Source organism: Paenibacillus sp. FSL L8-0502 (assembly GCF_038593055.1).
Classification (GTDB): domain Bacteria; phylum Bacillota; class Bacilli; order Paenibacillales; family Paenibacillaceae; genus Paenibacillus; species Paenibacillus polymyxa_D.
Genome location: NZ_CP151958.1, coordinates 5,180,515 through 5,295,857 on the forward strand (window position 1 = coordinate 5,180,515; position 115,343 = coordinate 5,295,857).

The following is a 115,343-nucleotide window of genomic DNA, read 5'->3' on the forward strand; positions in this document are numbered from 1 at the left end:
ACCACCCGGGGGTGGATTAAACGATCAGGGCCTGCTCCAATATTCATATCAGTTGCAAGACGGAAGAACCCTCTCGGGCTCGCTTTTTTCCAATATTGTTTCCGTATCGATTTCGCTTCCCAACGTAGCCGTAACCAAGTCTGCGGGATTCACATCCGTTAGTGTTGGCGAAACGCTGACCTACAGCGTGAACGCCGTTAATAACGGAATTGACCCCATCACAAACACCGTGATTACCGATCCACTCCCCGGCAGCGTGTCATTTGTACCCGGAAGCGTAACCGTCGGTGGTTCACCTGTGAGCACAGTCGATCCAAGAAGTGGCATTCCAGTCGGTACCATTGGCGCAGGCGCATCCGTGCAGGTGTCCTATGCCGTGCTAGTCAACGCCGTTCCGTCCGTACAGCCGCTGCAAAACACAGCCAGTGTCAGCTTCACCAGCGGTGCTTTTACCGGAACATCCCAGACAAATACCGTCTCTGTGCCGGTTTATCAGCCTCGTATCAGTGTGGTCAAATCTGCAAATACAACAGCAGCTACGATAGGCGACACAATTCTGTATACATTGTTGGTCGCGAACAACGGTAACTATAATGCTTCTGTAACGCTGACAGATGTTATTCCTGCCGGTTCCACATTTATGGAGAACAGCGTAGTAATCAATGGTGTTAGTCAGCCCGGAGCCAGTCCAGCAGCAGGCATTTTCATCGGAACCGTGTCGCCGCAAAGCCCTATCACACTGACATTCCAAACCGTAGTAGCCTCTCTTCCAACACCATCTCAACTGACAGACCAGGCCACCGCCGCCATTTCCTTTACGTTGCCTGATGGGCGGGTGCGAACAGATAGCACATCGTCCAACGTGCTATCCATTCCTGTGTCTGCGCCGAATGTGTCCATTTCGAAGACTGCAAACCGTTTCACCGCCATTCCAGGTGATTCGGTATTATACACCCTGACCGTACTTAACAACGGAATCCAGACCGTGAACAATGTGGTCGTTTCCGATCCTATCCCGGCCGGCTCTCAATTCACTGCGGGTAGCGTAACGCTGAATGGCTCCACAATAGCCAGTGGAGATCCTTCTTTAGGTATCGTAATTGGGAGCATTGCCGCTGGAGGGGGAGCTACGATCACCTTCAGGGTAACGGTATCCTCTCCATTACCAAGTCCACCGCAGCTCACCAATCAATCGCGTGTCAGCTACACGAGCGGTGCTTTTTCCGGCGTGTCAGTATCTAACCCGGTGACAGTAGCCGTCAATGCTCCAGTGCTAACTGTAAGTAAAACTGCTGACCTCCTACGGGCAACAGTTGGCGATATCGTAACGTATTCCGTGGCGGTAACCAACCATGGTAACATAGCTGCTGCTGCCACATTGACAGACAATATTCCCGCAGGCTCAGCACTAGTACCGAACAGTGTGGTCGTCAGCGGTGTTCCTATTCCTGGTACCAGTCCCGAAGCAGGTCTGTCTATTGGCTCCATTGCACCTGGAGCCGTAACTCAAACAACTTTTCAGGTGGTGATTACTTCCGTGCCTTTACCTCCCCAACTCACCGACCAGGCGAATATCAGCTTTTCCTTTCAACCGCCGGATGGCCGGATTGTTAACGGCAATGTTTCGTCCAATATTGTCACAATTCCTGTATCGTCACCCAATGTGCAGGTCAGTAAAAGCACCTCGGCAACTGATGCCGTTCCTGGTGATACGATAACCTATACTATTACAGCTACCAATAGTGGCATCGAAATCATAACAGATGTTCGTGTGACCGATACCATTCCGACAGGCTCCTCTTTTGTTCCTGGCTCCGTTATCGTAAATGGAACAACGCTGCCGTCAGCTAGCCCCTTAACGGGGATTCCAATTGGCTCCATCGCTGCTGGAGCGTCAACAACCGTTACCTTTTCCGTGTCTGTCAACAGCCTGCCTGACCCACCTCAGCTGAGTGATCAGGCTACAGTTTCTTTTACCAGCGGTACACTGAACTTCACATCACTCTCCAACACCGTTGTCGTCCCTGTTTACCAGCCTATTATCAGTCTTCTTAAAACCGCAAATACGAGTCAAGCAACGGTAGGCGACACCGTAGTCTATACACTCACTGCCCAAAATACAGGTAATCTAGCAGCGACCGCCACCTTCACCGATGCCATTCCATCTAGTTCCTCCTTTATACCGAATAGCGTCACCGTGAACGGTCTGCCTGTTGCTGGAGCCAATCCCCAATCAGGGGTAATAGTCGGAAACATTGCAGCGGGGGCTTCTGTTTCTCTTACCTTTCAAGTGGTCATTAACGCTGTCCCCACTGGCCAGGGCCTGTTAAATCAAGGTTCGGCCACATTCACTTTCCAGCCACCTGACGGTCGCACATTAAACGGAAGCGTCCAATCCAATCCGGTGTTTATTCCTGTATCCAATCCAGATGTCACCGTGACCAAAACAGTCAATCAGACTTCTGTAGCCTTTGGAGACACCATTACGTACACCATTACCGCAGCAAACGGAGGCATTGAACCTGTAACAGGGACGGTCTTTATCGACCCGATAGCTGATGGCACTACTTTTATACCTAACTCCGTACAAGTCAACGGTATCACTATACCAGGAGCCAACATTGCTACAGGTGTGTCCGTAGGCACTGTTCCAGCTGGCAGCTCAGCAACGGTTACCTTCCAGGCCACAGTAACATCCTTGCCAGCATCAGGTTTGTCAACAGATCAGGCAACGGTATCCTTTAATTCCGGGGCTTTTGCAGGTCAATCCATCTCGAATCAAGTCAGCCTGCCTGTATTACAGCCGATCTTGAATGTGACCAATACCCTCAGTGCGGATCGTGCTACCGTAGGGAATACACTTGGTTTTTTCATCACTGTAACCAATACCGGCAACGCGCCTGCAGAAACGGTCGTGCTTGATCTGTTATCCAGCTCGCTTAGCCTGAATCAAAATAGCGTATTGGTCAACGGTGCGCCCATTCCCGGAGCAGACCCTATTACAGGCATTAATATCGGTTCAATCGCACCAGGCGCGACGGTAACCGTCTCATTTAGCGCCGTGGTCATATCAGTACCACCTGGCTCTATACTGACCAACCAGGCCACTGTGAACTACACGTTCCAATTGCCAGATGGACGAACATTGACTGGAAGCGGAGCAGCCCTGCCTGTATCCATTCCAATCTCGTCACCGAATGTTACAGCCACGAAGGCAGCTGAGGTGGCTGTCGCTGTCGTGGGCGATTCTGTCCCATATGTCATAACTGCGTTCAATAACGGACTCGATCCGGTTACTAGCGTAATCGTTACGGACACCATTCCTTTCGGAACCGCCTTTGTCCCGGGCAGCGTTACAATTAATGGTACTCCTGTTGTTACAGCCAACCCACAAAATGGCATTCCTGTCGGAACGCTTGGAGCTGGTGGCGGAGCCACGATTCGCTTTTTGCTTAACGTACAATCCCTGCCGACACCGGCGTCCATCACTAATGAAGCAACCGTCAGCTTTACTTCAGGTGCATTTAATGGATTTTCGGTATCCAATCCCGTTACCATCCCTGTGTATCAACCGATCGTCACTGTAACTAAAAGCGCGGGAGCGGGAAGAGCTACAGTTGGAGATACTGTAACCTATACATTCTCCGTTACGAACTCTGGAAACATCGGTGCAGATACCGTACTTAGTGATCCCATTCCGGCAGGGGCAGCTTTTATACCTAATAGTGTAGTGATCAATGGCACCGCAGCACCTGGTTCAGATCCAAGTGTTGGGATCCCATTGGGTATCATAGGTGCAGCTACGACCGTCACTCTGACCTTTCAGACAGTCATTACCTCACTGCCCGCATCAGGTACATTGGTCAATCAGGCGACCGCAGCTTACAGCTATCAACCACCAGATGGTCGTGTCCTGACTGGAAGTGCAGTATCTCCGTCCGTGACCGTCTCGGTCTCTTCGCCAGATGTGGACGTTATCAAAACAGCCTCCGCTACAGATGCTGTAGTCGGAGATACCATTACGTATACTGTCGTCGCTACGAATAACGGAATCAGTCAAGTCGTCAATGCCGTTGTATCTGATCAGCTGCCGCCCGGCACCAGCTTTGTTTCTGGCAGTGTAACCGTGAATGGCACATCTGTACCTACTGCATCACCAAGCTCAGGTATCCCTGTTGGCACCATTGCAGTAGGTGGCTCGGCAGCCGTTACATTCCAGGTCTCCGTCGTTAGTCTGCCGCAGCCGCCGCAAATAACTAATCAAGCAACCGTCAGCTTTACTTCGGGCGCGTTGACCTCGTCTTCGCAATCCGATCCGGTGACCTTGCCTGTTTATCAGCCAATCATCGGCCTGACCAAAACCGTCAATACCGTCAATACACAGATCGGATCAACATTGGTCTATACCCTGACACTCACCAATACCGGAAATATTGCCGTTATACCTGTGCTGTCGGATAACATTCCTACTGGCTCTGAGCTACTGCCTAACAGCGTAGTCGTTAATGGCATCCTTGTACCAGGAGCTTCGCCAGTTACAGGCATAACGCTCGGATCACTGGCCCCTTCAGGCAGTATTACAGTGAGCTTCCAAACCATCGTCTCGTCTCTGCCAGTTCCGCCTATATTAACCGACCAAGGGCAAGCGAATTTTACGTACTCACCACCAGATGGTAGGGTGCTGAGTGGTTCCGTCACATCCAATACAGTCAATGTTGCTGTGTCTGCACCTAATATTCAGGTGACGAAAACATCCAGTCTGGCAGCCGCTGTAGTCGGAGATACGATCAGATATACACTGAGCATCACGAATAGCGGTGTGGATTCAGTCACAGATACTGTCGTGACCGATACAATTCCTGCAGGTACCTCCTTCGTTCCGGGCAGTGTCCTCATCGACGGAGTAGCCTTCCCTAATGCCTCTCCGATTGCTGGAATTGCCATTGGAAACGTCGCACCTGGAAATACATTCGTCGTCAGTTTCCAAACGACTGTCCAGTCTTTGCCGCAACCACCCCTGCTCACAGATATTGCAGCCGTCACGTTTACTAGCGGAACGTTCACTGGCACTGCCTTTTCCGATCCACTCATCGTACCTGTGTTCCAACCGCTAATTGCAATTACTAAAGCATCCAGCACTCTTAACGCCTCCGTCGGCGATACACTGACGTACACGATTACGGCCGTAAATAGCGGCAATATTGCAGCAGCACTTACCATCAGCGATAACATCCCAGCCGGATCGACTTTCCTTGCCAACAGTGTCAGCATTGCTGGCAGTCCGCAACCTGGATTGTCCATCGAAACTGGCGTTCCCGTTGGATCCGTGTTGCCAGGCGGAACGGTATCCGTAACGTTCCAAACCGTTATCAATACTCTGCCTAATCCACAGGTACTGGTCGATCAGGCATCAGGCTCATTCACTTTCCAACCACCAGATGGCAGAACAGTATCCGGATCTGCGGTATCCAACACAGTTAGTATCTCTGTATCCTCACCAGATGTGAGCATTGTCAAAGGAACAGCAGCTACAGACGCCATTGTCGGCGATATCATCACCTATACCTTGGCCGTTTCCAACAATGGAATCAGTACCGCCAATAATATAGTGGTTTCAGATATCATTGCAGCAGGAAGCTCCTTTGTGAATGGCAGTGTTACTGTAAATGGAACCTCCTTCCCTGATGGAAATCCTGGATTTGGTATTGCCATCGGTACGCTCGCTCCAGGAGCTGTTACTACCGTTACGTTCCAGGCTCGAGTTGATTTCTTGCCCACATCGGCACAATTAACCAATCAGGCATCCGTTAGCTTTACCAGCGGGGCATTTACTGGCAGTTCAACATCTAATGTGGTAACTATTCCAGTCTTCCAGCCGATCCTGACAGCAGTCAAAACAAGCAATACTAATAATGCCACCGTCGGAGACATCATCACTTATACGATTGTCGTATCCAACACGGGTAACATTGCAGCCTCAACTACGGTAAGCGACAATATTCCAGACGGCTCTGTATTCCTTCCCAACACCGTCTCGATTAATGGCATTGCAGCTCCCGGTGCAAGCCCGGTTTCCGGCATCCCGACTCCAGCCATACCACCAGGACAATCGGCAACTGTCACTTTCCAAGTGCTGGTATCTTCCATCCCTGCAACCGTACTGCTGGTTGATCAGGCCGAGGTAGACTATCGCTTTAATGCACCAAATGGGCGAGAGGCAGGCGGTTTCCGTTTATCCAACATTGTTGAGGTTGCCGTGTCACCGCTAGACATCACATTAAGTAAAAGCGTAAGCTCACCTTTCGCCACTACTGGCGAAACCTTGACGTATGAACTCGTGATCTTCAACGAGGATACAAATACCGTGCAAGATGCCCGTTTGCTGGATATTTTGCCAGAAGACATCGAGTTTATTACAGGTTCAGTTCAGATTAATGGATCTACGGTAACAGAAAGCGATCCCGGCACCGGTATACCTTTGCCACCGTTAGAAGCGTATTCCAAGACTGTCATATCCTTTGATGTCCGTATCACAGCGACAGAACAGCCAGGACCACGTACGAATCAGGCACGCCTGTTACTCTCAAATGGTGAAGAAGCGAGTGCCGTTTTGTCCAATGCTGTCACCATTGCCTTACTTCAGCCTGTAGTGAAACTGACGAAAATAGCCAGCACGGAGAGCGTACAGCCAGGTCAAAGCATCACCTATTCCATCATTGCAGAAAATACTGGGAATATCGGTGCATTTGGCTTGTTAACGGACTCACTGCCATCGGAGCTTTCTTTTGTTTCTGGCTCTGTTTCGGTTAATGGAATCCCTCAACATGGCGTCAGTCCAGGGCAAGGCATTGCCCTAGGCACTATCGCACCAGGAGAAAAGACGACTACCCTCTTCTCCGCGCTTGTCGTTCGTGCCTCCGAGTCTGGCACACTGGTGAATCAAGCTTCGCTGGCTTACTCCTACCAGCTGCCGGACGGACGAAGCACGAATCTGGTAACTGCTTCACCTTCTGTCTCGGTTAAAGTAGCCCCTACTGCTAAAGGAGCCTTGTCAGCCGTGCTACGCACAACAGTGTCTACTGTCGCATTAGGCGATGCTGTGCCTTATCAGTTGACTCTTGTTAATGATGGAGGCTCGGTCATTACCGATGTAGTGTTAGCCGATTACGTACCGAATGGAACCATCATAAACCCGAGTAGCTTGAGAATTAGCGGTTCTCCACCTGCTTCTAGCAAGCCGGGTGAACCATTATTTATCGGCAGCTTGCAGGCAGGACAGACAATTGATGTATCCTACAGCGTGAACGTTCAGTCTCTGCCTCTCGGAGGACGTCTAAACAATAGCGTGCGGCTTCAATATGCTGGCAGTGACGGTGCTAGCGAGGTTACCAGCAATACCGTGACTATAGCTGTTTTCGATCCACAGCTTGCCGCAAGTATCTCCACGGAAAATACGGAGGCCATCGCAGGAGAAAGTCTTACCTATACGGTACTGCTCAACAACTTCGGCAACGTAACATCCGAAGTTACACTGCAAAATTTCATTCCTGCCGGGACTCTGTTGATTCCTGACAGCATACAGTTGAACGGTCAATCACTGTCGGGAGCCGATCCAACTATCGGTGTTAGCCTAGGGTATGTGGAACCAGGACAGTCATTGACATTGACTTATCAAGTGACCGTATCGGAGACGCCTCCATCTGGCTACATCGTAAATCAAGCTGCCTTTGCCTACTCGTTTACGCTACCTGGAGGAAGAGTCGTATCAGGGACATTGACTACCAAAGCCGTTACGATCCCAATTGTATCCCCACTGCTCGAATTAGTTAAAAAGGTGAACACCACAGATGCCTCTGTAGGCGACACACTCACCTTCACCATTCAGATTACTAACAAAGGGGGGATCTCTGCACAATATCCGTTGTTCACGGACCCGTTGCCGCATGGACTCATTTATGTACCCAACAGCCTAACTATCCAAGAAAAAGCACAGCCAGGTGCTAATCCCGCCGCAGGTATCACGCTCCCGGATATTGCACCAGGGGAGACGCTCACCCTTACGCTTCAGACGCAAATTCGTGAAGCACCTGCGGATGGAACATTCAGCAACCAGGCCATCATCGAATATACCTCACGTCGTAGTGGAGGAGAGACCATCCAGGAAACCTCCCAGACCAACACCGTTGGCGTGACCGTTATTGCAGCCATTCCTAAACTCACGCTTAGCTCCAGCGCTCTGCGTGTCGGCCAAGAAGATACCCTGTCTTTCACCGTCCATGTGGAAAACATCGGCAATACCCCGCTGGAAGAGCTCTTGCTCACTGCACCATTTGCAGCCGAAGATTTCATTTTGCTGCGAACGGTCACCGTGAATTCTGTGCCGCTTCCGCATCCTAACCTGCTCCAAGATATACCGTTAGGTCGGCTTGACCCAGACTACAAAGCCGTCATCGTATTCTCTTTCGACATCGAATCTGCGCTCCGTGCGTATCTGATCGCCCAAGTTATTCTGCGCTATCAATTCCGTTATCCAGACGGAAGCGTAGAGAAACAATCTGCCTCTTCCAATACCATTTTTGTGGAAATGGCTGACTTTGATGGTTCTCTAGAGTAAATGTTCTGTTGCGTTGAGCTCCTTACCACCGGGTAAGGGGCTTTTTTATGTAATTAGAAAACATAAAAAAGCCCTGGAATAAATTCCAGGGCAGTGCTAGCGCGTTATCCATTGCTAACCATCTTACCAATTATGTAGGTCGGCTATGCCGGGGATGATTATAATTTGGTTACGTTAGCGGCTTGTGGTCCACGTGCGCCTTCGACAATGTCGAACTCCACGTCTTGTCCTTCTTCAAGTGTTTTGAAGCCTTCTGTTTGAATTGCGGAAAAATGTACAAATACGTCGCCGCCGTCAGATGTTTCAATGAAACCATAACCTTTTTCTGCGTTAAACCATTTTACTTTACCTTGCATGCACTAACATTCCCTTCGTCATCAAATGAAGTGAAGCTCTCGCCCACATTTCCGACTATACCACCCAAAGTTATCCATTGTCAATTGGAATTGATAATGTTTTCATTCATAGTTATTCCAATTTTACAAAGCAATCTATTTCTATAGATTGAAATGGTATATTAAGCAAAGAGTTTACTATACAAGTATAGTAAACTCTTTGTAAATGTTTGAAACCCCTAGGGAAAAAACATTGAAAATTTTTCTTATTTCTTTTTTACTTAATTATAGTAAACTACCGTTGGCTGGGGCTCAATTCCTTTTGCATAGTAGTAATTCAAGTTACTTACAAAATCAATTACTTTCTTTGTATCCAGATCGTACACAAGAATGTCTGGATCTCCAGCCATATCAATAATATCTAGACGTCTCGGCGTAGTTCTGCCACTGGTGTCAACAAAAGAGGAACTGTGATATGGTGGATTGCCAGAACTATATGCAGATTCAAAATAGGTAAAAAGCGTGTCAGCATTTAGAACAATCAAAACAGCATTATCTGAGCTTGCATAATTTGAGGTATACTTCACAGGCGTAGTGATACTTTTAATCCGAACATCTGATACATTATGACTTCTTGAAGAATAACTGCCACCACTGGAGAAGTTGAATTCTCTTGACCATTCCAAATTCGGGTTTGCCACCGTTGTATTGGCAATTTGGGTCCCATTCACCTTAATATCTCCATTTGGATACTCAATGACCGTATATAACAAATTGTTCGAGTAAGATGTTAGCTTGGCCGTCTTACCATTAATCGGTGTATCCGCTGGCGAGGCCGCATTCATGTGGATACTATAGCTTTCACCTACCGTTCCTGTGGAAGTAACACGAAGTCCCCAGTCCCCTGCTTTTAAGTCTGTAGCAAACTTCAATTCAGAGGCCTTTCCTCCAAAACCCGTCAAACTTGCTGTTCCCGTGCTCCAATCAATCGAATACAAATCAAATCTATAATTGGGATTACTGGATTTGATCTGAGCCAGAATGCTTCTATCCGTAGGTACGTTAAAGAACCAAAAATCTGTTGGATCAGCTGTCGTTAATGAATCTTCGAAACTCATGAGGTCACCGTTCACATTAAAATTAGACATTAATGAAACACGATGATTGTTCACTTTAAGAGTCTCACCATATACAGCCTCAGTCGTGCTGGTAGGTTCCAGCGTTTGAGTCGTATTAAGCGAAAGTGACGTAGCCATATCCTTCGCCGTTGAACTTGATGAGTTAGCCTCAACTGAGGCTGGAGCTACTGACATACTACTTAAAACTAAAATGACTAATAAAATTCCAGAAAGATATTTTCCCCGTTTCATAAACATCATCCCTTCTCAGAATACTTAAAATTATTCATAGATTGAAATTAATTCCTATGGATGATGTACTAATTCTATAAAATACTTAATTATCCTTTATTCTAAGGTTTCGTCTTAGACTATCTTACATTGAATCTATGAACGAGCATTGATCAGCACCCTCGTCCAATAATACCAACTTTCCATTTTTTGAATTCTGTAACCACACTTTATATATAAATTTAATGCACTATAATTTCGACCTTGTGTTGAAACTACTAGTTGTTCAATCGGCCTACTTTCAAGAAACACCTTTAATTCTGTTAATAATTTCGTACCTATTCCATTGCTTTGATGTTTCAAATCAATTCCCAAAAGACCGATCCTTGCCTTTCTATCTATTAAATCTTCTTTAATTGTCACGAATCCAATAATTTCTTCATTTAATTTAATGACAAGACAATAGTCATCGAACGCACCCGTAATAGACTTTTTCACCCATAGTTTATATAACTCATCCACTTTCCCTTTATCAAAAAGATGTGGATAACAAGAATATCTACTATCTTTAAATAATCCAGTCATCATATTTTGTAAAATAGAAAAGTCATGCTCCGTAGCTAATACGAGAGAACTTTTACTTTGTACGTTAGTTTCAATTGTAGTCTCAAATGTCACTTTAGTATCCGCTATATGGAAATTTTCATTTTCGAGAAAATGAATGGTCGTTATATCATCAATTTTACAAAGTGCTTGTATAAAATCTAATTGATTCTTTTCTATAACGTGTTGAAAATATGAGCTTGAAACTGGGGAAGTATTAGCAATCTCCGCCATATTCATAGCAAAAAAAATAGAATCCCAATGCAAAAGCCTCAGCATCTAACCCCTCCAACTATACTGTCGAAAAAAGTCGAATATACATTCTACAATCTTATTTATGTCTGACTCTTTTATATTGAAATAGAGAGGTAATCTAATTAAACGCTCGCTCTCTCTAGTTGTATAGACATCCTCACCGGTAAAAGAACTATGCTTTAATCCTGCCTCGGAACTATGAAGCGGCACATAATGAAAAACAGCCATGATTTCATGTCTTCTCAAAAAATTTAATAGTTCGGTTCTTATTTCTAAATCTCTTACTTTAATATAAAACATATGAGCATTATGGGTAATATTAAAAGGTATACATGGTAAGTCGATTAAATTTAATTCACTCAAAGGTTGTAATAGATTAAAATATAAATTCCAGCTAACCAATCTATTTTTTGTAATCATTTCTGAGGCTTCAAGTTGTGCCATTAAAAATGCAGTGTTTAGTTCACTAGGGAGGTAGGAAGAACCTATGTCAACCCAAGTATACTTATCTACCTGGCCTCTAAAAAATTTAGATCTGTTTGTCCCTTTCTCACGTATTATTTCAGCCTTTTCCATAAATGTTTCATCATTAACTAACAAAGCGCCACCTTCCCCGCAATGTACATTCTTGGTTTCGTGAAAGCTGATACATCCTAAGTGACCAAGGGTGCCAAGTTTCCTTCCTTTATATTCACTAAGAATTCCTTGTGCTGCATCCTCTACAACTGCCAACTTGTATCTATTCGCCAACTCTAAAATTTTATCCATATCACAAGCTACTCCAGCATAATGCACTGGGACAATTGCTTTTGTTTTATTAGTGATCGCATCTTCTATAAGATCTTCATTGATATTCATAGTATCAGGTCGAATATCCACGAATACAATCTTAGCTCCTCTTAAAACAAAGGCATTGGCAGTGGATACGAATGTATAAGAAGGCATGATAATTTCATCACCCTGTTGGATATCCAAGAGAATAGCAGCCATCTCCAGAGCATGTGTGCAAGAAGTCGTTATTAATGTTTTTTTCACATCAAAAATTCTTTCAAACCAGTTTGCACATAAACGCGTAAATTCTCCATCCCCCGAAAGATGTCCACTAGAAAATGACTTTTCGACATACTCTCCTTCTTTACCTACGATTGCTGGTACATTGAAATTTATCATTATCATCTCTCATTTCAGCAAATTATGTGGTGAAGCCCATGCAGCCTAATAAAAGTGTGGTGATTTAGTCATAGACTCTATGATCTCTCTCATAACCTTTTCACTATCAAAAATTTCATTCGCCCTGTTTATAGCTATAGATCTTTCGCGTTCCCTAAACACAGGATTATCCCAATTTTTTATAAATGTCTTCACATCTTCAAAACTGTCAATATGATAGTGCTCTCCTGCTGTATGAGCAACATCTCCGAAAGCATATGTAAAAACGGGTAGCCCTTGCCGCAAAGCAATGGCAGCAGACGTACCGCCTCCAGATCGAAATGTGTTTAAATACGCGTCACACACTTCATAAACAGCGGCTAAGTCCCTTTGAACTCCGACATGGACAGATTGTTTTTCAAGAGTGACATACTGATTCGTTATCTTTTTATAATTTTCAAGTTCTCCTATAAACATAATGCGGGTATGATCATTACATCTCAATAGATCATCTAGTTCTGTTAAAAAAGAATCGTCTAGCTCCGTATCAAGGCGATTACCTACCACGGCCAATACAAAATTATCCTCAGCTAACCCCCAATACTCTCTATGCATTTTAGTCTGTGGAGGCGTATATTTATAAGTAAATACACTCTCAATAACGGATTCCCGAGACCTATTTAATTCTTCTAGCGTGTTCAAATCTGCTTGGTTTATTTTTCTGGGCAAAATTGAAAATGTGCTCTCGGAGATGGGAAGATCATAAGCCAATGGCAGAGTAATTACGGGCACAAAATTAGAGAATAGGTCGGAGCTTAGATTGGAGCCTGAGATGGATAAAACAAAGAGCGGCTTTAAATGCAATATCATTTTCATAAGTTCCATTATTTGACTGCCATTTGGCATTTCTTTTCGACATTGAAAGAATGGAACACTTAAATTTTCATACATTAGCTTGTCAGTTTGATTGTATCCCTCAACATAGTTAGATAGGACAGCTCCGAAATAAGGCGTGGCTATAGAGCGGGGCATGTCTGCGGTATTGATAAGGAAAATATTTTTTTTGAGATTATATAAAGCTTTGCAATGATCTAACGCTACTTGTGTTGGGCTATGTAACATAGAAAGCACCTGTCCGGCTACAACAACTACAAGATCTTTGTTGCGTTCTTCATAAGGAATCCATTTCGCCTCGTTTGCAATTTGACTATTAAAATACTCAAAATATTTTCGATATATCCTTCTCAGTCTATTAGTGTTTTGCTCCGTTTTCAATTTAGGAGTAGTAAAAAGAAAGCTCGTAATTTGCCAGTAAACAAAATGAAGCACATCTATCCTTACTTCTTTTTCTATATATTCAAAAATATCATCTAAAAACTTCTGATCCTTTGTACATGTGAGTAGAAATGACGTTAAATATAGTCCCCAATTCTTATAATCTGATGTCATTTGTTCGATTTCAGTTACTATCTCTTGACGACTATTTGAATTTATATTTTCAAAGTTTTCATTTAATTTGGTTAGTTCATGATCTAGTAATTTGTATACTTCCACATTCGGCAATTTATCATTTGACAGTATTTTTTCTATTTCAAGTGTTGCCTCAGAGTAGCTCATTAGTAACCTCTTTTCATTTTATAATTAGGAGTTACAGAGAAAACCGCATTTAGGCTTAAAAAGCCAGACAGTCTCTCATCTCTCTTTTCATACCCAAAAAGCAACCCAATTTCAAATAAAAAACACAAGGAACCAACATAGTAGTTCGTTCCCCATTCACATCCCACAGATCACAAATACGATGATGTCCCTAGGGGAGGCAGACGTATACAGTCTATTCTGTCCATCCAAAACTCTCTATTGTCCGAAACCCCTCCTTCTCTTGTACTGAAAGCACCAACAAATCCATTCTGTACTAGAATAGGAGTTAGTTTGTCCAACATTAACTTTTGGTTGACTCCACCACCAAAAGCAGGCGTATACCAGATCGGGTTTATACCTAAAACACTCTTCATCCAATCTTTACAAGGACCGATTTCAATATCATAAAATTCCTGTGGATCGCCATTGTAAGGAATATGATTATGAGCATGCACACCTATAGTCATTCCTGCCTGGCTCATTTCGACTATTTCTTCTGTACTTAGATAAAAATTATTTATAAATTTTTGCTTATCGGGAAACAAGGACTGAAAAATAGACTCAAGAAAGATAGTGGCTTCCGTAACAGATAATTTAAAATTAAGCATAAATTTATTGTATCTGCGAAGTTTCTTCTGTTCGTACTTATAGATTTGGCTCTCTTCTTCCACACCGCTCGTATCATATGTCCCACTCAATAATCCCCATAACTCTTCATCGGATTTGTAAGAGAGTACCGTATGTACCAAATGAACTAATGGAACGTTACCTGTGAGGTGTGGACCAGACATGACTGTGAAATATGCAGGAATCCCTTTTCTTTTCAAGATGTCAAAAGCAAACGTATATTGGTCTTTTGTACCATCATCAAACGTTAGTACACACCATGGTTCCGAATTAAATCTATCAATCTCGTCTAACGAGATAATTCGATGTGTCTTGCTAATTAAATCTAGTTGTTCTTCAAAATCATGGGGATGCATGGGAGCAATCCCATCCCATCCCTTTTTCTCACGTACATAGTGATACATCGCAGCAATATTACCCATTACTAATTCCACCCTTTAGGAAGTGGCCAAATGTTGGGACGATCCATATCTCCGTCAGTTTTAACAAGATATATGTCATTCACTTCCGTATTTTGAAGATAACCCTCATTATTCTTATTTTTCCACACAAAATTAATAGGATTAACACGATAGCGAAAAGGCTGGAACAGGCCTGCTAATCCACATTCCTTTGGCGTGTAGTCTATACTTTGTTTTCTAAAACCGATTGATTCCAGAACATGCTCTAAATGATTTGAACTTAACTGAAAATCCGCCGCAACACACCCTTGGTTTCGAGCCCATGACAAAACCCCGGATACCATCTCAATCAAGTGATGATCTGCTATTCCTTCCCAAACATCAGCATTAGCTGGGATGATTTCTATAATCCTTAACACTTTTGTGCCGTGGATACTCTCTTCTGGAGCATATACTCTATCTAGGCGTGCAACTACAATCCCTTCGGCAGTAGAATCCCCAAAAAATAAATACTTATAGCCCGCGCTATTTATATATCTCCATTCCCAAAAGGATGCGCTACGGTACTGCGAAAGTGAGAAGCGATGTTGAATACTTTTAACGTATAATCGCTCTAACTCCTCACCCGTAATATTGAGTATTGGGCTGTATGAATGTATCAATTTCCCCTCGACATCCGACAACCATTGACTAATACTTGCTTGATCAGCCGGGTCCTTTAGTAATCTTACATAACCATTCACATCGAGCGGAATGACATAACGGTTCAAATGATCTGAATAAGAATATCCCATACGCTCATACATAGGCACCACTTCAAAATTACAACCCAAGGTCAAGCACACCGAATTGTACTTTTCAGCTTCTTTCATAAGCATAATACCCAAGCCACTGTTTCTATACTTTTCTGATACAATCCACATGGCAAAACTGATACCTTTATATTGTTCTCCGTTAGAACTATACTCACCAGGAATGACACCAAGGAATCCCTCAATACAACCCTTGTCAATCAGCAGTAAACTTTCCGATAAACCATTTTCGTCAATCCGATACTGCCAATCAAACAATTCTTTATTATAGATAGCGTGCTCTTGGGACCAATTTATTCTCATAAACGCAACCAGCGACTCATAATCAGAATCTTTATATTTTACAATTTCCAATAGCTTCTTCCCTCCTTTTCAAGCGTTATATTTCTCTACATTACTCCAAACAAATTATTAATTATGAATATTATTTAAAATATGCAAAATACTTTGTACTGAATCTATATTAGCTATTTCATCAATGGGAATAGACACATTAAAATTAGCTTCAAGTTCCATCACTAAATTTAATTGATTGAGTGAATCCCAACTTTCAAAGTCGCTTTTTACCGATTCCAACGTCACCTTTTCGACAGACACATTCATAATTTTAGAAATTATCACTTGAACCAACTCAAATTTATTCAAAAAGAGCACTCCTTAAGTAAGATATGATGTGGATGAAATATCTCTCCTAGATTTAATTCATTGTTTTTAGATACATCTTTATACTTCTTTGAAATAAAGTCATAAAAGGGGTTATTCTTTTCTGTTTTTATATACGTAGCCTTAATATTATGGGGAGATAGATGCTTGATAACTAAATAAAGCATTGCTTCCTCAATCCCTTTGCCCATGACACGACAACTCATAACAAAATCATGAATTTCAGCTTGACCTCCATCATCACATGAAACAGAAATCAGACCTGTATAACCTGCATTTCCAAATTTGTCTTCCACTTCAAATAAGAATGCATGATTATTCGGCTGTTCACTCCAAGACCAAAACTCTTCGATCGTAAACCTGCGGGTTGCCATATTAAACTGATTCGTTTTATTCATTAACTGCACAGCACGTGTTAGTAAGAATTTATCTAATTTATGTGGAGTCAGCTTGATTTCAAGTGAATGCAGCCATTCTTCCAATGAATCTACGTTTAACTTTATCGACTCTCGCCTTTGCTCCTGTTTGAACCAGTCTGTTCGTTTACGATCCTCCAAAGTTATAGCAGGAGTCTCAAAACAATCCAGCCTGCTAATAAAAACAGGGTATTGAGTAACATCAATAGGTAGGTCAGGTACATATACTTCTGGAAGAGCCTGCTTGATACGATCTCTTTCAGATGGATTATCGTCTAGAAATACAACAGATTGCAGACCTAGGTTGAGCTCCTTTACAATTTCAACCACATTGGCAGCTTTGTCGTTCCAGTTGATTCGAATTGAAGAAAAATCCTTTTTTCTCAGTATCATATCTGGGTGCTGTTCTATCATTTCTAATGCTACCGATTCGCTGTTTTTACTGCAAATAGCCAGAATAATACCTCGACTACTTAATCTGTACAATTCTTGCTGAAAAAGTTTAAAGCTCTCACCAACTGGATCTATCCCTCCTAGTTTGATGTTGTCAATGCCATCGTCACCAATCACCCCACCCCAGAGCGTATTATCAAGATCACAGATAATCAACTTTTTACTTTGTCCATATAGTCCGCTAATGACTGATTTAAGCTCATTAGATACAAAGAGAAAAAAATCGCGAGAGAACGGAATTTTTCCAAGTGCATACATTTTAGCATCATAGCTCTTTTGCTGAATTGCTGCATACCAATAAGAAGAATCAAGAATAATAACATGATCATGTTTTTGTAGTCGCTCTGAAAGACGTAGATTCATTTGCATAAGCACATTACTTAATCCTACATTGTGCTTTAGTGTCATCGATTGTATCCAACGATAATGAGGTGGGAGGGACCAAGACACAACAAAAATATCTTTGCCTTTTCCCTCAGCCCCGATAATAAGCTCACAAAATTGATCGACTTCAATAAGAACATCACTAATATTAATTTCCTTATATTCCAGTAATTTATTAAATGAAGGGATTACTTTCTCCGGGCTTGTCCATAAAAGCAACATATCCTTTTTTTCCGACCATACAGAGTGATCAGAATCCATAAGAACCTGGTTTACTTGATTGTAAGGGGCCTCAGTTACCTCTAGCGTGAAATCTGCAAAAGATCCCTCTAGAAAACGAACCATTGGATTTAGATTTAAATCAGAGAGGATTAATAGTTTGTTTTTTTTCATTTTAATGTCATCCCCCATAAATCAATGCTCAAATTACTTCATAATGGCGACACTACCACATAAGTCACTTATAGGCGTGTACTTAACACCATGTTCTCTACAATACTCTCTAACCGCTTGTTTTACACCATGAAATCGAGTGCTATTGTAGTCATGGACTATAATATATCCTCCATCTGACATCTTAGGATAGAAAAATTTCAATCCTTCCAGAATTGGCTGATATAAATCCACATCGAGACTCACAAATGCAAAAGTTTCATTCACATCACTTGCTGACTCTGGAAAATAACCTTTTTTCACAATACAATTTTCTTTATACATCATTTTATTCAGAACTAAGTCCACATCAGAATTGCAAAACTCTCCTGCAATCGAGTTCGAAAAATCCCCTTTATTCTCGTTATCAATGTCCTTCTGGTCAAAACCGCTAAAGGTATCAAATAAATATAATTGACGATCAGGAAAAACCCGATTAATATACTTAGAAAATTCCCCCTTAAACACACCTAGCTCTGCTACACTTCCCTTTACTCCGCACTCATTTATTTCATCAGCGATTTGCCGTAATAGGGCCAGCCTAGTATCAAACTTCAAGCTCATAAAATAGTCAATAATTTTTCCCTTCTCAATCGACAACTCTTCAGTGAGCTGCTTGAAAACTGATTCTCCATGAATATTCGCTATAATTACATAATCGAATACAAGCTTACAAATTTCATTAGGAGCAACGACCGGTTTGGACAAAAATTTGGAACCTTGTTTAGATACATCATTGTCTGCAAATGCGATAACCTCGAATTCATCACTTAATAGATAATGAACACGAAGTCCTCCGTCCCCTGCACCAAAAATAACAACCTTTGCTTTATCAATCAAATTCTACACCTCTTCCGAAATAAGCATTATAAAGATAATGTCTGAGTAAATGCTCTTTTTATGCAAAACATAGCTGTGCTAATTGAGTTCAATATTATATTCATCGAAAAAAAGCCTTCATTTGATTAATAACAAAGCTCTGCTCATCCACCGACATATTTGTTCCAGAGGGCAAACAAACTCCACTTTCAAATAATATTTTGCTGATATCCATGCCACTTTCATGAGCAAAATACACAGCATCTTTAAAGAGTGGTTGCAGATGAAGCGGCTTCCATACTGGTCGAGATTCAATATTATCTTTTCCTAAATACCCTATTAAATCACTAACGCTTGTGCCAATAATCTCAGGATCTATTATCATTGTTGTCAACCATCGTGTAGACTTACCCAAACCCTTTTCCGGCATAAATTGTATTCCATCAATTCCTGATAGCTCATAGCTGTACTTTTCAAAAATTTCTCGTTTCTGTTGAATGCGTTCATCCAACACACGAAGCTGCCCTCTTCCTATACCAGCCAAGACATTGCTGAGACGATAATTAAAGCCTACATCCTCATGCTGATAATGTATCGCCTTTTCCCTCGCCTGAGTTGCGTAATGTCGCGCTCTACTTAGTGCTTCTAAATCATCTGAAACCAGCATACCTCCGCCGGAAGTAGTAATAATCTTATTTCCGTTAAATGAAAGGATACCGAATTTCCCAAGCGTTCCACTCATCTGATTGCCGTAAGTTGCTCCGAGTGATTCCGCAGCATCTTCTACAATTGGCACCTCGTAATAATCACATATTTTTTTCAACCGATCGTAGTCTGCACTCTGCCCATACAAATTGACTATAACTACAGCTTTAGGTTTTTTCCCCTTATCTGCATAAGTCTTGAATGCTCGCTCTAGTGCCTCAGGGGACATATTCCAACTGTCTGGTTCCGAATCGATAAAGACAGGAATTGCACCTTGATATAAGATCGGATTAGCACTGGCAACAAAGGTAAGAGAAGAACAAAAAACAATATCATCCTTCTCCACACCAAGCAATATCAAAGACAAGTGAATTGCTGCTGTTCCAGAACTTAGGGCAACTGCGCCTCCACATCCTAAGTAATTTGCCACCTCTGATTCAAAAGCGTCTACATTTTTACCTAGTGGAGCAATCCAATTCGTTTCAAAGGCCTCTGCGATATATTGTTGTTCAAGCCCGCCCATATGCGGTGAAGATAAATAAATTCTATCTCTATTGGACATTTTGTTTCATTCCTTATCCTTATAGGTTTTTTATTACTTTGGCCGGACAACCCACAGCTATGACGTTCTCTGGCAAATCGCGGATGACACATGAACCGGCACCAACGATGGTATCGCACCCTACACGAATACCAGGTATAAGACTTGTACCTATTCCGATATGAGCACAGCACCCGATCTGAACTCCACCTGCCATATGTACACCTGGGGAAATATGCACGAAGTCTTCTATTCGGCAATCATGATCTATAGTAGCCGCCGTATTAACAATGACATGCTCTCCAACAAACGCGTCAGCGTTAATTACAGTATTAGGCATGACAACCGTCCCCTCCCCAATGAATGCGCTGGGTGCGACTACAGCGCTTGGGTGAACAGCAGTACCAAATTGGACTGAAGCAACTTTTAATTGACTTACAATCTTCCTTCTGGTTGTATTATCTCCGATTGCCACAACGAACAGCGCCTCTGGATACAGAGATAATAGTTGAGCAATTTGATTACGGCCCCCCAAGATCGGCAATCCGTTCCATGCTTCTTCTTTACAATGGTCATCCAGAATACCAATGATTTCTTCACCACAGGACCGTAAAATATCCACGATAACCTTGGCATGCCCTCCTGCTCCAAAAACAATATAGCTCAAGGCCGATCCTCCTTAATAGGTAATGGTCTTTTGAATAAGCTGCTCTGACTTGGATGTTCGGTTCAATATATCTACGATGCGAGAGCTGGTGTTATCTCTACTGTAAATATTGTCGGCTGCTTTAACAATTTGTTGGAAAGGCTCAGACATTGCATACTCTATTGCAGAAGTCAATTCGAGCTCGTCAGCTGCAATATCTATTGTGTTCACAGAACGCTCTCTGCCTGTCTGACGAGTTCCAATATTAATGACTGGAACATGAAAGGAGGCTGCCTCAATAATCCCCGATGAAGAATTTCCAATTAATATTTTTGCATTTTTCAACATCGTCAGATAGTCAAGTTGCTCAAAACTGGTTATAAGATGCATCCCTTTTCTTGCAGAAAACCGATTATATACATCAACGATCGCATCAGCTCCAGCATCCGAATTGGGCATCACACAAATTACCTCATTCTCCCCAGCCAAGAGAACTTCCATCATCTTACCAAGGATGTGCATATCCGCTTCTTCCGTGGTGACAGGATGATAAGCAAACAGCACATAATCTTTATCTATATTCAGATCGTATTTACGTTTCGTCCTCTCTAGCTCAGGCAGGGAAGTGTTCATCATCGTTTCAATTCTCGGAGCACCGACTACATGAATTCTCCAAGGTTCTTCGCCAAGCCTAATTAGGCGCTCTCTGCTTCCATTTGTAGACACAAAGTGAATGTGGGCCAACTTACTAATCGCATGCCGTACAGACTCATCAATCGTGCCGGAGACTTCTCCACCATGCAAATGAACAAGCGGAATGTTCATGTGAGAGGACACAATCGCAGCTGCAAGCATTTCTCCCCGATCTCCTAATACAACAATAAAATCTGGTTCCAAAGCTTCTACGGCTTGTGTCATGCCCATGATTGCTATTCCAATAGAGCGAGACATATTAGCATGAGTAGATCCTTGCAGCAGACAGTCTACCTTAGCAGATACACGAAATCCGTCCTTTTGGATAGCGTCTAATGTATACCCATGCTGTGGAGATAAATGCATTCCTGTAACCAACAGGTGGAGCTCCAGAGCATGTTCTTCCTCAAGAGCCCGCAAAACCGGGTAATATATCCCGTAATCAGCTCGTGTTCCGGTAATCACCAATACTTTTTTCATTGCACATCATCCCATGATAACAAATAGTCTTCATGTACATCCTTTAAAAGCTGCTTACCAACCAAGTCATCAATATATTTAGGCTCTATTCCAGTGCCCGGACGCTTGATAACTAGATCTTCTAGTGTTAGCAACTGACCTGTTTTTTTGGGTGTTGCCATCACAATACTTTTTCTTGCAACGGCTCTGGTGCTTTCCTCGGAAGGCATACACCTTTTAACACCATCCCCTAGAGCCTGCTCCACATTTCGAATCGCAAGAACCATTTTTGAGAAATCAGCAGGTTCCAGTGAAGCCTTATGGTCAGGACCTGGAAGGGTTCGATCCAGTGTAAAATGTTTTTCAATAATTCTAGCTCCCAGTGCTGAAGCAGCTACAGCGATCTCAATTCCAGCCGTATGATCTGAGTAACCTGTGACCTTATTAAAAGCTGTAGATATTGTCTTCATAGCTAGCAGATTCACATCTTCTAAAGGCGCCGGATAGTCAGAAGTACAGTGTAGTAATAGTACTTCACTTTTTTTAAATGCTTGTAACGATTCTCCAATTTCATCTAAATTAGACATCCCGGTTGATAGAATAATCGGACGCCCATAGCTATCAAGCTTCTGAAGAAAGGGGATATTGTTCATATCTCCTGATCCTACCTTGAATGCGTCAATATGAATTGAATTCAGAAACTCAGCACTTTCTTCATCAAAGGGTGTGGAAAGGAAATCTATCCCTTTATCCTCACAGTACTTTTTCAAAAGAACAAAATCCTCAAAGCTCAATTCCAACTGTTTTAACATATCTAGTTGGCTTTCAGCTGAATTGGTATTTTCTGTCTGATAGTTAGCCTTCTGGGCGTACTTGGTTACCAGCTTTTCGCTTTTAAAGGTTTGGAATTTCACTGCATCGGCACCGCATAAAATCGCTTGATCAATACACTCGAATGCAAGCTCCAATGATCCGTTATGATTGACTCCTACCTCCGCGATAATATAGATGGAGTGGCTACTATTATTTGATAAGAGGTTTTTCATGTTATATTCCTCCCTCCTACTGCAAGGATTCCTTGTGATTGGATTCTCTCCAAAAAAACTCTGCCATTTTTAAATCAAACTCGTCATCTATGTCAACAGATCGTTCTTTAGGCATAATGTAGCCACAATTATTAGGACCAATCAGAGTGTCACCATTTATCAACAGATCTCTTTTCACGATATAGATGGCTCCATTTAAAGCATGTAGTTCTTTGAGATCTTGTCTCCTCAAATGCTCCCTTTCACCTTTCAGGTAGGGCGTAAGCCGTCCGTTATCCATTTCCCTTAGTAAATAGGGTTGCACTCCAGACAAAGTGACACTTTGAAGTGAATCAGCCTGATGATCTAAAAATATTTTATATGCTTCTTTAATGTCCATAGCATTTCGCAGTGGAGATGTGGGCTGTAGCAGCATAATAACATCAAAAAATTGATTTTGCGTCTGCTCATAAAATTCAACTGCATGCTTCAATACATCAATGCTTTTAGCCTCATCGGTAGCCAGTTCATCGGGCCTTATAAACGGAACAGCCGCTCCGGCTTGGCCCGACACACAAGCAATCTCTTTACTGTCCGTTGAAACTATAACTTCGTCTACACAGCCACTGTTTAGCGCGGCTTCAATGCTATATTGAATGAGCGGTTTATCATGTAACAATCTTATGTTTTTACCGGGTAAACCTTTTGATCCACCCCGCGCAGGAATAATTGCCAAACATTTGTGATTGCTCATCATACAATACCTTTTATAAAGCCCAATCCGTTCTGTTCAATAAGCTCCCGGATGGCTTTCGGGAAAATCTGTGGTGCAGTCATCGAAGAATATTCTTGGCGAATTGCCTTTTGAAAACCTTCATATTCTTGCTCTGCGGTATGAAATAACGAAGGAATGATATACATTTGTCCATTCTCCAACGCTCTTTCCGATTCCTCAAGCGTCATGAGTTCCTCATATAGCTTTTCTCCCGGCCGGATTCCGGTCTCAATGATTTCTCCACCATAAGGTTTACCAACTGCCTCTTCATACGAATCAATCAAACATTGGGCCAAATCCGTAATTTTGAGAATCGGCATTTTCAGTACAAATACTTCCCCGCCTTGCGAATAGTGGGCCGCATCTATGACCAATTGAGCGGCTTGAGGAATAGACATCATAAATCGAGTCATCTCTGCATGTGTGACCGTCACCGGTATCCCTTTAGCAATCTGATCACGGAATAGAGGAATAACAGAACCCCTGGATCCCATAACATTTCCAAAGCGGACACAAGAAAAGATGGTACGTTTGCTCCCTTTGTATAAGTTGGCGGCAGAAATCAAACGTTCGGATAGCAGCTTCGTAGCTCCCATCGTATTCGTTGGATTTACCACTTTATCTGTGCTGATGGCTACTACTTTTTCTACATTATGCTCAATAGCCGTCTCTATCAGATTTTGTACGCCAATAACATTCGTTTTTACTGCTTCCATAGGGTTATACTCGCATGCAGGCACATGTTTGAGAGCAGCAGCATGAAAAATATAATCCACATCCTCCATAGCATAACTCAGTCTTTGCTTGTCCCTAATATCACCGATCAAATAACGGATATTCGTATATTCTTTTAATTCCTGCTGCAGATCAAACTGCTTGCTCTCATCCCTGCTAAAAATCCGTAAGGCTTTAGGGTTATACGATAAAATATTACGTACAATTTCGCTTCCAATCGAACCTGTGCCGCCCGTAACCAGTACAATCTTGTTGGTAAACATAATGACCTCCGGAGTGTAAAACGATTAATTTATATATCTTTATCGATCACTGCATCGCTATCTGTTTTTTTATCTAAACGGCGAATCGATTCCGAAAACATTTCTTGGAGTATCGGGATTTGTGCTGTAATATCCTGTAACAGCTTACCTAGATGCTCATAGATTAGATCAGACTTACGAGTCAACTGATATTCTGTCACAATCACAGGGAGCACCTGATCAAAACGCGCAATTTCGATAGGCATAATGGACTCAAATATAGGTGAGAACCATTCCCTGTTGGCAATCAACCCCCACATTTGCTCTATGGATTCCACCATATTTTGAGCCTTTGCCGGTTTAGTTCGGCTAAACTCACGTATCTTATTCATAAGCTTGTTGATGGCTGCAATCTCTGTGCGTACAGCGGAAAGATCCTCACGTGTCCCTATCAGCTTATCTCTGACATCCTGGACCTTATTCATATCAACAGCAATTTTTTTTTCATTTATCAAATCGGCAATTGCATCAGGATTAACAGATTCTGATGCTAACAATTTATACATCTCTTCCATCGGTTCGTATGGGGCTCCCTCAATCACTGCACCATTGCTAGTTGAATTGATAAATTCAATCCTCGGAAGTGCCTTAATCAGATTTTCGAGTCCATCCTTCATCAGGGAGAAACTTTCGTCTGTAGTATTGTATGTCCCTTTTACATTTAGCACTTTTTTAGGCGCTTCCTGCACTTTTTTATCTGTAGTTTCGGCTGCAAAATGTTCAATTCCATCTGCGTAAAATTTGTTATTAGGGAACGACAAATCCTGACCTGCAAGTATGATCCGTTTAGCCCCTAGACATGCTGCTGCTTGAATAGCCGTTCCTGCAACTGTTTCTGTAGGGGATATAAAAAGTTCCTCTTTACTGAGTCCTAGGAAATACTGAGATACAGCATCACTTTTCATAATACTATGGATTTTCTCTGCGCTGTTCTGGTCAGAGATTTCATAATAAGATGAGGAAGTAAACAATAGAGGCTGCTCTCTCGTTTCAGAGGAAGCAAAGATTTTCTTATTGACTGAATGGCCATCCATTATTACAGCAAGGTGAGGCCGTATTCCATGCTTTATTAATGCCTGAATGCTAGAGCCTGCTGAAATAATCAGGGCGTGCGGACGTGATTTTTTCAGCCATTCGATATCTTCCTGCAAAGATGGGCCTGATGATACAACAATCACCGTTGCACCCTCAAAAGCATGAAAAATCCGTTCAATGGAAGGGGTGTATAATACATCAGATAGATGATACAGAAAATTTCTCGTCCATTCTTCTCGAAAACGATGCTCTGTATGTTTATCTATCATAAAGTTCGCACGGTACTCCTGAAATTTCCCCTTTACTTCACGTAGCATACTCATATCATCGGTTAGATACTTACGCAGCGCAATAAACACTAAATCTTCCATCATGTAACTGCTCAGCATATGAAACATCATATCGAGCTGAGAATCACCAACTGCTAGCCAGTACAAATTGGGATGCCCCAATAAAAGACTGAGGTCATAGTCCGTTACTGCCTTCCTAAACAGCTGCTCATCTGGCTCGTATACAAACAACCAGTGATTCGGGTACATTTCGAGGAGATCAACAATGCTAAGGCCTCTTTCAAAACCATATACAAAAATAACTTTCCCGTTTCCAATAGCCCCTTCAACAGCATTCAGCCAAGCGATATCCCTTTCAAAGGGCTCAGTAAACAAAGATATAGATAAGTCATCATTCGGCAAACTATTGATTTGGGTTGCAACATGAGGAAACCTCTGCCCTAGAATTGTATGGTTTATTTGTAATTGAGACAAGGTATTACCACCGTTTCGCATTAAGATTTGTTAATTAGTATATCGGATTTACTCTTAATGGAATGAACCTTTTCACAAAAATACCCCCATTCTAAACCGAATAGGGGTACGCTTCATAAAACATTTTTCACTTGCGATGATCAATAAACAAGCTGTCTACAGAATAAGCTTGCTGGTATGCATGCTGCTGCACACGAATGGCTCCGCGTTTCTCCATCCAGTAGCCAGCTTCATCCTTTAGTGCATGCATACGCTGCAAAATTACGGAATCGTTACTTAGTATGTCACGAATTTTCTGCTTATCATTTTCCGTTAACGATGGTTGATAGGGCTGCATCTGTTCTACAATGCGTTGCCTTTGATCTGTAAACTGTTCAAACTCTTCCTCACTTATATTCAGAAGGTTAGATAGCACTGCTTCTGTCCTATGTTGCAGCTCTTCAAGGAGTACTTGCATATTAGGATCTGCCATCACACACTACCAACTACACCAGGCATTTTCGCAGCTTCCAACCAAGCTTCCCGTAGGTCAGTCAAATGTTCCAGCACCTCTTGTGCCGGAGCGGCTATTTTGTGGACATTCGCCTCGATCAATTCATGCAGCATATATTCATACAATCGCAATAAGTCATGGGATATTGGATATTCAAAATTCAACGCAGATATCAACTCGTGTACAATAGCTTGCGCTTTACACAAATTATTATTTGCCTTCTCATTATCCTTATTCTCTATCCCCTCAATTCCCGCACGAAGGAAACGAATAGCCCCATCGTACAGCATAATTAGCAGTTTAGGCTTGGAAGCAGTTTGCGCTTGAGTCTGCCGGTATTTCTGATAGGGTGTATTGATCAATTATAAAACCTCCTTTATGACGACATGCCTGTAAGACTCGAAGATGTACTATTATACTTGCTGATTGCCGTTTCCATCGTAGTGAATTTTTTGTAATAGTTAGTTTCAATCATTGTTAGACGGCTAGTCATGTCACTAATTCGACGATCCAGACTCGATAATTGCTCTCCCATTGTGCTCGTAGTAAGAAATGAAGATGTTAGATCCTTACTTACTTTTGAAGTACCAGCTGTATCGGCCATTCTCTGAAGTGAGGCATTCGAAATCTTTTTAAGTTTAGCAAGAACACCATCTTGTTGTGTATATTTATTTGATAATAGGGTACTTGGGTCCTGTTTCCCGAAAAAATTCGCGACAACATCTGGATCCTTTTCAACCGCTGCACGCAACTTGTCTGCATCCAAAATAAGTTTGCCTTTAGTATCATACGTACCCGTAGTGATCCCAAGCTCAGACATCATTAAGGGCATATTCTTACCATTTGCATCAACTCTGCCGATGTCTACACCTTGAATCATAGCACTACGCATTTCAGATAATGTATCCTGCAGGATAGGATCGTTTCTAAGCATGCCACTCTTGGCCTTGGTTGTCCAGAGCTTGGCTTCATCATCACTCATAGCAGCTCTTTGTTCCGTCGTAAGCGGAGCGTATTTTTTATATCTCTCCTCACCAACCTTGCCATTGAGTGTAGCGAGAACATCATTATATGCATCGACAAAGCTTTGAATATTTTCGACAATCTTATCGGTATCTTTGGTTGCTTCGATTCTTGTCGCAGCACCACCGGCTGCCTTCAGCGTAATATCAATGCCATTAATGGTAAAATTATTTGATGACTTTTTGACTTCAAGTCCATTCACCTTTAGCACAGCATCGGTTCCGTTTGTTGAAGATAATTTAAATTCATTACTAATTTGAGAATCAATATTAAATGTTTGCGAGCCTGTGGTCTTACTAGTTAATGACAAACCAGATTTGGGATCGTACAGGGCAGTTACTCCTGTCTTGCTGTTATCATTAATTTTTTTGACAAACGACTCAATCGTTTCGTTTGCATCCACATCAATGGTGGCCCCACCAACCTGAACCGTACGAGCTACCCCATCGGCAAAGGCAAGCTCAGTACTTGCCTTTTCAGACCATGAACTGTCTGAGACAGATCTTGCGGCAGTAGCGAGATTGGTTACTGAGATATCCAATACTCCACTGGCAGACGATGAAGCCGATGCAGACAAGGCATCACTATTGCCCGATACTGTTACTTTCTGCGGATTCATTGAAGCAGTACGGCTTAATGTCGTCAGTTTATCTTGTAGAAATGAAACAATTTTAGTACTGGACTCACGATAGTTTTCTCGTTTCCATTCCATTAGCTGCTTTTGTTGAGTCAGCTTATCGAGAGGTACACGCTTAGCAGTCATCAGTTTTTTAACCATTGCATCAACATCCATGCCTGAAGCAAGCCCACTTATTCTAGTTACCATGGTTATATCCCCCTATACTTTTTTATCGATAATAATCCCTGCAATTTCCATCATTCTAGCCGCTATATCTAAAATTTTTTCGGGAGGTACCTCACGGATCAGATCGCCGGTTTCCTTATTCATCACTTTTATCATGATTGCATGTGTCTTTTCATGCACAGAGATCTCAAACATCTTCTGCGGACCTTGTATAGCATCAATTACTTTCTGTAACTCCAACACTGCTTCTTCATGTGTCGGTTGCTTCTGACCAGCACCACCTCTATTGAGGACAGCATCTTGTGCAGCAGCATAATTTGTTTTGATATCTGAAGGGGCTTCCCGTTTTATTCCTGCTGATGACTGAACCGGCAACAGATTCCCGGTGCTAGGGGGGATCATCGAGTCCATAGAATAACCTCCATTAGTAGTTTTTCACACATAAAACCGTTCTATATTTGAAAAGCCAATACATTATATATCGGTAAAAGCGTGTAATTATTTATGAAAAAACTAAAATAAAACAAAAAAAAGATCCTGCAAAAGCAGGATCTTTTTTTGTAACGGCTGTCGTTTAAAATTAACGCAGCAACGACAGTACGCCTTGTGGCGCGGAGTTTGCTTGTGACAACATGGATTGCGAAGCTTGCAGCAAGATGTTGTTTTTGGACAGAGCAACCATTTCTTTTGCCATGTCAGTATCACGAATACGGGATTCGGAAGCTGTCAGGTTTTCTACAGTTGTGCCCAAGTTGTTGGAAGTGTATTCCAGACGGTTTTGCATAGCACCAAGGTTCGCACGTTGCTTAGCAACTGCTTCAATTGCAGCTGTTGTAGCAGAAAGTTTTACATCAGATTTGAGGCCACGGAAACCAGCGGAACTGATACCTTTAATAGTAATAGTAAAGAGACTATCATCGGCTTGAATTTTCACACCTGTTCCGCCAGAAATAGCGATACCATTGAATTTAGTGTTGGAAAGAATTGCATCAATTTGTTGACCCAATTGACCAAGTTCTGCTTTGATGTTGGACTTATCGCCAGTACTGTAAGTATCATTGGATTGTTGAACGCTCAATTCTTTCATACGAGTCAGCATGGACGATACTTCGTTCATTGCACCCTCAGCTGTTTGTGCGAAAGAGATACCGTCTTGAACGTTACGTTGTGCTTGTTCCAGACCACGGATTTGACCGCGCATTTTTTCGGAAATGGAGAGACCCGCAGCATCGTCAGCTGCACGGTTGATACGCAGACCTGAAGACAATTTCTCCATGTTTTTGCTTGCTGCCGTGTTGTTCAATTGCATGTTACGGTGTGTATTTACTGCCGGTAAGTTGTGATTGATAATCATTTTAATTTCCTCCCTGAAATGGTTTAATTCCCACGTCCTTGTGGTATAAGCGTCTTCACAGGTCGGCCGCCCTGAAGAATTACCGCTCTAAAATATATATCGACCCTAAGACTAGAATTGTTTATAGCATTCCAGATTTTTTTTGAAATATTTTCTTAGAAGTCTACGACTCGGTTATTTCGATTAAAAGTCAACATCTCTATAATGATGACCTTGCCCAAATCCGAACTGTCTACACCTGACTTAAGCCATTAAACAATCACCCAGGTGATAAATGTGGAATACAAGATTATATCAAGCACTGTTTCCAGATGAATAAACGTAAAATTGAAGGCCGACACTTTACTCGTGTCGGCCTTTCTCAATGAAAGTGTACTACTATTATTGTTTAATCAGACTTTCTCTTATCCATTTCCAACATTGCATTTTGAATAGCATTCGAATCCATAACAGCAATTTGATTATTTTGCTGAATAGCATCAAAGACTTCTTTTCGGTAAATATCGATATCCTTGGGGGCAGAAATACCGATTTTCACAGTATCTCCTTCAACAGAAAGAACTGTAATGACGATATCATTCTGAATTACAATAGATTCACCCTTTTTACGTGTTAATACCAGCATTAGGACTCACCGCCTTTGCTGGACTCTATTTCATTCCACAAGGGATGCTTAATTGTATAGTTCGTATTTTGCAAAACAATTTGCTTTCCCGTCTGCTGTTCAATGTTAAAAATTAAAGGCGCAAGCAAATTAACTGTTGTTTTGGATTGATCACTGTTCCATGTACAAATACATCGTACTGATATCTGTTCCTGACTTGTAATCCCAATATCCTCTAGAGCATCATCAGATAACTCAAATTCATAATCTTCAAAGAAATCAAATGGATTTACGGTGATAAAAATAGTAGCTGGCTGTTCTACTGCACTGAAAAGACTAAATAATTCATTATGCTCCTGTAGCTGAAATTCCCGAAGTTGTTCAAATCCTGGTATTCCTTTCGGAAACACATAAAGACTAGTATTTTCATCTCGGTTCTCTTCATCTAATCTCTGTTCTGGGGTCATAAGTAACTCCTCCTATAAATAGTAACAAAAAAGCTACGGACCACTCGTCCATAGCTTCAAATCACAAATGTCAAAGATAAAAATCAGCTCATAAAGTCCATCAAAGATGGCTGCATGATCTTAGCAGATGATTTTAGGGCAGCTTCATAAATGGTTTGGGCAGATGTAGCCTGAATCATCAAACTAGCAACATCCGCATCTTCCGTTTTAGCTTGAAGTGTCGTCAAATTCAAATTTCGCTCTTCCAAACGGGATTGTATCAGTTCAACCCGATTCGTACGCGCTCCCACTTCAGACAAACTTGTCTGCATTTTAGTAAAGCGGGATTCAATACTTGTAAGTTGACTCGATATTGCTGTACTATTTCCGCTGCTTAGTGCAGAAGATATAGCATCCATGACCTTAAAAACATTATCAGCATCTGTCGATTTCCCAAAAAAATCGCTACCGGACGTATTTACCCGAAATGCGTCTTGGTCTCCAACTGCATAGCTAACAGCGGCTTGATCCGGATTAATCTGATCATAACTTGTTACCGTAGCAGATAGCTGATACGGCGCCTGATCATAATTTTGTCCATTAAAAACATACTTCCCACGAAGCTGGCTGTTACCAATATTCATCATTTGTTCTTTTAACTGATCAACTTCCAGTTTAATTGAATCCAAGCCGGATTGAGGAAGGGTTTCACTTGAAGCTTGAACTGTCAGCTCTTTAAGACGCTTCATTACATCACTGGCTTGTTGCATGGTTGTATCAGTGAAATCTAACCAGCTAACAGCTGCATCTGAGTTTGTCTTATATTGTTCATTAGAAGCCAACTCGGCTCTGTACCGTAGCGCATAAGTTACCCCTACTGGATCATCTGAAGGCTTATTCAACTTACGACCAGTCGAAATCTGATTCTCCATTTTACCCATATTATTATTATTTCGATTCAGGTTACTGAGCAGTTGCATATTAGTCATCCCTGAAGTCACTCGAATTGGCATGGCTTACTCCACCTTCTCATTATACTAGAGACCTACGCGACCTGTACCATTAATCAGCTTTTCCAACAGTTGATCAAAAGTTGTCATGAACCGGGAAGCTGCACTGTAAGCATGTTGAAACTTGATCATGTTTGACATTTCTTCATCCAGTGATACCCCGCTGACAGATTGGCGGTTCAAGTCCACTTGCTCGGTCAACAACTGTGCATTCTGCGATTGTCGCTCTGCTTCCTGAGTTTGAACACCTAATTGCCCAACAATTGCACTGAAGAAGTCATCTACAGTGGTGGTTTGCGCTTGAGTTGTATTAAAACCAAACTTTACATTTTTCAGGCTCGCCATAGACAATGCCAATGCATTGTTACCTACGGTCACCTTCTCATTGGCCGTTCCCGTTCCATCTACACGCAAAGAACTGGCAATTTTGTTTGGATCGTCTTGAATATCCTTATTCAACGTAATGTTACCTGCTGTAATAGCAGCTCCATCTTTGGAGGTAAAGAACGCCCCGCCCTTTTGTGGTGTCGTACCACTAAGTGTGTATCCCAACTGATGGAGTCCATTAATTCCTTGTACGGTTACTTTCAAATCCGCGGTCAAGGTTCTGTTGTTATTCGCATTTGAGTAAGTAACCGCTGCATTGTTGACACCTGAATTCAATACCGTCCCCTCAGGTAGAACTGTACCTGCAGGTAAAGTAATTTCAATGTTACCATTTGCCAATGTATTAGCTAACTGGTCCATCTGGGTTTTGTAATCTGCTACATATTTATCTCTGGATAAAATCATACCGTACACTTCGCCACCAGTTAACGCTCCACCTTGATATGCAGCCTCAAGGCCAGCCGCCGTAATAGCAGTTACCTCTGTGCCAGCTACAGCTATCTGTCCTGCCACCGTTACCTGATAACCGTTATCCAGTTGAGTTACCTGCACATTCGCAAGCTTGGACAACTTATCAATTGCATAATCCCGCTGATCCCGCAAGTCATTTGGATTATCCCCAAGCTGTTCTAATTTATAAATGTTGCCATTCAAATCCGCTACAGACTGCAACAACGAATTCATCTCAGATGTTTTTAATGTAACGTTATTAGTCAAATCAGAACTGAGTGCATCCAGTTGCTTACTAGCCTGGTTCATCGCATCTGTCAGAGCAAGTGTAGTCTCTTTTACAATTTTGCGATTCGTGACATCCTGGGGGTCTTGGCTCAGATCGGACCATGAATCCCAAAAATTATCCATGACCTTACGGATACCTGTATCGGAAGGCTCATTCATGATGGTCTCGAGCTTGTTCAGTGTGTCATAACGGATGTCCCATCCACCTTGAGAAGAACTTTCATTACGATACTGATCGTCGAGGAACGTCTGACGAACACGCTCAATAGCAGTGAATTCAACCCCTGTACCCATTTGACCTCGTACAACGGAACGGTTCAAACCATAGGCTTCCATAGATTCCGAGGCCTTCATACTAACCACTTGTCTGGAGTAACCAGCTGTGTTGGCATTCGAGATATTGTGTCCGGTTGTATTTAATGCAGCTGTTTGTGTGTTTAAGCTTCTTTTCGCTGTTTCTATACCATGAAATGTTGAGACCATGTTTTCCTCCTTCAATTAGGCGCGTGTATCAAATAGTCCCGCCCGTACTGATGACGTGCTCTTATCAGCTGGACGCTGATAAACCGCTTCAGATTCCGCATAATATGACATACTCTCAATAGAAAAATCAATATAGGAAAGCGCCTGTTGTATAAGCTGTTGATTCAACTCATTTAAATTTTTCAATTCTTCAAGCGTATCCGCTAGATTTTTTTGAATGTGAAGGAGGCGCTGCTTATCTTCTACATCAAACACAAGACGAGACAACTCCGTAATATTGAGATTCAACTTGGACTTAATACCACGTTCCTGCAAAAATTCATATGCTGCCTGCAGGCGTCGTTCATCCAGCTGTTCAATGTGTCTGGACATCTTCGATTCCTGATTCATGACTAGAATGAGCTGATCTACCTTATTTGATATCAGTGCTTCTTTTTTTTGAGTTCCTAATGCAATCAACTGCTCGTGAGCCTCTCTAAGCTGCTCCAGCACATCAATCAATCGCTCTAAAGGCATAATCTTTCACCTAGCTTTCGGAAGACTGCTTGAAGTAAGGTAACAGCTTCTCTGCAATTTTATCGGCATCTACACGATAGGTTCCAGAAGCTACTTGTTGCTTAAGCTCCTGGATTTTCTTAACGCGATTTGCATCACTGCTGCGGTTCAGCATTTCCATCGCTTCTGGAGAAATCGAAACCTCATCCTTGCGGCGAGACTTCTTAAGCTCCTCTTGACGCCCTGTTTCAATATTTCGTTGGTATGGATTAATAGCTCCGATGCGGTTGGTCTCGTTAATTTTCATAACTTCCACCTTCCTTAGTTATTTGATATGGTCAGAATGTATCAGACGACATAGCGTCGAACATGGTTCGTATTATGCCTCACTTCTTTATTTTGTGCATGGTTGCTAAAATAAAAAAACCGATAAGCTCTATAAAGATTATCGGCGGTATTTGAAACTTTTTGAATAGCTGAATGTGTTTTTAATTCCCCTGTACTACTTTCCACGAAGTTTATCAATCGCGCTGTAGGTACCTGAGCCCATATTATTACTTTGATCCTGATTACTACTTTCGCGTACAGCCTGATGCAGGTCTTTAGTCAGACGTGTTCGACAAGAATCGCACATATGCCCTTCACGAATCGGTATCCCGCATACCTCGCAAGGATACGTCATATTGGGCGCATTAGCAATGGAAATACGTCCCTCGCGTATAAATGTCGTGATTTGCTTTACGGATACCTCAGTAGCCTCCGAAAGCTCATGCATATGAATGCCCTTATTCTCACGTATATGTTTGACACAGCGTTCGTATTCAATTTCAATTTCTTTAATACAGTTCTGGCAGATTCCCCTGACGTTCATAATAAACAGCTTTCCACATCGAGGACAGTTATCCAAATTCATCCTCTGTAGCGCCCCTTTCCAATTTCCGATCTTTAAAATACTTTTATCCTTACATTACCTTATAATGAAGAGCCTCGTCTAGCAAATATTTCAAAAAGAGATTTTCAGATTTTACACAATTGCACATCTTATAAGTTATCATATTAAAAGTATAAGAGAGAATGACCCATCAGCAAAAGTCTCTCTACATCTATATGCATCAATATGCAATGACATAAAAATAAAGAAAGCCCATGAAAGCTAATAACTCAGTCTAGTGTCTGTGTCTATTTATCGTCAAACATTGCTCCGTACTTTAGATAGAAAATAAAATAAGCGCCATTCCAGTTATTTTCGGGAATAGCGCTTCATTATACAATTAAAATAGCTGTATGAATATGAGTAAATGTAGAAATTAATTATCAAGATGAGGGAAAAACCGGGCGAAACAATCCTCAGAAGAATTCATGTTCACCTGTGCCCCGAATGACATCAAGAAAGTCCTGTAAATCCGGGGGAACGGCGCCCATACGAATGCTCCGCACATGGAGTGTGGGTATTCATAAATCTCATGGACCTAACATCATCTCAACTTATAACCTATCTGAAATCAAGCTAGATGCACCAGTGGAAATTTGCAACCCAAAAAAACAAGCTATTTCACAAATAATTATTCAAAAAAGCATTGTTTTAATAGTGGCCTTCCCGTATACTATAGTCAAACGCTTGGTTTAAAAAACATACTTCATTATACATTTATAATGATAATTATTTATTTGTTTTTGTTTGCGGTACTTGCAGTTCTTGGCCTGCTTTAACTAGGTTGTTAATTTTAACCAGTTCTTCAACAGTTACACCGTATTTTTCAGCAATAGAAGCCAGTGTGTCGCCCTCTTGAACATTTACTGTGATTGTATTTACAGTTGCTGGTGTTTCATTTGTAGTTGTTGCTGGTTTTGTGGTTGTTGCTTGATTGTTGTTCTCAGTAGCTGGTTGAGCTGGTGTTACAGTCGCTGCATTTTCAGTAGTTTCAGTTTTAAAAAACTTAGCTTCAAATGCTTTCTGTGCTGCTTCTTGCTGCTCTCTTATGAGTTGGTCTTCCAATTGCTGAATTTCGTCATCGGAGCTGGACTTCGCCATTACTTGACCTGTTGCAAGTGGACTCAACAAAGATACTGCACCTAAACTAACTGCCAACATGCTAGATACTGCTACTTTTTTCATTACGTTTTTCATGATTTATTCTCTCCTCTTTTTAACTTTAAATTTTAATTAACTGCTTTACTACTGAGCGAGACACTCCCAATGTCCGCTCTTTAGTCATTAGCTAATCACTTATTACCAATCATGTTAGCTATCAACAGATAGAAATTGTACTCCTCTTTTCCAAAAAAATCAACCTCTAAATTGAAATATTCTGTTTTCATCCCTCACTTCCTTACTTTTTGTTTGTCTCTATATTTTTTATTATATACCTCTCTCTAGCTTGTTGTCAAATCCTGCTGATTGTACGGTTTAAAAGACTTTTTGCTCTATCATTTAACCCTTCTTTCAAGAGAATTATAACCTTTTTTTCATAGTTTCAAGCGAAATTTCATGGGGAATACCAGATATTTAGACTTATGATCTTGCTAAGGTCAGGCAAAAAATAGTCAAATGTATTCCTTGCTCTAATGCCTTTTCTCTCAAAACACGTGCACACGCCTGCAATGTGCTCCCCGTTGTATAAATATCATCAACAAGCAAAACGGTAACGGAAAGCTTATTTTCTGTAACACATTGAGATTTAGCTTTTAAAATAAAAGACTTCAGCAAATTTGTCATATTGGGGGGAACAGAAAACGCATTATTCATTGTGTTCATGCGTTCCTTTTTTGATTTAAAGCTTTGTTTGCCTGTATCTTGCGGACGAGCAAGTAAAGATAGGAAGGGGAGCTTATTCCGCTTAGCAATCTCTTCTGCCAAGATCCGAGCCTGATTGAAGCCTCGCTCTGTCAGCCTCTTCTCACTTACCGGAACATAGGTCACTACATCCACACTCCACAAAGATCGCTTGAAACGAGAATGTTTAAGACCTGCAAACTCATACCTCATCGCCTGATAGGCTCGATTCATGATCTCACCCAGCAGGGAACCATACTTTTCATTCCCGCGATATTTGAACTGCCCAATCCATTCTCTCATCATTGGTGTATAGCTGGTTGCACTCCGATTGCATACATAGTAACGTACTAATCGGTCAAGCCTTATGCAATCCGGGCAAGACGTCGGACGTCCACAATAAACACAACGAATATCGCAAACCCAAGGAATTTGAAGTGAACAAGAAGTACAAATCCCGGGGAATTCGGAAAAACGACCTGTGAGAGTGCCGCAAGCCATACATGTTTGGGACTGGCGATGGAATAACCAATTCAAAAATAGACGGGTTGTTGGAATCATCCCCATATCAGAATGCACCTTTCTTGGTAGCTTACGTACCGACATTGTTTCAGGTTTCACATTTCCAAAAAAACTTTTTTTATTTAATGCATTTAGTGCTTCGTCTCCTTCAGGTATCCTCTTTTCCGAGCCAGTTCATTCATACGTTTAATCTGTCTAACTGCTCTTTTTTGACCTCGTGTCCATTGGGGGGATGTAAAAATAACAACTCCACAAGGGTCATCCTTGGACCTGCCCGCGCGACCAGCCATTTGGACAAGAGAGGCTTCATCAAAAAGACTACTGTCCGCGTCTAATACGTACACATCACTCCATGGAACAGTTACCCCTCGCTCCAAAATAGTCGTTGTAACCAGAACACGTATTTCAGAAGCTCGAAATAAGCGTACTTTAGCGGTTCTTTCTTCATCCTGTGAGGAGGTGCCCGCAATAGGTACATCAGGCAATTGTTTAATCAGCAGCTTCACAAGTCCCTGAATATGTGAGATTCGTGTCACAAACAGGAAAACCTGTGCCCCACGTTGTATGGATACGCGTAGGCGTTGAATAAAGGATGCGGGAAGCCGACCTTTTTGCAGCCATTGTTGCACTGAAGCAGTCCCCAAACGAAATGGGACAGGTAGAGGATGACGATGAAAACGAACGGGAACCTTGGCGTGTGGCAGCAGACCGCGTGCAGCCTCTTTCTGCAAGGATTGCGGTGGTGTAGCAGACAAATAGATAAACTTTCCCTTCGGCTTACATACTGCTCGTGCAGCAAAGGCAAGCATAGGATCATTGTGATAAGGAAACGCGTCAATCTCATCAATCACAACCAAATCAAAAGCTTGACGATAACGCAATAGCTGATGTGTCGTTGCCAATGTCAACTGTCCCCTTTGCCAGCGTTCTGCGCTTCCCCCATAGAGCGTCACCATGCTCACATCGGGAAAAGCAATGGCCAAACGAGGGGCTAACTCCAGTACCACGTCGCGGCGTGGTGTTGCCACAAGTGCCGTTCCTCCGTGGTCTAGCACATATTGCAAGAGCGGAAACATCATTTCCGTCTTGCCTGCGCCCGTTACGGCCCAGAGCAAAAAACGCTCTACCTTAGTACCAGGCACCTGCTGATCAGCAGCGTTGTGCCTCGCACCTTCGCCAGGTTTCGGCGAAGACTGTCTGCTACGGGCAAGGTTGCTGCCCTGCGAAGTGGCAGCATCTGATCCCCGGCACGCAACCATGTCGCGCCGGAACAACGCCCGGAGCCCACGGCCTTCCGGGCGAAAATGTCCCCGCACTCCGCCGTGCGGTGCGGCTAAAAAGCGCAGCGCCGCTTCGGCGGCGGCACGCTGCGCTGAGCTTAGCCCCCAGCGGTCGAGTTCCGTCGCCGGGGCTATGCCTGCTGTGCACGGCAGCGCGGGTTTCGCTGCACCGCGCAGCAGCAGCGAGCATTCACGGCTGCGTCCAAGTGCGAGACATGTCTCGCAGTAGGCGCACGCCTTACGGCCGCACGATGCGCAGCTCGTGCGGTGCACTATCCCGCTGCCACAACGGTTGCAGCGGAGTTCATGCGTACGCGCGGCAGACCAGCGCGTGCGAGGTGCTGGATCGAGGCCAGTAGCAAAGCTGAGTCGGCCTTGCAGATATGCAAGTTGTGCAGCGGATCGCCAAGTACGCTCCAAACCTGGCGCTGCCTCTGCCAGTAGCGCTTCGACTTCTGGAACGAGTAACTGGCGTCCTGACAACAAATTAGCCAGTTCATTCGCTTGTCGTGTTAAACACTCCCTCTCCAATCCATCCATTCCCGTGACGAGGTCCCTTTTTTGAATAGAACGTAAAACTCCCTTTGTTTCTCGTCTCTCATCCCCACTTTCTGTGCGAGAAGTCCAACCTTGTACATGATCCCAAATGCATATATTCTCTACTCTTCCAGATAAAATTCGTTCTCCGTCAAAAGGTTCAAGAGCCAGTTCACTTTTTAGCTGTGCGATAATATAAGCCCACCACTGCCGTTTCCCCCATCGCTCCATACCTACTAATTCCTTAAATGTTTCACACAGCTTTGTTCCCCAGGACAAGGGGAGCTCATCTCCTAATAACACCCACCTTTCGACAACATTCCCCTGCCCCTCATCTGGATTCATCCACCATGTCATATCTACTCGAATATCCACAGATAATCGGAGATTCCAATTCCCCTTATACCTCACTGCATATACTGCAATTTTCACCTTCCCCTTCTCCCCCCATTCATTACTTTTTGGGTTCTTATCACCCCAGAGAACAGCAAAAAAGCACACTTCTGTGGCTAATAGCCTGAAGTGTGCTTCACATCAAGTAGATCTCAACGATATCCCTATTGTCTTGCCTATACAACTGTTTATAAACATTTATATCCGATTTTGACCACGATGTCCACAATCCCCTGTCGCTAAGGAACAAGCGGGGCGTCCGCCAACGACTTGACTGTTCTAAGATCAATAACAACCTGCTTTTCACCGCCTGACTTCGGTAAAACCGGGTTCCCCGGTGAAAAACGACTTGAAATGACTGAAACATCCATATGACTATAGCGCACTAGCCGTGTCAGAATCGGTAGCGTATCGTCCATAGATTCATCATCCAGTACCGTCACATGTAGCGGCCTCCGGTGCAGCCAGGCAAGTATGTTCAACGAACGCATCACCCATTCCACACGATCTCCGTCATTGGACGTAATCACAATATAGCGAATCGCGCGATGACCTGAAGATATCGCGCATGAATCTTCGCCATTGTGATAAGCCTGAACCGCCTGTCGTATATACATAAGATGCACGACAGCGGCCCCCACACCGTATATAAGCAATATCCAAACCAAGTGAGCCGTCACGAGGGTTCCACCTCCTCCTATAGCGACAATATATGCCGTATAACAGGAAGAGGTGTCACGGTTATGTACTGGGTTTCTGTATGAGCGGACATATCGCCCGGAGTGAAAGGCGGTACAGCATTCATATCTATTAGCAGCTGCATCGTCTAATGCATGAAAAAACTACACTTTACAGCGTAACCCATCCATATTTGATTGAGTTAATAACCGCTTGTGTACGGTCATCAACCTCCATTTTTTGCAAAATACTGCTGACATGGTTTTTGACCGTTTTCTCACTAATGAATAAATATTCACCGATCATCTTGTTGCTCTTACCTTCAGCCATCAGACGCAATACTTCAGCTTCACGACGGGTCAATGGATTATTTTCACCTGCGACAAACTTCACGCCGGCTTCCTTCGTATGACCTTCAGCCATAGCCCCTGTTTCATTCAAGTAGGTCATCCGGCGGAGTTGCTGAATGAGCTTACCTGTTACCTTCGGATGGATAAACGCATAGCCTTCATGAACCGAACGAATAGCATTAATGAGGGACTCGGCCTCCATATCCTTTAACAGATAACCATTGGCTCCCTTGCGCAACGTCTCAAATACATAGCTTTCATCATCATGAATGGATAAAATGATCACTTTGACATCTGGGAACATCTCACGCAGTTTTTCGGTTGCCTCTACACCATTTTCGATTGGCATATTAATGTCCATCAGAACAATATCCGGTTTCTCTACGTTACAGAATTCCAACACTTGAATACCATCGCCACATTCTCCGATGACCTCAATGTCGTCCTCCATATTCAAAATACGTTTAAGTCCTTCACGGAACAACTGATGATCGTCCGCTAAGAGAACTTTGATGGGTGTATTGCTAATTTCCTGATTTTCCATGTTGTTACTCCTTTCCCTTTTCCACGTTGGTTGGGATATGAATCACTATCTTGGTGCCTTGATTCTCAGCTGATTCGATCTCCATTCTCCCCTCGAGCAGTTCAACCCTTTCCCGCATACCAATCAGACCAAAATGCCCATGATCTTTGCTTTTTTGCTGAAAAAGCTCTGGCTTAAAGCCCAAACCATTATCCTGCACCACGATTTTTACAAGCTGCGCCTGATAGGTAATCTCAACAAGCACATAGGTAGGATAAGCATGCTTGGCAGCATTGGTCAAAGCTTCCTGGATCAGACGGTAAATGGCTGCTTCCATCGCGGAAGAGAGACGGTGTTCCTTGCCCCTTGTTTCAAAAAGCGATCTAATCTTCGTTTTTTCTTCAAAATCCTGCACATATTTCCGGAGCGTCGGAATAAGTCCCAGGTCATCCAGGGCCATAGGACGCAAATTGAAAATGACCTTTCGCATTTCCTCAAGACTGGAGCGAACCTGTTTCTTCAAGTCTACTATTTCGTCCTGAACCATCTTAAATTCCTGCTTGGCGATCATTCTTTCTACAATTTCCGTCCTAAGCACTAGATGCGCAAGGAGCTGCGCAGGTCCATCGTGAATTTCACGAGATATGCGTTTGCGCTCCTCTTCCTGAGCCAAAATAATTTTCAGACCAATAAACTGCCGGTTTTTAGCCGATTCGATGATCCGCGTCACTTGTCCCAATTCGCCCGACAAATATTCCAGCACGACTCCCATCTGCGAACCGATGGTTTCGGCGCGCTCGACAGAAGCCTCAACACTTTTGGCCCGCTTTTGAAGATCATCTCTTCTGGCTTTGAGATACATTTCCTTCTCGCGGAAAATCATCACATCGAGTTGAAGCTGTGTTGCCTTCTCATAAGCCTGCTTGATATCCTCTTCCGAATAGCGAACGAAGTCACGGCTGACCTCAGTCAACCGAATGCGGGACCGCCGATAGTTCATTTCCAGCTGGTCCACCTTTTCGATCGTTTCTGCTGTTTCCTTCAAGACGCTCTGGAGCTCCTGATTTAACGTGACCAGCTCGGTCCGGGCCGTGTCCAATATTTCGAACATCTGATATTTGCTGTTCTCCATCACCTGGATGGCATTTTTAATGACTCGGTCTATGATATCGGCTTGAAAGTCCACAAATGTTCTACTCCAATCCTAGCATTTCAAGTATATATCATACCATATCATGATTGAAGGGTGATGGTCTTCGTTTCTTGTTCCCATTTTACAGTCATTCCTAACTGCTCAGACACGAGTCTCAACGGGACTAAAGTCCTACCCCCTAGCACAACGGGTGCAACATCAGTACTTTGACGCTTCCCGTTCAGAACAACTTCTTTTTTCCCTACGGTCAAATCCATCAGCACACCACCGCGCATAACGGTGATCCGTTGATCGCCCGCATTCCATTTGGCTTGTCCGCCAAATGCGTCCAGCACATACTTAATCGGAACATACGTTGAACCATCGCGAGTCATCGGAGCTGCATCAATTGTTGTAGGTGTTCCGTTTACTGTCATTGATTTTTGTCCGATCGTCATTTGAGCTGTTCCCTTTTTAAGTCCTTCTGTGCCGACCGTTCCCGGTGTATTAAAAGAAATATTATCAAAAGCAACATTGCCTGTTTTAGCACGCTCGTCCTGACCTTCCGCCACATTGACCACATAAAGACGTTTCAGCTTCGCTGGATACGAAATATTCAAACCGCTCATATCTGCATTAATGGTTTTCCAACCGTTCCAGTCGATCACTTTAGCGAGATCAATATATGCTGTTTTGCCTTGGGCATCCTCTAGCTCCGCACGCAGCCAGTTCAGACTCTTATCCCCTCTGACATCAATTGAGATGGAAGTAGCCGCCTGTTCAAGCGTTTTCCCGGACGTGCCGTTCAATTGGGCGTAAGCATACATTTTACCACTGCCATTTGTCATATCGTAGTTCAGTTCCAGCACTTTGGAATTGGCATGGTCACCATCTCCTTGTACAACAGCCACTGTGCCGGTAACACCTTCCACATTCGAAGTAAAATCAACCGGATACGAAACATTTTCGAAGTTCTCCCAATTGTTTGTACTTGCTCCACCAGCAGACAAGAAGACGACAGCGCTGAAACCATCATAGCGACCGATGGCATAGCCCGTTTTCACGCCTGCATCCACCGTATTTACTGTAAGTTGATTGTCCTTAACGCTTCCCTTAAAGCCAATGAACTCCCATTTGAGCGCATCTGACGTAATGCTGACACTCTGTCCATCTTTTGTCTTTGCCGTTACCGGTACAGCGATTTTAGCTCCAGCGGTAAGCGAGCCAGTTCCACTCCCTGCGGTGAGTGATGAAATTTCATCTGCTCCAAGCACGGTGACCTTAGTTGTAGCGCTGGCTGAGCCACTGGATGCCGTTAAAGTAGCCGTTCCCGGTTGGGCCCCCTTCACAACGCCGCCGCTCACTGACACAACAGCCGGGTTGCTGGACTTCCACGTCACTTGTACTTTTGAGGTATCGAAGGGATTGTAGTAGTTGTCATAGCCTTTGAAGGAATAGCTTCCGGTCTGACCAATCAGCAGCGTTTTATTGCCCTTGATGGTGAAACCTTTGAGCGTTCCTTTAGGAGCATTGGTATATACCCCCACTCCATTTACGATACTACGTTGCTCTGTACCATATTCCGTATTGAACGTAAGTCCCGCTGTCGTATCCCCCAAATCACGAGTCACCATGGTCGTAGAACCGCCCCCATCGAGATTCATACCCTTCCAGACGCCAATATCTTTCATCAGCGTTTGCAGCTCGCTCAGGGATACACCAACGCTGTTCCCATTCTTCTCAACGGCAATGACATAAGCGTAACGCTTGTCACGGGAATATCCCAAAGCTGTACGCGCACGCGTCCCGCCTATGCTTGTTGTGCTCCGGGAAAAAGAGGTTTTCTGACCGTCATTTACTAATATGGTATGTCCACCAATCATCATCTGAAGGTTGGAAGGATCTACTTCACTCCCTGTCGATTTAACACGAAGGCGATAGCTCGTTTCTACGGTCTGTCCCACGGTCAGATGCGCTTTGGCATAATCAGCCGCTTTACCGTGAGTACGTAAAATATAGCCATCCTGCGGAACGGTCATATTCAATGTAGCATTGTCGGAGACTTGCGTAACCACACCATTTTGTACCAATACCTCGGTAGGCGTTGTCGAACTGTTTTTGGGCCGCTCAATTGCTTTCCAAGCAGATGTATAAATATACATAGCATTAGAGTGACTATAACTGCCCCCGCTCGTCTCAGGCGAATACGAAGCCTTGTTCATCCCCGCCAAAGAGAAAGACGACCCGTCTCCAGCTTTTACTGTTCCTTCAAAAGTAAACTGCTCCACCATCGGAGAACCATCTTTGGTTACAGCAAAGGCATACATGCCCGTTAAATCAGATGGAGTAGACATCAACACACCCTTGGATACTTGTCCACCGATCGGAGCTCCCTCGCTTGAGGTATTAAAATAATCCCCGTTTACACCAGCAACCGCTCCAGTCTCTTTTGCCATGCCGCCTGTGCTCTGCCGGGTCGTAAACTGTCCATTCTTCCCCGTCATGACATCCAGCTTAACGTACGGATTTTGCAAGTCTACTCGAATGATATCAGCCAGTGCTGTTCCTTTGGACCCTTTAAAACGATATTTCAATAATGTTGCACCCGAAGTAATGATCTCTTCTCCCAATTTTACAGTTGAACCAGAGGCTGCACTTGCGATTGGAGCAGACATCCAACCATTTAAGGGAATTAGAGCCCCAGTTCCAGCAACCGGACCGACCCATAATACCCCTGCCAGTGTTAACACGGCCCATCTTTTAGCGATTCCTCTGCCATTAACTTTCACTTCACTCTGTTTCTTATTACTTAAAAACATTTGGATAATAGCTCCCATCTTCAATGTATTTAAACGGTTTTGTTCCGCGCATGTACTCTATCAATAAACAAAAAAATCCTCTTATGTTAATAGACTTATTATATAGGCAAAAGTTACGAAAGTCCCGTCAACTAATTCATAAAATCTAAAACGATGAATTGACGAATGCAATATCGGCGCACTATAATACATTTGAACTTGTTAGTTCAAATAATACTGATTAGTTCACTTCTCTAATTATGACCCTATCGGAAGGATTGATAATCATGAATAAACAACGGGCCATCATCATATCTACTTTATCCCTGTGCATCGCAATGACCGGATGTTCTACAGAAAAAAAAGATGCCGCTCTAGGTTCATCTGTACAGCCAACCGTTGTGCGGACCGCAATCGTCAAATCAACGCCACTTCATACTGCCTATAACTTGTCAGGCACTCTTCAAGCCTATGAAGAACGTACACTGGCTTTTCAGAACGGAGGTATCGTCGCTAGCGCAGAAATCACTACCGGGACGGCTGTACAGAAAGGTACAACCATTGCCCGTCTAGATGACGCTGACTATAGACTGCAGGTTGCACAGGCGACAGCCTCTATTCAAGAGGCCTTGGCCGGTATAGATAACGCACAGGCTAATTTACAGGCTGCTACCTCCGCGATTCAATCCGCCGATGCCGGCATTACAGGAGCTCGCGCGAATGTTAACAAGGTCAATAAAGGCGCACGTGCTCAAGAGAAACAACAAGCGCAAGCTACTGTAGATAAGGCACAAAGCGCTTATAACAAGGCCAAGACGGATAGCGAGCGCACACAGAAGCTGTTTGAGGCAGGCGCTGCTACCGCATCAGATAATGAAAATGCTCACCTGAATGCTACCGCAGCCCTGAAAGACTTGGAACAAGCCAAGGAATCCCTGTCCCTTTTGCTGGAAGGGGCCACAGCCGAAGATCATCAATCCGCCCAAGCTTCCTTTCAAGATGCGCTTGCAGGTAAAAGCAAAGCCCTAGCGGCCAGTGAACAGGCTGTGGCTTCCCAAAAACAAGCCCATGCCCACTACGAAAAAGCCCTTGTTGCCAAGGGGCAGGCAGAACTTGCACTTTCACGCACACGTCTAATCTCTCCTGTGAACGGTGTAATCTTAGAAAAAATCGTGAATACAGGTGATTTGGTCGCGTCAGGGCAAGCCGTCTATCGCATAGGCACCATCGACCGCCTCAAAGTACTACTTCCTGTACCAGACAGTGAAATTAAGGATTGGAAAAAGGGTCAACAAGTAGAAGTGGCGCTCTATGAAGAGACCCGTCAAGGTACGGTGTCTAACGTCTATCCTTCAACCAGCACCGACACAGGAAGGGTTAACGTAGAGATTGTTATAAACAATCCACAGCGAGACTGGTTACCCGGTCAGGTCATTAAAGCTGCTCAACAGGTGACCGACAAGAATGGGATTCTCGTTCCTGCCGAAGCAGTCATTAACACGGGAAGCAAGCCTTTTATTTTCAAAGACATTCAAGGAAAAGCTGTTAAAACCCCTGTGGAGCTTGGTAATCAGGTTGTAGATAATCAGTTGCAAATCGTATCGGGACTTCGTGAAGGCGAACGTATTATCGTTAAAGGGGCAGAAAACCTGTTTGATGGAAATGCGATTCAGTCGGAGGAAGGCGGACGCCCATGATTGAGTACATCGTAAAAAAACGAAAAATTACATTGCTGTTTTTTGTCATGCTGATTTTGGTCGGAATCTTCGGCTTTTTCCAGTTACCACAGCAGGAAATGCCGGATGTCACCATACAGAATGCTATGGTAACAACAGTCTACCCTGGTGCTTCACCACAAAAAGTAGAAGAAACCGTAACTAAAGAGCTGGAGAAACGCATTAAGGAAGTTGAAGGTGTTAAAACGATTAGTTCGACTTCTGGTAACGGATTCTCCTCTATTTTAATCGAATCCAAAAACGGAGTTGATCCTCAAACGGTTTGGGATGATATGCGTAAAAAAGTGCAAGATGCACAAGCTGATCTTCCTCAAGGCGTTGAAGTACCTGTTGTAAATGACAAACTAACCAGCTCTTTTATCGGCTCCTATGCCCTGACGGCTGACTCTTCCACACCGCTGTATAAACTAAATGATTTAACAACGACTTGGAAAGATCAGCTCAATACCATTTCTGGCGTATCTAGCGTCAAATTCAATGGTCTCCCTGATCAAGAAGTACGTGTCCATATTGACAATCAGAAACTTCAGCAATACCAGCTTTCGTGGGGACAAGTGGCTCAAGCGATTCAGGCTCAAATTGATCGGGTCCCTACTGGTAATATTGAATACAACGGACGTACCTATCAACTTATTGTTCGCGAGACCGAAAAAGCTGATGAATTGAATCAGGTCCTTTTGACACGCACCAAAGAGGGTAATCCTGTTTATTTGAGAGATATCGGCATAACGGAGCTGGCCCATCCTAATACAGAATACTTTGCCTATGTAGAGGGTAAACCGGCCATTACGTTAAGTATTGGAGCAGAAACAGGCACAGACATCCCTTCTATGAGCGAAAAGGTCAATACCAAGCTCAAAGAACTGGAAAAAACACTCCCCGCAGGTGTTCACTTTCAAACTCTTTTTGCACAAAAGGATCAGGTAAGCCATATCTTTGACGACTTAAAGCGTGAAACGATTCTTGCGATTGTGGCCGTTATTCTCGTTTGTATGTTGGGGCTGAATTTGCTCACCTCTGCATTTGTTGCACTGGCCATTCCTATTTCGGTTTCGATTGCCATTATCTTTTTGCCTATGTTCGGCATCACTCTAAATCAGATTTCCGTTGTCGGTCTGATCATCGTACTCGGCATACTCGTGGATGATGCCGTAGTTGTAAATGATAATATTGAGCGTAGACTTACGGAATTAGGAGAATCGCCCTCAGTCGCAGCTGTAAAAGGTACCAAAGAGGTCATGCTTTCTATTTTGGTTGCAACTCTGGCTACCATCTCAGCTTTCGCGCCATTGTTGTTTCTTCCTGGAAATGTAGGTGCCTTTATTAAACCTATTCCTGCTATTGTCTCCCTGACCATGCTTGCCTCTATGATCATGTCGCTCACCATCATCCCTATTTTTCGAGAATGGTATGAGAAGCGCAGACAGGCTCGTCACCCTCAGGGTAAATCTAAACCAGCAGGCTTGCTCGGCCAGCAGATTCATTCTTTAAACAAGCTCTATTCACAAAAACTGATGCCTAAGGTCATTCAGCGTCCCTTGTTGACAGCCATGGTCGGACTCATGCTTGGAACAGCCGCCTATGGATTAGTTCCCTTTACCTCAGTTGAACTTTTTCCTGAGTCGGAAGATCCTCATGTTGCACTAAATGTAAAAATGCCTGTAGGCACTTCAATTGCGGAAACGGACCAGGTCGTTAAAGACCTTGCAGGCTGGGTGAAAAAGCAACCTGAAACTTCCAAGGTCGTCTACAGCACTGGAGGGACTGCCCCACAACTGTTTAGTGACATTAATAGTTCGGGTGGAAATATTAGTTATAACGAAACGGTGGGGCAGATTGCTGTCGTCGGCAAAGAAAACGTATTCGATCTCAATACGACAGTTGATGCTTGGGAACAACATGTTAAGAAATCCTACCCTGGAGTTACAGTTACGATGTATGTTCCTCGTCTCGGGATTCCAGTGGGTAAGCCCGTTTCTATTCGTATCTCAGGTCAGGATCTGAATGAACTGCAAACTCTTGCCCAAAAGGCAAAGGAGCAGATCGCGACAGTAGAGGGCACAACAGGCATCGTGGATGATATAGGAATTGAACGATATGCACTGGAGCTTGAGGTCAACAAACAAGCGATGGATCAATACCTGGTAAGTTACACAGATTTGACTCGCACCCTGCTTCTATTAAAAGAAGGAGCCCAAGTCAGTCAATTTGATACTGGAAACAGTCTGGTAGATATTAAAATGTATTTGAATCACAGCGACGAGGAGCCAAGTAAGCTTTTCCAACAATTAAGTGTAGTTAATGCAGCTGGTAAGCAAATTCCATTAAACCAGCTTGTCCAGATTAAGCCGTCATTTGCTATTCAGCAAATCAAGCATTACAATATGGAGCGGACGATTACGGTGGAAGCCGATTTGAACGGACGAACTGCAAGCGAAGCGATGGTTGATGTTGAAAGTAAGCTGGCGCAAATGAAGTTCCCAGAAGGCTACAAATGGGAGGTTGGTGGGGAAACCTCTGACCAATCGACCATATTCAAGGACTTAGGACAGCTGGCTATCGTTGTAGTCTTGCTCATTTTACTCTTGATTACTATGCAATTTTATTCTCTCTCCATTCCTATTATTATTATGACGACCGTGTACCTGGCAGCAGCCGGCGGGATTATTGGTATTTTCTTAACCGATATGCCTATCGGTTTTATGAGCATCATGGGAATCATTGCACTCGCGGGCATTGTTGTGCGGAATGGGATTGTGTTAATTGAATTTATCGAGGATGCACGACATGAAGGAATGGAATTGAAGGAAGCCGTAATACAGGCGGCCGCCGCTCGCTTCAGACCAATTTTATTGACATCCTTGGCCGCCATTGTAGGTATGATTCCGTTGGCACTATTGGGAAGCCTGCTCTTTAAGCCACTGGCGTTTACCGTCATTTTCGGTTTGTTATTCTCGACCTTGTTAACCTTGTTTGTCGTGCCGTCCTTGTATATGATCATGGCCAAATACAAGATGCGCCGTCAACTCAAAAAACAGCAGCACACAGTTATCACACCTGATCAATCTTTATGATGTATGAAGTGAGTTCGCATGCTGTCGAGTTAGTCGGTCCCTAGGGGGAAGTATGTATGGAAAGTAAAAAAAATGATATTTTACAGGCCGCCATTCGGCTGTTCTCCAGAAAAGGCTATTATTCAACATCTGTTGAAGAAATCGCTAAAGAAAGTGGGATGGCGAAGGCATCCTTCTATAAATATTTTCAGGGAAAAGAAGAACTCCCTCTAGAAATGTGTATCATTCTGGAAAATAACATTGAACAAGACATCCGGGCTCTCTACAGTAAACCTGATCTTTCTAAGCACGATAAACTGCACGGTTTTATTGTACTTTACTTGAAAAATCTCGTTGAAAACAAAGTGTATCTCATGATGGATCTTCCTGAGCCTTCCATGCTTATTTTCCAGAATGAACAACTTAATTACGCATTCGAGAATCATGAATACAAATTGTACAGATGGGTTCGCGACTGCCTGATTGATATTTTTGGACCGAGCATTGAAGATCATGCATGGGACGTGACCTTTGTACTTAAAAGCATTGTGTTTGAATATATTCGCTTCTTTGCCGATCGCATGAATGATGAAACGATTGAACATCTAACACAGTTTATTATCTTCTTATCCAGTTCCTTGGCAACCAGCCTGAACAATGCTGATTCAGCTCCACATTTGTTCTGGAGCAAGCAAGGCTGGTTACCCGAAAGTGCTCTAAGTAATCCTTTTGATCAAGGCCGTCAAATTAACAGCCTTCTCCACTCTTTGGAAGACAGTATACTGCTGTCTTCTTGGAGTTCAGAGGAGAAACAGGAGTGTCAGCAAATCTACGCTCATTTAAAGGAAGAGGCTCTGAAATCGAACCCTCAGAAAGGCCTCCTGAAAGCCCTTTTTGCGTATTTGGAGCAGTACAAGGAACTGCAAAAGGTTTGTCGTTTACTTAAAAATTTATTGGACCATGCTCCGATATCCGAGTAGTCACTCAGCATTCGGTACATCAGAACAAATTCGTACTTAACAGCGAAACACATCAAAAAAAAGACTGTTCATGCAAAGCATGAAACAGTCTTTTTGGGTTATTGCTTTTATTTTGATAACATACGAGGAATTACAGCCCCGCTTGTTCTTTTAGAATTTCAGCTTTATCTACGCTCTCCCATGGTACATCCAAATCTGTACGTCCAAAGTGACCGTAGGCAGCAGTTTGCTTATAAATTGGACGACGCAGATCCAACATGCGAATAATACCTGTTGGGCGCAGATCAAAGTTATTTCGGATCAATTCAACCAGCTTCTCATCACTCACTTTACCCGTACCGTATGTATCGACGTTAATCGAAACAGGCGTAGCTACACCGATGGCATAAGCAAGCTGAATTTCCACTTTGTCTGCCAATCCAGCTGCTACGAGGTTTTTCGCTACATAACGAGCAGCATAAGCAGCGGAACGGTCCACTTTGGTCGGATCTTTACCGGAGAATGCTCCCCCGCCGTGACGTGCATAACCACCATACGTATCCACAATAATTTTACGGCCTGTCAGACCTGCATCTCCTTGAGGACCACCGATAACAAAGCGTCCTGTCGGATTAATGTAATACTTGGTTTGCTCATCCAATAATTCGGCAGGAACAACTGGCAAAATAACCTTTTCTTTGATGTCTGCTTGAATTTGCTCCAAAGTAGTATCCTCCGCATGCTGCGTAGAAACTACAATAGCATCAATACGAACAGGTTTACCATTTTCATACTCTACCGTTACTTGGGTTTTACCGTCAGGACGAAGGTAATTCAGTGTTCCATCCTTACGCACTTCAGACAAGCGCCGTGCAATGCGGTGAGACATAGCGATAGGTAAAGGCATCAACTCCGGCGTCTCGTTCGTAGCAAAACCAAACATCAATCCTTGATCTCCAGCCCCAATGTTTTCCGTTTCTTTATCTACTTCAGCAGGATCACGGCTTTCCAAGGCAGCATTAACCCCTTGAGCGATGTCCGGCGACTGTTCATTCAAAGAAGTCAATACAGCGCAAGTATTATAGTCGAAACCGTATTTCGCACGTGTATAGCCAATTTCCTTAATCGTATTACGTACAATGGATGGAATATCCACGTACTCCGATTTGGAACTGATTTCACCAATGACGAGAACGAGACCAGTAGCTACCGATACTTCACATGCTACCCGTGCATTAGGGTCATTAGCCAGAAAGGCATCCAATACAGCATCGGATATCTGATCACAGATTTTATCCGGATGGCCTTCTGTTACAGACTCGGACGTGAACAAATGACGGCCTTTTACAGACATGAATTTCAACCTCCCACAATTAAAATACATGAGGATTTAATAAAAAAATCCTGACATGGTAATGGCATTATTCAGATACCTTCAAGCCATCAAATGGCGGGAGGTATCTTGTTACACCTGATTAATAAAAAATGAACCTTCTCCGGTAGGAAAAGGTTGCGTACAAGCCTCAAATGCCATGATATCTTATTTAAAACAAGGTGTCAATTCGTGTCACCCAATGACAACATTCGAAATTAGGGTAAATCTACATGCAAACCATTTTTGATTTACATGTAAATTACCCCAGATTTTACGCTACTATATGTTCAAAAACTGTAGAAATTATTGCAACTTACAATGTACCATATTCAGATAAGCTACGTTCAGCAGATTTTATCAGTCGCTTAGTAATTTCACCACCAACCGAACCGTTCTGTCTTGAAGTTAAATCACGCCATGCTACATTCCCGCCCCCCGCAAACTCCCCCAATTCTGCAGCAAATTCACTGTCAGCCTTAGGTTGTATATGTGTATATTGGGGATTATAAACAGGTAGCCCAAACTCAGCAGCAATTTCATACTTCAAATCATCTAACCTGGCACGACTCTCGGGAATTAATCGTCTTTGACCTCTTGACGCCATCTCGTATACACCCTCCACTAAATGTATTGTCTTTCATGGGGTTAGTGTGCAGCGATTAGGTTCAACTTAGCCAAGAACAATTTGCTATCCCAAACAGTATTTAAGAAAAAGAGCCGCCGAAAGCAGCTTAAATACAAAACAGTTTACTGAACAGAATAACCGCCTCGTACCATAACGACCAGACCAAACTTCTGACCTTCTTTTACTTGAATACCTCTTCCTTCTCTAGGAAACGATAATAAATGATTTTTTTCGACAGCCTGATTATGAACAATTTCCGTTCCAGAAGTAATATCAATAGCCCCACTGGCATCCATACTATACACAACAGCATAACCATTACGTAAAATAAATTCCGAGCCTACTTTGGCAATCAGTTTTTGACCAGGCTTTACATCAACAACCTTTAAAACCTCTGTCTGCTCTGGTGTGGAAGTTTTTCCTGCACTAGAAGTTCCTGACGCCGTTGTGTTAGAGGTAGCGTTTGTCGCTGGAGTAGGCGAACTAGTCGTTTTACTACTCGTGTTACTTGCGGGCACTCCACCTTTGATTGCCTGGGCAATTTTTTGGTCAACATAGCTTTTGGTTACGACTGGATCATCAGCTGTACCAGGTTGTCCAGAACTGGAGGCTCCGTTAACTGAATTGTTCATTAAGGAGCCTGCTACAATTCCTCCCCCAAGTAAAGCTGCAGCCAACGATACTTTATAGCGTGATTTCATGAAGTCCTCCTACAGCAGGTTATAGCAAGTATAGTTAAGTTTTAATTATTGCGCGCTTGCTCCAGTGGAACCTTGCATAGCCCAAGGCTTATTGAAAGCCACCTTCAAAGTATCAATACTTGAAACTATATCTTCCGCCTGTTGCTCAGCAGTAGTTACTTTCAAATTAGCTTCATAAACCTGAAGCTCTGTAGCCAACCCAACATCAAATTGCTTCTTAGCCATATCAGCCGCACTTCTAGCACTCACTAAGCCAGCTTGAATCTGTGAATATTGACTTTCCAATGCTTTGATATTGTTATAAATTGTTCTTACAGCTTCTTCGAGTTGTCTCTTTGTGCCTTCTGTAGCATATTGAGCTTTTTCAACATTAAGTTGTTCAGCTTCATAAGGGGTATTTCCTGGAGTATTGAAGTTGTAAAGCTTCAAGCTCAATTCAGCCAAATCCACTTTTTGCTCACTCAACCAAATAGCAGTACTGCTAGTAAGTACTTGGCTTACTTTTGTCTCTACATTATCTTTAAATTCAGAATAGACAGGCTTATCCTTCAGTTCATAACGTTGCTCTGGTTTGTAACCAATCACTTGGTTCAAAGATACATATGCACTATCTAAATCTTTTTTTGCCTTCTCTAAAGCAGCTTGATTTTGAGTCAACTGATTAGTCGCTTGCGTGACCTCATAATCACTCGACATTTGATTATCTCTTTTAATTTGTGCAACTTTAAGCTTGCGCTCTGCATCTTCAATATTCAAAGCAGCCAGCTTAACGGCATTTTGCTTTTGTAGGAGCTTGTTATAAAGATCCTTCACATTATATTCAATACTCTCTTTGGTCATATCCAAGTTTTTCTTAGCAGCCTCATAATTAAGGTTCGTTTGGGCATAACCTTTAAAAGCTTTGTCTTGCGCTTCATCACCTGCTTCTGCTGGAACAAAATTAATATCCTTGCCAGCTTCTTTCATGATTTTTCCGGCTTGATCGATATTCGTTGCTGCAGTTTTAACTGAAGTACTATCAGCTACAGCCAGTTTAACTGCATCATTATAGGTCAAAGAGTCATTATAGTAGGTATCATAAGTAACTTGGGTCACAGGAGTTGCGAGAGGCTTACTGGACAAACTATTGGTTTGGTCGTCAGTAGTACTGCCATTAGCTTGATTGGAAATGGTCACTGTTCGTGTAGCCTGTTCCCAATTTACTTTGGCGCCTAATGATTGGCTCACAAAACGTAAAGGAACGAGTACTTGACCCTTTTGAATTTGAGTAGCTGCATCAAGCTGTACAGGATTACTATTTTTATAAGCAAGTTTAGAACCAACATTTAAAGTTAACGTATCGTCATTTTTAGATGCTGTCACTTTTTTAGCTTTGCTGTCCCAATCGACTTTCGCACCCAAGCTTTCGAAAACTCCACGCAGAGGCACCAAGGTTGTATTTTGACTAACAACCGGGGACTGGGTATATTGCTGAGTTACGCCGTTAATAATAACCTTTATATCACCTGGTTGAGCTCCTGCAAGACTGGCGAACGCAGAAGAAAGAACCAGTGTGGACAGTACTGCCACTCCAAAACGTTTCATAATTTCTCTCCTTTGTCAATAAGACTAATAAAAGAAAAGGGCTCCAAAAGGAACCCTCTTCTCATCTAATTCAGTTAACTCAAAAGAGTTGCTCTTAAATTAGTTGTTGTTTTCAACAGTTACTGTTTTAGCAGTTGCATCGTAGTTAATGGATGCATCCAACGCTCTGCTCACCCAGAAGATAGGCAGTACAGTACGGTTTTTGTTAGTTACAGCTTTAACGTCCATACGAACCACAGAACCGTTAATAGTCAACAGGTTTGTGTTCAGTTTGATTTGAGCAACGCGGTCACCTTTAATCAGGGTAACTGTGGAAGTTGCTTTGTCAAACAGGATGTTTTGTGGGGATACACCCAAAGCTTCAGCTGCATAACGTACTGGCAAGTAAGTGCGTCCGTTTTCAGCATAAGCAGCTACATCAGAAGTTTTACTTTCGCCGTTCACAGTGTAGGAAGTGCTTCCCAGTGTGAAGACAGCTTTAGTTTTAGTAGCACCTGGAGCTGGAGTTCCAACAGTTGCGATTGCTACTTCAGCAGCTGCAGTGTTGTTGTCTTTCCAGTTTTGAGTGTTGTCAGTTGCGCCTTTGTATGCAGTGTAAGAAACTGCGCTACCTTTCAACTTAGCAACGATGTCGCCTTGAGCTACAGTACGGTCAACAGTCAGCTTAGGAGCCGAGATTGTGATTGTACTTGGAGTAGCAGATTCGCTGTCGATGTAGAAGCTCAGACGGCCTTTGTTGCTTTCGCCGTAAGTATCAGTAGATACGCTCTTCACTTTAACGTCACCAGCTGTAACTTTTACTTCTGGAGTAGAAGCAAAACGTACGCCTGTTGGCAATTCCAAGATTACTTCACGGCTACCGTCTTTCTTAACGAAAGCTTCTTTAGCAGCTTCAGTGATTGTGATATCGCCAACTTGTTGATCGCCCAGACCGATTGTCAGGGTTGGTTTGGAAGCAGCAGCCAGAGTAACTGCTTGTTTCACAGTAGCAACCTTAACAGTACCGCTCAGACCTTGGCTACCAGCAACATCAACGTTCAGATCGCCGGAGAAACCTGGTTGCGTTGCAACTTCAACGTTCTTCAGTTTCAAAGTACCAGCGTCAGTTGTGCTGTTTGCGCTATTGAAAGTCAATTTCAAAGTACGTTTGTCAGAGTCAGTGTAGGAAACTTCTGCTCCACCCAAACCGTTAGTGTTTTCCATAGAACCAGAGAAGTTACTTCCTGGGTTATTGCTTTCAAAAGTCGACTGCCAACGAGCACCTTCAGGCAAACGCAAAGTTACAGTACGTCCTTTTACGAAAGAGCCAGCAACAGTTTCTTTAATTGTAACATCACCAATTTTTTGCTCGTCATGACCAGCAAGGATTGTTGATGGAGTAGCAACAGAAACGCCACCACCGATTTGACCGTAGCTACCTACTACGAGGGAGCTAACATCAGTTGTTGCATTACCAGAGATACTAACAGTAACATCGCCTTCTTTAGCACTGTTTTCATCATCAACATAGAATCCTACAGGCAATTGGAAAGATGTTTGCTCACCACTTACTTTATCCAAGGACAAAGTCAAAGTATCGCCGTCAGTGGAATATTTTACGTTTTCAGGTTTGATATCAGTACCAAACAGAATAGTAGCTGCGGATTTAGGAGCAGAATCCCATTTGAAACCGCTAGGCAATTTCAACTTAATGTTGTTGTTACCCAATGAACCAGCTGTTTCTTCTTTAACTTTCAAAGTTGCAGTAAAGTTTTCTTCACTGGAAACAGTATCAGCTGCGCTCAAAGAAATTTGACCAGAAGAAACCACGTTACCAATCACTACTTCGCCACTAGTCAAACCGCTTGCGGAAGCAGCATCAATAGCAACTTTGATAGGTCCATTGCTAGGTCCAGTAACATTGATTTTACCAAAGTTCAGATAAAGATCAGCAGCATCAGCAGAGTTGCTGAAATTCAATTCAACTTTTGCAGACTTGTTAGTCAGTTTAGTAACTACAATTGCATCTGCATCTTTATATCCAGTAGATTCAAGGTTTTCAGCGTCGTCGTTATCTTTTGCATCAAGATATACACCCAAACCATAAGTAGCGTCAGTAGCAGTTCTTACGCGACTAACACCGTTTCCAGCGCCAGAAAATTCAAAACCTTTTGGCAATGTTACTGTAAACGATGCACCAGGTCTGATGGAAGCTTGGCTAATGCTAACTTTTGCTCTACCCAATTCAACATTCGTTTTTGCACTAGAACCAATACTAGGGCTATTCAGGTTTGATAAGCTAGAAGCTGCATGGATTGCAGTTGGTGCAGTCAATGCTGCGATTGGAGCTGCTACACCAGCAACCAATGTTGCTGTTGCCAGCACGTTAATCATTTTTTTATTAAACTTTGTCATAACCTTTTTTTCTCCTCCTTGAATATAACCAGAAATATTATTTTTGTCTTTTTGTCGGATCTTGTCACTCATCAGTCGTTACACCTCCTTTCCGAGCTTTATGAGAACCCTTATAAAATGATATCTGTGACAATATCACAGAAGCTTGGAATCTAGTTGAAAGAAAGCGTCCATTTATGACGTACTCCAGTATTATACAATGTGATAACAATGCAGTAAAGATTTTTTTTAGCGAATTTTGTCTTTACGCTTTTGTACCCCTTTGTTTCATACTCACCCAATTAGACGTAGCATGGGTTCAAAAAGTTGCGTCTGTTTCAAAAAAAAATTATTTTTTTTGAATTATGTATTCCGCTTTCCACAGTCATAATTATACTATTGAACCTGTTCCTCCGTCATCCTACAACTTTTACCTTATCAACCTTAAATGTACAAGGGTTATTTTCGTACATGAAATCGGCCTTTAATGGAGTATATTCGTTAAGAATTATCCATAGAATATATAAAGTACATAAAGTCTACAGATTCCCTCGAAATCTAATACTCTAATACACTTTAGGTAGTAGAAATGACGGAGTAACAGTGATTTACCGTAAATATAGCCGCGACAAATTACTTCACTACATTAATCTTCGCGCCATCCGTAAGCAGACTAACGCCCTTAACGACAACATTTTGTCCTTCAGCAAGCCCCTTGGTTACCTCAACCTGTTTGGCACTTTCCTGGCCTGTCTGTACCTCTACCCGCTTAGCCACTGTTCCTTCCACTACATAAGCATACTTTTTCCCTGCCTGCTCCGTAATGGCATCCTGCGATACCAAAATGTTTTTAGGAGCTTCTGATTTCATGTATACAGTTACAACCATCCCTGATTTTAATTCGCCAGAACCATTAGGAACTGATACCTCAACAGGGTATGCCTTCAGATCATTATCCATTACCGGATTGACAGCCGATACTTTGGCCTCAATTCGCTTATTTAACGAGTCCACGCCTACAGTCACAGATGAACCCACCTGCATCTTGAGAAGCTCAGATTCAGAAACGTTAACTTTAGCAATAATAGGATTGGTATTCGCTATTGTAGCAACCGCGGATTGTGCACTAACCATTTGCCCTTGGGTTCCTGTTACTACCGATATCGTACCGGAAATCGGAGCTTTGACCACAGTATCCACCAGTTGGCTACGTGCTGTGTCTAAACTGGACTTAGCTTGATTGACAGAAGCACGAGCTACGTCAATGCCTGTTTTCTGTTGGGCAAGTCGTAATGATTTTTGAGCATTGCTATATGTTGTTTGCGCACTTTGCTTGGACGTTTGTGCATTGTGAAGTGTGATCTGCGCATTCTCCACTGCAGTTAAAGCCCTTCTATGCGCTATTTGAGACTGCTCTAACTCAGATTGAGATAGAGCACCCGCACTAAACAACTGTTGGTTGCGGTTGAGCGTATTTTGAGCATCACGCACGGAACTCTGAGCATCGACCAGACTGGTCTGAGCTTGGGTGATAGTGTTGTCTTGCTGGACAAGCGCACTTTTGGCTTGATCCACGCTGGATTCTGCCTGCTGTACCGATTGCGCTGCACCTGACTCTGCTTGTTTTAAATTGGCCAGGGCAACCTGGTAAGACTCCTGGGATTGCTTAATCGAGTCTTGCAAGTCCTTTTGGTCTATAGTAAACAATGTGTCGCCTTTATTTACTTTTTGGCCCACTGTAAGGTTAATACTTTGAATTTTACCACTAATTTTCGGAGACACCTGAGCTGTCTCTTTGGGAGCAAAGCTTCCAATAATACCTGTTGAATCGTTAATACTACCTTTAGCCACTTTTGCTACTTGAACTGGAATGGCTTGCTGCGCCGTAGTCGTTGCGGCAGGGGCCTCTCCCCCACCGCAACCCGCTAATGCAACTGATAAAAGCAAAGTTGTAGCAATCAGAGCACTTTTTTTATTCATTATGTTTCTCCACCTCACCTTATATATGAACACTTTTTTGTAGTTTCGCTTCTTTTTTCAATTCTCTCTTCGCTTGTCTTTTTAATTTCCGATTCTTACGTTTTTGTATCATATTATCCATGATGACGTAGACTACCGGAATAAGAATCAATGTAATAACAGCTGCGAAGGATAACCCGAATACAACAACAACTGCCATCGGTGCTTGTGTTTCGTTACCCTCTCCTGTAGCGAATGCCATTGGGAGCAAAGCTAGTACAGTAGCCAGCGTGGTCATCAAAATCGGACGCAACCGCTCAGACGCTCCATGAATAATAGCTTCATCCCGATCTTGGCCTTCTTTTCGGAGCTGAATTATAAAGTCAATCATAACTATGGCATTGTTGACGACCAAACCGACGAGCATGATGTAACCCGTCAAAGCTGAAACGCTGAGGCTCGCCCCGGTTACAGCTAAACCGATAAGCACACCAATTACCGTAGGTGGAACGGAAAACATAATAACAAACGGTGTGAGCAACGATTCGAACTGTCCTGCCATAACCATATAAATGAGCACGACAGATAGCAAAATAGCTATCCCTAAGTTTATAAAAGACTCCAGCATTTGTTCATTTTGTCCACCACCCGTGTCTGCACTGTAGCCTTCTGGGAAGTGAGTACTCTTCAAAAGAGCATCTATTTTTTGATTAATAGTAAGAATATCCCCTGTTCCATCAATATCAGCTGTAATCTGCACTTGACGCGTTTGGTCTTCACGAGTAACAGTATCGGGTACAGTCCGTTTATCAATACTTACTACGGAAGACAAAGGTACATCAATACCTTGCGAAGTGGTAATCCGTAAGGCTTTAAGATTTGACAAATCATGGCGGTTTTGCTCTGGCAACGATATCTTCACATCAATCTGATCTTCACCTGTACGATAGCTTGTGGCGACTGATCCATTAAAAGAAGTATTCACTGCTGATAAAATTTGAGTTGCTGATAAGCCATATCGACTCGCAAGCTCCCGATTAACGGTAATCTCATATTCTTCGCGAACAGCACTCAAGGTACTTTTCACATTGACCGTACCCGGTATGTTTTTTACGTCCGCAACGAGATTGTCTGAAAGTTCTCTCAGGACGTCAATATCGTCACCTTTTAAGTTAATATTAACAGCCGCTCCGCTTGAAAGGCCTGTTGTAGACGCCATTGTAATCTCTGCATCCGGAATGCTATCAAATTTCTTACGAAGGCCCTCAACTACACCATCTGTTGGCTGATGTCCATCCTTCAGCGTTACGCTTAGATCCGCCGAATTAGTTGGAGCTGCCCCTGAATAACCAGAATTGCCACCAGAACCAACAGTCACTGTCATTTTATCTAGATCCGGAACTTTCAAAATTTCTTTTTCTATATCTTGAACAACCTTTTCCGTTTCTTCCAAGACCGTTCCATTAGGAAGTTTCACGTTAATTGTGAATTCCCCAGTATCGGATGCTGGGATAAATTCAGCTTTAACGAAAGGAACTAGAGCCCCAGCTGCCACAAACATTAATAAAGTAATAATTAACACAGATTTTCTATGGTTAATTCCCCACTTCAGTATACGGCGATACCCACTCTTAAATTTCTCGAAGCCAATATTAAACCACACAATAGGGTTAACACCCTTATAAGTACCTGAAGAATAAATGGATTCATCTGGCACGGTAGGTAGCCAACGTGAGCCCAGCATCGGCACAATCATAAGGGATACAAGCAAGGCTGCAATGTGAGAGAAAATAACGGTTAACGCCAACGGTTTAAATAGAACTCCCGCAATTCCGTCAACAAAAACAACTGGTAAAAATACTACGATCTGCGCAAGTGCAGATGCCATAACGGCATTACCCACCTGCTTGGAGCCATCAATAGCCCCTTGTAGCATGCTTTTCCCTTCATGTCGCTGTCTAAAAATATTCTCAATAATAACAACCGCAAAATCGACAAAGGATCCTAACCCCAGAAGCAAACCGCTCAGTGAAATAATATTAATGGTTTGTCCGGTGAAATACATCATCATAAACGTAGCTACGAAGGAAATTGGAATAACGATAGTAGCAATAATGGTAGAACGTATACTATTCAAAAATAACAGCAACACAATAGCTGCGATAATAACTCCCAATATAGCATGCTCTACTAATGAGTGTACGGAGTCACTAATGGGTTTGGATGCATCTGTTACCATCTCCAATTGAGTTCCCGGAGGCAATTCCTTCCGTATCGAATCTAAACTATCCTTTACAGAATCGGCGATTGAAAGGGTATTCCCTCCTGTAGCTTTAGTAACAGAAATATTGATACTTGGCTTTCCGTTATAGGTAGAAATGGTTGTAACATCATCCAAGGAATCTTCAACTTTCGCGATGTCCTTTAGCTTAATGCTTCCCTTCCCTACTGGAATTGGCGTTTCACCCATTTCTGAAACAGCTTTGTATTCACCTTGAACCCGAAGTTGGATTTCTGTATTGCCTCGGTACACCGAACCAGCAGAACCCGCTACGTTATTAGACGATAGCGCTTGGCTGATTTGATCTAACGTAATGCCATAGCTTTGAAGTTTGGCTTGATCTACGGTAATCTTCACAAGCCGAGCCTGCCCACCTGACATGTTGGCTGCAGCTACTCCCGCAATTCTTTCAAGCCGCGGCTCAATAATATCTTCAGCAATAGGCTTCAACTTGTTAATATCCTGGTCTCCTGTAAGAGAGAGCGTAATAACCGGCGTTGCGTTGAGATCCACCTTAAGGACACGCGGCGAATTAGCCGCCTTGGGAAGAGACCCTTTAACCCCATCAACTTTATCTCGCATGTCGAGGGTTGCTTGATTGATATCTACTCCCCAGTTAAATTGAATCATGACCATAGATGTTCCTTCTGAAGACTCGGACATGACTTTATCCACGTTCTCAATAGAAGCCAGACTTTTCTCAATAGGTTTAGTAACCAATTCCTCAACTTCTGTAGGCGTTGCATTTGGAATACTAGTCACCACTGCAGCGAATGGCAACTTCATATCCGGCATTTGCTCTACAGGAAGTCTTAACGCAAAAATACCGCCCCCGATTAACAAAGCAATAATTAACATAAATACTGTTACAGGACGGCGTATTGAAAACTGAGACATCTCATCACTCCCCACTCACTTCTCTATGTAATATTTAAGCACACACATCCACTACTACGATGAAATAAGCGTAAAGTTTCAGATAAATGCGCAAAAAAACATATAAAAAAATAATAAACACATTTTGAGATAAAAGCTTAAAAAAAAGAAATTAATTACAGACGTTTAAGCTAAATCCAAAATAAAAAACGTTGTAAGGCTAATCCAAAGTTCTTACCTCATTGATATTATGGCATAGGCCCTTAATTCCAGTCAAATAGCTGATTTATAAAAAACATCCCTCTCATGTATATGAAAGGGAATTTCCATTTCGCATGGAGGGATGTTTAATAATTTCAGGTGTTTTGTTAATTAGATTTTAGGAAGCAGCTTTTTATCAGCCATAACTTTAGCTACAATAATGGCTGCATCTCCACGCAAGGTCAGGGAAGTAGGATTAAACATATATCCTTTTTTCAGATCGCTTGCATCAACAGGTGAACCCGTAATAAAGCCTTTCTTGGCAATAGCCAACACAGATGCCTGTGCATAGTAATCAATTTTGTCCGCATCTTTAAAGGTCTTAGACAGATTCTTCATGATCTTGTCATGATCTGTTTCAAGCTTCAAATTCAATGCCTTAGCGATAATGACTGCTGCATCTTGGCGTGTGATTACATCTTCCGGCATAAAGATTCTTGGTTGCGAACCTTTGACAATACCAGCGCGTGCAGCTGTTTCAATATAACGATAATCATAGAGCGCATCTGCTGATATCGTATTTGGAATAGACACGTCGTCAAAATGCTTCGCTCCGCTGAAATTAAGCGGAATTTGCAGACCTTTGACGATCATAGACGTAAATTCGCCTCTTTTAATGTAGCTGTCAGGTCCAAAGCTATTAATTGGATCCATTGGGTTCATGACACCTTTAGCCAAAATGGCTTCGATGTAATCTCTGGCGTATTTGTGCTTAATGACATCACTATACGTTTCTCCAACTTTAGCAACTACATAGTAACCGAAACGATCAAACGGTACTTTAATGGTGTGTTTTTTCGGATCCACCACACCACCAATGTTCTGCCAGTCTTTAAGATCAGAATCAAAATAGAACACCGACATTTGTTTCCCTGCATCTTGAGCAATACTACTATCATACGTCAGCGTCAATGTAGCACGCTTGGAAGGTACTAACTCGTTAGATGGGTCACGCCAGTAGAAGTTTTTGATCTTGCTGCTGTCATTTTGCGACTTGTTAGCCAATTGATAAGGATCAGCACCATATGTCACTGGATCGTAAGCATCCGTTTTGATATCATCTGCGGTACCTGGGTCAATCCAGAATACTGGACTGGACTTGGTAAAACGACTTGGGAAATCCCGGTTGAAGTATCTACTTCCGTCTGCAATCAAGCTCCGCATATCGGACAATGCTTTTTCAGTTTCAAATTCATGACGGTCTACCACACCATCTTCGCTATTTGCTATCGCAAAGTACAAAGTATGCCCAGAGAAAACCTGGTTTTTGAATTGCTGTGGTTGATCGTAATCCCGGCGAATTAGACTCGTTCCCTTCGCAAAAGCAAGTGTAAGATTACCATCGAACACTTTGTGCGATGTTTTCATCGCTTCCATGTACTGCTCGCCAGGAATATTTGTAGGCACATATTTAACAGTAATGGTTTGTTTCAGTTTTTCTTTGCCTACTGTAACCACTACGTCAATTTTATTATCTTTGTTGGCTTTTAGACCTGTTACGATGGCTTTGTAAGTTGATGGGTAATCAACGGTACCATCATAGTCAGAATCAAATCCTTCTTGAACCGCTTTTTCCTTACCTACCATAACACTATCTGCGTTACCTGCGTTCACAACAACTTGCACAAAGTTTTGATTCACGATTCTCTTTTCAGGGAGCGGACGCAAAATATCAAAAGATGTAGATTGACCTGATACTTGCAGTCGGAAAGTAGCAAATGGTCCGCTCTTGCCGCTATTGTACAAGGTAATGTTATAAGCTACTGGTGTTCCATCTTGCGAAATAGTTTGGTTTTTCAACACAAAGCTGAAATACTTTTTGTCCGGATGGTAGTACACAAGCAGGTCTTTTAAATCTTTATTAGTAAATTTATCTGTAGTAGAACCGGAATTGTATGTTGTCTTAGCATCTTCTGCTGAGAAAAACTCGTTACTCAACGTCCAGTTGAATTCACTGTCATCCGATCCCTTAATCTCCAAAATATATTGATCTTTATTGGCAATATCACTTAACGAACCATTTACCTGATCTGCTTTACCCAAATCGGCAATACTGAAAGTACCAAATACATTGATATTTTTCAGAGATGTATTGTAGTTAGTATCATCCACTTTGGTGAAATTAGCATCTTTTGATTTCGGAGCAATTTCGCTATACTTCGGTGTATTGCTCAAGCCGCTAACTGGTGTAAAAGGGATGATTCCTTGTGTATTTGGAACAGGAATTACTGGAATATTCGTCTGTGTAAAGTTTACTTTTACCGTATTGCTGTACTCAATACCTGGCTTGTACACAAACTTGATTTCATTATTCCCGTTCGCCAAGGCATTGGCTGCGGCTGTCTCAGAGGAAGCAGCAAGCTTGAAGTCCGCTCCTGAACCATCCAAATCAACCAATACATTATTAATATACAGGAATACATTTCGGTTACTTCCAGTGTAATGAATATCTGCTGCGTTGCTCACATCAAGCAATTTACCTTTAAAGTTGCCCAGCTGAGTCAATTTATAGGTATTCAAGTTTGAGCTGGATGTATTCAACGGGATTTGTTGCCCATCATAAATCGTGTCGTATTTCATAAACGGACCCTGCAACAGATTCACCGTTGCTTTAATGAACTTAGTTGAGTCACCATTCAGATAAAAATTCAGTACATTTTGTCCTTCTTTAGGCAAAGTGTCTACATAAGCAACAATTTTCTTCACTTGCGTTGACTTACCATTGATTGTCCGAATCACATCTTGAGGCGACCCTACAATATTAACCGTTACTCCGGAAAGCTCACTAATCGAAGAAGGTGCACCATTAACAACGATAAACTCCATACCTACAGGTACAGATGCAGCATCTGTAGTCTTGTTCTTCATAGAGCTACCTGTTAATTTCATAGCTTCATCTAGGGCAGCTGCCTGATCAGACCCGCTTCCTTTAGTTCTGTTCAGCAATTGAGTATTAAAATCAGGAAGATAGTTAATATCATCAATATACGGCTGAGTACTGCTGCGCAATGTAAATTGGACAGCCGATGGAGCCGGTGGTGTACTGCTATCCGTATAAGTTATGCCCAGGGATGCTCTGGTCAAATGATCAAGTACAGCTTCCGAAGGTACAGTCACCTGAAATGGATATACTTTATAACCATTTGATGTAACTACATTTGCAGTATCAATTGTGGCATCAACCCCAGTCGCACTACCCACAGCACTACCATTGTTACTCACATCGGTAAAACGTGCATTGATTGTGGCCACTCCTGGATCGGTTGCACCGCCTGGCACCAAAACATTACCTTTTAAAACCACACCACTTGTAGACGATACGGTAAAGTCTGGTGAAGTGGTCAGATCAGCAGAAACATTTCCATCCTTGTTCAAGGTCAAATCAGAAAATTCCGGTTTACCCGTATATATCGTAATTTCACGTGTAACTGTAAGAGCCTGAGTTCCGTTATTCACTTTAATGGTCACTATATTTTTACCCGGACTCAGTACAACACTACCCGTTAGTTTATAGCCAGTGTAAGAGCTGACATTATACGTATTACTGCTTTTTGCAGACGTGAGCGTTACACTGTCAGCATTAGGAGCCGTACCTTGAATGACTACTTTCACATCATCCGTACCGCTATTGCGTGCGTCTGTCAGCACTGCCGTCTGATTCTCTAGCAACTGCTCGGTTTCACCATTCAGCGTGGCAGATAGATCATAAAGCTTGGGTCCATCCTGATACTCAATGTAAATGGAGTCCTTCATATCAGCCGAATTTTGGCTACTTTGAAATGTAATCCGGTTCAAACCAGGAAACAGTTTAATGTCTGTAACTTTAAGCGTAGAGCCACTGACCGTAATTCCGCCTTTTTGACTCTCATTTTTATTAACTACGTTAAGGTTTGTTCCATTTTTAGAGAGTTGGAATACACTATAAGATATCGTGCTTCCGTTCACTCCGTTAATCGTACCGTTAACTGTAACACGGTCAGTGTTTACCATTCTAGCCGAATCCACATCATATTTCTCACTTGGAAAAATAAAATAAGTTCCCGTCGCAGCATGAGCCGTACCTACCAGGGCCGCCGGCACCAAGCCAATGATGAGACCAACCGTCAGCAACATGGATAGCAATCGTTTCAAATCATTGTCCTCCTTTGATTCTGTCGCACCTTGGGGTACGTAATCATTCAATACTTTTTTTATCGGTAGTAAACATACAAAAAATTAGTAAATTCTCAAAAAAGGAGGGAGTTTTTTTACAGAAAACATCAAAATAGCCTTCAAACCCGCGGTATACCGCCAAGCTTGAAGGCTTACTTTTAAATTAAAATTATAATTTCGAACGCGTCTGGGAATCTGGCTTAGCCAACAACCGAATCAGTGTGTTAATAACTGGGCGTTTGGTTTTGCCAACAAGACCAATAACCTCTGCACCGATCTGTAGGAAGAACATCATAATACAAATCACGACAAAGGTAACCCAGTTCGCTTCATTAAGCGCAGCAGACGATTGAATCACGGCCAATACACCGAAAAATGCAGCAATACCGTAGATAATCAACACCGTCTGTCTGTGACTGAAACCTAGTTCGCGTAGGCAGTGATGCAAATGACCTTTATCCGGAGAGAAAATCGGTTTTTTCTGCAACTTGCGACGAATGATAGCAAAGAATGTATCTGACAATGGTACACCGATAATAATCAATGGCGTAATAAAAGATACGATAGCAATTTGCTTGAAACCAAGCATGGATAGCATGGCCAGACAGAAACCTAAAAATAATGACCCTGTATCACCCATAAATATTTTTGCAGGATGAAAGTTAAAAAATAGGAATCCGATAATACTGCCCAGCAGCACAAGACAAAGCATAGCTACCATGTAATTACCCATCAATATCGACATCACAAAAATAGTTCCAATCGCAATGCCTGAGACACCTGCAGCCAGTCCATCCAGACCGTCAATCAAATTGATGGCATTCGTTACACCTACGATCCAAAAAATCGTAAGTGGAATGGAAATCCAGCTTTCCAAAGATGAGTATGCATCCTGAAAAGGTACATTTACAAAATCTACACGAATATCAAAAGCAAACACGACCATACACGCAACGGCAATTTGAGCCAAAAATTTCAATTTTGCATTGAGATCGAAACGATCATCGAGAGCACCAATCAGTGTAATCAGCGTACCGCCAATCAGAAAGGCTGCGATAAAGTTAATATCCCGAGAGGACAGCATTCCGTCAGGCACAAAAGGTAACACCGCCAATAAGGACAACAGAAATGCCAAGAAAATCCCCAGTCCGCCAAGACGCGGCATAATTCGGGTATGTACTTTTCGGGCATTCGGTACATCGACGGCTCCAACCTTCACAGCGAATTTCTTGACGAGCGGTGTCAGTAACAGCGCAAGTCCCAGTGCCATGATGAACCCAATAATATAGATCAATAACATTTGATCATTCGACCCCCAATTTTAAAGCAATCCCTTTTCAGATGTAACCGCATTGAATTATACTCTGATCAAAAATAAATACCAAGCTTCATATTCTGGCAAATTAGCGGGTTTTGGAGGCAGATTCAAGCTATTTATCACACTTTTGTGACGTTTTCTTTTTCGCGCATCACTTTCGCGGCGAATTTCGGCAGCGCAAGCATTCTTTTGTAACGGCTTGGCTCTTTGAGGAGTCTATATAACCATTCAGCCCGTAGCTTTTGAAACAATTTAGGTGCGCGTTTGGTTCTGCCTGATATAACATCGAAGCTGCCGCCAACCCCCATCATCACCGGTACACCCAACTTTTCCTTATATTTACCAATCCAGGGTTCCTGTGTGTCCGCTCCACGTGCTACAAACAATAAATCAGGATTTGCTTCACGAATAGCTGCAATTACGGCTTCATCCTCTTTTGGTCCAAAAAAACCATCACGCTTGCCACAAACCGTAATTGCGGGATAAAGCTCATGTACCCGCTTTGCGGTCGCTTGAATCACCTCAGATGTTGATCCCAGTAAATAAACCTTCCAATGATAGTTTTCGCCAGCTGCAAGTAATTCATGTAACAAGTCAAAGCCCGCTACACGCTCAGGTACAGGATGTCCTACATAGTTTGCAGCCCACACTACGCCGGTCCCATCCGGGACAATCAGCTCCGCCTGTTTCATCACGTTCATGTACACTGGATCTTCCAATGCTGCCATTACCATTATCGGATTGGCAGTGATCACTTGATGGGGCCGGCGAGACTCCACTGCTTGAATTAATACATTTAATGTATCTTTCATATTAAGCCTTGATACCGGAACACCGAAAATCGGGACGGTAGGCACATTCGTAACCTTATCAACTGTCACTGTATCCATCATCCTTTGCGACACAAGTAATTAACGATATGCTGCGCCGGTAAGCGAGCCTCACTTTTTAACAAAGCAATGGCCGCTCCCTGGCTCTCGATCCATTGACTTCGCTGATCCAGCAACCGCATAGACTCATTAGCCAGTTTTTGTCCATCCAGTGCCTCTGTAGTGCCTACAGGCTGGCTACCGACACGGCTGAGGAAATGATCAATTTTAGGATCATAGGATATCCCCAACGGAGGCACCTGATGGGATGCTGCATAGATCAAGCTGTGTAATCGCATCCCGATCATCAAACTGCAACGACTGACTTCCAAAAGCATCTGTTGAGGATCGGTGACTTGATCACACATGCTTACAATGCTTCCCGTCCCCCTAATATCCCCCAACAAATCCATTACCATCCTTGAAGCCTGCTCGTCATCAGGCAGATGGAAAGGTAAAAAACGTAAGTGTACACGGCGCTCAGCAGCTAATTTTTTTAAGCCCTCCGCGATAGCCTTCAAATCGCGGCGTTCCTTATCCCAGTAACGTACAGATACGCCAACGATCGGGGGTTGATCCTGATCAGTCTCAGTTGCTGCTTTATGCAGCTCGGAACCTCGGGGCAATGGAAGCCCCATTACCGGATCAGGAACAACTTCGACAACCGGGTTCTTTAGTTTCATAGTATCCAGTAGTGCGGCAGACTGCTCATCTCTTACAGAAACATATTCACAGCGCTGAAACACAGAACGGATCATAGGATAAAATATCTTCCGTTGTACTGGACCAATGCCCTGAGCATATACAAACGTCGGCTTTCCAGCCCATTGGGCCAGTTTCAGAATCGCCAGATAATACGGAATACTTTTAGGGCTTGTTGCATCCTGGAGCAGACTCCCGCCGCCACTTATTAGCCCATCGCTGTTTTTAATCGCTCTACGAACTTCCCCCAAACTCATCCGCGGTACAGCTTCTACTCCGTACATTTTCTGTGTCCAAGCAGGGTCAGAAGATAGAACAACAGGCTTGACCGTGATACCCGCCTGACGGCTCTCCTCCTCTAAAGCTGTCAAAATCGACTTGAGCACCGCCTCATCCCCACTATTGTGAAAGCCGTAATAACCCGAGATGATTATCGTTTGAGCTGTGGTGACCATTTCTTCCAACACCCTTCCAGCACTTGCCACACGACAATTGCGATGATTCCCAGCACCAGACCGAAGCCCAATCCTAACAGCCCGCGACTAAGCGACAGTGCCGCTGGAGAGTGAATGTGAGCAAAGGTATCCACCATAGAGGCTTGACCAATAGCAGCTATAATCAGCAAATAGATTGCTTTGCGATATTTCAAACTCAGGAACGCTCCTGCAATAAACAGTGGGTGAGCCATCAAAAATTCCTTATTGCGTGGACGTACGCCAAACGCATTTTCAAGGAAGTTCCGGAATGCCAGCTCCGTATTCGACACTGTGCCCGCATTTCCAGTACGAGTCAAATAGTAATAACCTGCGGCTGCGATAACAGCCAGTGCGATCACCCACAATACAGTAATCGGCGTACGTAGCAGCTTGGAAATCTCCTCTCGTATAGAAACGCCACGATAAAAGAAAATATATATCGCTGCCAAGAAGATCGGCAGAATGTGAAGCAAGCTTACACCTCTGAATTGGTTCAGCACAAGGCTGTAAGCAATACTATTCAACAGAGCAATAACAAATGGTACTGCAGCCAGCGACAAAATCGCTGTCCGTACGTACAGTATAAGCGTTTGAACCAAACGCTGACCTGCAGAAAGTTCAGCCCCCTGTTCACGTTTAATTCTAATCGTGTGCACAGCAATGATCATTGCAACCGTTGGTCCGCTAATCGCCGCGAGTAGGGCTAGACCTTGCTCCATCAAGCTGGAGTTCAAAACATAAAGTCCTGCTGAACCTACCAAACCGAGTGCAAATGCCAGCAAAGTCAATGCCGGGACGAAATAGGACACCATAATGGAGAAGAATGCCAGTGCACCTAGTACGACAATCATTTTCAAATAGCGCTGAATGGACGAATCGACTACTTGGAATGGTTCAGCCTGTCCGAGTTCAAACCCCTTTTTCTCCATCCGTTGTACAGCGTTACCCGGCTTATCCAAGCTGTGGATCAGGTTATCTACCGAATCCTTCACCTTGGCTTCAGCAATACTACGGCTAGGCGCGGTATTCAGATACAACATGCGAATATTACGATCCTTGGTAGCCAGAGCAAAACGATCGGCCAACGTTTCCACATCCAGCGTTGCATCTTTATCGCTCAATGAGTATAAACGCACAACGTTATAGTGGATATCGTAAGCGAGCTTATTGAAGCCTGCTTGCGGTTTTTTTAAGTTTTCGATAGCAGCTAGGCCAATATCGTATTTGTTCAGCAATTTAGCAAATGCCGCTAAGCTATGCTCTTTCTCGTTATCGGTGAAGCCTTTGACTGAATCACCTTCAAACAAAATGCGTTTTACACCATTCTGCTGAAAAGAAGCAAGCATCTCTTCTGTCAACTCCTGGTTATAAGGAAGACTGTCGCTCATCCGTGGAACAATAAAAAATCCTTTGCTCCGAAGCTGCTTCATCGCAATCGGGTCAGGCTGCATGGGCTTGAGGTACGCATCCTCTGGAGATGTTTCCACAACTAACCCTTCCTGTCCCTGATAAGTCCAAGGTTTTACATTAATGTCCAGGCTTGTAAACGTACGTAAAATTAACGGCTTTAATGCCTCCGCATTTTCTTTGTCAGCAAAAACAATATACGTAAAATTCTCATTTGCAGGTGAAAGCCGTTTTTCCATATCGGCAACGTTCTGAGTCGTATAGGTTACGACACGGCCCGCTTTACGAAAATCATCCAACGTACTTTCATACATCGCCATGCTGTTCACACCCGCCTGCTGTAAGCGGTCAAGCTGCTCATTCAGATAGTCCTGCGGATGAGCCTGATACGAGGCTGCCTCCGTCAAATCCCGATAATCGAATACAATCTCTACTTTTTTACTCGAGGATTCTGTCTTCACACGATCGGCGATGACTGGAATGGAAGCCAGCAAGCCGACAGCCACCAAAATCCATAACCATTTTCGAGAAGCCGTATTCCAATACTGCCATTTCTGATACACCAAAGAACCTCCTTAATATTCGGGATTTTGCAAAATTCAATGCTGCCCACCTTGTCGTACTCAGCCTTTTGGTAGGTCACTCATTGAATTTTGCAAAATCCTCCGCTGCCGGAATAAGCCTATTTTCCCCAAAGCCTCTTCCAGGTTATTCTGCAATACAGAAATGACCTCCACGGCGTACTGCCCTTTGCCGTGAGAGGTCACCGATTACTATATCTTATCCAATTACCTTAACCTATTCTATTATAAAGGGATTTTTCTCAAGCGTCTACGCGAGACATAACAGCATCGACCAGGTGGCTGATTCTTTGCTCCGCGTCTGATAGCGAGGAACCGCGTACCGCAAAGTATACTTTGATTTTCGGCTCTGTTCCCGAAGGGCGCAGGCAAAACCACGAACCGTCCTCCAGTAAGAATTTGAGTACATTTTCCTGTGGAAGACCGTCCAGACCATGTGAGTAGTCCAGTACCTTATCTACCTTCACGCCTGCAATCTCTTGAGGCGCGTTGCTACGCCAATCGGTCATTTTGCCCTGAATCTGTGCCACTCCATCCTTACCCTTAAGAGTACGAGACTCCAGCTTCTCAAGGAAGTAGCCAAACTGCTCGTACAGCTCTTGTAAAACATCATAGAGCGTCTTACCTTGTGTGCTGTAATAAGCAGCAGCTTCAGCGATCAGCATAGCCGCCAAGACAGCATCCTTATCGCGAGCATAATTCCCTGCCAAATAACCATAACTCTCTTCATAGCCAAACAAGTAGGTGTACTCGCCAGTTTGATCAAACTGGTTCATTTTCTCGCCAATATACTTGAAGCCAGTTAGCGTGTTAAACACGGTTGCTCCAAAATGTTCGGCAATAACTGCACCCATTTCGCTGGTTACGATGGTTTTGATAACAGCCCCATTATTCGGAAGCTTGCCTGTTTCTTTCAGCTGATTCAACAAGTAGTAAACCATGATCGCACCAGACTGATTACCGGACAATACTACATATTCGCCATCACGGTTTTTCACAACTGCACCCATACGGTCAGCATCAGGGTCTGTTCCGATCAACAGATCTGCACCAATTTTCTCACCCAGCGCAATTGCCAGTTTAAACGCATCGCGTTCTTCTGGGTTTGGCGACTTAACAGTCGAAAATTCAGCATCTGGCAGCTCTTGCTCAGGCACAATATGCACCTGTTCAAAACCGATTTTCTCCAGTACGCGACGAACCGGTACATTTCCAGTGCCATGGAGAGGCGTAAACACAACTTTGAAATTTTTGCCTGGTCCGGCTGCAATCAGCTCACGGTTCACACTCACACTGGCTACCGTATCTACAAACGCTTCATCTTCCTCTTCTCGAAGCCAAACCAACAATCCCTGTGCCTCTGCTTCCTCACGTGTCAGACTGCGAATGTCAGCAAAAGAAGGAACCTCACGGATATAACTAATTACCTGTTCAGCCTGATCAGGAACAAGCTGACCCCCTTCATCGTTGTATACCTTGTATCCATTATACTCAGGAGGATTGTGACTGGCTGTTACAACGATCCCTCCACTGGCTCCCAAATGACGTACACTAAACGAAAGCTGTGGCGTTGGACGCAAGGAAGGGAACAATTTAGCCACGATACCATTGCCCGCCAGCACCAAAGCTGCATCCAGTGCAAACTCTGGTGAAAAATGACGCGAATCATGCGCAATGACAACCGAAGGTTTGCCTTCTTTACCAGCATGCTGTTCTAAAATATAGCGAGCCAGCCCTTGAGTCGCACGTCCAATGACGTAACGGTTCATCCGGTTACTCCCTGCTCCGATCACTCCACGCAGACCGCCTGTGCCAAATTCCAGCTCTTTGTAAAAGCGATCCTCCAGTTCCTGCTCGTTGCCTTCCAATGCGCGCAACTCCTGTTTGGTTTCTTCATCAATATAAGGGTCTTGCAGCCAGCTCTCAATGCCTTCTAATGCTTTTTTACTCAACTGCGTCATACGGAATTTCCCCTCTCCATTTTTGGTTTATCAAAACAGGATTTCTATGTACACTTGCACTCGGTTCAGACCTCGTGCTTATGTCGGCAGAGCTTTATTTATTGGGGAGGGTCAGATAGAGCAAACATAATTTCGCCCTCAGCTACTACCGTATCGCTTACTTTAGCCGTAGCTTTCCCTTTGCCAAATGCGCCTTTGGAACGAGTGATTTCCACTTCAAGCGTTAACGTATCACCAGGAACCACCTGTCCTCGGAAACGGAAACCATCCAATCCTGCCAAGAACCCGATTTTGCCACGATTGCTCTCTAGGTGCAGTAATGCGACTGCCCCAACTTGAGCCAGTGCTTCGGTAATCAACACACCAGGCATAACGGGATACCCCGGAAAATGTCCAATGAAATGAGGCTCATTCATCGTTACATTTTTAATGCCTACTGCTCTTTTCCCTTCCTCCAGCTCAATAATACGATCAACCAATAAAAATGGCGCTCGATGTGGGATAATCTCCTGAATTTGATTAACATCCAATTGCAATTTGTCCATTTACCTTAATAACTCCTCCCGCTTGCAGGTCTGACTCTGTATCAATCATGAGTTACTGCAAGCATAATATTACCCCGCCTACGCTGTATAAAAACAGCTCTTGGCGGCAACAATGTTAGATATCCTTCACCTACTGCAGAAGTGGAGGTTGAGATAAGGGGCTTTTTCCGCCGGTTATGCAACCTGAGGCGCGAAGAAGCCCTTTTGCCCGTGCTTGGTTTTACCCCGCAGTGTTATAAACTTCCCCATCATTATACAGTTATCAGATGCAAAAAGAAAATTACGCGGAAGTACCATATTGTGTGCTCCTAATATGGTGTAAAGCGGGAATTCATTTGAGCTAAAGGGAGGGACTACGGGGATGGATCATTCTTCCGATCGCTGTTAACCTCGGATTTCCCATTGTATAAGAATTCAAGGGTAAAATCCGAGGTTAAAGGCGAAGCTATCGCTTCTTCAGAACGATTCCATCCCCTCCGCCGAGTTACTTTTAGCTCAAAAGGAAAGCCTCGCTTCAATAATGCTCGCTTGTCGGGAAAGGCGGAACAAAAGTGAAGGCCTCTGCGATGGCCTTCACTGACCGCAATCCATGCGTGGGAGTTTCCTGCCATTGAAGACGAACAAAACCCTGCGCCGTTGGCACAGGGTTTTGTTCGTCTATACTCCCCACACAATGGCGGGTGGTTTATTTTAATAAGAGTGGCACTAATGGCGGGTAGCAGCGGAGCGAAAGATTTGAATCTGGAGAAGCGTGAGCGTTCGCCTTTGCAACGGGATTTTCACATCTAAAAACTTAATAATTAGGAAAATCGCGTTACAACAGCGATCATAAGATCAAATCATTCGCGGAGCGGTCTTTTCCCGCCACCCCATTCTTTTAAAGTAAACTTAAGGCGCAAAAATAAGATCAATGACATGCTGCCAGGTTCTCCATTCAAATACGCCTGACAACCCTTGCTTACCTACAATTACATATCCTGCAATTAAGCCGCCTAACAGCGATAACAGGAGCAGCAACGGAACTATGAAATAACGAGCAGTACGCCAGCGGGACTTCGTCTTTACAGGCACCGGACGGGAATCAGATTGTTCTTCTTTCATCACCAAATCCTTAAGCCCTCAGATTGTTGGCCATGTTCATCATCGTATCGCTAGAAGTTAATGCCCGTGCCGCCATTTGATACATCCGCTGAACTTGCATCATATCCGTCATTTCGCCCGCTAAATCCACATTAGATTCCTCGAGATAACCGGAACGCACAGATACGTCCGCTGGAACAGCACCTGCCACACCTGCAGCTCCGAATACATTTGCCTCTGTTACACCATTCAACAACACGAACAGGTTATCATCCCGCTGTTCCAGTCCCTCTGGACGCTGTACATCCATTAGCTTGATTCTCTGACCAACTGTCGGAATCCCAGTTCCATTAGCACGAATCAGCAATTCGCCATCCGAGTTAATAGCCACCTTGGAACCCGCTGGAGCAGTCACAGGAACATCATTGTTATCCAGCACGGAGTAGCCTTCAGCAGTGGTCAACATCATCGTCGCACTATCATTCGGATCAGGAATAAAATGAAAGCTACCATCACGGGTCCAGGCTTTTTGCCCATTTCCTTGAACTTCAAACATGGCATTACCCTGGATCGCCAGATCAGTAGGAAGTCCCGTCTCCTTGAGCGGACCTTGCTCCATATTTTTCATGATTGCGGCCGTTTTAACTCCGTAGCCCAAATTATAACCGAGCGGCATGGCCCGTCCATTTTGGAGATACGTTGAAGGCTGTTGTTTCACATTGGCCAATACATCTTCAAAGGAACCCTGTTTACTCTTATAACCAACTGTATTGACATTGGCAATATTATCGGCAATTAAATCCAAACGCTGCTGCACACTGGCCATAGATACCATTGCACCAATCATGGAGTTGTTCATCACTTACCCCCTGTTATACACGGCCTACTTCATTAACGGCCTTGTCCAAGCTTTTATCATAAAATTGAATTACCTTCTGATTCGCTTCGTACGCTCTTAACGCAGCCATCATATCCACCATTGACTGTGAAGCATCTACATTAGATACCTCCAGGTAACCTTGACGAACGGATACAGCATCATTAGCGGTCATCATCCTAGCTGTAGCACCATCAGTATCATTCAGACGGAAATTCCCATTACCCTCACGAACGAGCTGGTACGGACGATCAATGACACTAATACCGAGCGTCGTCCCCAATGTCTGGTTGGACTGGCTATCTACCAATTCGCCCCGCTCATTTACTTTAAGCTCTGAGACAGCCCCGGTCAATTGAATTGGGTTTCCATTCGTATCCAGCACCGCTGAGCCAGTCGATGAAAGCAATGCTCCCGCTCCATTTACTTGAAAATGCCCATCACGTGTATAACGAACATTCCCATTACTGTCCCGCACCGAAAAAAACGCTTCTGGACGGTAGGTGACTTCACCGTTAGCATTGATGAATTTTCCCGCCTGATCAAAAGCCATAGGTTGACCAGTAGCTGGGTCGTTCACATTAATATTGGACTGTATCGCAAAATCCGTCGCTTGTCCACTGTCCTTTAATGCTCCCTGAATGTAAGGGGAGAGGCTTTCCTCAGCAAAAACGCCAGTATTGAGCTTGCCGACCGTACGGTCCGGGTTATCAGGGTTACCACCCGTCATGGATATAAGCATTTCGGGGAAAGAACGCTGAACACTGTTCTCCTGTTTGTATCCCGTCGTATTCATATTAGCAATATTTTGCGTCACGGTGTCATGGCGTCGTTGTTGTGTCATCAATCCGGCGGCCGCAGTATATAAACCTCTCAACATGTAACGTGCACCCCAATCCTATACTCTGCTAAAATCATATGCTCGCGCGGAGGCACGAAGGCCAAAATGCTAGGCAACCTGCCTGACCGCACACGAGTCTCTTATAGTCACTATCGGCAGATTAGAACTTTTTCTTAACCACATGATCCAAATTATCTAGCATAATTCCTGTACCTTTAACAACACAATGCATCGGATCTTCGGCAACCAGTACGGGAACGCGCAGTTCTTCAGCAAGTAGCTCGTCCAATCCGCTAAGCAAGGCACCGCCACCAGTCAAAATAACACCACGGTCAATAATATCAGCTGACAGTTCCGGTGGGGTCTGCTCCAATACAAACTTGGCCGCAGCAACAATCGCTGACACAGGATCTCTAAGTGCATCCTGCACTTCATCTGCAGATATACTTAACGTTTTGGGCAATCCGGATACCATATCCCGTCCACGGATGTCCATCTCTGCACGACGTCCACTCGGATGCACAGTTCCGATAGCAATCTTGATATCTTCAGCCGTACGTTCTCCGATCAGAAGCTTGTACTTCGTTTTTACATATTTCATGATGGCTGTATCAAATTTGTCCCCTGCCATTTTAATGGAAGAAGCTGTTACGACATCCCCCATAGAGAGGACTGCAACGTCAGTCGTTCCGCCACCAATATCCACTACCATGTTGCCGCTAGGCTCAAAAATATCCATTCCTGCCCCGATGGCAGCCGCCTTTGGCTCTTCCTCCAAAAATACTTCCTTGGCCCCGCTACGTTCCGCCGCTTCACGAATCGCTTTTTGCTCCACTGAGGTAATGTTCGTTGGCGCACAAATTAGAATACGAGGGTGGCTGTACCAGCTTTTTCCCCCCACCCGATTGATAAAATATTTTAACATCGCTTCTGTTACTTCAAAATCGGCGATGACACCATCACGTAATGGACGGATGGCTATGATATTACCAGGAGTACGTCCCACCATACGGCGCGCTTCCTCTCCGACAGCCAGGACTCTTTTTGTATCGCTTTCTATCGCGACAACGGAAGGTTCGTCAAGAACAACCCCCTTCCCTTTGACGTGGATAAGCACGTTGGCCGTACCGAGGTCGATACCGATATCATTACTGAACATATTAAAAAGGCCCCCAAAGTGATATTTTAAAAAGCTAAGATTCGACAAGAAGCGGCAAATATATGTATAAACCTACGGTTACATGTCATTTTTCGTCTTGTACCATCTTTTAACATATCATACTTCAGGGGGTTGATTCAATGGCTTTGCCAGCCAATTCACTATATATTTTTAGGACTTGCCGGAAACGAGAATTTCCCTTCGTTTGCCACTCGTTTTTTTGTACTTAATTTTCGTGGCTTCTCCCCCCCGCAGATGGCGGATGGATTTATGGTATTCAAGAATGTGCTTCACCTGATCGGCAAGATCCGGGTTGATTTCAGGCAGCCGTTCGGTCAGATCTTTATGCACCGTGCTCTTGGAGACACCAAATTCCTTGGCAATCGTACGGACCGTATTCCTTGTTTCCACGATACAGCGACCGATTTTGATGGTCCGTTCCTTGATGTAATCGTGCACGCTCCCGCCTCCCTACTGTGGATAGTTTGGTACATTATATGAGGAGCGTGCCTATATATTCGCGGTTTGGCGGGAAGACATGCTTCGGAAGGCCTATTTATTTGGCAAAAGCAGCTTATGTTTACCTTATGCACAAAAACTACACAAGAAAAAAGCAGGGAATATGGATTCCCCGCTTTGCATGCAAAGCCATGACCAGATTTATTTTTTAGGAAGCAGACCTGCTGGATTCACAGGCTTGTCATCCTGATACACTTCAAAATGCAAATGTGTTTTCAAATCCTTTTCAAGCTCGTTACGACCCGCTGAAGCAATCACATCGTTTTGTTTCACTTGATCGCCTTCTTTTACTTTCAGATCACTCAAGCTTTGGTACACCGTTTTGAGATTATTATCATGCGTAATTTCTACGACATTACCTACCAGCGGATGTTGTTCCACACGAGATACTTTGCCACTCAGGGCGGCTCTTACTTCAAACGCCTGATCGTCAGTCCGGGAAAGATCAATCCCAGTGTTAGCGGTAAATGTTTTATCGTACTCTACCATAGCTGCCGCCTGCTCATCAGCGGTCGCATTCTCATCAAAGAACGGCTTTACGACCTGTACTGCGCCAGCATCTGCCACTGGCCATGCGATATTTTCCGACTGGGCAACGACTTCCACGCTTTCTGGCTGTTGTCCGTTAACATCGGTATTCATTGCACTTGTGCTTTGTACCGATGGACTAGCTGGGTCAGGTTTGAAAGACTTCTGGCTGGCATCCTGATAGACCCACACTAAAGTTAGTATAATGGCTGCTGCGGCAATGTAGGCTGCCGGGTATGCCCACCTTTTGGACAACAGCTTTTTCCACGAAGACGGCCGCGAAGCTCTTCCACCCTGAAAGGTTTTGGGTGTCTCTTCATGGTTTTGGTTCTGGTTTTTATTTTGTTCATTCATTTGCTCATCACCTCAGTAACCAGTGTTACCGGGTGCAACTCTTTTATACTTCAAAGTTTCGAAATATTTACTAACTTAGAATACGAGAGGCTTGCGCAAAAGAAATGCCAGTATAATAGTGAAGGAGTATTTGAGTGGCAGTATGACCTTCTTTGGCCATTCCATTGGCTCCCCACTGACTCATACCAACACCATGACCATAGCCATAGGTTGTTATAGCAATCCGGTCCCCTTCAGCCTTCCACGTAAACTCAGCCGAACGCAACCCCAGTTTGTTACGGATCTCAGGTCCTGTAAAGATTGAGCCACCAACTTCAATTTTCTTGATGCGATGTCCTTCTGTCTTGGAGAGTATACGAATTTCTGGCATACTTCCTCCTCCAGTAGAGGCGGCAATTGCAGTACGACTTAACCCCAATCTATCGAACACGCTTTGACGACTCAGTGTGACGGTTTCTGAATAACGCGGGGCCAACTGCTTGTCCCATGGACTTGATACGCTTCGTAAATAGGGCACTGCCTTCGCCCACACATCCTCTGAATTTTCGGTGTAGCCATTGCTAGTAGAAAAAAAAGATGCCGTAATGGGCTTGCCTTCATATACCATGATCGTATCCTTGGTGTCTCGTACGGCCTGCTGAATTTTAGCCAGCTCTGCGGATTTACCAGAATGTCCCCATTCTCTAGTAAGTTTAGCTTTGGAGATATAAGCCTGATGTTTAACAGTATCCGTCACATCTGCTCCCGCAGGGGCACCGCTAGTGTCATCAGCCAGCAAGCGCCGGGCAATGAAGGTACGCGCGGCAATAGCCTGCGCTTTCAGTGCCTCCCCCTCGAAGCTGGGCGGCATTTCGGCGGCTACTACGCCGACAATGTATTGCTCCAGCGGTAACGTCTCCGTGCGACCGGTGGACGTGACATACACACGCACGTCCGGCTCTGCCGCCACCGGCACGCTGCGCGTTGGAGCCGCGGGCACCGCTGGCATCGGCGGGACGCCCGGTAAGCGCGTGACGGGCGCCTCACCCTTTGCCGTCACGCTAGGCGCAGCCGGTGCTGCCGTGCGGCTGCTTGGCGGCACCGGCTGCGCCGTCTGGCGAGGCCACGCCATTAGCGCGGGCACAGCCATGGCAAGCACCAGCACCCCTGCCATGGCGGCGAATGGCAGCCATGGGCGGCGGCTGCCCCAGCGTGGGGCACGCCCGGTGGAAGGACGCAGGTGCGGCAGCGGGCTTGCAGCGCGTGTGTCATGGGCCGCTACTCCAGCGATAGGCAGAGCCGTATCAACGGAGTTCACAGCGGAAGGCACGGCTGTTGTACGCCGATTGGGCTTGACGCCAGTCGGCAATGTACCTCTTGCGTCCGACTGCTGTTGCATAAGCTTATTTTTCTGTAACAAGGTAGCTATAGAGCCAGTGTCTTCCTCCGCAAGTGAAGCCTGGCGATGTTCCTTAGGATGATGAATGGGTATACGGATGCGAACCTGTGAATCTTTCATAGGCTGAAACCTCCATCAAAGGGCTAAGTGTCCGGCTGGAAGTATAGATATACTCCAGCAGATATTTTCAATCATATGAAGTCGTCCACTTTGATAGAACCATTTTAAGAGAACTGAAAGAATGAAAAAGACAGGCTATAAACAATAAAAAGAACCAAGTCCTCTCGGACTTGGTTCTTCGTTGTTTAAGAATATACGTATGCAACATGAAGCTACATGCGTTAAAGCTTAGGCGAGGGAAGGCTGAATCTTCTTAAACAGATTCCCAGACGCCTCTTCCGGCATTACGCGCTCTGTACTGGGTGAATGATCCAGTTTGGACTCTTCCACGGTCACTCTGTAAATGTCCGCTCCCAATCCGGTCAGCTTCTCAGCCAAATGAACGTAACCACGATCGATGTGATGTACACCAGATACTTCCGTTGTACCTTCTGCAATGAGTCCGGTCAGAATTAACGCAGCACCTGCACGCAAATCTGTAGAGGTTACTTTCGCACCTGTCAGCTTAGCATTACCCGTTACAATGGCAGAACGGCCTTCGACCTTAATCTCCGCATTCATGAGATGAAATTCATCCACATGCATGAAACGATTTTCAAACACGGTTTCCGTAATAATGCTCGTTCCTTCAGCGGCAAGCTGAAGTGCCATCATCTGTGACTGCATATCGGTAGGAAAACCTGGATAAGGCAACGTTTTAACATCAACGGCTTTTAACGGCTTATCTGCAATGACACGAATTCCGTTCTCATCAGGTTGAATGGTTACACCCATTTCTTCCATCTTGGAAATAACCGGACCCAAATGATCGGATATTGCGCCTTCTACATATACGTTCCCGCCTGTGATCGCAGCAGCAACCATATAAGTACCTGCTTCTACCCGGTCGGGAATGACGGTATGTTTTACACCATGCAGCTTCTCAACGCCTTCAATACGAATAACGCCCGTGCCCGCACCGCGCACTTTGGCACCCATTCCATTCAGGAAATTTGCGAGATCAACAATCTCAGGTTCCTTAGCAGCATTCTCGATGGTAGTTACGCCCTCAGCAAGAGTAGCGGCCATCATAATATTCTCGGTTGCCCCTACGCTGGCTACATCTAAATAAACTTTAGCTCCACGCAGACGCCCGTTACTTTTAGCTTCAATAAAACCTTGGCCCAGGCTAATTTCCGCGCCCAATGCCTCAAAACCCTTCAAATGCTGATCAATGGGTCGCGTTCCGATTGCGCATCCGCCTGGAAGCGAGATTCTTGTGCGTCCCAAACGTGTAAGCAGCGGTCCCATAACCAAGAATGAAGCGCGCATTTTCCTAACCCACTCGTAAGGGGCTTCACAGGAAATTATCTTCCGCGCGTCAACACGAATGACCTCATCTTGGTATGTAACGCCTGCTCCTAAGGACTCCAGCACTTTGTTAATGGTCATCACATCGTCTAGAGGAGGTGCATCAATAATAACACTTTCTCCTTCTTCTCCTAGCAGAGAAGCGGCGATGATCGGCAGAACTGAGTTTTTGGCTCCGCTGACTTTGACACTCCCGGTCAATCTGTTGCCACCGCGGACGATAAATTTGCTCATCTATGGTTCCCTCCGCGCGTCATTTCTCTTTTCCATTCTGGAAAAAAAGAACATATTCCGCTATTTTCATGCCTTGCTTTTTCATTACATAAAAAAACAAGATTTTACTAATACCCTAACTGCCATCATACCACTGATTAAAACAAGTATACAAGCGTTTTTTTGTACTTGACGACCATTGTACTCTAACTGATTCAGCCAGCTATACATGTATGGTTCTTTTGTTTACCATTGTTAACAATATGACGCGATGTTATTCGACAATTCCCGCAGAGACACAGTCATAAGGTCATATAACCCGCCTACTTCATGTTAAAACAAATTCTAGAGCATCTGGCTCCAAGAGATGTAGCTCAACAGGAACCCCGAAACCAACTGTCCCAAAATAATAGCAAGAAACAAGTGCAGCAATCTGCCCTGCGGTCCTTTGGGTTGTCGGATTAACAAATCCAGCTTTAAGCTCTGTAAAGCCCACCAAGCTAATGCTATACAGATGAGCGATACGATCATAGAGATCAGCGCGGTCATACTCGCCGATTGACTTAGCTGTTCTGCCAATTGCTGTTTCCCGTTCAACCATAATTCCCCCCATCTGCGTCACAGACTTCTTTATAATACTCGGCGAACGCCTAATATGCCAGTGCTATTTCTGTTTTTAGGACATTTATTTCGACAAAATGTGATTAATCACTTCTGTTTCGTGAATTTAAAAGGTACTAAATACCTAGCAGCCAGGCAAGAAATAGGACTGTACATTTGGTCATAACAGCTAAAAAAAGAGTCCGATCACAGTGATCGAAGGAAGCAAGGTTCCTCCTCACCCTCTACCGGACATTTTCTGGCAGAAGTTATGAATTGGTCTCCTTGTCGTTCCATCCGTATACTATGCCGAACCCTTTTAAAATTCCACTTAAACTCCAATATTAATTCTTATTGGTTCTGATGCTTGTAGCATTTAGACGGTTAAGCGCCCGTTGCAGAGCTACTTCCGCCCGATGATGATCTATCTGTTCCTGCTTGCTCTGGAGCCGCAGTTCTGCCCGCTCCCTTGCCGCACGGGCACGTTCCACATCAATTTCTTCGGAACGTTCCGCGCTCTCAGCCAAAATGACCACTTTATCCTTGCGGACTTCAAGAAAGCCCCCATTGACCGCGATCACTTCGGTTTGACCACCGATTTTAATGCGTATCGGTGCAATCTTCAAGGGAGTGACCAAGGGAAGGTGTCCGGGCAAAATCCCAAGATCGCCTTCCGAGCCGCGAACACTGATGCTGTTTACCTGTTCTGTATAGACCAGGCGCTCCGGCGTCACAATCTCTAGTAAATACGTGCTCACTTGAATCCCTCCTGGAAGCTGTCCGCAGACAGCTCACTTCGTAAGGCTCGGCTAATCTTTGCCTGTATGTTTACAGCGTTTTAGCTTTTTCAACTGCTTCTTCGATGGCTCCCACAAAAAGGAAGGCCGCTTCTGGAAGGTGGTCATACTTGCCTTCCAAAATTTCTTTGAAGCTTCGTACAGTTTCTTTAACCGGCACATATTTACCTGGGAAGCCGTTAAATGTTTCGGCAACGTGGAAAGGTTGAGAAAGGAAACGCTGGATTTTACGTGCACGTGCTACCAACATTTTATCTTCTTCACTCAGCTCATCCATACCCAGGATGGCAATGATATCCTGAAGCTCATTGTAGCGGGCCAAAATTTGTTTTACCCCTTGCGCTACATTGTAATGCTCTTCACCCACAACGTCTGGAGCCAAAATCCGGGAGCTTGATGCAAGTGGATCAACCGCCGGGTAAATACCCATTTCGGAAATTTTACGTTCCAGATTCGTTGTAGCATCCAAATGGGCAAACGTTGTAGCAGGAGCCGGGTCAGTGTAGTCATCCGCAGGCACGTAGATCGCCTGAATGGAAGTAACGGAACCTTTTTTAGTAGAAGTAATCCGTTCTTGCAATTGACCCATCTCAGTAGCCAGCGTAGGCTGGTAACCTACTGCTGAAGGCATACGTCCCAACAGGGCAGAAACCTCAGAACCCGCTTGGGTAAAGCGGAAAATATTATCAATAAAGAGCAACACGTCACGGCCTTCTTGGTCACGGAAGTATTCCGCCATCGTCAGACCTGTGAGAGCTACACGCAAACGTGCACCCGGAGGCTCGTTCATTTGTCCGAACACCATCGCTGTTTTGTTGATAACGCCGGAATCTCTCATTTCATGGTACAAGTCATTTCCTTCACGTGTGCGTTCACCTACACCCGCAAATACAGAAATACCACCATGCTCCTGAGCGATATTGTTAATCAATTCTTGAATGGTTACGGTTTTACCTACACCAGCACCACCAAACAATCCGACTTTACCACCTTTGGCATAAGGAGCCAGCAAGTCGATAACTTTAATACCCGTTTCGAGCATCTCTGCTTGAGTTGTCAGCTCATCGAAAGAAGGAGCTTGACGGTGAATTGGGTTTCTAGCCGTTTCACTCATATCAGCACCATTATCAATTGGCGTTCCAAGTACGTTAAATACGCGTCCAAGAGTTGCTTCGCCGACAGGTACTGAAATAGGTGCTCCCAGATCTATGGCTTCAGCTCCACGAACCAAACCATCTGTGGAAGACATGGCAATACAACGCACACGGTTGTCACCTAGATGTTTTGAAGCTTCGAGCGTCAGGTCAATTTTGACTCCGCTCTCCAGCACAGTCCCAATATGAATGGCATTCAGGATTTCCGGAAGTTGTCCACGTTCAAACTCAACGTCGACAACCGGACCCATGATGCTCACTACGCGTCCTTTGTTCATCTTTTGGTTTCCCTCCTACAAGCTTGCACAGCCGCAAATCCGAACCACTCTGATTTGTTTTGCGCCCGCAATTTATCATAATAGTGTAGACTCTGCTATAAAACAGTCGCTATAAGCCTGATTAAGACTGAGCACTTGCTCCTGCAACGATTTCCGTAATTTCCTGGGTAATAGCCGCTTGACGAGCACGGTTATAGGTCAAGGAAAGCTCACCAATTAACTTGGAAGCATTCTTCGTAGCAGATCCCATTGCCGTCATCTTCGCTCCCAGTTCACTAGCTTTACCATCCAGCAAAGCGCCGTAAATGAGCGTTTCCGCGTAACGTGGCAGCAATACTTCCAGCACTCCTTCTGGTGAAGGCTCATACTCATAGTTAATTGAGGATGAAGCTGTAGCTGAATCCGGTGTCGCCATTGGTAACAGACGGTCAACTGTTGGAATTTGAGTCAATGCGTTGACAAAGCGGTTATAGCATAGATAAAGCTCATCAAATTCTTTAAGTTCAAAGCCTTGTACAGCCTTGCTTGCAATCGTTTTGATATCTGCAAAAGCAGGTGTATCCGACAGATCTGTTACCGATTCAGCGATAGGAAATTCACGACGTCTAAAATAATCCCGTCCTTTTCGCCCAATGATGAAAATCACAAATTCATCCTGTGAACGGTGACGTTCAGAAATCGTCTGCGTAACCTGTCGTAAAATATTGGCGTTATAACCACCAGCCAGACCACGATCAGATGTAATGATGAGATAAGCAGTCTTTTTAACCGGACGCGTTTCCAGCATTGGATGCTTGATGTTATTCGCTCCAGAAGCAATGCTACTCACAACTTCCTTAAGCTTTTCCGAGTAAGGACGAGCCGACTCCGCTTTCTCCTGAGCTTTTCTCAGCTTGGATGCAGCGACCATTTCCATCGCTTTCGTGATCTGCTTCGTACTCTGCACACTTTTAATCTGACGTTTAATCTCGCGCATACCTTTTGCCATGATTTCACCACCTTCAAGCTTTGGCAAAGCCAAAGCTAACTTCGTAAGATTCAAATCCAGCCGGGCATATGTTAAAGGGCCTGTTATTGAGGGTAAAACATGCCAAGGAAGCCAAAACCCGGAGGGCACGCTTCCTTAGAACATCTTTCATCATAAACAGGCAAATTCCAATGTATTATACCGACGTGGCGAATGATTTTTTGAATTTCTCGATAGCTGCCTTCAAAGCCGTTTCGTTATCAGCCACCAAGTCTTTCGTGTCGCGGATAGATTGAAGCACGTCCTGATGGTCAGACACCATGAAAGACAGGAAGTCTTTTTCAAAACGTTTTACATCCGCTACAGGGATATCATCAAGGAAGCCTTTTACAGCAGTATACAAGCTCACTACTTGTTGCTCTACAGCAAGCGGTTGGTTAACACCCTGTTTCAGAATTTCCATCATGCGTGCGCCGCGATCCAGACGGGCTTTTGTGGATTTATCCAAGTCGGACCCGAATTGGGAGAACGCTTGAAGCTCACGATATTGAGCAAGATCCAGACGCAGGGAACCTGCTACCTTTTTCATCGCTTTAATCTGAGCTGAACCACCTACACGAGATACGGAAATACCTACGTTGATCGCCGGACGTTGTCCTGCATAGAACAAGTCAGCTTCCAGGAAGATCTGTCCATCTGTGATGGAGATAACGTTGGTTGGAATATATGCAGAAACGTCGGAAGCCTGTGTCTCGATGAACGGCAATGCGGTAAGTGATCCGCCGCCCAACTCATCATTCAGCTTCGCTGCACGTTCCAGCAAGCGAGAGTGAAGATAGAAAACGTCACCCGGATATGCTTCACGGCCCGGTGGACGACGCAGCAACAGGGACAATTCCCGGTAAGCTGACGCTTGTTTAGTCAAGTCATCATAAACAACAAGAACATGCTCGCCTTTGTACATGAAATACTCACCCATAGCGCAGCCAGAGTAAGGAGCAATGTACAGCAATGGTGATGGCTCGGAAGCTGATGCCGTAACGACAATCGTATATTCCAGCGCACCGTGACGACGCAATGTTTCAACAACTTGAGCTACCGTGGATTGTTTTTGACCAATAGCGACATAAATACATTTCATGCCGTTACCTTTTTGGTTCAAAATTGCATCGATTGCGATAGATGTTTTACCTGTTTGACGGTCACCGATGATCAACTCACGTTGACCACGGCCAATTGGAACCATCGCATCAATAGCTTTAATCCCCGTCTGCATAGGCTCATGTACCGATTTACGGGCCATAACGCCTGGAGCCTGACTTTCAACCGGACGGAATTCTGTTGTAGCAATCGGTCCTTTACCGTCTACTGGTTGTCCCAATGGGTTAACTACACGTCCGATCATTGCTTCCCCTACAGGGACCTGCATGATCTGGCCTGTACGTTTTACTTGTCCACCTTCACGAATGTCGGAGAATTGACCCAAAATAACAACACCGACATTGCTTTCTTCCACGTTGAGCGCCAAGCCCAATACGCCAGTGTCGAATTCAACCAATTCACCGGCCATAACTTTTTCCAGTCCGTAGACGCGAGCAATACCGTCGCCGACTTCAACAACAGTGCCGACTTCAACGACCTCGATATCATTTTTATATTGTTCAATCTGACTTTTAATCAATGAACTGATTTCCTCAGGTTTGATACTCAAGTGTGTTCACCCCTATCTTCTATACTCGTCTGTTAAAGGATTTCTCGAGACGATCCAGCTTGCCGGCCAGACTGCCGTCGTACAGTGTATCGCCGATAACCACTTTTAATCCGCCCAGCAGACTCGGGTCCACTATATTTTCCACACGGATTGTTTTATGTTCACGGGCTCCGAATTCCTCGGCTACCGCTGTTTTTTCCTGATCACTTAAAGCATAAGTCGAATACACCTTTGCATGAGCAAGTCCCAGCTTGTATTCCTGAATATCGAGGTATCCGGCAAGGAGAGATTCAAACAAATCTGCTCTACTACGCTGAATCAACAGTTTGATCGTGTTAATTAGCGAGGCAGACAACTTGCCTTCAAAACTGTTAGCCAGAACTTGAAGCTTGACCGCTTCCGTAATGTTAGGAGAATTAATGAATTTACGGATTTCAGCATCCCCCGATACAGCCTCTACAAAAGCACGTAGCTCCTGCTCGGTTTCCATAATGGTCTGTTCCTGCTCTGCCACTTCAAACAAAGCTTTCGCATACCGTTTGGCTACTACCGTATCCCGGCTCATGCTTTGCCTCCTACCTCTTTAAGGTATTGGTCGACAAGCTCTCCCTGGACTTGGTCTTCCTTGATTTCCTTTTGAATCAGTTTGGAAGCAATTTGTACCGAAGCTTTACCCACTTCGCTGCGCAGTTCGGCAACCGCCTTATTACGCTCGCTTGTGATTTCACGAACAGCTTCGTCTTTCAGGCGGACAGCTTCGTCTTTAGCCTGAACAATAATTTGCTCCGCTTGTTTGTTACCTGTTTGTTTTGACTGCTCAATAATGTCGTAGGCTTCCTTACGTGCCTGCTGGAGAGCCTGCTTTTGCTCCTCAACATAAGCAGCAGCCTGTTCACGCGTCTGTGCCGCTTCATTCATTTGCTGTAATACAAGCTGGCGCCGCTTCTCCATAACGGAAAAGAGAGGTCCGAATGCATAACGCGTCAGTAACCAGTACAAGATCAAAAATGCAATGATTGTGAAAACGATACTTGTCCAATTTAAACTCAATTGAAGTCACTCCTTTCCGGTGAACGTCGGTTCTGGATCTTTCATGTTCAAACGAACAAAGAAGGCGCGGATGGCTGTGCCTTCCCCGCCAAACCTTGCTTCCATTCAATTAAGCACCTGCGTAGAAAATGAATGCCAGAACGACCCCGATGATTGGCAGGGCTTCGACCAGACCTACACCGATAAACATTACCGTTTGCAACGTTGCTTTTGCTTCAGGCTGACGAGCGATACCTTCAACTGTTTTACTTACGATCAGACCGTTACCAATACCAGCGCCCAAAGCGCCCAAACCTACTGCGATTGCAGCTGCGATATATGCCCAAACTCCCATTTTAAAAAATCCTCCTTAGTGATGTGTATTTGTGTGTTACATGTATTTGCAGTTAAGAGCGAAGCGTACTCCTGAACTTAACTTAAAACCAGAAAACGAGCTTGTCTAATGCTCTTCTTCATGCGTGTCAATAGACTGTGAAATATATACAAACGTCAGAATCGTGAAGACGAACGCTTGGATACTGCCGACAAAAATACTGAATCCTTGCCAGACCACGAGTCCCAATACGGAAGCAACCATACCTCCCACACCAAGTGCTGTCATTTTCAGCAGAACACTGATCAAAACTTCGCCGGCAAAAATATTACCGAATAGACGCATACCATGTGTCAACAGTTTTGAGAACTGCTCAATCAAGTTAATTGGCAAAAAGAATGGAAATGGCTGAACGTAATGCTTGAAGTAAGCTTTGGTATTACGGAAAATCCCCAGGAAATGAACCAGGACAAAGATCATCAAAGCCAGTCCAATGGATACCCCTGCATCTGCGGTAGGTGATTTCCACCAGCTGATGCCTACATGGGCAGCTTCTCCCGGGTGAGACGCCTGTGCTTGTTCTAATGCTTCTTTGACCGGAATGATTTCATGTCCAAATACTTGGGCACTTTGCACATTATCGAATTCGGTCACAATCCCGAACGGTAATCCCAGCATATTTCCCACGAAGATGAACATGATCAGCGTCATCCCCAAAGAGAGGAATGGCTTCCCTTTTTTCAAATCCATTGTGCTGGTAATCAGTCCTTGAACGAATTCGACGACCCATTCCATAAAATTTTGCAGCTTGCTTGGATTGTCCACAGACAAATTGCGCGTTGCAGCAAATGCCAGTCCAAATACAATCGCGCAGGTCACAATAAGCATAATAATGACGGACAAGTCAATGTTAAACCCGCCCAATTGGATAATCGGTGATTCATGCAACATGTTTTCTCACCCCTTTCTCAGTTGAGCTATCATTTTTCCTGAAGCGCGAATATGATGCCTATAATTAACAGAAGAAATTGCCCAGTCACCAGGCTTGCCATTACAGCGATCTCATGGAAGTAGGCCGGAAATTCTATCGCCAGCACCACTGCCAAAATTGAGGTCCCTAATCGAACGCCAAAGCCAATACCATACACTCTCTTCTTTCTTTCACCGGCGGCCGCACTCGCAACCTGTCGAATTTTGTAGGCCATATACAGCACATTTAGACAGCTTACTCCCGTTCCCAGAATGATTCCGTGAGCAATGTCACGATGTTGGGGCATGAAGGCGGAGACCAGGAAACACAGAGCCATAATACCAAGCGCTACGATCCATAACATTTTTTGCATACGGGTCATCTCATTCATGGTTATCCCTCAATACCTTTCCGATCACAAGGGCAATACTTAATGCGCCTACAACCAAGCCTGCGAGAACGCTTACGCCAATCCAAATTCCGGAGCCACCAAGTTTGGCATCGAGCCAATTTCCGGCATAGAAACCACCCAGTGTGCATATCGCCAAATCAATGCCGATCGCGCTCACCAATCCAATTGCCTTGAAGGCATTTCCGGTGTTATTTCGGTTGTTGTTTTGCTTGGAAGGTTTGACCACTTTTCCATGTCACCCCTGCAATTCCAGTCCATTTTACTTAAATATAAGATGCTTTGTCAATTGAGATATTTTAGCGCCCTAAAGTATAAAATCAAACGACAAAGCATCTTAAATTGCTGTATCCCTTGGTAACCGTACAGTTTAACTGTATGCTTGCCTTGTAAAGAATAATTATATCGGACGAACACCTTTTGTGAACATTGTGTGAAATTCTTCAGGACGTTCGGATTGAACGCCATAATGGTGCAAAATCGCATTGACAATTCTTACTGATGCTTTTCCATCGCCGTAAGGATTCGCTGCCTGACTCATAGAATCGTACAACGCGGAATCTGTCAAAAGTGCCTTGGTCCGATTGTACACGTTCTCTTCGTTCGTACCCACCAGTTCCAAGGTGCCCGCTTCAATTCCTTCCGGTCTTTCAGTCGTATCACGCAGCACCAGAACAGGTACTCCGAACGAAGGCGCTTCTTCCTGAAGCCCACCGGAATCCGTAAGGATCAGATGTGTATGTGGGTAAAAATTGTGCAGATCCACGACATCCAGCGGATCAATCAGCTTAATACGCGGATGGTTGCCTAAAATCTCAAATGCAGGTTCCTTCACAGCCGGACTCGGATGAACCGGATAAACAATAGCGATATCCTCAAACTCATCCGCAATTCGCTTAACCGCATTAAAAATCTGACGATGCGGTTCCCCTTGGGATTCCCGGCGATGTGCTGTCATAAGAATCAGGCGTTTGCCCTGAGCCCACTCCAGTACAGGGTGCTCGTAATCCTGGCGAACCGTATACTGAAATACGTCAGTTACTGTATTGCCTGTAACATATATTCGCGATTCAGGCTTGTTTTCCTTCCGCAAATTTCCAGCCGATAAAGAAGTAGGCGAGAAATGCAGATCAGACAGCACGCCTGTGAGCTGACGGTTCATTTCTTCAGGATATGGAGAAAGCTTGTTCCACGTTCGCAAACCCGCTTCCACATGCCCTACTTCAATCTGCTGCATAAAGGCTGCATAGCTGGCGAGGAAAGTCGTCAGTGTATCACCGTGAACCAACACGATATCGGGCTTGGCCTCACGCAATACAGGTTCCAGACCTTGAAGTACCCGCATGGAGATTTCATTCAGTGTCTGGCGATCCTTCATTACGTCCAGATCATAATCAGGGTGAATATTGAAAACTTCCAGAACCTGATCAAGCATCTGGCGATGTTGAGCTGTAACGCATACCACGGACTCGATATGCTCCGGGTGACGCTGAAGCTCCAAAATAAGAGGAGCCATCTTAATTGCTTCCGGACGCACACCAAAAATTGTCATCACTTTGATTTTGGACATTTTCTGTTGAACCCCTTTTCATAATAAATGTCCGCTTCACAGATCTTCCATTATTTAAAATAAGGACCTGTATAACGTCCATAGATTTTGCCGAACTGCCAAAGGCAGTCTACTTGGTTCCGTACAAGCGGTCTCCCGCGTCACCAAGACCCGGAATGATATATCCATGATCATCCAGACGCTCGTCCAGTGCAGCGACATAGATGTCTACATCAGGATGTGCATCCTGCACAGCTTTGACTCCTTCAGGAGCAGCAATCAGATTCATCATTTTAATTTGAGTGCAGCCTCTCTTTTTCAACACATCAATCGCCGCAATTGCAGAGCCACCCGTTGCAAGCATCGGATCAATCACGATCAATTCGCGCTCAGTTACATCTGTAGGCAGCTTCGTATAGTATTCTACGGGTTGCAGCGTCTCAGGATCGCGGAACAGTCCCACATGGCCCACCTTTGCTGCAGGCAGCAGTTTTACTACGCCATCCAGCATACCCAAGCCTGCACGCAGAATCGGAATAAGCCCCAGCATACGTCCGGAAATCACTTTACCTTCTGTCTCAGCAACCGGTGTCTGCACCGTAATGCTTTCCAGCGGGATATCCCGTGTAATTTCATAAGCCATCAATGTTGCTACTTCATCCACCAGCTCGCGGAAATCCTTGGTGTTGGTCCGCACATCGCGGATAAATGTAAGTTTGTGTTGGATCAAAGGGTGATCACAAACCACCAGTTTCGCCATAATATATTCCCTCCGGTATTATCGTCACGTTCTTTCGCACCAGCATATCGAACTATCCTGAGTCGAAAGGATCTATGTAACCTATTTGTACAAACCAAATAAGCACAGATGCAATGCGTGCCTGTAAATCCTGTTTATTATAACATTCCCTTGATTGATTTAACACCTGCCACCGTAACCTTTTGTCAAGGGAAAGATATGACATGTAAAATAATGAATAGGACCGCTTTACGTGTGACTTTCGTCACATAAAAACACAACAAAAAGGCTCTGACGGCCCTTGACCGCCAAAGCCTGAAGGCTTTATACTTCCTGCCCGAGCTATAGCCTTTGCCTCCTCATGCAGAGGTATTCTTTTATCTATACTTCAAATTGTCCCATGCCCCCTGAAATTGCTGAAGCATTTCATCCTTTGTGATAACCCCTGCAATATAGGCTTGCATACTGCTGCTTAAATCCTGATTCAGCCCCTTCGGAAAGCGTTGGAAGTTCCAACTCCATATCTTGCCTTCCCTCACATGCCGAGATATTTCTGCACCTAGATCGCCTGTCGTCTCGTCGCTGGACGTAATACTTTTGAAGGCGGGAACAAACTTAAACTCCTTGGTGATATAATGCTTGCCTGTTTCTGATGTGACCAACCAATTGAGAAATTCTTTTGCCTCCTGCTTCACAGGCGAATTTTTGTTGACCACCCAGTTCGAGGCTACTCCCACCGCGAGTCTACCTCCTGTGGAGGGATCATTGTCTATAGGCGCAGGCAGAATACCCAAATTCAAGTTAGGATTAATTCCATCTATTTGCGGTTGCGTCCAGTTCCCCTGGTGCATCATAGCAGCCTTACCTGTCGAAAACAGCGTCACTTGTGTATTGTAATCCGTCGTGAGCGGATTGCGGTTCCCATATTTTATAGTCAGGTCAAGCAACTTCACCCACTGATCGAACACCGGGTTACCGGGGATGCGAGCCGTTCCTTTGTTTAAATCCTCAACATAACTTTCCGGGTTCGGCTGTCTGGCAAACGGAATATTGATAAAATGGTTCCCCAGAACCCACCATTCCGCATACCCGCTAGCAAAAGGTATAATCCCTGCCGCTTTCAGTCGCTTGGCCGCTTCCTCCAGTTCATCTATCGTCTGAGGTAGTTTGGTTATGCCCGCTTTTTTGAACAAATCCTTGTTATAAACAAAACCAAATCCTTCTAGGTTCATAGGCTGTCCATAAATCTTACCGTTAACCGTCATCGGCTTACGAGCGAAATCGTCCAGATCCTTTACCCATGGCTGATCCGACAAATCCTCCAAGTACTCCAACCACGTATCGCGGTCCTGGTAGCCCTCATTTGTGAAAATGTCCGGCTGATCGCCTGATGCGAATTTAGCCTTCAACGAAGCACCGTAGTCCGTACCACCACCGACAGATTGGATATCCAACTTGATGCCAGGGTGCGCTTTTTCATATTCTGCCTTCAGCTTATTTAGCGGTTCCGAAATCTCTACTTTGAATTGATAAATGTGTATCGTTTTCGTTTCACTCTGTTGAGCCTTCGTATTTCCGCAACCTGCAAGTGTACATGCGAGCAGCACCATCAAGGAGATGACAAGTAACGCTGTTCTTTTCATCGGATATCCCTCCCTTCAGCCCTTGACCGCACCGGCTGCAATGCCAGAAACGATGTATTTTTGCATCACCAGAAAAAACACAACAATTGGCGTGATCCCCAACACCAGTGCTGGCAGCGCCAAGTCCCATTGCTTGGTGTACTGACCAAACAACATATAGGCTGCAATCGGAATGGTGCGCAGCTCAGGATCATTCAAAATGAGCGAAGGCAACAGATAGTCATTCCATATCCATAAGGTATTCAAAATAAGCACAGTTACGAACATAGGCAGCAGGAGTGGACAAACGATGCGAAAGAACACCCCGTACCGGGATGAACCGTCCACCCTTGCCGCCTGCTCGATCTCAATAGGTACCGTTTTAATAAAGCCATGAAAAAGAAAAACGGATAAAGGCGCCCCAAAACCCAGATAACATAGGATCAGTCCTGGTATACTATTGTTTAAGCTCAATACGTTGGACACTTCCATAAGCGGCAACATAATCGATTGAAAGGGAACTACCATTGCTGCCACAAGTAAACCGAATAAAAACCGATTAAAAGGAGTGTCATGCCGAACCATCTGGTAAGCGGCCATCGAGCTGATGAGCAGCAAAAGCGCATTACTGACGATCGTGACAATCAGTGAATTCCCCAGTGCTGTGGGAAAGTTTATTTTATTCCAGGCGTTAGCATAGTTTTCAAAACGGAAGGTTGTCGGCCACGAAGCGGAATGGGCCAAAATGTCACCAAAGGATTTAATGGAGTTTACGAGCAAAAAATAGAATGGAACCAGAAAAATTAACCCGATCACAATAAGCAATATTTCAGCAACCCATGTGCCCAAACGGTAGTTTGACGTTTTTTCCATTACATTTCGACCTCCTTTTTCTTCGTGAGACGCACCTGAATGCTGGTAATGATCGCAACGACCACGAAGAAAATCATAGCCTTGGCAGTTCCCAATCCAAGTCGATTATTTGTAAACGCTTCATTATATATGTCCAACGCTACAGACTCTGTCGACTTGAAAGGTCCCCCCTTTGTGAGAGCCAAATTCAATTCAAATACTTTAAAGGACCAGGATATCGCTAGGAACAAGCAGACGGTCACCGCTGGCATAATAAGTGGCACTACAATATGACGCAAAATCTGTCTTCGGCCCGCGCCGTCAATTTGAGCCGATTCAATCAGAGCAGACGGTACATTATTTAACGAAGATATGTAAATAACCATGAGATAACCTGCATATTGCCATACAAACACAATGACAGTTGCCCAAAAAGCAGTTGGCCCATCACCCAGCCACGGCAGTTTAAAAAAGGAAAGCCCTGTTGCCTCCCCTACCGCAGAAAAGCCGCGTACAAATATAAATTGCCAGATGAAGCCGAGCAGCAAGCCGCCAATCATATTGGGCATAAAAAATACAGTTCGCAGTGCATTACGGGTACGCAACGGTTTGGTAAGTGCATAGGCTAGGAAAAAGCCAATCAGGTTCGTCAGAATGACACCACATACGGTAAACCGAACCGTAAACCAGAACGCATTACGGAAATCTGGATCGTCCCTAAAAATATGAACGTAATTCCCTAGCCCGAGCCATCGGATATTTTCAGATACTCCATCCCAGTTCGTCATGGAATAATACAGCCCCAGCAGGAACGGAATGACCATAATCAAGACGAAAAACAACGCCATCGGTCCCACAAATACGAGCTGCTGCAATAATTGCGCGGATTTTCTTTGACTCAATGTAATCACTCCTTTGTCGTAGATATAAAGGAAAGCGCGCATAAACCTTTACTGTAATCGCTTATTACCCAAAAATGTAAGTTTCGAGTCGTTTGGAAGCAAAAAAAGGCTGTTCTCCTCCGGCTTACGGAAGGAAAACAGCCTATAATATAAAGATTATGATTGTCGATGAATTAGTATTGAGTTCCTGGATAAATCGGGAACTTATCTGTTAACTCGCCAACCGCTTGGCTTGCTTTGGACAATACAGTATCATCTTTCGGGTTTTTAAGGGTTTCAGCAATGATTTTACCGATTTTGACCATAGCCTCTTCATCCATCCCACGAGATGTTGCAGCAGGTGTACCAATACGAATCCCGCTTGTTACGAATGGACTGGTCGGATCAAAAGGAATCGCATTTTTATTGACCGTGATGCCCACGGAATCCAATACATGCTCCGCTTCTTTACCTGTGATATTCAAATTGCGCGTATCCAACAGCATCAGATGGTTATCCGTACCACCGGATACAATGTTAATCCCCTCAGCCAACAGTGTTTCAGCCAGCACCTGTGCGTTGCGGACTACATTTTGCGCATAGGTTTTGAACGATGGCTGGAGCGCTTCACCCAAAGCAACCGCTTTGGACGCGATCACATGCATCAGTGGCCCCCCTTGAGTACCAGGGAAAATAGCTTTATCAATCGCTTGCGCCCATGCTTTGCGAGTCAGAATCAGACCTCCACGCGGACCACGCAGCGTTTTGTGTGTCGTTGTTGTTACAAATTGGGCATGCGGAACTGGACTTGGGTGAATTCCCGCTGCCACGAGACCTGCGATATGTGCCATATCCACCATGAACAAAGCACCTACATCATTGGCAATGGAAGCAAAAGCTTCAAAGTCAATAGTACGCGGATATGCACTCGCGCCAGCTACAATCAGACGAGGGCGGTGCTTAAAGGCTGCCTTGCGCACTTCATCGTAGTCGATGCGGAAGTTGTCTTCGCGGACACCATAGGCAGCAAAGTTATACAACAAGCCGGAAGCGTTAACCGGACTTCCGTGTGTTAAATGGCCACCATGCGCCAGATTCATACCCAGTACAGTATCTCCAGGTTTGAGAGCTGCCAGATACACTGCCATGTTGGCTTGTGCTCCAGAGTGAGGCTGCACGTTAGCATGCTCAGCGCCGAACAGTTCTTTTGCGCGGTCACGTGCGATATCTTCAACGATATCTACATGCTCACAGCCACCATAGTAGCGTTTGTTTGGGTAACCTTCAGCATATTTATTCGTCAGCACGGAGCCCATGGCTTCCATTACTGCTTCACTGACAATGTTCTCGGATGCGATTAGCTCGATATTGTGGCGTTGTCGTTTCAGTTCAAGTCCCATTGCTTCCATCACTGCTGGGTCACTTTTACGCAGGTGTTCCATCATGATTGATTACTCCCTCTCCATAGTCAATTGTTGGGTATACAAGCTAACGCCTGCTCCTCTGTTGGGTACCTCATCCTCATTGCAAAAACGATTAGTACAAACATGCCGCCATGCCAAATGCTAATCGCAGTTTCCGCCGACTTCTTGCTCCAGACTGTACACCGCCCGTTGTCCGCCAATAAGTGGAGGACGGGTGAACGCCGCTGTCACACGTGCTTCGCCAATCCAGCGAAGGCTTGGGCGAAACGGAACAGCAATCGGTCGCAGATGCATGCCAATCAGCGTTTCGCCGATGTCTATCCCGGCATGAGCCTGCACGTTCGCCGCCAAACACGCGTCGCTCATAGAACGATAGGCGACGGTAGCCATAGAGCCTCCTGCTGTACGAACAGGAACAGCCGCAACCTCCATCAGTCCCAGTCGCTCCAGTACAGCCCGTTCAACGACCAACGCTCGGTTCAAATGCTCACAGCATTGAAACGCTACATCAAAGCCATACTGCCTGCGAACGGACTCTACTCCAGATAACAGTTGTTGAGCCACATCGAGCGCTCCCGCCGTGCCAATTCGACTTCCAGCCACTTCACTTGTGCTAACGCCGATAACCAGCAGGCGACCAGCCCTGAGACTGGCTGCTTCTGCGATTTCCCGCACAACAGAAGTGGTCTGTGCTTCTAGCGAAATCTCATGATCCAATTGTCCCACCATTGGAACCTCCTTTGGTTGAACAGCCTCTCAGAGACTAGGCACGGTCTCATGCCCCAAGTTCAACACACTCTCTCCTGATCACAATCTCACTATATTATAGCCGATGTTTCAGATTTCGAGCAGAAAAAATGGAAGAACCTTTGAAGGAATCAACCCTCAGCTAAACATCTGGCATAACTTGTATATGAAAAAAGAGCAGTCCACACCTATGTGGAATTGCTCTTTTGCCCAGGCGACCGGCCGTATATCCGATGCTCCATCGTGGTTAATCCCACTTTTGTCGCCAGTTACATCGGATTCTCATTTTTCCACCTTATCTTAACGGATTAACCGTCGAAAATCAACAGATTCCGTACAAAATAGATGAGTAAGAGCGATTTTATTCGGAAGAGGCCTTTAGCTTGTCCAGCAGCTTATGCAGCGCCGTGCGGATTTCCGCAGCTGTGACATCGTAGTCTTCTCGTGAACCGCCAAACGGATCTGAAATATCAAAGCCCGGAATCCGTTGGTGTAATTCAATCATTCGTTCACGCTCCTGCGCCGATAGCTCTTGTCCAAGTGAAGCCATCAACTGCTGTGAAGCATATAAACCGTCCAACTCCTGTACATCATTCAACACCGCATCCCGGTTCTCCACATATTCCTTAAGCGTAAATACTTTGCCCGCCGTTTGGGGAAAGCGCTGAATTACGTGCTGTTTATGTCCTTGCGTCAAGGTTAAGATCAGATGTGCCCACCCGGCAAGCCCGTCGCTCAAAGGGGTTGAAGTGATCTGATCGGATATATCGTGATCACGTAGAACCGCCTCTGCATGTCGGGATATCGGCGTGCCTTCCATCGCTGCCACTCCCGCAGAACGCACTTCCAGTTCTAGTCCATGCTCAGCAGCCAACTTACGCAGCATCCCTTCAGCCATTGGACTACGACAGGTATTCCCAGTGCATACAAATAAGATATTCTTCAACGTTTTCACCCCCCGTATGTTAAAAAATATATAAACAGAGGATTACTATAATCCTAATCCCTTACTTTAACCCTGCACTTATTTTACACTGTCTGAGCTAAAATCAAAACATAAACATAAAGCCGAATGCCAGCAAAATGGCACCGCCCACTGCTTCCCCGTAATCTCCTAGATTGCGGCTGACCTTGCGACCCAGCAGCAGGCCCAACATCGCCATTGCTCCCCCGCAAAAACCAAATGCCAGAACAGACAGCACCAGATCACTCTGGAACATCCCCAGTGACACTCCTACAGAAAATGAATCCACGCTCACCCCAAGTGCAAACAGCAAAAGACCTAAAGGCGAACGATGATCCAATACCTGTACGCCGTCCCCTTTGAAGGAATTATACACCATATGCCCGCCTAAAAGGATGAGTAGCCCCCCTGCGAAGTAGGTCGTCACATGACCTAATAAAGAACTCATATAATGGCCCGTGAAAATTCCCAGCAATGGCATCAGAATGTGAAAAAAGCCAATAACAGTGCTGATGCGCAGCACGTCTCGCAGGCGTATCCCCTTCATGCCGATCCCTACGCCCAGCGATAACGCATCCATTCCTAGCGCTACCGCCATGATCAGAATCGTTACAACCTGCCCGGCATGGGCAGAGGCTGCCAGCATACTCCATCCCTCCATTATCCGTCTGTTCTTGTACACGTTATGCGGACAAGAGGCAAATCAGTACAAGCATGCACTGAAAGTACCCAATACCGAGACGAGGAGGGAGGAAAATTTAATATAAGAGGCTCTGATTCGACAGAAGCTACAGGCGGACGATTCGGTGACCTGCCGCTTTAAGCAGGCGGTTCATAACGGCGTCTCCCAATCCTTTCGGCGGACAGGATTCCGCCAAAATGTAGGTGACGCCGTCCTCGTCGCAGCGACGCAGCACGCCGTACAGGCGTTGCGCTGCCTCATGGAGCGCGTCCAGCTTGCCCAGCGTGTAGACGCGTTCTCCGGCGTAGCCGGCGGTATGCTCGTCGAACGCGAGCACTGCCGTGCGCTCTCCGCGCGCGGAAGCCTCCGCCAGCGCAGCGCGAATCCACCCCGTCACCTCAACGGACGACGGGCCTTGTACCACGCTCAAGCGGCCTCGCGGCGCGTAGTGTGTGTACTTCATGCCCGGCGAGCGCGGCGCCGGGCTGTCGGCATCCTCCCCGGGCGTAGCGGCCAGCGCCGGGTCCAGCACGACGGCGCGAGCAACTGCAGCGAGCTGCTCAGCCGTCACGCCGCCGGGGCGCAGGATGGTGACCGTTCCGTCGTCACCCGCCTGCACCACCGTGGACTCCAGCCCCACACCTGTGGGACCTCCGTCTAAAATGCCGCCGATGCGGCCCTCCAGATCCTCCCGCACATGCTGTGCAAGGGTGGGACTGGGTCTTCCCGAACGATTGGCGCTTGGCGCAGCCAACGGACAACCCGCTTCAGCGATCAAGCGCAGCGCTATCGGATGATCTGGCATACGCACACCAACCGTGTCCAGCCCGGCCGTTACACGCGATGACAGTGCCTGCGGCACCACTGGCAATACGAGAGTCAGCGGTCCCGGCCAGAACATATTCATCAACGTCCGGGCTGTATCGTTTATTTTTGCTACCATACCCTCTAATTGATCAGCATCAGAAATATGTACTATGAGCGGGTTATCGGAAGGGCGTCCTTTGGCAGCGAATACCGCCTCCACCGCTTTTGTACTACGAGCATCGGCTCCCAGTCCGTACACGGTCTCCGTAGGAAAGGCTACCGTCTCTCCAGCTTGGAGGAGTACAGCAGCCTCGCGTATGCCTTTTTCCGCCGCGATCCGAGTCTGTTCAGCCGAAGTTTCGTCAGAAACACCCCCGTCAGTGTTGTTCACAGGAACCAAACATCTGACATCCCACCATTGGGTATGGGAAGACTTCAATGCCTGCTTCAGCTCGCAATTCCCCTGTTCGTCCAGCTTTTGCTCCGATTTTTCCTTTTGCACAAAATCTCCGCGCAAGTCTTGCATTTGATTCGATTTATCACTCATATCAGATCATCCCATATCTTATTGTCGTATACAGGCCAGTGATTTCGCTTGATCTTATAAGGCTACTTTGAAAGATCAGTTTATTTGGCCCTGCCATGTGTATATCTATCGTAAGCTCCATTATAGCATATGGGGAAACTTACACTCCTCAACGTTTAGGCAAACAAGCCACTCACCCAGCTGCACAGTCCCGCAAGTGCATCCCACAGAAAAAAACGCACTTCCGGCTCCTTGTCAGTGGCATTCGTCCGACTATCTCCATGATCCGTTTTTGCTGATACCGTTTGTGCCGCTGCCTCCCCACTGCCTGCATCAATAAAGCACAGCGGAGGAAACAGCACGCACCACCAATTTTGACCTTTTCCTTGTCCCAGCGTAACCCGAAGCGCTTCATAATTCCCTGCCGGGTAGACAAGACCACCGTACATTTTCGTCGGGAAAGGTACGCTCGCCAGTTCCACTTGATGATCATAGGCAATGCCGCGACGAGCCAGTTCCGTACCTACCAAACGGTCAATTTCAGGTAAATGAGCATCAATCAATGATCTCGCTTGGTCTAAGCTTTGCGGGTTTTCCAGCTCACCCACCCAGGCATTCATCTGCTGCACAATAGCGTCCCGTATTTCGCGTTTAACCAGCTGATCCTCCGGGCGATCCGAATTGGCCAAAATACGCAGTCGAATGGAGTCGTGTGGAATCACTTCCAGCCCTGTTGTAGTCACTCCTGATGCTAAGGTTCCTCTTGTTCCAGTGGTCATAGCAGCATCCGTTTTTTGACCTTCCCAAGACATCATTAATATCGAAATACAAAATAATATCATTGCAGCTTGCTTTACCCAACTTCTCATCTTCGTCCCCCCAAACCCAAACTCTATCATGTCTATCAGTTTGTCCGGTTTGGGAGAGTCTAAACCTATAAGTCTTGTAAAATATTCATAACCACTTTACAGATTTTCTTCAATACACCCTCGAATCATGCTACACCAAGCTTCTGACCCTCGCCGAGGAATATAAAAAAGCCCAGATTTCACAATCTGGACTCTCGCGTTGCACCGTTTCAACTCACACACAAATACCAATCAGTATCTAGCCACAATCCAACTGTACTAGGCTTTTTTCGCCTTCGTCAAGTTCAATCTGGAAGGCTGTGGCAGATCATCCTCCAGCTCTTGGCCGTGCACCTTAATGCTCATAACCAAGCCGATACTAGCCATGTTAATAAGCAACGAGGTACCACCATAACTTATGAACGGGAGCGTAATCCCCGTAAGCGGCATAATGCCCAGAAACGCACCAATATTCTCAAAAATCTGGTACAGTAACATGGACACAATCCCGACAATAATATACGGTCCGGCGCGATCCCGGCATTCCAGCGAAATCAGGATCATTCGGTGAATCAAAATAAAATATAACAATAACAGCACTGAAGAGCCTACAAAGCCAAATTCCTCCGCTACGACCACAAAAATAGAATCCGCATACGTATAAGGAACACGCCCGGACTGTACCGAGGTTCCTTGCAAAAAGCCCTTGCCCATCATCCCGCCAGAGGCTATCGCCAGCTTGGCATTTTTGGTATGATAAGACGCCTTCGCGGTTGCCTCTTCCGGTACCAACCAAGGGTCCAACCGCTCAACCCAGTGACTACGGCCAATCCCCTTCATAAAGGAATCAATCTCATCGTGAAACGAAATATAAGCTTTGATCCCGCCGCCAACGGCGACTGCAAATACGATGAATCCGATTAACGCATGGGATGCCTTCACATTACCAATCCATAGCATACCAATGACGATGACAATGTAACCAAGCGCATTACCCAAGTCATTTTGTGCCATAACCATGGCAAACGGGACAAAGCTCACCAGAGCCACTGGAAGAACATCCTGAATGAAATACAGCCTGCTCTTGCGCTTTTTGATCAGCATATAAGTCAGAAAAATGATAAGAACCAGCTTGAATACCTCGGCAGGCTGAAGATTCAAGCCACCAATTTTCAGAAAGCCCTGAGAGTTGTTAACCGTCCCACCAAAAAATCCGAGACCCAACAGGAATATTCCGCCTCCATATACGTACAGGGCTTTTTTAATGAATATCCGAAAATCGACCATCGCTAAACCCAAGATCGCCACAAAACCCAATATATAATACCCGATCATCTTTTGATAGTCGTTGCCGTGCTCTGCCAAGTTCGTAGGGCCCCTACCTGCGCTGTATACCGTTATGATACTAATCGCCATGAGCAAAACCAGAATAAAGATAACCGGACCGTCAATTTTTTTCAATTTCTGAAGCATGATTTCCCCCTGAGCCGTTTCTCGGTCATACTCCTCTTATTCTAAAGGAAAGACTCGCAAAAAGAAAATGCACCACTACTCCGAGACGCCTAGGACATGTCGTTCAATCCCTGCAAGGTCAGGAACGATTATAATATCCTTCCAATGACCTGCCTGTTCCAGCAGGCCAGCCACGTCTCTGGCCTGTCCCATCCCCAGCTCAAACCCGATTAGCCGGGGCGGAGTCTGAAGGAGTCCGAGCTGCTCCAGCATTGCCCGATACGGGCCGAGCCCGTCAGGACCACCATCTAACGCCATCCGTGGCTCGTGGTCGCGGACCTCCGGCTGTAGGCCAGCGATGTCAGCAGCCGGGATGTACGGCGGGTTGGACACGAGAATGTCCACCGTCGTTCCCGCAAATGGCGCCAGCAGATCGCCCTCGCGGAATTCTACGGCTGCGCCGTTCGCAGCAGCGTTATAAGCCGCTACTTTTAACGCGGCAGCCGAAATATCCCCTGCCGCTACGCGCCAGCTCGGTCGCTCAGCCGCCAGCGTCACGGCAATCGCACCGCTGCCCGCGCCGATGTCGAGCGCCTGAGGAGCACCGCTTGGCCACAGCCGATCGCCGTGCTGGAGTATCGCCTCGACGAGCAGTTCTGTCTCGGGGCGCGGAATCAGCACCGACGGCGAAACCGCGAACGGGCGGCCATAAAATTCCTGCCGTCCGATAATATACTGCGCCGGTTCACCCGCAGCTTTGCGGGCTATGATCCGTTCCCACGCCTCCTTGGCGGTGGAAGGGAACGGATCACCCAGAGCGGCGTAAAACGCCGTACCTTCCAATCCGAGCACATGCTCCAGCAACAAACGGGCATTATGCTGGGGCTCCAGAACGCCACAGCTTCCTAAAAAAGAAGAAGCCTCAACCAAGGCTTCTCTGACACTCATGTTTCGTTCCGGCGACATCCGATACACACAATCGCGCTCGTTCCCCAAAACTTAAACCTCTTGTTCCATCAAATCAGCCTGCTCTGCAATCGTGAGCGCCGATACGATTTCTTCGATCTCCCCGTTCATCACCTGGTCCAGCTTATGCATAGTTAGTCCAATACGATGATCCGTTACACGGCTTTGCGGGAAGTTGTAGGTACGGATACGCTCACTGCGGTCCCCGGTACCTACTTTGCTCTTACGCTCGCCTGCATATTTGGCTTCCTCTTCCTGACGCAACATATCCGAAATACGGGCACGCAAAACTTGCAGCGCCTTCTCCTTATTGGAGTTCTGGGATTTTCCGTCCTGACAGGTTGCCATAATACCTGTTGGCATATGCGTTACACGCACCGCCGACTTGGTCGTATTAACGGATTGTCCGCCCGCACCGCTGGAACAGAACGTATCCACGCGAATATCCTTGTCGGAAATTTCAATATCCACTTCTTCTGCCTCAGGCATAACGGATACTGTAGATGTCGATGTATGAATACGTCCACCTGATTCCGTCGTCGGAATCCGCTGGACGCGGTGTGCGCCGCTTTCGAATTTCATTTTGCTGTATGCACCGCGGCCGTTAATCATGAAAATAACCTCTTTAAAGCCCCCGAGATCATTCATGTTCGCGTCCATCAGCTCTACACGCCAGCCTTGGGTATCGGCATAACGGGTATACATCCGGTACAAATCAGCTGCGAATAGTGCCGCTTCGTCACCACCCGCTGCCCCACGAATCTCAATAATAACGTTCTTATCATCATTCGGGTCCTTCGGCAGCAGCAAAATACGGATTTTTTCATCCAGCTCCCGCTTACGAACACTCAGTTCTTCAATCTCCATTTTGACCATTTCACGCATCTCGTCGTCCAGCTTTTCACCCTGCATGGTTTTTGCAGCTTCCAGCTCTTCAACGACATTTTTATATTCGGTATATGCTTCATAAGCAGGCTGTAAATCAGACTGTTCTTTGGAATAATCTCTAAGTTTTTTGCTATCGTTCGCTACATCCGGATCGCAGAGCAGTTCGCTCAGTTTATCGTAGCGGTCCGCCAATGATTGCAATCGGTCCAACAAGCGATTCACCTCTTCAGTTAAATTAATATGAAGCCAGCTTCAATTTCACTGGCTACAGCTCTTTATTATACCAACTAATTCATGAATTAGCTACAAGAAATACTGACTAATTTAGGATTTTGCAAAAATCCACACGACATGTAATTCAATAAAAAAAGTCGCCGCCTAATATAGGCAGCGACCGCATTATCTAGCACATTTTAGAACACACATACTTGAGACATCGTCTTTTATATATCCGAATCGAGTATTGTACTCTAGAAATTTTATATTAAACATTAAAACGGAAATGCATAACGTCTCCGTCCTGCACTACATATTCCTTACCTTCCAGACGAAGCTGACCCCGTTCCTTGGCCCCGTTCATCGAACCAGCAGCGACCAAATCGTTGTAGGATACAACCTCGGCACGAATAAATCCGCGTTCAAAATCCGTATGAATTACGCCCGCAGCACCCGGTGCCTTCGTTCCTTTGTGAATCGTCCAAGCGCGTACTTCCTGCACACCTGCTGTGAAATACGTATACAGGCCCAACAAGCGATATGCTGCTTTAATCAAACGGTTCAATCCGGATTCAGCCAATCCCAGCTCCTCGAGGAACATCGCCTTGTCTTCGCCTTCCAGCTCAGCAATTTCAGATTCTACCTTGGCGCTAATCGGCACCACTTCTGCATTTTCAGCCACAGCAAAATCGCGTACCTTTTGCACATATGGATTGCTGTCGGCTTCCGTTACACCATCTTCGCTAACATTAGCGGCGTAGAGTACAGGCTTCATCGTCAGCAAATGAAGATCGCGTACAATCAGCCGTTCTTCATCCGACAATTCTAAGCTACGCGCAGGTTTATCAGCATATAGCGTTTCCTTGATCCGCTCCAGCACTTCAACTTCTTGGGTGTACTGCTTGTTGCCACCCTTCATGTTTTTGCGGGAACGTTCAATACGCTTGTCTACGCTTTCGATATCCGCCAGAATCAGTTCCAAATTAATGGTCTGAATGTCGCTGATCGGGTCAATTTTGCCGTCTACATGGGTAATGTTCTCATCTTCAAAGCAACGTACCACATGTACAATCGCATCCACTTCACGAATATGAGCCAGAAACTTGTTACCCAGACCCTCGCCCTTGCTCGCACCGCGCACAAGTCCTGCAATATCAACAAATTCAAAAGCCGTTGGCACCGTTTTATTCGGCACAACCAGTTCGGTCAACTTATCCAACCGCTCGTCCGGTACTTCAACGACGCCTACATTGGGGTCAATCGTACAAAATGGATAGTTTGCGGATTCCGCACCCGCCTGCGTTATTGCGTTAAAAAGTGTTGATTTGCCCACGTTCGGCAAGCCCACAATCCCCGCTTTTAAAGCCATAATCAGAACAACTCCCGTTTATATAAAATATGCGTTATGCCATCCGTTAGTTTACCAACCCACATTATATATGAGAACCTATACACGCGGCAAGCATACGGTTATGGAATTCAGGATTTTACTATATCCCTATTTAGATTTCTTTGCTCATCTGGATATCTGTAATCCGATAGCCCGACTTGCGATATACATGCAAAGCTCGCTCATTATGCCCAAATACATGCAACCCGATGCGGACAGCTCCCAGCCTGCGAGCCTCCTGTTCCAAAGCCTCCATCGCCATCGTACCTAGACCCCTCCCCTGGTATGAATCGTATACAAGGATATCCAGTAGAAAAGCTTCTTCTCCTTGCACGCCGTCCGTAATATTGAACCAGATGTAGCCAGCTTCCTCCTGACTCTGCCCCCCGTCATCGGAAAACATCAACATATACAGGTGAGCATGAGGTGTGTCTAGTCTCTGTGGCAGGTATTGAGCAAAACTTTCTGCCGCTCGCTCTGGTGCTTCTTCAACCGTCCATGTACCTGCTTGGATTTTCTCATCCGCATAGTCGGCAAGCGAGCGTTGTTCAAATCGATCATATTGCTCCGCATTCATCGGAACCAATGTAATAAGTCCGCTCATCCATTTACCTTCTTTCTTAGTCGAGTTGTATCTTTGAGCCCTTCTATTCCATCTACCCCAATACCAAACATGACCGTGCGGAGTTCCAGTTCGACCTGCTCCAAACGTGCCTCCAGCGCTTCACTAGAGGCAACCGCAGAACCGAGCAAAGAACGCCCGAAGCCTGCCATGTCAGCTCCCAAAGCAAGCACCTTCGCTGCATTGACACCGTCTCTCAGTCCACCGCTGCCGATCAGAGCACCATGTGGCTGAGCGGCTCTGACTTCCACGATACAATCAGCGGTCGAATTGCCCCAGTCCGCAAACGCCTCCGCCGCCGCACGACGCACAGGATCAGGGTTACGAAATTTCTCCACTTGGCTCCAGCTTGTCCCGCCTGCACCAGCGACATCAATAAAGGCTGCACCCGCATCATACAGTCTTGATGCCGTCTCGCCATCTATGCCCCAACCTACTTCCTTCACTCCTACAGGCACTGAAAGCTGACGACACAACTCCTCGATACGATTAAGCAGGCCGCTAAAATCCAAATTCCCTTCGGGTTGGAAAATCTCCTGCAATCCGTTCAAATGCAGCACCAACATATCTGCTCCAGCAATGTCTACTGCACGGCGACAATCGTCCACGCCAAATCCGTAGTTCAGCTGCACCGCACCCAGATTGGCAAGGATCGGGATACTGGGTGCCAGACGGCGGACTGCAAAGGTTGGAGCCAATTCTTCCCTTTCCACCGCAGCCCGTACCGAGCCGATGCCCAATGCCCAGCCGCGTCTCTCCGCTGTCTCTGCTAATCGCTCATTAATCGCTCCTGTCTCGGCGCTGCCGCCTGTCATGGAGCTAATAAGCAACGGTGTTCGTACAGCCTGTCCTAAAAAAGTAGTATCCAGGCGAACCTCGTCAAAATGCAACTCCGGCAGAGCGCAGTGCTTAAAGACATACCGCTCCAGCCCGCTGGTGATACCTTGTCCGGCCACATCTTCTTGCAAACAAAGGCGGACGTGCTCAATCTTCCGTTCGCCTGTCCGCGCGGCAGGCAACAAAGAGCCGGATCTGTTAAAGCCGTCAGGTGCTCCTTTTTTATTCTCTGTACTACTCATCTATGTTCCACCTCATCCAAAGTCACTCTGTTTATTGTATCAAGTTCAAGAAGCACAAATAAGACCGTTCCCGAACACGGTAACCGATCTATTTATCGTCTCTTATACAAATATCGTATGCCCTTAAAGTGGCTATTTTAAGATACTCTCATTGTATCATGGATGGGAAAATATATACACGATCGTGAACATTTTTTCTCCCCCATAGATCATGTTCAAAATACGCCATAAACCAGTTATTTCGGAAACTTTACAGAAAAGCCGCCCCTAATTGAGCTGCAGCTTTTCTACAAAATGCCTACTCGAAAGTATGATCCCTATCCCAGCAAGATAAAGGTCATTACATTCTCCTTTATCCCTTCATCGAATCAGGTACAGATGAAATGCTTTCTCCTTGCTCCTTCGTACGCCCGTGTCCAAATTTGAACACAAGAATACCACCGATAATGACCAATACACCGATCAGCTTGTTAATGGTAAACGGAATTTTCTCTAATCCTAGCCATCCTAATGAATCCCACAACAGGGCGGTCCCTAATTGCGCTGTCAATACAATGGAGATCGCATAGGTCGGGCCAAGTCGCTTCATTCCTTGTACCAGACAGAACACAACACCGACACCAATCATGCCACTGAACCAGTACCACGGCTGCATATGCTGTAAAGCAAATGTATTTTTCCCTTCAAAAATAAGACTCCCGAGTAAGGAAGCCAAGAACCCTGTGCCCAGCACCAATGTTGTTGTGGCCCACGATCCTGTCCGTTCATTCACCTTATTATTGAATATCGTTTGCAGACTGACCAAGGCACCTGCGATAACCGCCAATACAATTCCTAATAACATATGTTAACTCTCCCTTGATGATCCTTGATATTCTTCTGTTTTTTACTACATGCTCCTATTACAATGATTCATAAATATTATGTCCTGCCAGTTCACTCAAACCTTTTCTGTCCCGAATGACAATATAGCCTTTTGTCCGTTCAACCCATCCATCTTCAATCATTTTGCGAATAACACGGTTGAGATGTCTATAGCTGGTTCCGATCAAATTCGCCACATCTACCAGACTGGATGCCCGTAATTCCTCATGAAAAGCTGTATTCGATTCGTCAAAAGAAACCGATAGCAGGTAGCTCGCCAGTCTGACTTCCACCGGATACATGAGATTAAAACTGGAAAAGTCGGAGTCCAGGCAAAACTTTCGCGTGACAACATCCAATAGAAATTGCAGCAAAGGAGCATAGTCTTTGCCGTATTTGTTCATCCATTGGTGGTGAATACCGATCACATAGATCGGAGACACTGCCTCTACCGTGTTGATGACGTGACTATTCCGAATATATTCAACATCTCCTATGACCTCGATCGGTGTTTTGAAGCAAAGGATCAGGGTTTTCCCTTCTGTAGAACTGGTATAAATCTTGACCTTGCCCTGCACCAGTATATATAGATGCTCAATGGGATCCCCCTGTAAACAGAGCTTTTCCCCTTGCTCCAAACGATGCAACGACAAATAAGGATGTAGTGGCTCGTAGAGTATGGATTCCAACTCATGCAGCTGCAAAAAATATTTTAGCTGCTCTTGATCCTGAATTTCTCTCATTCCTAAGCTCACCTTCAATCTCTACATTCTAAGCTTTCTTTACAAGTTAAATTTCTATTTTAAAGCTTCAGAATAATTACACCCGCGATCATCATACCAATACCTATAAATTGTGGCAGCTTCATCTTTTGCTTCACTATACCGAACCATCCCTTAATATCTACCAGAAAGGTTAAACACAACTGCGCAATCAACAACGCCGAGATCGTGAACGTAACCCCAATATGTTGGATCGCCGTGACTTCACTAAATATAATAATAGCTGCAAAGGCACCGCCCCAAAGATACATTGGCTTCACCTGTTTCATTTCAGCCACATTGCCATCCCTTGTAAACATCCAGACTAATGCTGCCAAAATAAACCCTATTAGCTGAGTAACAGCAGCAGCCTGCCATGTACCAATATCCTGACTAATCCGTGTATTCGCTACACCTTGTAGCGTAATACACGCTCCTCCCAGAAAAGCAAACAAGATTCCTCTCATAAATCGTTATTCTCCCCATGTAAATGACTTTTCTATATATTAAATTATAGGGCAGACTCTCTATAAAGGACATATGTCCTCAACGAATAGTAAAACATCCTTCATTTCATTCAGTATCCGCGTCAATCCTGCACACTTGCGTTAATAACTTGACAGTATCCCATCATAAAACTGCATGTTCCGGCACGGTAAAACGGAATGCAGCATCCAATTGAGGAGTTGATCGTCATATGACTACACGTGATCCGCTGCATTCTAAGCCGGAATATCAAAGAAAATCCAGGCATAAGGGCCGTGCCCTTAAAATTGCCATTCTGGTACTTATCCTTTGGCTGATTGCCGTCATGCTGTATCAGACCCATAAACCCTTGCCTCCGTTCGTCTCTTATGAGAGCCAGGAGTATTCAACCCATGAGGTAAACTTCTGGACGGATTTGACCTATCCCACCGGGGATGGTAGTACTGCACAGCATGAAGGACAAATTTTGAAGCGTATGCTCGGGATCATTGATGAAGCCGAGCAATTTATCGTCATCGATCTGTTTCTGTTCAACGACTATAAGCATAAAGGTCAGCACTTCCCCCAAGTTAGCGCACAAATGACCGATCATCTTATTGCCAAAAAGAAAGCTCATCCTGATATGCCTATCTTTTTCATTACAGATGAAGTCAATACCAACTACAATTCTGCTCCCAACCCTTTGTTGGAAAATATGAAGCGAGCAGGGATTCAGGTCGTGCAGACCGATGTAGATCCCCTGCGGGACTCTACACCCATCTATTCGGCGGTGTGGCGTACCTTCTTCCAATGGTTCGGGCAGCAAGGCACAGGCTGGATTCCCAACCTGATGGCCAGTGACGGACCGGATGTTACGGCTCGCTCCTATCTTAAGCTGTTAAACGTCAAGGCCAATCACCGAAAATTGGTTGTCAGCGAACAGACAGCGCTCATTTCTACAGGCAATGTGCACGACGCGAGCGCCTACCACTCCAATGTAGCGCTGGAGGTGAAGGGGCCCATCATCGGAGACATTTTACAAACGGAACAGGCGGTGTTGGACTTTTCGGGCGGTGGGCAGCTTCCTGCCTATACACCACAGGCCGAACCCAAAGTTCCATCGAGTAAGGACAGCTATCGAATCAAATATCTAACTGAGGGCAAGGTGTACACCTCGGTTCTGGATAGCATCGGGCAGACGAAGAAAGGTGACAGCATTCATATGGGCATGTTTTATTTGGCTGACCGCAAAGTATTGAATAGCCTACTGGATGCCTCTGCGCGCGGTGTAAACATCCAATTACTGCTGGACCCCAATGAGAACGCGTTTGGTCAGGAAAAAATCGGCATCCCCAATCGTCCGGTCGCCCAAGAGTTGTCCGATAAATCGGGCGGGAACATTCAAATTCGCTGGTATCATACCACCCATGAGCAATTCCATACCAAACTGATTTATATCGCCAAGGCGCAAGGAGAGCATATCATTTGGGGTGGCTCTACCAATCTGACGCCCCGTAATCTGGATGATTTGAATCTGGAAAATGAATTGTGGGTGGCCGCTCCGGCGGACAGCAAGCTGACCCGACAGGTTGCGGCCTATTTCGATAAGCTATGGAATAATCAGGGGGCTGAATACAGCTTGGATCTAGCAGCTTACGAGGATCATTCAACATTTTGGAAAGATATTATATACCGTCTACAGGATATTTTAGGCTTTACTACATTTTAACTACCGAATAGTGCTGTAGCGAATTCGTTTATGACCTACAACAGCGGTGAAAGCAGCCGCGCGAGCGATTCCATCAAACGTTTGAACAGACGTTTTTTCATGAATTCTTCGCGTACGATCAGACTGGCAGAATGCAAATCTCGTTCGTAGTCTGTTACCATCTGCTGCACACTGTGCGTTTGAATTAACAGAGCGTTAACTTCAAAATTCAAATGAAAGCTACGCATATCCATATTGGCTGTCCCGATGGTCGCAACTTCCCCGTCAATGATGAGGAGCTTGGAGTGGAGGAACCCTTTTTCATATTCATATACCTTGACTCCAACCTCCAGTAACGACTGGAAGTACGAATGAGACGCGAGAAAAGGTAGCCATTTATCCGGTTTTGCGGGAAACAGAATACGTACGTCCAACCCGGACAAGGCAGCCATCCGTAAGGCAGTCAGGATATCTTCATCCGGGATAAAATAAGGAGTGGCAATCCAGACTGATTTTCGGGCGGACGTGATCATGGAGAAAAACAGATTTTTAAGCACTCTCCGCTCATTATCCGGGCCGCTAGCAATAATCTGCACGCCTCCGTCTGTAATGGGTTCAATACTGGGAGACAGATATTCGCTATCGAGCACCGACTCACCCGTCATGTGAAGCCAATCCTGTAGAAATATAAGCTGCAACGTCCGCACAGCTTCGCCCTTCACAATCATATGCGTATCACGCCAAAAGCCGTAGGCTTTGTTGCGGCTGAGATACTCATCTCCCACATTTAGACCACCAATTAATCCGATATTACCGTCGATGACTACAATTTTACGGTGATTACGATAGTTTACCCGGCTGGAGAAGAACAAGATCCGAGCGCCGCCGTACGCAACAACCTCTACTCCTGCATCTCTCATTTCTTTCAAAAATGACTTTGACAACTGAATACTGCCCACCGCATCGTACATAAACCGAACCTTAACACCCGCTTTAGCCTTTTCAATCAAAATTTTCTGAATGCTGGTACCGATATCATCCGAACGGAAAATGTAATATTCCATATGGATATGATGCTGCGCCTTGCGCAGCTCTTCTAGCAAAGTGGAGAAGGTTTCATCTCCATTGTTCAGAATTTGAGTTTCGGTCGCAAAATAAATCGGGGAGCGGGCCAGTCTGCGTGCCAAACGCATCAACTGCTGCTGTTCATCTGTAAAGCAGGTCAGATCCCGTTTGACTCGCAAAGCATCCTTTTCTATGCGGTCGTAAGCCTGTTGGTCACGCAATGCCTTTTTATCATACTTGCGACGCTTGAATACATTTTGCCCAAACAGAAAATAGAGAGGAAGTCCAACAACTGGCAGCAATGCCAGCA

General features: G+C 44.7%; 95 protein-coding genes and 1 riboswitch (2 of these 96 only partly in view). Of the genes, 5 read left to right on the forward strand and 90 right to left on the reverse strand.

Annotation, left to right across the window (positions count from 1 at the left end; genetic code table 11):
• Positions 1-8,614, forward strand: partial view of an adhesin gene (locus tag NSQ57_RS22640; protein WP_342425327.1) — the 3' portion only. 2,462 nt of this gene lie to the left of the window's left edge; the window shows 8,614 of its 11,076 coding nt (coding positions 2,463-11,076); the start codon falls outside the window, past its left edge; the stop codon is at positions 8,612-8,614.
• A 158-nt stretch (positions 8,615-8,772) separates the two neighbouring features.
• Here NSQ57_RS22640 and NSQ57_RS22645 read toward each other — a convergent pair whose 3' ends face one another.
• The 36 genes from NSQ57_RS22645 to NSQ57_RS22820 all read right to left on the reverse strand — a co-directional run bounded on the left by NSQ57_RS22645 (position 8,773) and on the right by NSQ57_RS22820 (position 45,475).
• Positions 8,773-8,970, reverse strand: coding sequence for a cold shock domain-containing protein (locus NSQ57_RS22645; protein ID WP_013312263.1), 198 nt, complete (start codon positions 8,968-8,970; stop codon positions 8,773-8,775).
• A 260-nt stretch (positions 8,971-9,230) separates the two neighbouring features.
• On the reverse strand, positions 9,231-10,319 hold the full coding sequence (locus NSQ57_RS22650; protein ID WP_340933380.1) for a hypothetical protein: 1,089 nt from the start codon (positions 10,317-10,319) through the stop codon (positions 9,231-9,233).
• 135 nt (positions 10,320-10,454) lie between these two features.
• Entirely contained in the window at positions 10,455-11,180 is a 726-nt protein-coding gene (locus tag NSQ57_RS22655) for a GNAT family N-acetyltransferase (protein ID WP_340933382.1), read from the reverse strand.
• Entirely contained in the window at positions 11,181-12,326 is a 1,146-nt protein-coding gene (rffA, locus tag NSQ57_RS22660; RefSeq protein WP_340933384.1) for a dTDP-4-amino-4,6-dideoxygalactose transaminase, read from the reverse strand.
• Between the two features lie 45 nt (positions 12,327-12,371).
• Positions 12,372-13,922 (reverse strand): multimeric flavodoxin domain-containing protein, encoded by a 1,551-nt coding sequence (locus NSQ57_RS22665; protein ID WP_341071289.1) that lies wholly within the window; start codon positions 13,920-13,922, stop codon positions 12,372-12,374.
• A 170-nt stretch (positions 13,923-14,092) separates the two neighbouring features.
• Positions 14,093-14,992 carry a polysaccharide deacetylase family protein gene (locus tag NSQ57_RS22670; protein ID WP_342425328.1) on the reverse strand — a complete coding sequence of 300 codons (900 nt, stop codon included), beginning with the start codon at positions 14,990-14,992 and terminating at the stop codon, positions 14,093-14,095.
• Between the two features lie 2 nt (positions 14,993-14,994).
• The gene (locus NSQ57_RS22675; RefSeq protein WP_342425329.1) at positions 14,995-16,137 is read right to left on the reverse strand and encodes a GNAT family N-acetyltransferase; all 1,143 of its coding nucleotides are present in this window, start codon (positions 16,135-16,137) and stop codon (positions 14,995-14,997) included.
• A 57-nt stretch (positions 16,138-16,194) separates the two neighbouring features.
• Positions 16,195-16,428 carry a phosphopantetheine-binding protein gene (locus NSQ57_RS22680; protein WP_342425330.1) on the reverse strand — a complete coding sequence of 78 codons (234 nt, stop codon included), beginning with the start codon at positions 16,426-16,428 and terminating at the stop codon, positions 16,195-16,197.
• Complete coding sequence (locus tag NSQ57_RS22685) at positions 16,425-18,092, reverse strand: HAD-IIIC family phosphatase (protein ID WP_342425331.1); 1,668 nt, start codon at positions 18,090-18,092, stop codon at positions 16,425-16,427. The genes NSQ57_RS22680 and NSQ57_RS22685 overlap by 4 nt, the downstream gene beginning before the upstream one ends.
• 33 nt (positions 18,093-18,125) lie before the next feature.
• A complete protein-coding gene (locus NSQ57_RS22690) occupies positions 18,126-18,971 on the reverse strand; it encodes a TylF/MycF/NovP-related O-methyltransferase (RefSeq protein ID WP_342425332.1) in 846 nt (281 codons plus the stop codon).
• A 100-nt stretch (positions 18,972-19,071) separates the two neighbouring features.
• Positions 19,072-20,217: an aminotransferase class I/II-fold pyridoxal phosphate-dependent enzyme gene (locus tag NSQ57_RS22695; protein ID WP_342425333.1), complete on the reverse strand. Its 1,146-nt coding sequence runs from the start codon at positions 20,215-20,217 to the stop codon at positions 19,072-19,074.
• A 19-nt stretch (positions 20,218-20,236) separates the two neighbouring features.
• Complete coding sequence (locus NSQ57_RS22700; protein WP_341063026.1) at positions 20,237-20,863, reverse strand: acetyltransferase; 627 nt, start codon at positions 20,861-20,863, stop codon at positions 20,237-20,239.
• Between the two features lie 12 nt (positions 20,864-20,875).
• On the reverse strand, positions 20,876-22,015 hold the full coding sequence (neuC, locus tag NSQ57_RS22705) for a UDP-N-acetylglucosamine 2-epimerase (protein WP_028542144.1): 1,140 nt from the start codon (positions 22,013-22,015) through the stop codon (positions 20,876-20,878).
• Complete coding sequence (gene neuB / locus NSQ57_RS22710) at positions 22,012-23,040, reverse strand: N-acetylneuraminate synthase (RefSeq protein ID WP_342425334.1); 1,029 nt, start codon at positions 23,038-23,040, stop codon at positions 22,012-22,014. The genes neuC and neuB overlap by 4 nt, the downstream gene beginning before the upstream one ends.
• A gap of 16 nt (positions 23,041-23,056) precedes the next feature.
• The gene (locus tag NSQ57_RS22715) at positions 23,057-23,776 is read right to left on the reverse strand and encodes an acylneuraminate cytidylyltransferase family protein (RefSeq protein ID WP_342425335.1); all 720 of its coding nucleotides are present in this window, start codon (positions 23,774-23,776) and stop codon (positions 23,057-23,059) included.
• Positions 23,773-24,792, reverse strand: a complete 1,020-nt coding sequence (locus NSQ57_RS22720) for a UDP-N-acetylglucosamine 4,6-dehydratase family protein (RefSeq protein WP_342425336.1) — start codon at positions 24,790-24,792, stop codon at positions 23,773-23,775. The genes NSQ57_RS22715 and NSQ57_RS22720 overlap by 4 nt, the downstream gene beginning before the upstream one ends.
• A gap of 29 nt (positions 24,793-24,821) precedes the next feature.
• On the reverse strand, positions 24,822-26,630 hold the full coding sequence (locus NSQ57_RS22725; protein WP_342425337.1) for a 6-hydroxymethylpterin diphosphokinase MptE-like protein: 1,809 nt from the start codon (positions 26,628-26,630) through the stop codon (positions 24,822-24,824).
• 127 nt (positions 26,631-26,757) lie between these two features.
• Positions 26,758-27,102, reverse strand: coding sequence for a hypothetical protein (locus NSQ57_RS22730; RefSeq protein ID WP_342425338.1), 345 nt, complete (start codon positions 27,100-27,102; stop codon positions 26,758-26,760).
• Positions 27,102-27,485 (reverse strand): flagellar export chaperone FliS, encoded by a 384-nt coding sequence (gene fliS, locus NSQ57_RS22735; protein ID WP_339201040.1) that lies wholly within the window; start codon positions 27,483-27,485, stop codon positions 27,102-27,104. Before fliS ends, NSQ57_RS22730 begins: the two co-directional genes overlap by 1 nt.
• 14 nt (positions 27,486-27,499) lie before the next feature.
• A complete protein-coding gene (gene fliD / locus NSQ57_RS22740; RefSeq protein ID WP_342425339.1) occupies positions 27,500-28,972 on the reverse strand; it encodes a flagellar filament capping protein FliD in 1,473 nt (490 codons plus the stop codon).
• A gap of 12 nt (positions 28,973-28,984) precedes the next feature.
• Entirely contained in the window at positions 28,985-29,362 is a 378-nt protein-coding gene (locus NSQ57_RS22745; RefSeq protein WP_342425340.1) for a flagellar protein FlaG, read from the reverse strand.
• A 169-nt stretch (positions 29,363-29,531) separates the two neighbouring features.
• Positions 29,532-30,305, reverse strand: a complete 774-nt coding sequence (locus NSQ57_RS22750; protein WP_342425341.1) for a flagellin — start codon at positions 30,303-30,305, stop codon at positions 29,532-29,534.
• A 388-nt stretch (positions 30,306-30,693) separates the two neighbouring features.
• A complete protein-coding gene (csrA, locus tag NSQ57_RS22755) occupies positions 30,694-30,930 on the reverse strand; it encodes a carbon storage regulator CsrA (protein WP_025719131.1) in 237 nt (78 codons plus the stop codon).
• Positions 30,930-31,376, reverse strand: coding sequence for a flagellar assembly protein FliW (locus tag NSQ57_RS22760; RefSeq protein WP_254328274.1), 447 nt, complete (start codon positions 31,374-31,376; stop codon positions 30,930-30,932). The genes csrA and NSQ57_RS22760 overlap by 1 nt, the downstream gene beginning before the upstream one ends.
• A gap of 83 nt (positions 31,377-31,459) precedes the next feature.
• Positions 31,460-32,368 carry a flagellar hook-associated protein FlgL gene (gene flgL, locus NSQ57_RS22765; protein WP_342425342.1) on the reverse strand — a complete coding sequence of 303 codons (909 nt, stop codon included), beginning with the start codon at positions 32,366-32,368 and terminating at the stop codon, positions 31,460-31,462.
• A 24-nt stretch (positions 32,369-32,392) separates the two neighbouring features.
• Positions 32,393-33,973, reverse strand: coding sequence for a flagellar hook-associated protein FlgK (gene flgK / locus NSQ57_RS22770; RefSeq protein WP_039271501.1), 1,581 nt, complete (start codon positions 33,971-33,973; stop codon positions 32,393-32,395).
• Between the two features lie 15 nt (positions 33,974-33,988).
• A complete protein-coding gene (locus tag NSQ57_RS22775) occupies positions 33,989-34,489 on the reverse strand; it encodes a flagellar protein FlgN (RefSeq protein ID WP_039271503.1) in 501 nt (166 codons plus the stop codon).
• A 10-nt stretch (positions 34,490-34,499) separates the two neighbouring features.
• Positions 34,500-34,775 (reverse strand): flagellar biosynthesis anti-sigma factor FlgM, encoded by a 276-nt coding sequence (flgM, locus tag NSQ57_RS22780; protein WP_342425343.1) that lies wholly within the window; start codon positions 34,773-34,775, stop codon positions 34,500-34,502.
• Between the two features lie 195 nt (positions 34,776-34,970).
• Positions 34,971-35,381, reverse strand: coding sequence for a TIGR03826 family flagellar region protein (locus NSQ57_RS22785; RefSeq protein ID WP_039271507.1), 411 nt, complete (start codon positions 35,379-35,381; stop codon positions 34,971-34,973).
• Positions 35,382-36,128: 747 nt separating this feature from the next.
• Entirely contained in the window at positions 36,129-36,596 is a 468-nt protein-coding gene (locus tag NSQ57_RS22790; protein ID WP_318627928.1) for a LysM peptidoglycan-binding domain-containing protein, read from the reverse strand.
• A gap of 384 nt (positions 36,597-36,980) precedes the next feature.
• On the reverse strand, positions 36,981-37,808 hold the full coding sequence (locus tag NSQ57_RS22795; RefSeq protein ID WP_342425344.1) for a ComF family protein: 828 nt from the start codon (positions 37,806-37,808) through the stop codon (positions 36,981-36,983).
• Positions 37,809-37,894: 86 nt separating this feature from the next.
• The gene (locus NSQ57_RS22800) at positions 37,895-40,012 is read right to left on the reverse strand and encodes a helicase-related protein (RefSeq protein ID WP_342425345.1); all 2,118 of its coding nucleotides are present in this window, start codon (positions 40,010-40,012) and stop codon (positions 37,895-37,897) included.
• A 200-nt stretch (positions 40,013-40,212) separates the two neighbouring features.
• Complete coding sequence (locus NSQ57_RS22805; protein ID WP_039271515.1) at positions 40,213-40,653, reverse strand: hypothetical protein; 441 nt, start codon at positions 40,651-40,653, stop codon at positions 40,213-40,215.
• A gap of 169 nt (positions 40,654-40,822) precedes the next feature.
• Positions 40,823-41,545 (reverse strand): response regulator transcription factor, encoded by a 723-nt coding sequence (locus NSQ57_RS22810; protein WP_340886602.1) that lies wholly within the window; start codon positions 41,543-41,545, stop codon positions 40,823-40,825.
• Positions 41,546-41,549: 4 nt separating this feature from the next.
• Positions 41,550-42,710 carry a sensor histidine kinase gene (locus tag NSQ57_RS22815; RefSeq protein WP_013312293.1) on the reverse strand — a complete coding sequence of 387 codons (1,161 nt, stop codon included), beginning with the start codon at positions 42,708-42,710 and terminating at the stop codon, positions 41,550-41,552.
• A 47-nt stretch (positions 42,711-42,757) separates the two neighbouring features.
• A complete protein-coding gene (locus tag NSQ57_RS22820) occupies positions 42,758-45,475 on the reverse strand; it encodes a stalk domain-containing protein (protein WP_342425346.1) in 2,718 nt (905 codons plus the stop codon).
• A gap of 266 nt (positions 45,476-45,741) precedes the next feature.
• Between NSQ57_RS22820 and NSQ57_RS22825 the strand changes: the two genes are divergently transcribed.
• From NSQ57_RS22825 to NSQ57_RS22835, 3 genes are read left to right on the forward strand one after another with little or no spacing between them, the layout of a single operon-like run.
• Positions 45,742-47,151 (forward strand): efflux RND transporter periplasmic adaptor subunit, encoded by a 1,410-nt coding sequence (locus NSQ57_RS22825; RefSeq protein WP_342425347.1) that lies wholly within the window; start codon positions 45,742-45,744, stop codon positions 47,149-47,151.
• On the forward strand, positions 47,148-50,264 hold the full coding sequence (locus tag NSQ57_RS22830) for an efflux RND transporter permease subunit (RefSeq protein WP_029514597.1): 3,117 nt from the start codon (positions 47,148-47,150) through the stop codon (positions 50,262-50,264). The genes NSQ57_RS22825 and NSQ57_RS22830 overlap by 4 nt, the downstream gene beginning before the upstream one ends.
• Positions 50,265-50,320: 56 nt before the next feature.
• Positions 50,321-51,223, forward strand: coding sequence for a TetR/AcrR family transcriptional regulator (locus NSQ57_RS22835; protein WP_029514598.1), 903 nt, complete (start codon positions 50,321-50,323; stop codon positions 51,221-51,223).
• A 130-nt stretch (positions 51,224-51,353) separates the two neighbouring features.
• Here NSQ57_RS22835 and metK read toward each other — a convergent pair whose 3' ends face one another.
• The 53 genes from metK to NSQ57_RS23100 all read right to left on the reverse strand — a co-directional run bounded on the left by metK (position 51,354) and on the right by NSQ57_RS23100 (position 112,262).
• A complete protein-coding gene (gene metK / locus NSQ57_RS22840) occupies positions 51,354-52,556 on the reverse strand; it encodes a methionine adenosyltransferase (protein ID WP_013312298.1) in 1,203 nt (400 codons plus the stop codon).
• A 334-nt stretch (positions 52,557-52,890) separates the two neighbouring features.
• Positions 52,891-53,181: an alpha/beta-type small acid-soluble spore protein gene (locus NSQ57_RS22845; protein ID WP_341040178.1), complete on the reverse strand. Its 291-nt coding sequence runs from the start codon at positions 53,179-53,181 to the stop codon at positions 52,891-52,893.
• A 143-nt stretch (positions 53,182-53,324) separates the two neighbouring features.
• Positions 53,325-53,903, reverse strand: a complete 579-nt coding sequence (locus NSQ57_RS22850; protein WP_342425348.1) for a hypothetical protein — start codon at positions 53,901-53,903, stop codon at positions 53,325-53,327.
• Positions 53,904-53,948: 45 nt separating this feature from the next.
• Positions 53,949-55,487, reverse strand: coding sequence for a stalk domain-containing protein (locus tag NSQ57_RS22855; protein WP_342425349.1), 1,539 nt, complete (start codon positions 55,485-55,487; stop codon positions 53,949-53,951).
• A 99-nt stretch (positions 55,488-55,586) separates the two neighbouring features.
• On the reverse strand, positions 55,587-57,953 hold the full coding sequence (locus NSQ57_RS22860; protein WP_340933431.1) for a copper amine oxidase N-terminal domain-containing protein: 2,367 nt from the start codon (positions 57,951-57,953) through the stop codon (positions 55,587-55,589).
• A gap of 540 nt (positions 57,954-58,493) precedes the next feature.
• Positions 58,494-59,840, reverse strand: coding sequence for an efflux RND transporter periplasmic adaptor subunit (locus tag NSQ57_RS22865; RefSeq protein ID WP_340957112.1), 1,347 nt, complete (start codon positions 59,838-59,840; stop codon positions 58,494-58,496).
• 19 nt (positions 59,841-59,859) lie between these two features.
• A complete protein-coding gene (locus NSQ57_RS22870; RefSeq protein WP_340957621.1) occupies positions 59,860-62,997 on the reverse strand; it encodes an efflux RND transporter permease subunit in 3,138 nt (1,045 codons plus the stop codon).
• A 351-nt stretch (positions 62,998-63,348) separates the two neighbouring features.
• Positions 63,349-67,368 (reverse strand): S-layer homology domain-containing protein, encoded by a 4,020-nt coding sequence (locus tag NSQ57_RS22875; RefSeq protein ID WP_342425350.1) that lies wholly within the window; start codon positions 67,366-67,368, stop codon positions 63,349-63,351.
• A 190-nt stretch (positions 67,369-67,558) separates the two neighbouring features.
• On the reverse strand, positions 67,559-68,689 hold the full coding sequence (locus tag NSQ57_RS22880; protein ID WP_029514606.1) for an MraY family glycosyltransferase: 1,131 nt from the start codon (positions 68,687-68,689) through the stop codon (positions 67,559-67,561).
• A gap of 137 nt (positions 68,690-68,826) precedes the next feature.
• Positions 68,827-69,588, reverse strand: coding sequence for a WecB/TagA/CpsF family glycosyltransferase (locus NSQ57_RS22885; RefSeq protein WP_029514607.1), 762 nt, complete (start codon positions 69,586-69,588; stop codon positions 68,827-68,829).
• 8 nt (positions 69,589-69,596) lie between these two features.
• On the reverse strand, positions 69,597-70,733 hold the full coding sequence (gene csaB / locus NSQ57_RS22890; protein WP_209947810.1) for a polysaccharide pyruvyl transferase CsaB: 1,137 nt from the start codon (positions 70,731-70,733) through the stop codon (positions 69,597-69,599).
• Positions 70,709-72,724, reverse strand: coding sequence for a DUF5693 family protein (locus NSQ57_RS22895; RefSeq protein ID WP_069010004.1), 2,016 nt, complete (start codon positions 72,722-72,724; stop codon positions 70,709-70,711). Before NSQ57_RS22895 ends, csaB begins: the two co-directional genes overlap by 25 nt.
• A 260-nt stretch (positions 72,725-72,984) precedes the next feature.
• A complete protein-coding gene (locus tag NSQ57_RS22900; protein WP_342425351.1) occupies positions 72,985-74,703 on the reverse strand; it encodes a phospho-sugar mutase in 1,719 nt (572 codons plus the stop codon).
• Between the two features lie 98 nt (positions 74,704-74,801).
• Positions 74,802-75,248, reverse strand: a complete 447-nt coding sequence (gene fabZ, locus NSQ57_RS22905) for a 3-hydroxyacyl-ACP dehydratase FabZ (RefSeq protein WP_342425352.1) — start codon at positions 75,246-75,248, stop codon at positions 74,802-74,804.
• Positions 75,249-76,136: 888 nt separating this feature from the next.
• Complete coding sequence (locus tag NSQ57_RS22910) at positions 76,137-76,349, reverse strand: DNA-directed RNA polymerase subunit beta (protein ID WP_069010007.1); 213 nt, start codon at positions 76,347-76,349, stop codon at positions 76,137-76,139.
• Positions 76,350-76,359: 10 nt separating this feature from the next.
• Entirely contained in the window at positions 76,360-77,187 is an 828-nt protein-coding gene (locus NSQ57_RS22915) for a flagellar hook-basal body protein (RefSeq protein WP_340933439.1), read from the reverse strand.
• Positions 77,188-77,200: 13 nt separating this feature from the next.
• Positions 77,201-78,085, reverse strand: a complete 885-nt coding sequence (locus NSQ57_RS22920) for a flagellar hook-basal body protein (RefSeq protein WP_165146178.1) — start codon at positions 78,083-78,085, stop codon at positions 77,201-77,203.
• A gap of 121 nt (positions 78,086-78,206) precedes the next feature.
• A complete protein-coding gene (locus NSQ57_RS22925) occupies positions 78,207-79,205 on the reverse strand; it encodes a rod shape-determining protein (RefSeq protein ID WP_023990703.1) in 999 nt (332 codons plus the stop codon).
• Between the two features lie 171 nt (positions 79,206-79,376).
• Positions 79,377-79,664 carry a sporulation transcriptional regulator SpoIIID gene (spoIIID, locus tag NSQ57_RS22930; protein ID WP_007432737.1) on the reverse strand — a complete coding sequence of 96 codons (288 nt, stop codon included), beginning with the start codon at positions 79,662-79,664 and terminating at the stop codon, positions 79,377-79,379.
• A 201-nt stretch (positions 79,665-79,865) separates the two neighbouring features.
• A complete protein-coding gene (locus NSQ57_RS22935) occupies positions 79,866-80,606 on the reverse strand; it encodes a M23 family metallopeptidase (RefSeq protein WP_209947806.1) in 741 nt (246 codons plus the stop codon).
• Between the two features lie 70 nt (positions 80,607-80,676).
• Positions 80,677-82,104: a stage II sporulation protein D gene (gene spoIID / locus NSQ57_RS22940; protein ID WP_340933442.1), complete on the reverse strand. Its 1,428-nt coding sequence runs from the start codon at positions 82,102-82,104 to the stop codon at positions 80,677-80,679.
• 228 nt (positions 82,105-82,332) lie between these two features.
• On the reverse strand, positions 82,333-83,688 hold the full coding sequence (gene murA / locus NSQ57_RS22945) for a UDP-N-acetylglucosamine 1-carboxyvinyltransferase (protein ID WP_029518503.1): 1,356 nt from the start codon (positions 83,686-83,688) through the stop codon (positions 82,333-82,335).
• A 324-nt stretch (positions 83,689-84,012) separates the two neighbouring features.
• Positions 84,013-84,264, reverse strand: a complete 252-nt coding sequence (locus NSQ57_RS22950) for a DUF1146 family protein (protein WP_013373430.1) — start codon at positions 84,262-84,264, stop codon at positions 84,013-84,015.
• Between the two features lie 347 nt (positions 84,265-84,611).
• Complete coding sequence (locus NSQ57_RS22955; protein ID WP_013312322.1) at positions 84,612-85,025, reverse strand: F0F1 ATP synthase subunit epsilon; 414 nt, start codon at positions 85,023-85,025, stop codon at positions 84,612-84,614.
• Positions 85,026-85,095: 70 nt separating this feature from the next.
• Positions 85,096-86,496: a F0F1 ATP synthase subunit beta gene (gene atpD / locus NSQ57_RS22960; RefSeq protein WP_029518505.1), complete on the reverse strand. Its 1,401-nt coding sequence runs from the start codon at positions 86,494-86,496 to the stop codon at positions 85,096-85,098.
• Positions 86,497-86,617: 121 nt separating this feature from the next.
• Positions 86,618-87,484, reverse strand: a complete 867-nt coding sequence (atpG, locus tag NSQ57_RS22965; RefSeq protein WP_023990707.1) for an ATP synthase F1 subunit gamma — start codon at positions 87,482-87,484, stop codon at positions 86,618-86,620.
• Between the two features lie 175 nt (positions 87,485-87,659).
• Complete coding sequence (atpA, locus tag NSQ57_RS22970) at positions 87,660-89,174, reverse strand: F0F1 ATP synthase subunit alpha (RefSeq protein ID WP_029518506.1); 1,515 nt, start codon at positions 89,172-89,174, stop codon at positions 87,660-87,662.
• A gap of 19 nt (positions 89,175-89,193) precedes the next feature.
• Positions 89,194-89,739 carry a F0F1 ATP synthase subunit delta gene (locus NSQ57_RS22975; protein ID WP_029518507.1) on the reverse strand — a complete coding sequence of 182 codons (546 nt, stop codon included), beginning with the start codon at positions 89,737-89,739 and terminating at the stop codon, positions 89,194-89,196.
• Entirely contained in the window at positions 89,736-90,224 is a 489-nt protein-coding gene (gene atpF, locus NSQ57_RS22980; protein WP_023990709.1) for a F0F1 ATP synthase subunit B, read from the reverse strand. The genes NSQ57_RS22975 and atpF overlap by 4 nt, the downstream gene beginning before the upstream one ends.
• Positions 90,225-90,333: 109 nt before the next feature.
• Positions 90,334-90,558: a F0F1 ATP synthase subunit C gene (gene atpE, locus NSQ57_RS22985; RefSeq protein WP_007432750.1), complete on the reverse strand. Its 225-nt coding sequence runs from the start codon at positions 90,556-90,558 to the stop codon at positions 90,334-90,336.
• 105 nt (positions 90,559-90,663) lie between these two features.
• Entirely contained in the window at positions 90,664-91,488 is an 825-nt protein-coding gene (atpB, locus tag NSQ57_RS22990; RefSeq protein ID WP_069290543.1) for a F0F1 ATP synthase subunit A, read from the reverse strand.
• A gap of 29 nt (positions 91,489-91,517) precedes the next feature.
• The gene (locus NSQ57_RS22995) at positions 91,518-91,898 is read right to left on the reverse strand and encodes an ATP synthase subunit I (protein WP_165146172.1); all 381 of its coding nucleotides are present in this window, start codon (positions 91,896-91,898) and stop codon (positions 91,518-91,520) included.
• Positions 91,891-92,145: an AtpZ/AtpI family protein gene (locus tag NSQ57_RS23000; RefSeq protein WP_029518510.1), complete on the reverse strand. Its 255-nt coding sequence runs from the start codon at positions 92,143-92,145 to the stop codon at positions 91,891-91,893. Before NSQ57_RS23000 ends, NSQ57_RS22995 begins: the two co-directional genes overlap by 8 nt.
• 171 nt (positions 92,146-92,316) lie before the next feature.
• A complete protein-coding gene (gene wecB, locus NSQ57_RS23005) occupies positions 92,317-93,486 on the reverse strand; it encodes a UDP-N-acetylglucosamine 2-epimerase (non-hydrolyzing) (protein ID WP_029518511.1) in 1,170 nt (389 codons plus the stop codon).
• 109 nt (positions 93,487-93,595) lie between these two features.
• Positions 93,596-94,225, reverse strand: coding sequence for a uracil phosphoribosyltransferase (upp, locus tag NSQ57_RS23010; protein ID WP_013312332.1), 630 nt, complete (start codon positions 94,223-94,225; stop codon positions 93,596-93,598).
• Positions 94,226-94,581: 356 nt separating this feature from the next.
• Complete coding sequence (locus tag NSQ57_RS23015; RefSeq protein WP_342425353.1) at positions 94,582-95,847, reverse strand: ABC transporter substrate-binding protein; 1,266 nt, start codon at positions 95,845-95,847, stop codon at positions 94,582-94,584.
• 15 nt (positions 95,848-95,862) lie between these two features.
• On the reverse strand, positions 95,863-96,699 hold the full coding sequence (locus NSQ57_RS23020; protein ID WP_342425354.1) for a carbohydrate ABC transporter permease: 837 nt from the start codon (positions 96,697-96,699) through the stop codon (positions 95,863-95,865).
• Positions 96,699-97,580 (reverse strand): sugar ABC transporter permease, encoded by an 882-nt coding sequence (locus tag NSQ57_RS23025; protein ID WP_340933450.1) that lies wholly within the window; start codon positions 97,578-97,580, stop codon positions 96,699-96,701. The genes NSQ57_RS23020 and NSQ57_RS23025 overlap by 1 nt, the downstream gene beginning before the upstream one ends.
• A 173-nt stretch (positions 97,581-97,753) precedes the next feature.
• Positions 97,754-99,004 (reverse strand): serine hydroxymethyltransferase, encoded by a 1,251-nt coding sequence (gene glyA, locus NSQ57_RS23030; protein WP_013312336.1) that lies wholly within the window; start codon positions 99,002-99,004, stop codon positions 97,754-97,756.
• 120 nt (positions 99,005-99,124) lie between these two features.
• A complete protein-coding gene (locus NSQ57_RS23035) occupies positions 99,125-99,712 on the reverse strand; it encodes a TIGR01440 family protein (RefSeq protein ID WP_029518515.1) in 588 nt (195 codons plus the stop codon).
• Positions 99,713-99,931: 219 nt separating this feature from the next.
• A riboswitch (ZMP/ZTP riboswitch) is annotated at positions 99,932-100,013 on the reverse strand.
• A 78-nt stretch (positions 100,014-100,091) separates the two neighbouring features.
• Complete coding sequence (locus NSQ57_RS23040; protein ID WP_029518516.1) at positions 100,092-100,676, reverse strand: low molecular weight protein arginine phosphatase; 585 nt, start codon at positions 100,674-100,676, stop codon at positions 100,092-100,094.
• A gap of 103 nt (positions 100,677-100,779) precedes the next feature.
• Positions 100,780-101,340 (reverse strand): manganese efflux pump, encoded by a 561-nt coding sequence (locus tag NSQ57_RS23045; protein WP_029518517.1) that lies wholly within the window; start codon positions 101,338-101,340, stop codon positions 100,780-100,782.
• Between the two features lie 142 nt (positions 101,341-101,482).
• Positions 101,483-102,730: an L-threonylcarbamoyladenylate synthase gene (locus NSQ57_RS23050; protein ID WP_342425355.1), complete on the reverse strand. Its 1,248-nt coding sequence runs from the start codon at positions 102,728-102,730 to the stop codon at positions 101,483-101,485.
• Between the two features lie 155 nt (positions 102,731-102,885).
• On the reverse strand, positions 102,886-103,578 hold the full coding sequence (gene spoIIR / locus NSQ57_RS23055) for a stage II sporulation protein R (RefSeq protein WP_340933454.1): 693 nt from the start codon (positions 103,576-103,578) through the stop codon (positions 102,886-102,888).
• A gap of 258 nt (positions 103,579-103,836) precedes the next feature.
• The gene (locus NSQ57_RS23060; RefSeq protein ID WP_029518520.1) at positions 103,837-105,030 is read right to left on the reverse strand and encodes an FtsW/RodA/SpoVE family cell cycle protein; all 1,194 of its coding nucleotides are present in this window, start codon (positions 105,028-105,030) and stop codon (positions 103,837-103,839) included.
• 75 nt (positions 105,031-105,105) lie between these two features.
• Positions 105,106-106,005: a peptide chain release factor N(5)-glutamine methyltransferase gene (prmC, locus tag NSQ57_RS23065; protein WP_340886632.1), complete on the reverse strand. Its 900-nt coding sequence runs from the start codon at positions 106,003-106,005 to the stop codon at positions 105,106-105,108.
• Between the two features lie 3 nt (positions 106,006-106,008).
• Positions 106,009-107,076: a peptide chain release factor 1 gene (gene prfA, locus NSQ57_RS23070; protein WP_013312344.1), complete on the reverse strand. Its 1,068-nt coding sequence runs from the start codon at positions 107,074-107,076 to the stop codon at positions 106,009-106,011.
• Between the two features lie 271 nt (positions 107,077-107,347).
• Positions 107,348-108,448, reverse strand: a complete 1,101-nt coding sequence (gene ychF, locus NSQ57_RS23075) for a redox-regulated ATPase YchF (protein WP_013312345.1) — start codon at positions 108,446-108,448, stop codon at positions 107,348-107,350.
• 133 nt (positions 108,449-108,581) lie between these two features.
• Positions 108,582-109,073: a GNAT family N-acetyltransferase gene (locus NSQ57_RS23080; protein WP_029518522.1), complete on the reverse strand. Its 492-nt coding sequence runs from the start codon at positions 109,071-109,073 to the stop codon at positions 108,582-108,584.
• A complete protein-coding gene (fni, locus tag NSQ57_RS23085) occupies positions 109,070-110,170 on the reverse strand; it encodes a type 2 isopentenyl-diphosphate Delta-isomerase (protein ID WP_029518523.1) in 1,101 nt (366 codons plus the stop codon). The genes NSQ57_RS23080 and fni overlap by 4 nt, the downstream gene beginning before the upstream one ends.
• Positions 110,171-110,522: 352 nt before the next feature.
• Positions 110,523-111,014 (reverse strand): DMT family transporter, encoded by a 492-nt coding sequence (locus NSQ57_RS23090; protein WP_318627943.1) that lies wholly within the window; start codon positions 111,012-111,014, stop codon positions 110,523-110,525.
• A 58-nt stretch (positions 111,015-111,072) separates the two neighbouring features.
• Positions 111,073-111,777, reverse strand: coding sequence for a cyclic nucleotide-binding domain-containing protein (locus tag NSQ57_RS23095; protein ID WP_029518525.1), 705 nt, complete (start codon positions 111,775-111,777; stop codon positions 111,073-111,075).
• Positions 111,778-111,836: 59 nt separating this feature from the next.
• A complete protein-coding gene (locus NSQ57_RS23100; protein ID WP_069010024.1) occupies positions 111,837-112,262 on the reverse strand; it encodes a DMT family transporter in 426 nt (141 codons plus the stop codon).
• Between the two features lie 230 nt (positions 112,263-112,492).
• Here NSQ57_RS23100 and NSQ57_RS23105 point away from each other — a divergent pair, with 230 nt between their 5' ends.
• Entirely contained in the window at positions 112,493-113,989 is a 1,497-nt protein-coding gene (locus tag NSQ57_RS23105; RefSeq protein WP_342425356.1) for a phospholipase D family protein, read from the forward strand.
• Between the two features lie 35 nt (positions 113,990-114,024).
• Here NSQ57_RS23105 and cls read toward each other — a convergent pair whose 3' ends face one another.
• Positions 114,025-115,343: the 3' portion of a cardiolipin synthase gene (gene cls, locus NSQ57_RS23110; protein ID WP_029518528.1), read on the reverse strand. It continues 193 nt past the right edge of the window; only the last 1,319 of its 1,512 coding nucleotides appear in the window; the start codon falls outside the window, past its right edge — the gene reads right to left on this strand; it ends in the stop codon at positions 114,025-114,027.

Excerpts from the sequence above, each read along its gene's own strand:
- neuB (WP_342425334.1), bottom strand. The coding sequence starts at position 23,040 with ATGAAAAACCTCTTATCAAATAATAGTAGCCACTCCATCTATATTATC.
- fliD (WP_342425339.1), bottom strand. The coding sequence starts at position 28,972 with ATGGTAACTAGAATAAGTGGGCTTGCTTCAGGCATGGATGTTGATGCA.
- NSQ57_RS22655 (WP_340933382.1), bottom strand. The coding sequence starts at position 11,180 with ATGCTGAGGCTTTTGCATTGGGATTCTATTTTTTTTGCTATGAATATG.
- ychF (WP_013312345.1), bottom strand. The coding sequence starts at position 108,448 with ATGGCTTTAAAAGCGGGGATTGTGGGCTTGCCGAACGTGGGCAAATCA.
- wecB (WP_029518511.1), bottom strand. The coding sequence starts at position 93,486 with ATGTCCAAAATCAAAGTGATGACAATTTTTGGTGTGCGTCCGGAAGCA.
- NSQ57_RS22830 (WP_029514597.1), top strand. The coding sequence starts at position 47,148 with ATGATTGAGTACATCGTAAAAAAACGAAAAATTACATTGCTGTTTTTT.
- csrA (WP_025719131.1), bottom strand. The coding sequence starts at position 30,930 with ATGCTGGTATTAACACGTAAAAAGGGTGAATCTATTGTAATTCAGAAT.
- NSQ57_RS22745 (WP_342425340.1), bottom strand. The coding sequence starts at position 29,362 with ATGGACTCGATGATCCCCCCTAGCACCGGGAATCTGTTGCCGGTTCAG.
- atpD (WP_029518505.1), bottom strand. The coding sequence starts at position 86,496 with ATGAACAAAGGACGCGTAGTGAGCATCATGGGTCCGGTTGTCGACGTT.
- NSQ57_RS22995 (WP_165146172.1), bottom strand. The coding sequence starts at position 91,898 with ATGAATGAGATGACCCGTATGCAAAAAATGTTATGGATCGTAGCGCTT.
- NSQ57_RS22855 (WP_342425349.1), bottom strand. The coding sequence starts at position 55,487 with ATGAAACGTTTTGGAGTGGCAGTACTGTCCACACTGGTTCTTTCTTCT.
- NSQ57_RS22795 (WP_342425344.1), bottom strand. The coding sequence starts at position 37,808 with ATGGGGATGATTCCAACAACCCGTCTATTTTTGAATTGGTTATTCCAT.
- NSQ57_RS22880 (WP_029514606.1), bottom strand. The coding sequence starts at position 68,689 with ATGTTATTGATCTATATTATTGGGTTCATCATGGCACTGGGACTTGCG.
- NSQ57_RS23095 (WP_029518525.1), bottom strand. The coding sequence starts at position 111,777 with ATGAGAGAAATTCAGGATCAAGAGCAGCTAAAATATTTTTTGCAGCTG.
- NSQ57_RS22790 (WP_318627928.1), bottom strand. The coding sequence starts at position 36,596 with ATGAAAAACGTAATGAAAAAAGTAGCAGTATCTAGCATGTTGGCAGTT.
- NSQ57_RS22920 (WP_165146178.1), bottom strand. The coding sequence starts at position 78,085 with ATGTTGAGAGGTTTATATACTGCGGCCGCCGGATTGATGACACAACAA.
- NSQ57_RS22975 (WP_029518507.1), bottom strand. The coding sequence starts at position 89,739 with ATGAGCCGGGATACGGTAGTAGCCAAACGGTATGCGAAAGCTTTGTTT.
- NSQ57_RS23090 (WP_318627943.1), bottom strand. The coding sequence starts at position 111,014 with ATGTTATTAGGAATTGTATTGGCGGTTATCGCAGGTGCCTTGGTCAGT.
- NSQ57_RS22850 (WP_342425348.1), bottom strand. The coding sequence starts at position 53,903 with ATGAAATCACGCTATAAAGTATCGTTGGCTGCAGCTTTACTTGGGGGA.
- atpG (WP_023990707.1), bottom strand. The coding sequence starts at position 87,484 with ATGGCAAAAGGTATGCGCGAGATTAAACGTCAGATTAAAAGTGTGCAG.
- NSQ57_RS22820 (WP_342425346.1), bottom strand. The coding sequence starts at position 45,475 with ATGTTTTTAAGTAATAAGAAACAGAGTGAAGTGAAAGTTAATGGCAGA.
- spoIID (WP_340933442.1), bottom strand. The coding sequence starts at position 82,104 with ATGAAAGATTCACAGGTTCGCATCCGTATACCCATTCATCATCCTAAG.
- NSQ57_RS23035 (WP_029518515.1), bottom strand. The coding sequence starts at position 99,712 with ATGGTGGGACAATTGGATCATGAGATTTCGCTAGAAGCACAGACCACT.
- NSQ57_RS22935 (WP_209947806.1), bottom strand. The coding sequence starts at position 80,606 with ATGAATGAACAAAATAAAAACCAGAACCAAAACCATGAAGAGACACCC.
- NSQ57_RS22775 (WP_039271503.1), bottom strand. The coding sequence starts at position 34,489 with ATGCCTTTAGAGCGATTGATTGATGTGCTGGAGCAGCTTAGAGAGGCT.
- NSQ57_RS22915 (WP_340933439.1), bottom strand. The coding sequence starts at position 77,187 with ATGAACAACTCCATGATTGGTGCAATGGTATCTATGGCCAGTGTGCAG.
- NSQ57_RS22825 (WP_342425347.1), top strand. The coding sequence starts at position 45,742 with ATGAATAAACAACGGGCCATCATCATATCTACTTTATCCCTGTGCATC.
- NSQ57_RS23105 (WP_342425356.1), top strand. The coding sequence starts at position 112,493 with ATGACTACACGTGATCCGCTGCATTCTAAGCCGGAATATCAAAGAAAA.
- glyA (WP_013312336.1), bottom strand. The coding sequence starts at position 99,004 with ATGATGGAACACCTGCGTAAAAGTGACCCAGCAGTGATGGAAGCAATG.
- NSQ57_RS22900 (WP_342425351.1), bottom strand. The coding sequence starts at position 74,703 with ATGACGCAGTTGAGTAAAAAAGCATTAGAAGGCATTGAGAGCTGGCTG.
- NSQ57_RS23050 (WP_342425355.1), bottom strand. The coding sequence starts at position 102,730 with ATGAGTGATAAATCGAATCAAATGCAAGACTTGCGCGGAGATTTTGTG.
- NSQ57_RS22870 (WP_340957621.1), bottom strand. The coding sequence starts at position 62,997 with ATGTCTCAGTTTTCAATACGCCGTCCTGTAACAGTATTTATGTTAATT.
- csaB (WP_209947810.1), bottom strand. The coding sequence starts at position 70,733 with ATGGTCACCACAGCTCAAACGATAATCATCTCGGGTTATTACGGCTTT.
- atpE (WP_007432750.1), bottom strand. The coding sequence starts at position 90,558 with ATGGGAGTTTGGGCATATATCGCAGCTGCAATCGCAGTAGGTTTGGGC.
- NSQ57_RS22645 (WP_013312263.1), bottom strand. The coding sequence starts at position 8,970 with ATGCAAGGTAAAGTAAAATGGTTTAACGCAGAAAAAGGTTATGGTTTC.
- NSQ57_RS22810 (WP_340886602.1), bottom strand. The coding sequence starts at position 41,545 with ATGGAAAATCAGGAAATTAGCAATACACCCATCAAAGTTCTCTTAGCG.
- spoIIR (WP_340933454.1), bottom strand. The coding sequence starts at position 103,578 with ATGAGAAGTTGGGTAAAGCAAGCTGCAATGATATTATTTTGTATTTCG.
- NSQ57_RS22750 (WP_342425341.1), bottom strand. The coding sequence starts at position 30,305 with ATGATTATCAATCACAACTTACCGGCAGTAAATACACACCGTAACATG.
- NSQ57_RS23080 (WP_029518522.1), bottom strand. The coding sequence starts at position 109,073 with ATGAGCGGACTTATTACATTGGTTCCGATGAATGCGGAGCAATATGAT.
- NSQ57_RS22665 (WP_341071289.1), bottom strand. The coding sequence starts at position 13,922 with ATGAGCTACTCTGAGGCAACACTTGAAATAGAAAAAATACTGTCAAAT.
- NSQ57_RS22730 (WP_342425338.1), bottom strand. The coding sequence starts at position 27,102 with ATGGCAGATCCTAATATGCAAGTACTCCTTGAAGAGCTGCAACATAGG.
- NSQ57_RS22835 (WP_029514598.1), top strand. The coding sequence starts at position 50,321 with ATGGAAAGTAAAAAAAATGATATTTTACAGGCCGCCATTCGGCTGTTC.
- atpB (WP_069290543.1), bottom strand. The coding sequence starts at position 91,488 with ATGTTGCATGAATCACCGATTATCCAATTGGGCGGGTTTAACATTGAC.
- NSQ57_RS23045 (WP_029518517.1), bottom strand. The coding sequence starts at position 101,340 with ATGCTGGCAGCCTCTGCCCATGCCGGGCAGGTTGTAACGATTCTGATC.
- fni (WP_029518523.1), bottom strand. The coding sequence starts at position 110,170 with ATGAGTAGTACAGAGAATAAAAAAGGAGCACCTGACGGCTTTAACAGA.
- NSQ57_RS22760 (WP_254328274.1), bottom strand. The coding sequence starts at position 31,376 with ATGACCCCAGAACAGAGATTAGATGAAGAGAACCGAGATGAAAATACT.
- NSQ57_RS22715 (WP_342425335.1), bottom strand. The coding sequence starts at position 23,776 with ATGATGAGCAATCACAAATGTTTGGCAATTATTCCTGCGCGGGGTGGA.
- NSQ57_RS22650 (WP_340933380.1), bottom strand. The coding sequence starts at position 10,319 with ATGAAACGGGGAAAATATCTTTCTGGAATTTTATTAGTCATTTTAGTT.
- murA (WP_029518503.1), bottom strand. The coding sequence starts at position 83,688 with ATGAGCAAATTTATCGTCCGCGGTGGCAACAGATTGACCGGGAGTGTC.
- flgM (WP_342425343.1), bottom strand. The coding sequence starts at position 34,775 with ATGAAAATTAACGAGACCAACCGCATCGGAGCTATTAATCCATACCAA.
- NSQ57_RS22720 (WP_342425336.1), bottom strand. The coding sequence starts at position 24,792 with ATGTTTACCAACAAGATTGTACTGGTTACGGGCGGCACAGGTTCGATT.
- flgL (WP_342425342.1), bottom strand. The coding sequence starts at position 32,368 with ATGCCAATTCGAGTGACTTCAGGGATGACTAATATGCAACTGCTCAGT.
- NSQ57_RS22910 (WP_069010007.1), bottom strand. The coding sequence starts at position 76,349 with ATGAAAGAAGAACAATCTGATTCCCGTCCGGTGCCTGTAAAGACGAAG.
- NSQ57_RS23100 (WP_069010024.1), bottom strand. The coding sequence starts at position 112,262 with ATGAGAGGAATCTTGTTTGCTTTTCTGGGAGGAGCGTGTATTACGCTA.
- NSQ57_RS23015 (WP_342425353.1), bottom strand. The coding sequence starts at position 95,847 with ATGAAAAGAACAGCGTTACTTGTCATCTCCTTGATGGTGCTGCTCGCA.
- rffA (WP_340933384.1), bottom strand. The coding sequence starts at position 12,326 with ATGATAAATTTCAATGTACCAGCAATCGTAGGTAAAGAAGGAGAGTAT.
- NSQ57_RS23020 (WP_342425354.1), bottom strand. The coding sequence starts at position 96,699 with ATGGAAAAAACGTCAAACTACCGTTTGGGCACATGGGTTGCTGAAATA.
- neuC (WP_028542144.1), bottom strand. The coding sequence starts at position 22,015 with ATGAAAAAAGTATTGGTGATTACCGGAACACGAGCTGATTACGGGATA.
- NSQ57_RS22670 (WP_342425328.1), bottom strand. The coding sequence starts at position 14,992 with ATGGGTAATATTGCTGCGATGTATCACTATGTACGTGAGAAAAAGGGA.
- flgK (WP_039271501.1), bottom strand. The coding sequence starts at position 33,973 with ATGGTCTCAACATTTCATGGTATAGAAACAGCGAAAAGAAGCTTAAAC.
- upp (WP_013312332.1), bottom strand. The coding sequence starts at position 94,225 with ATGGCGAAACTGGTGGTTTGTGATCACCCTTTGATCCAACACAAACTT.
- NSQ57_RS22845 (WP_341040178.1), bottom strand. The coding sequence starts at position 53,181 with ATGGCGTCAAGAGGTCAAAGACGATTAATTCCCGAGAGTCGTGCCAGG.
- fabZ (WP_342425352.1), bottom strand. The coding sequence starts at position 75,248 with ATGGACAAATTGCAATTGGATGTTAATCAAATTCAGGAGATTATCCCA.
- NSQ57_RS22860 (WP_340933431.1), bottom strand. The coding sequence starts at position 57,953 with ATGAGTGACAAGATCCGACAAAAAGACAAAAATAATATTTCTGGTTAT.
- metK (WP_013312298.1), bottom strand. The coding sequence starts at position 52,556 with ATGTCTGTAAAAGGCCGTCATTTGTTCACGTCCGAGTCTGTAACAGAA.
- NSQ57_RS23060 (WP_029518520.1), bottom strand. The coding sequence starts at position 105,030 with ATGCTTCAGAAATTGAAAAAAATTGACGGTCCGGTTATCTTTATTCTG.
- NSQ57_RS22685 (WP_342425331.1), bottom strand. The coding sequence starts at position 18,092 with ATGAAAAAAAACAAACTATTAATCCTCTCTGATTTAAATCTAAATCCA.
- NSQ57_RS22925 (WP_023990703.1), bottom strand. The coding sequence starts at position 79,205 with ATGTTCAGTAATGATATCGGTATCGACCTCGGTACGGCCAACGTGCTT.
- NSQ57_RS22695 (WP_342425333.1), bottom strand. The coding sequence starts at position 20,217 with ATGTCCAATAGAGATAGAATTTATTTATCTTCACCGCATATGGGCGGG.
- NSQ57_RS22865 (WP_340957112.1), bottom strand. The coding sequence starts at position 59,840 with ATGAATAAAAAAAGTGCTCTGATTGCTACAACTTTGCTTTTATCAGTT.
- NSQ57_RS22785 (WP_039271507.1), bottom strand. The coding sequence starts at position 35,381 with ATGAATTTGGATAACTGTCCTCGATGTGGAAAGCTGTTTATTATGAAC.